The sequence below is a fragment of the Sporocytophaga myxococcoides genome, assembly GCF_000775915.1.
Taxonomy (GTDB): Bacteria; Bacteroidota; Bacteroidia; order Cytophagales; family Cytophagaceae; genus Sporocytophaga; species Sporocytophaga myxococcoides_A.
This window is the reverse complement of the sequence record NZ_BBLT01000003.1, coordinates 1-115,343: the sequence shown is the minus strand read 5'-3', so window position 1 is coordinate 115,343 and position 115,343 is coordinate 1. Positions and strand designations below refer to the sequence as shown.

Sequence of the window (115,343 nt, the reverse complement as noted above, 5' to 3'; positions counted from 1 at the left end):
GAATACCGTTTTCCAAACTGCTTTCACCCGGCGAGAACTTCATTACCTCATCATCAGATACACTGAAACCATCATAAGTGAGGCTCAGAGACAGGGACCCTTGAGAATCTACAACTGGCCCCCAATAAGTGTTTGTCTTTCCTGAAATTTTAACATTTTCAATATTAACAGAAACGCCTCCGGCGTAACCAGCATCACCGCTGGATTGTATGTTGGCATTACCTGGCCACTGATTCAGGGAGCTATAGAGCAAGTTTCCAGGCCCCGTTAGATTAAGTATAAAAGTTTCATTGTCCTGATCGTTGGAAGCAATAAATATCCGAGCTGTATTTACATCGCTTGATGATGGAAAATAAGATATTGAAAATACTGAAGAATCACCTGGTTTTACTATAGTTGCAGATGGCTCATCATTCAGAAAGAAATCAACCACCTTATTAAATCTCACCAAAGGTTCTCCTGTCAATTGAAGATCTGCATTTCCAGCATTTTTTATCACGAAACTCAGTGAAGGAGTTGTTTCTGCTGCAGGGGGGAAAGCTACAGTGCTGTTATGTGAATGCAAAACCGATCCTTGCCAGATTTCAATTTTCTGGGCATGGGAATTGCCGGAAAAGCAGAAAAACGAAGTGGCTAAAAATATTCCTGATGAAATTTTAGAGAATAATGAATTTATTGGGTAGTTATCGCGCATACCTGTATGATTTAACATTACAAGACCTGGTGTTCAATTGACTTTCAACGAAATTACGAAAATGCAGTGTCCTGAAGTGTATATGAAAATTTGTACTATTCTTACTTTTTACGAGACAAAACGAAGCATGGTTTTGATAAACAGGTCATAACCGCTTCCTTAACCTGCAGACCATTTAGATAATAAAATTCCTGCAAAACCAATTTTATAAAATGAAAATAAATTCCTTACCTGGTTCTAATTTAATCGATTTTTTAAAATAACCTTAACTATAGTTCCAAACTTTCTGGAACTATCAGCTATAATCTCACCCTGCAGTTTCTCTACAATAAGTTTGAGTATATACAAGCCAAGTCCTGTTCCTGAAGCGTCCGGATGAAATCTCTTAAAAGGTTTAAACAGATCATCACCGTAACTATCCAGATCCATACCGGAGCCATTATCACGTACTTCTATAACTATATTGTCCCCTTGTCTGTAAGTCCTGACGAAAATCTCCAGCTGACGATCTGGTTTTCTGAACTGAATAGCATTTGTAATCAGTTCATTTAGCACATAATATATTTTTTCCTGAACCGAGTATATTTCAGGCGCATCCTTAAAGTCTTCAGAAATCTTTACATCATAGTCCCTAATTTTGGGCTTCAGATGATTTATAACTTTTTCAAACTCCTCTCTGAAATACACCAGGTCTCTTGTCTGATAACTTTCCTGCTGAATATCTGCAATATTATTAAGATCATAAATAATATTATCCAAAGCAAGGACCGATTGCTCCAGCTTTTTAAGGTACTCCCGTATCTCCGTCTGATTTCTTGTAATTCTAATCAGGTTTAACAGACCTAGCACACTGGCAACAGGACCACGGATTTTATGTGAAAGCGTATAAGAGTATTCCAATAATTCCTGGTTGTATCTGAAAAGTTCTTCCGTAACCTTCGAAAGATCTTTATCTCTTTCACTCAGTAACTTTTCAAGAATATAATTTTTACTTTCCAAATCGACCTTCTGAGCCTGAACAATTTCGGTTTTCCCCCTTAATGAATGTACCAGAAGGTGATTCTTCCTTTCAAATGATTCAATGTTCTTTTTAAAAAAACCAAAGCTACCAATCAGAAAGGAATAAAATAGAAAATATACAACGTTGGCAAAATAATACTTGTCATCCTGAAAGCCCATCTGATAATAATCCACTCCAAATAGATAATGTATAGGATCAAATAAAATCAGAGTTAAAAAACCAAAGATCATACTGCTAATCAAGGCCACTCTTTCCTCTAACTGATAAATTGCAAGAGGTATAATACATAACAATAACAAAGCAGTTCGCGGAAGAAAAAAATAAGCATCGTGAATAGCGGTACCAGATTTTTTATCTGCTATAGTCATAACAAGCATTCCTGAACAGTTTGCTACTGTAAGCAAAAATTTTGAAGCCTTGATATATCCATATTTTGACAAGAAAAGAGTAAAAATATTTGACAGTACCATTGACATAAAAATTGTTACAACAAGTGCACTTGACCGGTAGATAAAAAAATCAAGCATTATAAATGTGCTCAAAAGGATAGCAACACACAAAGCAATACTATTGGCAATGATAATATTTCTATTTTCCCAGGTTTTGAAGCCCGGAGATGTTCCATAAATACTTAATCTTTTAAAAAATTTAAACATAGTTATTATCTCATTGCCTTTTATCCATAGAAATTTATATATAATTTATAATCATATCTTCGATCACTATGGCTTCAATAGTCACAGATTCAGTCCTCCCTCCTGAATAGTGGTTTTCATTATCACTGACAAACCAGCCAAGCATTACTAATAGAACCTATCAAACTGTTAAAAGAAGTAATAATGGAAGCATATGACTTCCATGATAAAAATCTTTAAGCCTGACAAAATCCTGCAAAGATTAATATGCGCAGATGAATTTGTTTTTTGTAATAAGCATAAATACTTTAAACACAAATGCGGCAATTGGTAGCAATTGCCGCATTTATCGAATTGTAAATTCAAAATTAAAAGTTTAGTTCAAAGAGCCTTTTTTTGTATAGATTTCTAAATATAGTTTCACGTACCTCCTGTCTGTCCTTTGGTATAGGAGCTAAGCCCTAACCCTTTCACAGCATATATCGGTACTCTTCCCCTAAGATCAGGTAATGCAAAAGCAGTTTTTCCATCTCCACGATACATTGTTCCCAAAATTGCAGCATTTGCGGTATACCAAGGATAAGAAACCTGTGAAAGCTTGATGAAGGGCTCCTTCAGTTATAATTAAATCATCTTTACCAATTGCAGGTAGAGCAATCTCGCCCGCTAAATAACCTCTTCTGTTAATAACATATGTAGAAACTGACTGGCCACAACAAATGTAAGATATCAATGAAAATGTTATAGCATATATAAATTCCATATTATAGACATCTTTTCTTAGTATATTTTAAACATTCAAATAATTGATAGAAAAGCCTTTAAGTATCAGGGTCAGGAAATCCAGCTAATGATTAAAAAGAATTAAGTGACTGACAATGATTCAAATATAAACCTTACAAGTTTAAAAAGCAAAACGATGGAATCAGGTGTAAATTCATAATCAATATATAACAGCTGATTAATGTTCAGGACCAACTTTAATGAATGAAATAAGCCAAAACTATCAGGTAATTTTACTCTAAAAATTGATACAATTTTGCATAAAAATCAACATTTGGTCTGAACATATTACCTAAATTGGCAGTAAATTAAATAAGCAGCAGCAAATGAAAAATTTCTTGGCAATATCCGGAAGCTTGAAATCAACCTCGACAAACACCTCTATACTAAGGTTTATGGCAAAGCTAGCAAGTCCATCAATTAAAATAGATTTGTTTTCAGCACTGGACGACCTACCTCATTTCAGTCCGGAAAGGGATTCGGGCAAAACACCAGAGGCTGTGGAGAAACTACGCAAGTTGATTAAAAATGCAAACGGGATAATATTCTGTACTCCTGAATATGCATTTAACCTTCCCGGAGTTCTTAAAAATGCATTGGACTGGTGTGTTTCTTCTGGTGAATTCAATGAAAAACCAGTACTGACTTTAAGCGCTTCACCTCTAAATACAGGAGGTGAAAAAGCTCTTGCATCCCTTCAAATGTCATTAACGGCCTTAGGAGTCAAACAGATTGGCTCATTTAGCATAGCTAATGTAAATTCAAAGCTTGACTCCAACAAAAAAATTATTGACAAAGAAACCATAACTATCCTTGAAAATTTATTGGTAAAATTGTCTGATTATATCGAAAATTATACTCCGGAATATTAAAATCATTTCAGGAAAACTTTGAAGGTTGTACCTTCATCAACTTTGCTTTCAAGCTCTATTTTTCCGCCAGCATTGGTAACAATTCTTTTAACGATGTATAATCCGACACCAGAACCTTCTTCATGGGCATGAAGGCGCTTAAACATAGAAAAAACCTTCTCTTTATTTGTGTCCGAAATTCCAAGCCCATTATCTTTTACTGTTAATACTGTCCAATCTTCTTCTTGCTCTGTTTTAACTTCTACGACAGGTTTTCTATCTGGATGTCTGTATTTTAAAGCATTGCTTATAAGATTATAAAAAATACTTCTCATACTTTTTCTTGAAAACTTTATTGAAGGGACAGAAAAATCAAGGTCAAAGGTTGCCTGAGTAGCATTCACAAGATCATAGATAGAAGTTACTACATCCTCAAAAATCCGTTCAAACACTACATATTCTTTATCTTCCTCTGCGCTCTTCTGGGCTCTTGTTATTTCAGTCAGGTCATGAATGGTCCTTTTAAATCTTAGAATAGATTTATCCATCATCTCAAAGAGCTGAACAATCTCCTCATCTTTGCAATGCTCCGGATCAAGCGTATCGTTGATTGTCAGCAACAAACCTTCTATATTCGATATAGGAGCTTTAAGATCGTGAGAAGCTGTATATATGAAATTATCCAGGTCAAGATTTATCTTTGATAATTCTTCATTTTTGATCCGGAGATTTTCTTCTATAAGCTTTCTTTCATTAATATCAGTGAATGTCCCAAACCATTTCTTAATCTCCCCATCACCTTTAAGTGGCAATGCCCTGGCTAAATGCCATTCAAAGTTACCATTGTGTTTTCTCAGTCTGCATTCTATTTCAAACATCTCTCCGGACTTCACACACTCATTAAGTTTAGATATAGACGGCCCCTTATCCTTATCATAAACAGCATTTATCCAGCTCCATTTTTGGTCTTTATCAAATTCTAAGCCTGTATAATTGTACCAGTTTTGATTATAATATTCTATACACCCATTGGCATCAGAGGCCCAGAATAATTGAGGTACCGTTTCAGCAAGAAAGCGGTATTGTTCTTCGCTCGCTTTCATCTCTCTCTCTGCAACTTTCGCTGCTGTAATATCAATCTGAGTGGACCAGGCTCTGACAAGTTTTCCTTTCGCAACAATTCCCAGCACATTGCTTGAATAATATTTTTTACTTTCATTCGGTCCACTTCCATATGTCAATAAGTTTTCCAGCTTATAACCGGAATCGACAAACCTTCTAAAGATCTTAACGATCTTCTCATCATTTGTATCAAACAGCTCTTTAATAGTACGGCCAGTAAGTTTTGAGGAAGATGCATAGCCATACATATGAGCCATTCTCTCATTGCATTCTGCAACATAGCCATAATCCAGAATTTTTTGCACCTGCTCTTCACTTGAGAGAGCAACATCTATATCATTAATAATGTGAAGTTCAAACCTCCATATACCTTCCTGACTTTGTGCAACAAATGCTCTGTACTTCTCTTCACTTTCTTCAAGCTCTGCTGTCCTTTCTTTAACTCTTTTCTCCAATTCAGTATTGATACTCCTGAGTTTACTCTGGGCCTTGTCAAGCTTATCATAAGCATTCGTCAGCTCGTCATTCTTTATCTTTAAGGTTTCCTCTGTTCGTTTGATTTCTGTAATATCCAAAATTGAGCCTACAACCCTGGCTCCTTGTCCACTCTCATCTTTATATATTTTGGCTCTGGATATCAGGTTTTGAGTTTTTTCTCCGACATTGATCCTGAAATCAACATCTATCATCTTATTATCAAGGACAGCCTCCTCTACAAGTTTAAACATCTTCCGAGCGTCATCTTCTGGTATCAAATCCTGAATTTCCTCCAACCTCACTGTTCCGTTATTTCCGTTTAATCCAAATATTTTAAAAAACTCCTGCGTTCCCTGAACAATATTTGTTTTCATATTCCAATCAAAGCTTCCGACATGGCCGATTTTTTGTGCCTCAACCAACTGTGCTTCACTATATTTTAGCGCTTCTTCTGCTTCAACCCTATCTGTAATATCTTGAGTAACCCCTAAAATCTGAAAGGGCATCCCTTTTTCATCCCTTGCAAAAATTGTATCCATACTGATGAACCAGCTCCATTTCCCTCTTGCGTCCTTCATTCTATAGACAAGTTTTCTTATCTCACCTTCTTTCGCATTCACAAAATCATTGAAATACCTGGTTATCTTCGGCAAATCATCAGGATGCAGAAAAGTGGTCAACACATTGGTGCCAAGGTCCTTCAACCCCTCCGGAGAATAGCCCAATACGTCACCCACTGTACGGTTTGCATAGACATTTTTTTGCTCCCTGATGTCATATATATAAAGAATGTTGGGAATAGTTTCAGCGACCTTTTGAATGAAATTAGCATTCTGCTTTAGAGTCTCTTCTGCGCTTTTAAGATCATTAATGTCTGAAGCAGTAAATAAAATTTGTGTAACCTCGCCATTCCCATTCCTTTTAAAAACAATAGACCTGGAATAATACCATCTCCAGTTTCCGGCCTTATCCTTTATCCTGAACTCCATTATACTTTCTTCATTCTCCTTAATAGATCTATAACTTTTACTCCTATTAATGACAGTTTTAAGATCATCAGGATGAATTATTTCCAACAAATGGTTATAACCATTTTTCTTTACATCAACTTCTTTTATGGCAAGGTTTTCAAAAATATTCTCATTATAATAAATAAGCTCATTATCTTCGACTCTGATAACAAGTATAATTATTGGGGCTAATTTGGCTATCTGTTCTAACAGCTCCTGACTTTGCCTTAATAGCCCCTCTGTCTCTCTGAGGTGAGTGATATCCTGTGTAATTCCTTTTAACAATTTTACTTTGCCATCCTTATCTTTTTCCGGCACAGCATAAGTTCTTACGATTCTATGTTGCCCATCAGGTCGTATGATCTCATATTCATGAGTATAAGAAGTCCCAAACTCCAGAGCATTATGAATGTTTTCTTGTATTCTCTCTGAAGCTTCTTTTGTCATTAGCGGAAAGATATCATCTAAGCCCATCGAAGATTTATAAGACAACCCGAACATTCTGAAAAGCTCATCAGACCAAGAGTAAACACCTGTAGAAAGATCAAACTCCCAATTACCAAGTTCGGCCATTCTTTGTGACTCTTCAAGCCGCTTTTCTTTAACCAGGAGTTTTTGCTCCGTTTCTTTTTGCGACTTGATAATTCTTTCGGATTCTTCTTTCTGAATATCAGTATATGCCTCAATCGCCCTTTTTTCATGTACCGTATAAAAGTCAACTATCTCATTAATAATTTTCAAGGCAAGATCAAGGTCATGAGTGTAATAAGGGAGAAATTTCAACAAGGCTTTTTTTCGTGCGCCATAATCAACAGCAATATCCATAGCAGTTACTTGTAATCTGGAAAGTTCCTGAAGCTGATCCGACTTCCAATCAGATATCCCTCTTTCTATGTCTTCGTTTCCTCTACCTTCCATCATATGCCTAAGGAATACTGTAAGACGCTTTTCTATAATCTTTAAAAATTCTTCATCCGTTAAATGGTTCAACCATTTCAGCAATGGCTGTTCCAACTCCCTCTTAATAACCAATTCCTGCTTGGCAAGGTCGGTGAGGTGGTTCTGAAATAAAAAATGAGCATAATCTTTAAGATAAAGAATTTCTACACCTGCCTTATTCATTAAATCAAAAACAATCTGTCCATTTGAAAAGATATATCGACTCAAAAACCGGGCAATTTTGATTATGTTTAAAATAGTTTATGACCTTGATTGAGTCATGACGAGCTTGAGCAAAAGGGTTTCCCGTATTCTTAAATGAAAAGAAAACTTTTATTCTCTCCTTAGAGGTTTGGTCTAATTTTGTCTTTTAAAAATTTTCTATGTACACAAATCATTCCTTCATAAAAATGAATAATTCTAAGGCTGACTGTTCTTCAGAGACTTACCAAACAATTGTTATCCAGCACCTTCATCTCCATGACAGAAAAACTTGTTAATAACTCTGGCTTTTTCAATGAAATCACTTTTCAATTTTTTAGTATCTTTAAAATCCTGAAATTTTAAACTAGCGAAATTGAAAGTCTGCATAGCCGAAAAACCAAGTGTTGCGAGAGAAATTGCCGAACTTCTGGGAGCCAAAAACAGAAAAGACGGTTATTTTGAAGGTAATGGTTATCAGGTAACCTGGACTATTGGCCATCTTTGTACACTGAAAGAACCGCAAGACTATGATGCTCAGTTAAAATGGTGGAACATTCAACACCTTCCTATTCTTCCTCCAAAGTTTGGCATTAAGGGTATTAACAACCCAGGAATGGAAAAACAACTTAAAACCATAACAAAACTGGTTAATGAAGCTACTGAAGTCATCAACTGTGGTGACGCTGGTCAGGAAGGGGAACTCATTCAGCGTTGGGTGCTTACAAAAGCTAACTGTACTAAACCTGTCAAGCGCCTCTGGATTTCCTCTCTGACTGAAGAGGCTATGAAAGAAGGTTTCAGGAATCTGAAAGACAGTAAAGAGTATGATCTGCTTTACGCGGCAGGGAGCTCAAGAGCTATTGGAGACTGGCTGCTCGGAATCAATGCTACGAGACTATATACTCTGAAATATGCTCAGGGCAAACAACTGCTCTCTATTGGACGGGTTCAAACTCCAACACTGGCTCTGATTGTTAACAGATATCTTGAAATAGAGAACTTTAAACCTCAGACTTATTGGGAGCTTAAAACTATATACCGGGATGTTGTCTTCTCGGCAAAAAATGGAAAGTTTAACGTAAAAGAGGATGCAGAGAAGATTCTTCAGAACATACAGAACGAGCTGTTTACAATTATTTCCTTTACCAAGAAAAAAGGTAAGGAAAGTGCTCCTAAGCTGTTTGACCTCACATCTTTGCAGGTTGAGTGTAATAAAAAATTCGGATATTCTGCTGATCTCACGCTTAATACGGTCCAGAGCCTTTATGAAAAAAAGCTGGTCACTTATCCAAGGGTGGATACCATGTATCTTCCAGATGATATTTATCCGAAAATAAAAGGAATACTTTCATCTATGACTGGTTATGCTGCGCTTACTCAGCCTTTGCTGGGGAGTGCTATCAAAAAGTCAAAGAACGTGTTCGATGACAAAAAAGTAACGGACCACCACGCAATTATTCCTACCAATATTAAAGCCGGAAACCTGGGTGGATATGAAGGCAATGTCTATGATCTTATAGCAAGACGTTTCATTGCTGCTTTTTATCCCGATTGTCAGGTTTCAAAAACAGAAGTTATCGGTAAAGTTAAAGATACCGAATTCAAAGCGACAGGTAAACAGATTCTGGAGGAAGGCTGGAGAGCAGTATACAAGGAAGAGAAAAAAGAAGAAGACGCAGAGCAGGATGACGACCAGATACTCCCTGAATTCAAAGAAGGAGAATCCGGCCCTCACAAACCAACACTCGCAGAGAAGCAGACAAAACCTCCAAAACATTATACGGAAGCAACATTGCTCAGAGCAATGGAAACAGCAGGTAAACAGGTAGCTGATGAAGAACTAAGAGAAGCAATGAAGGAAAATGGAATTGGAAGACCTTCGACACGAGCCAATATCATTGAAACTTTATTTAAGAGAAATTATATTAAGAAAGAAAAGAAAAATTTGATTCCCACCATCACGGGAATTCAGCTGATACAAACAATAGATTACGAATTACTGAAATCTGCCGAATTGACCGGCAAGTGGGAGAAGAAACTTCGTGATATAGAGAAAGGGTCCTTTGACGCCCGGGTCTTTCTCAATGAAATGAAACACATGGTAACTCAAATTGTTCACCATGTTAAAAACTCCAATGCGAAAAGAATTGCCATAGAAGTTACGCCTGCTGAGTCTGAACAAAAAAAGAAATCAGAAAATAAAGAGCAGAAAACCAAAAGTAAAAAAACTGAAACTGGTCAGGATACAGATATAAACCTTAGCTGCCCTAAATGTAAAAAGGGACTCATGATGAAAGGCAAAAAAGCATTTGGTTGTTCTGAATATAAAAATGGCTGCAGCTTTCTTGTGCCATTCGAGCTATTTGGCAAAACCCTTCCTGACAAACAACTTCAGTCACTTATTAAATCCGGTAAGACTGCCAACATTAAAGGCCTGAAAAAAGAAAGCGGAGAAGAAATTGAAGGAACTATTAAACTTGACGATCACTTCAATCCTGTTATTGAGGAAAAACAAGCAGAAACGCTTATTTGCCCTAAATGTAAAAAGGGTACTATCCTTGAAGGTAAGGCTGCATATGGTTGCGCCGAATGGAAGTCCGGATGTTATTTCCGAATACCCCTTTTATTTATGCAAAAGGAAATAAATAAAAATCACCTGAAGGCTTTGATTTCCAGTAAAGAAACTCCTGTCATTAAAGGTTTAACAGATGAATCAGGAGCAAAGACAAATGCAAAATTGAAACTTAATAGCACTTGGTCAATTGAAATATGCAAATCCTAAAGTGTAAAGATTTTTAAAAAAACTGACTATCCTGTTTTAAGCCAGCATACCGGCACCTAAATTTTTGTTTAAAATATACCTCAATTGCAGAAGGTATCAGATAATCAGTAATTTTTGCTTATAAACTTTTAACCATTTATATATGAAAAAAACAGTTATCAAATTTTTAATGCTTCTTGCAGCTATTCCGTCTTATGCTCAAATTGAAAACGGAGGTTTTGAATACTGGGAGACCAACTCAAATGGAAATGAAGAACCAACAGGGTGGACTTGTGACTTTTATCCCGGGGTTCTGGAAGACTTGCCGGCTCCTTTTGAAAAAGATCCTGATGCTTATACCGGTTCCTATGCTATCACTTTGAAAAATATTGTAGAAATTGAAGAAGACGGTAACAACAGTGAGATTATTGGAATCTATGGGTATCTCATGCTTGGAAAATTTAATTTTGAAACTGATAAGCTGGTTGGTCAGGCCATAAACGAAAGACCTATTGCCATTTCTGGATATTACAAATTTAATCAGGGCGCTCCTCTGGATTCTGACATTTATGATACAGCAAAAATTGATGTGGCTTTATCCAAATGGAATCCAGCTCATAATGTATCCGATTCACTAGTCACTGCTTCATTAAAGATATTCGAAACCAAAACCGAGTATACTAAATTCACATTAAATCTCAATTATGACGATGGTGCAATACCTGATACCCTTATTATTATGATTTCTACAGGCCCTGAAAGTCATAGTGGCTTCAATGGAACCACATTTACCATAGATGATCTTTCTTACACTACTGTAACTGGTTTAAGCCATCCGATTTCACGTTTGTATTCTGGCAAAACCTATCCCAACCCAGCAACTATTGAGGTTAACTTTAAAGATCTTCCCTCAGAGTCTCGTTTAATAGTAGTTAAAGATCTTTCCGGAAAAATGGTAAAGACACTAAGCTTAACATCAGATAATATCAATTTAGAAACCTCCGAGCTCAATTCAGGAATGTATTTATATACTGTTTTAGACAGTGAAGAGAATGTTCTATATACCGGCAAGCTTAATATCAAAAAATAAGCATACCATTTCTTCTATTCTCCGGTTTCCTGAAATCTTACAGACAAAGACAGCCGGAGAATTGAAAAAAAGTTAACGGTGAACAATCTAAAGGGATCCGGTCATAGATAAAAGCAAAACCTTGAATTTGTAGGAAATCCAGTTCTTTGTCAATTGAAATAAGCCTTTTATAAAGTCCTATATATAAATGAATTTGTAATTTATATATTACAGTCAAGCATATTGATTTTTAATGCAATGTCCTGAAACAAAGGGCGACTGTTTTTTAAAGACAGAGTCGTATCATGTATCCATGAATCTGATCAAGCCTTAAGAATTAATTATACAAAGGTTTTAGTTTCTTCAATTTTTAAACTGATTATATGAAAAAAATAGTTATTAAATTTTTACTGCTTTTCGCTGTTGTTCCTTCTTTTGCACAAATTGAAAACAGCGGATTTGAAAACTGGGAAATAAATTCTAACGGAGTTGAATTGCCTTCCGGGTGGTCCAGCGAATTCACTCCTGTTTCAACAAGTGATCTGCCTGTCAAAAAAGACCAGTCTTCATATTCTGGTTCATATGCCGTCACTTTAAAAAATATTCTGGAAGAAAGACAATCTGGAGGTGTCGTTACAACCTATGCAAATGTAGGAACTCTTTTCCTAGGTAGTTTTGACAGAAATGATTACAAACTGCCAGGTCAATCAATAAATGAGATACCTGCAGCTATTACTGGATATTATAAATTTTCACAAGGAGCTACTCAAGATTCTGATAATTATGATACTGCAACGGTTGAAGTTGTTTTAGCAAAATGGAACCCTTCCGCGGAAGTATTTGATATACTTGTTCGTCGCACATTAAAGATATACGAAACCAAAATAGAGTATACTAAATTTACTATCAACCTTGATTACGAAGGTAATATAATCCCAGACAAACTCTCCATTATCTTTTCAACAGCTCAAGCGGGCCAGATCTCTGATGGTACTTCATTAACTATTGATGATCTTTCTTATTCAACTGTCACAAGTGTAAGCACTCCTATATCCAGTTTATTTACTGGCAAGGCATATCCTAATCCTGCAACAGATGAGGTTAAGTTTATTGACCTGCCTGAAGAATCTTCTTCAATAATGGTAAAAGATATTTCGGGAAGAGTTGTGAAAAAACTTAGCTTAACATCTGATAATATTGACTTAGATACAACTGATCTTAATTCAGGAATGTATTTATATACTGTATTAGGAAGAGGGGAAAACGTTTTATATACAGGTAAATTTGCTATAAAAAAATAAATTCTTTAACTATTCTCCGGCTTTACTGACAAACTTTTTATTCAGGCAAGTCGGAGAATAGAAAGAAGTATTCATAAGAGCTTACGGTTCTTATAAATCATAAACAATTCCTCCTCTTACAACCGGCATTCTATTCGGTGCACTTTTATCCTGCAAAATATCGTAAAGAACAGATGCCTGAAATCTTGCTTTGTCACTTATTCTGTATTCATACCCTGCACCTACAGGAAGACCTGCAGTCCACACTCTATTGATGTTTTTGGAACCATCCGCATTGGTAGATGAAGTTTGAGTATTAAGTGTCTGAAATTCTCCATGCAGAAATGCATTCTCAAGAAAATAGAACTGACCGAATATTCTTCCACCTCCGGAAAGGATTGTTTGCGTTGAGCTCAAAGGCTTTTTATATGAAAAAATTGGTGAAAGGCCCAGGTTAAGTTTAAGATCTTCAATTTTATAGCCAATAATCGGTGCCACATCAAAATATACTCCATCATCATAACTCACACTCACGTTTCCTCCAGTATTGAGCTGAGCTGATGCATTCTTACTCATAAATATAAGAGCTGCCAAAACCGGCACAAAGTATAATCTTTTCAATTTCATCCAGGTGTTTTTATCAATTTTACAACTTTTGAATATTTTTTCCAAAAGTCTTATATAGTGCAGAGAACAATCGATTCTCCATAGTAAAACAAAAAGGGCCTTACGGCCCTTTAAACAATTTTTCTTTTACTTTCCCAGATCAACTCTTATAAGCACGTCCTGCTTTTTTTTCTTATAAACTTCAACAACAAAACTATTTTTATCTATTGGCAAAATCCTGCTTGTCTGAAATTGATAAACTGGCAATCCCAAAACATCTCTTGTGCTGGTTATTGATACCTTATCAACACTTCCGCTTTTGTCTGAGACCTTGTATGCTGTCAGGAAACCCTCTGCTCCATCACGATAAACTGCAGGAAATCTATCCGGTGTCAATTCCAGATTTCTTTCATTATCGAGGAACAGAAAATAATGCGAACCATCTGCAGCCATGTGTTTATATGACATACTTCCCCTTCCCGATGTACCTGTTTGTCTCTTAGGCAGTTTTTTCATCCATTCTAACTGACCGCTTTCATTTATTTTAGTTACAAGGAGATCGTTGTAATGATAGGTATAATAAGTACGACTGCTTCCATTGCTATTATAGTACGTATGAGCCTGAATATAATACTGTTCACCTACTAAAAGGACTCCTCCATTTTCATCAATAAACAGTTCTCTCAATTCAAGGTCTTCAAATTCAGCTTTATCTTTCTCTTCCTTTTTCTCATTCCGTCTCTGAGCCTTTTCGCTTATGTACATATTCAGTACTTCCAACGGAATCTCATAATTCCTTGAATCTACTAAATCGCCTTCTTTAGTAAGCTTAAAGCTAAAGATGCCATCAGCAGCATTCCGATAAGGCAAATTGCTATAAAATCCTGCACAGATCATATAAGAATCCGAAACTTCAAAGAGATAAACTTTATTGATAAATTTACTTCCAACAGTTACAGGAGTTATTACAATCTTATTATTCTTTCCGGACATCCTTAGCAGTTCAATATGATAGTTTGCTTGATTGTCATTTCTCTTCTTTTCATTAGTGGTTTCGTCATTATATACTGTTGTGAGTATATAGGCATTACCCTGGCTATCTACTGAATAGTCGAGATTATTCATTTTCTTCTCTGTATATGGCATGGTAACTTCTTCATCCCAAACCCTCTCTAAATTTTTGCCAAATACATGCATTCCTATTACATCGTAGCTTTTGCTGTCATTTTTGATCTGTGGTTTAAGGCGGTAATGAACAAGAAGTTTGTCATCGTTTTTTGAAAATTCTAAATCAAACTTATTTACCACACTGAAACTGTACCAGCCTCTTGAAATTAAATCACCTGAAACTTTTCCGTGAACCTGAACTAAAAGTTTCTCGTCAGGCTTCAGAGTACCCTTATCAAAATCTATTTCTCTGTAGAAAAGTTGTTCCATCTCTGCCTTTCTGTCCCATAAAGAATAAAAAATATAATATCTGTCACTAAACTCGACTATATGTTCGAGATTAAAGCCTTCCGGGAAATCTCTGTAAACGGATATCTTTTCAAAGGCTAATTTTTCAGAATTAAGCTTTTGAATAATAACTTCCCTCTTTCTAAGCTTAACAGTGAGTATTTCCGAACCTCTGTTAAAATAAAATTTGTTTTGAGCATCAATTACGCCATAAGGCTGACCTACGCTAATCTTAACCTGTGCTTGTGCTATAAAAGACAGAAAAAGAAAAAAAAGAATGAACCTGGATTTCATAGAGTGATAATCTATAATTATATGTTTATGGATGAATAGAACTTGCCGGATAAACGTATCTGGATTACAATTATATGCAAAGGTAAAGCAGAAAATTTAGCTTTATTTATTGATTTAAAAATATCCTTGAATAATGAATGGGATCAATTCTATATATCACTGGTCATCAAGACATTCAGATTACAGATAAAAATAATTCTCCTGCACACAATACTTTTAACTTCAGGTATTTCCCATTTCTTATCAATATTGGACATTAATATAAGTAAAATTAAGGACCGTTTCCTTTTCTTTTGCCGCTCCTCATGAAAAGGAAAGAAGTCAATTTTTGGTATCTGATCTACATTTTCAAACTCGTACCTTTAATATTTAACAAACTTTCTATAGAGATCTTTTTGAAAAAATAATCACACAACTATAACTGAGAAAGTAAAACCTGAAAAAATTCTAAAGCATCCATACCATATTTTTAACAATACTTTAATCTAAAGCGCATGCGGATACCATTGACTACTATATGAAGTGGATTGGGAAAATACAATCATTTCATTCAAATTTTTAGACAACAAAGAATTGCAGCATCCCTTTGAAACCAAGAGCTGGATTGCTGATTCATGGCATAACCAGACAACTAATTTTAAAGGGTACAGAAGATAGTAAACATTTTTGGGAAAAATATAGCCTTTTGCACCTGTTGTAAAGGGCTTTTTTCGTTATGACCTTCTCTTGCTTACCTTTGCCCTGACATAAATAGTATACCCCAAAAGCACATAAGTATATAATGCTAAGAAAACCATTATCTGGTAAAAATAACCAATCTCTGACAGAACGATATGGAGCTTTAAAAAATCTCCTTCCCTTTTTTAAGATCATTTGGAAGGCCAGCCCCATAATGTCTGTTTCAAATGGTATTCTCAGAATTATTAAAGGGATTATTCCTCTTTTGATGCTTTTAATAGCACGTAAAATAATTGATGAAATTGTCTTGATTTCAGGGCATCAGGCAGAGATTACTACCAGACTTTGGATTCTTGTTGGAAGTGAATTTGCTTTGGCAATCCTCTCCGATTTACTTTCAAGAGCCATAGCCCTCCTGGACAGCCTTCTTGGTGACTTGGTAGCCAACAGTACTTCATTGAAGCTAATGGACCATGCTGCTCAACTGGATATGAATCACTTTGAAGATTCTGAATTTTATGACAAGCTGGAACGTGCAAGAAGACAAACACTTGGCCGCACCGTACTGATGTCCCAAGTGCTAAGTCAGATGCAGGATGCTATATCCCTTGCTGGTCTTTCTGCTGGCCTGATCCTGTTTAATCCTTGGCTGATACTCTTATTGCTAATCGCAGTAATCCCTGCATTTCTTGGGGAGGCACATTTTAATGAAAAAACATATTCTTTGGTTCATGGACAAACACCCGAAAGGCGCGAACTGGATTATATCCGATATATAGGAGCAAGCGACGAAACTGCAAAAGAAGTTAAAATCTTTAATTTATCAGATTTTCTGAAATCACGATTTGCTGAACTTTCTTCTAAATTCTATAAGGCGAATAAAGCCTTGGCAACAAAAAGAGCATTGTGGGGAGGAGCATTGGCAGCAATAAGCAGCGCTGGCTATTATGGAGCTTATGTATTTATTATCATCAGAACAGTAAATGGCAGTCTGTCTCTTGGCGACCTTACTTTCCTGGCAGGTTCCTTTAATCAGTTAAGAACCTTGCTTCAGTCAATGCTTACAAGATTTTCAACCATTGCAGAAGGCTCCTTATACCTAAAAGATCTCTTTGATTTTTTTGAGTTAAAACCAGAAATCACAAGCCCTGCCAATCCAAGACCATTTCCAAATCCTATACAACAAGGTTTCCAATTCGATAATGTCGGCTTTAAATACAAACATGCAGAAAAGTGGGCAATCAGGAATCTAAATTTTTCATTAAATGCAGGTGAAAAATTAGCTCTGGTAGGTGAAAATGGAGCTGGCAAAACTACACTTGTAAAGCTCCTTTCACGATTATACGATCCTACTGAAGGGAGGATTCTTCTTGATGGTTTTGATATAAAAGAATATGATGTTTTGGAATTAAGATCAGGCATCGGAGTTATATTTCAGGATTTTGTAAGGTTCCAGATGACAGCAGGAAATAACATTGCTGTGGGAAGAATAGAACAAAAAGAAAACAACTACAGAATAGAACATGCTGCTTCTAAAAGTCTTGCCGATTCTGTTATTCTCAAACTACCTAAAGGGTATGAACAAATTATAGGCCGCCGTTTTGCAGAGGGCGTGGATCTTTCCGGAGGGGAATGGCAGAAAATTGCTCTTGGCAGGGCTTATATGAGAGACGCTCAGGTACTCATCCTTGATGAACCAACAGCAGCATTGGATGCAAGAGCAGAGCACGAAGTTTTTGTAAGATTTTCCGAACTGACCAAAGGTAAAACTGCTGTCCTTATAAGCCATCGGTTCTCTACTGTGCGGATGGCAGACAGAATACTGGTGATAGAAAACGGCCAGCTTCTGGAAATAGGCTCTCATGAAGAACTACTCAAAAAAGAAGGTCGGTATGCGGAGCTCTTTAATCTGCAAGCCCGGGGATATTTGTAATAAAGTTGAATGCTAAAAGCTTAAAGTTGAAAGTATTTGTCTTATATTTTCCAGTGTTTTGATCTTTTATCAAAGAGCACTTCTAAAGTTTCAACATGAACAGATAAAAATATGAAGATGGATTATTATGACTGCATTATAGTAGGAGGAAGCTACTCTGGTCTTTCTGCAGCTATGGCCTTAGGAAGATCTTTAAGAAATGTACTTATTATAGATGATGGCAAACCATGTAATGCGACAACACCACATTCTCATAACTTCATTACGCATGATGGTAAAAAACCTGCAGAAATCACAGCAATTGCTAAGCAGCAGGTTGAGCAATATAAAACCGTAAATTTTTATACAGGTTTTGCTCTAAAAGGCACTAAACTGGATGATGGATTTCAAATAGAAACAAAAGCAGGAGATATCTTTAAAAGTAAAAAAATGATTTTTGCCACAGGCATCAGAGATGTATTACCTGCAATAACCGGATTTTCTGCATGCTGGGGTATTTCTGTTATCCATTGTCCCTATTGCCATGGATATGAATTCCGGGAAAGTAAAACCGCTATTTTATCTAATGGAGATATGGCCTTTCATTTCTCTCAACTGATCTATAATCTCACAAAAGACCTGACTTTAATAACAAATGGAAAATCTGAACTAACAGCCGAGCAAACAGAAAAACTTCAGAAAAATAACATATCAGTTATTGAAAAAGAACTAGCTGAAGTTAAGCATAAAGAGGGATATCTTGAAGAAGTAATCTTTACTGATGGATCCACTATTCCTCTGAAAGCATTGTATGTCCGGCTTCCCTTTGAGCAACATTCTGACATACCTGCTTTGCTCGGGTGTGAAATTACAGACCAGGGATTTATTAAGGTTGATGCTATGCAAAAAACCACAGTCCCAGGAGTATTTGTGTGTGGGGACAACAGTAGTTTTATGCGTTCCGTCGCCAATGCAGTGTCTTCCGGTAACATGGCTGGAGCTGCTGCAAATAGGGAACTTTGTGAAGCAGAATTTTGAAGGGGAAAGCTGAAGAGTGAAGCAACAGTTCAAGCAACAGCAAGACAGAGCTAGTGTATATTGTTGCTGTTGATCAAATTCATTGCTATAAAAAAAAAGGCCCTCCTGGAGGGCCTTTTTATAAACACTAAGTGTATTACGAAAATATAAGGTGCAAGATGAATTTTAAGGATTAAAAGACAAGAAAGTCTGCACATTCCGCTTTTAACTCTTCTTTTGTTTTCGGCATTTCCCCTGTGATTCCTGTCGCGAGTTTTCTTACCAATACTCCTACAATTGCTTTTCTGAAACCTAGTTTTTCCGCAATCTCAATACATGCAGAAATTTCATTTTCATTATCAGCTCCTTCTACTATTGCCATTTCAACCAAATCATAAACTCTGTCAAATCTTTCAGAATCCGTTTTGGGAACTTTGAATTTGATCGGCTTATCTGATTTAATTATTGTTTTTAATTTATCATTACTTAATCCATTTCTCTTTCCGATCTCGAAAATCAATCTCTTCTCTGTCATCGAAAAATTACCGTCTGATTTAGCAATTGCCACAAGGTTGTTTATGTGACTTTTAACTCCCTTAGTCTTTTTGCTTTCAAAAATATCCAATGTGAGTTCCATATTTTTTACAATTTTTATCTAAGACAAAGGTAATAGCTTGTTAATGAAAAATGCAATATTTACTTTCAAAAAATAAGATAAAATCCAGAAAAATGGTCAATATTCTTTCAAATTTAACACTTATGTCGGATAAAGTACAATTTTAGGTGTTTAACCAATAATTAGAAAAATACAAATTTAAAAAGGCAATTTGAAAATTAAACAAATATTAAAAACTATTACTGAATAAATACAATTGTCTTTTCAATGTGCATTAATTGTGCATAGCAACTCCACCTTTTAGCTTTAATAATGATTCAATAGAATAGATATGCACCTATTTGTAATTTTCAGCACTAACTGTTTTTATGATTATTATAGAACCCTGTTTCTGGAAACCAGCTTTGGATATTAGCTACCACTTCTCTAACAAAAGTATGATTCAATACTGATTGAATTGAATACTATGGAGCTCAATCATAAAAAGGCCTGTCCTAAATTAAAGACCGGCCAATTTGCCAAACTAATAAAACAAAAATTTATGTTATTGGCTCTCTTTTGAATGTAGCTTAATCCCTGCCCAGTAAGAAATAGCAGTAATGACCAAAGCTATAAGTGGCATTACAAAAGGTGTTTGAGTAGCCAGATGCACCCAGACAGCTCCAATAAGCACAAAGCTGGTACCGGCATAGGCCCAATCTTTTGCGCGATTCCATACAGGCACTATAAATGCAATAGCAGCTAGCAACTTTGCCGTTCCCAGCATCATAATAAAAGACACAGGGAAGCCGAGCTTTTTGAAGTTTTCCACAAGCTCTGGATTTTTGGTTAAATACAAAAAGCTGCTGAATGCAAACATTAATGCCAATAACACAGAGGTTACCCAATAAATAATCTTCTCTTTTTTCATTGTAGCTATTTTTTGATGATTGAACTCAAAATTAGCTCAGAATGCTATACATTCGTAATCAGTTACCAATTGTATACCGGTTACAAAAAGTATATCGAATGGAAATAACGCATACAAAAGAATCTTGCGCAGCTAGCAGAAGGGCAATTCAGGATACCCTTGAGGTGATCAATGGCAAATGGAAACTGTTGATTTTAGTGACTTTACTAGAAAAGCCTTTACGGTTTAAAGAATTAGTCAGGGAAATTGGCGTGACACCAAGAATGCTTTCAAAGGAGCTTCAGGACATGGAAATGAATAAGCTTATAAGCAGGACCGTTTATCAAACCAAGCCCATCGCTGTTGAATATGCTATTACTGAGCATGGAAAAACCTTAAACAGGGTTTTGGAAGAAATAAAGAACTGGGGAATGTCTCACAGGAATAAGATAATGAGAGAGGAATAGGCAATTAGGAAAAGCTACACACTTATTCGAATAAACTGGTCCTTCTCAAACTGCTATTCTTTTAACCCATTTGTGTTAAAATTTTCTCTTGCTCAATAATTATTCGCACAAATTACCTCTCCTTTATCCAAACCTCACGCTCTTCAAAGGCATTATCTTTAATTAATCTTTGAAGCTCTTTTCTGGTTGGCTTTAATTGATACGATATAATTTCACCACTATCATTTTTTAAGGTAACTTTTTCCTGAACCGGCAGCAACTTAAATAAACTGTCCTGAGGCATAATCATGCTAACAGACAATCTATCCTTCTCCAGATCAAGTCTTTGAACTTTCCAGTTATTCTCTCCATATTTATAATTCAAAAAATAGGAGCCTTTTAAAGACCGGCATAGCTGGCTATCAGAAATTTTAAAAACTGTATCTATTGCCTGATATTGAGTATAAATAGAATCACCCGAAATTTTTAAAACTTTCAGCTTTTCTTTTTCATAATACACTTTCAGCTCTACGTCATTATTTTTATTTCCTGTAAAGTTGCTGTCTACATCATATCTTAAAAAAAGAATATTATGAGTTAATCTTTTTACAATTTTGTCCTCATAAATTAACAATTGCGCTCCATCTGCACCATTATAAGTGCCTCTGTATTTTTTATTAAATCCGCTTTCATTCTTGCTTTCCCCTGGCTGAGGTTCTATAAAATCAACAGATAAAGATTTTTCATCACATCCCATTACAACAGCTGCAAACAGGAATAAAAATAGTTTTTTCATTTTCTAAAGAATAAAAGTTCTGGCTAATAACGATTAGTCAATAATTATTTATTTCAAACTATTAACTATTTATTTTTCACCGGGACCGCATCATAGCAGGTATTTCCTGCCACCTTCTTAATGTTTACATCCACAGGATCATACGTTTTTACCTTCACTAAATTAACATCAATAGAAGAAGATGCAGATTTAATATTCACATCAATTGTGCCATCTGCATTGGTTTTGATTAAACGGTAGTTCGGATCATAGCCTACATGAGCAGAATTTTCTGCATGAGCATTTGGGATAATATCTACATGCTTTATGACAATGATTACAAGGCAAACAGCAATAATTGTTAAAATGGCTTTTGTATAAAGGTCGGTTTTCATAGGATATTTAGTTTAAAAATCTATTCAAGAAATATGACAAATAAAGCTGACAATTCTAAAAAGCGCAGGTGCCTCTATAAATTCTTAGTTTAATTCCACCTATAAATCTTCCTGCCTAACCAATAAAAGACAATTCCCTCAACCAACAATATCAATGATGGCAATAAAACATCCATTATTCCTGCTCCTTCTACAAAAATGCTCCTGAATGCGTCTGCTAACATGGTTAACGGTAAAATCTTTATAACCGGGATCAGCCATTCGGGAAAGTTATGGTAGCTGAAAAATATTCCTGATAAGATCATCATCGGTAAGGTCACGGCATTGATGATTCCATTTGCAACTTCAGTATTGGCTGTTTTGCTTGAAACCAGAATAGCTAATCCGGAGAAGGCGATAACACCACAAAAGAAAACTATTGCCAGCGCCAATAAGCTTCCACTGATCTGAACTTTAAAGAATATCCATGCGAACAGAAACAGAAAAACAGCTTCTGCAATGGTGATAAAAATTCTGGCGCTGAACTGTGCCAGAAAGAAATAAGATTTCTTCATTGGTGTCGCAATCATTCTTCTTAATAGCTTCTTAATTCTATAATTGATGAGGGTCCAGCTAATGCCCCAGATACACGAATTAAGAATGCCAAGTGCAATAAGGCCTGGTATCAGGAAATCGATGTAACGTGTTCCAAGAGAAGTAAGCGGCTGAACAACTATTTTCTTAGTCACTTTGTTGTCCCGACGAAATTCCCTTTCTAAAACCAGATAAGTGTTTTGAGCTTCAGTGTTTGAAGGATCAAGAAAAAATGTTATTCTGTCTGAAGAAGGCAGAAAATACAATTGAATTTCTCCTCTTTTAATACCAAGCTCCGCCTGGCTTTTAGTTCCATAAATAAATGTAAAACGGGAAGGCATGCCTATATCTGCACCAAGCTCCTTTTCAAAAGAGGCACTATCCGCGCTTCCCAGAATCATTACCGTTCTCTTGATTTCTTTGTTACTGAATGCAATACCCAAAACAGCCGCCATAATTATAGGAAAACCAATAGCCCAGAAAAGGATGGCTGGCTCTCTGTAAAAAGAGCGGAATTGTAAAAAAACAAGCTGAACAAATGAATTATTCATTAAGTGCCTTTCCGGTTAATGATATAAAGAGATCTTCCAAAGTTACCTTTCTGCTTTCTAGTTCAAGCAACTTCAGATTTTCCTTAGCTATCAGAGCAAGAAAATGTGGCAAGGTAATGGTAATGTCACTCACAACAAGCTTGCCTTTCGTGCCTCTTTTTTCCCAGAAAACTTTTTTGACTGAGGGTAACAATTTCAGGCTTTCCCCAAATGGTTTGTTAACCAGAAACTGTATGACTTCCCCTTCTCCATAGCTTTTAATCAGTTGTGGCAATGTTCCTTCAGCCAGAAAACTTCCCTTATTCATGATAATGATTCTGTCACAAAGATATTGAGCCTCTTCCATATAATGAGTAGTGAGAATCATTGCTGTTCCTGACGTCCGTTTCAGCTTTTCCAGCAAATTCCAGATCTCCCTTCTGGCATTAGGATCTAGTCCTGTAGTAGGTTCGTCCAATAGAAGTACTTTTGGATTGTTCAATAACGCAACTCCCAGAGCAAGCTTCTGTCTTTGTCCTCCTGAAAGATGATTTACATATGTTTTTCTCTTTGCTTCTAAACCAACAATTTCAAGGATTTCTTGAGCACGGGATTTTGGAAGTCCATAAAAGCTTGAAAAAAGATTTAATGTTTCTTCAACAGAATTCCGGTCAACAAAATGTGTTTCCTGTAAAGATATGCCCATAATTCTGTGAAGTTCCTCTTCATTGCCATTCCAGGATTTCCCCTGAATAAGAATTTCTCCTTTATCCTGCTTTTGGATCCCTTCGATCATTTCTATGAGGGTTGTTTTCCCTGCTCCATTCGGACCAAGCAAAGCGAGATATTCTCCGGCATTGACCTTAAAGGAAACATCATTAACGGCGACCAGACTTTTAAAAGTCTTTTTCACCTTTTCAACCTCAATTAATATTTCTTTATCCAATAGAAAAACTTAGTAGATTTAATGCCAGCCTCCTAATATAAGGCCCATAAGAGTGAAACCAGCCAAGTGATACCCAATATCAATGAAAAATAACTGTCTTGGCTTTCCTTCATAAAGGTAGGTGGTACTCATGGCCGTGCCCACCAAACCGGCTCCCGTTATGAGGCCAAGAAAAACTCCTTTTCCCGGAGTGTTAGTTGCGCTAAGCTCAACTATATAGTCCAGAAAAATTGCAGCAAATAATAATAATACAAATGTTCCTGCTGTCATACGCGTATATTTTTTCTCACTTTCTTTGGGAATCCGGACATTCCTGAACCAGGCAGCTTCAAAAAGCCCCGGAGAATACCAGACTGCACCAAGGATAAAATACATCGCGGCGGCTGTGATAATCGCCCAATAATTCATCTGAGAAAAAGCTGTTTCCATTTTATCTGCTTTAGCAATCTTCGCAAGTAATTACCAATTCGGCAATTGAAGACTGCATTAAGGCATTTCGGTTAAAAGATTTTCCGAAAATTCTTTTCAGATCTTTTTCCTCTGGCCTAGCTGCCACACCTTCCCTTGCAAAATAGATTAACTTATTTTCCGGCAAAATGATTAGAGAATCTGAAATCTCGGAAAAAGACTGTCCCACATGGTATCCACTTTTGGATTTGATATCCGGGCTATTAGTTTTTATATGATTAATGACTCCAACACTCCCGGATGTTTCAGCAATGATCCAATGTTTGTCAGTAAGTGAGATTTTAAGAGCAGGTGATTGATCCCAAAGCAAATAGTTTTCTGCCAGAGTATACATTGCCTGAACGCTATCCAGCTTTTGCCCCAGAATTATCTTGCCGATACCTGCACTGGTAATCATTGAATCAGAAAGCGGAAGATCCGGAGTGCCTGAAGGTTTTCTCCAGGGAGTTTTAACAACAACAGAATCTCCGGCAGGTTTTTCCAGTTTTGCATCCTTGACAGAATTCTGGCAGGAGAATGTAATTACAGAAATCAGAGCGCATACAACAACGCTTTTGTTCATATTCAAGATTTTAAAATTAAAGAATTTGATATTTCCCGATTTAAAAATAATGAAGCCAAAAGGATATTTAAGTATTATTCTGAATAAAATATGAATTGCAGATTTCCTGGACACAATCTCTTTCTTAACTCCATAATTGATCTTTTTTACCATAAATAATTCTTCAAAAAGTCTGTTTAATGAAAAAAACTGCGAATAATTGAACCTGATAAAATCCATCTCATGAGATAAGTTCATATTAATTTTTTTACCCGAACGATAAAGAACAAAGACCTATCGGTGCGGTTCCTAAACGAGTCAAAGCTCAATATTTCTTCCATTCCCCACGCCCGGGTTAATCGAATAAATCAAATATGGGAAATAATATCTGTAACCTTCTTCATTAAAACCAGGTACACTTCAAGGTTTTTAAATAATGTATAAAATGAAAAAATTCGATTTCCTTACAGTAGTTTTTGCAACACTTTTGATCATTAGTTCTGCCTGCAGCAAAAAGGAGGTTCCGGGTCCCGCCGGCCAAGATGCTTTAAGAAAAGAGGGTAGTGTCTCTGGCAAAATTTATAAACTTAACTCAGCCGGAACAGCAGATACGCTTCTGGGAACTTTTGCCTATGAATATTTTGAATCCCAGGAAGATGCATCTTATGCTCTGAATTCTGAAGGTAAAGGAATAAGCCTCGTAAGACGTAGTGCAAAAGAATCACGCGATTACTTTGAGCTCTTCTCAAACTATATTACCACGCTTGAAGAGAAACCTGAAGAAACGAGTCTTACTATTAACTTTTCTTACAACAAAGCACTGGGCAATGGAAAATATCTGAAATTCATGACTTATGATAACAGATACTATAGAACGGATATATATTTTGGAAGCTCTAATTCTACCCTTTCTATAACTAATTACTCATTTAATAAATCCACTGGTAGATTGAAGTTTGATTATGAAATGAATATAGCTTCTTATGAAAACTCTACTTATAGCCCTGCCAAAGTTATCGGCTCTGTGAATGTTACATTGTTGGAAGAAGAGTATGCCGATAATGGTCCCTACATGATTGATTAAACGATTTGTATTATATTTTATAAAAAAGAAGGCCATTCGCCTTCTTTTTTTGTTTAAACAAAGCAAAAGTCAACTTCATAAGCACTCCTTTTTGATATTATCATTTAATAACCCATCTTTAATACTCACATATTCAAATACATCATTCTGATGAACCAATTAAACGACAAAGAAAGAGAACTGATAAAACTTACCAATCATTTCAGGAAAAAAGCTGAACTTATGATTGAAGAAGGCACTCTGTCTGATGAGTTTAAAAGTGTAGTAGAGGCATGCGAGCGCTTGTCAGGTATAATATATGAACATGCGGAGACCAGAAAAAGTATTCTTAATAAAAGAGAGATTCTGAAAAACATTGTTAAAGACAATGCATCTTGCCCGCATTGCTCAAGCAATGAACATCTCAAATACATGGCTTTGGATGTGAATGAAAAGGGATGGAAATTCAATAAATACAAATGTAGAAGATGCAACATATCCTTTGTCTGGAACCGTCCCAATAACCCATGGGATATGCTCGCTTTCATAGATCATCTTAAAGCGGATTTCATGCTTAAAATAATGAATAATGAAGTAGAAGAAGATGAAAAAATGCATTCTCTGGAAATGATCAAACAACTGGACGAAAGTCTATATACCTTAAAGCCAGTCATTGAACAATCAGATCTTGAGGCAATGGAAATGGACCGCAAGGATCAGCAGGTTTCTACCATGATTGCGGAATTTACCAAATATCTTCAGATACAAAAGATTTTAATCTCCTAATCATTGGTTAAAATTCCCTGATGCTTCCGGTTGATAAATTATTTCTTCAATAAAAATTTTTGTAGCTCCGCCAGGAACTATCCAGTCAACCTCGTCGCCAGCTCTATAACCAAGTAAGGCAGTGGCAACGGGCGAAAAGATAGATATTTTATTTTCCTTGAGATTTGCTTCGTCCGGATATACTATTTTAAACTGAAGTACTTTTCCTGAATTGCGGAACAAAATTCTGACTATAGAATTCATAGTAACCACATCAATTGGCACCTTTTCCGGATCTACAATCTGAGCTGCATTTAACTCTCCATTAAGCTTTTCAAGCTCCTTAGGACTTATTGCCCTGGATTGCTTTAAATCGATAATGCTCTTTTTAATACGTGCATAATCAAGTCTGTTCATGACCAAATTTCCCATAATCCTTGATTTATTGGTTTCAAGATTTTACTTCCCTTATAATTTATACAAAAGTCAATGGATTGTAGTTCTCTTTATGGCAGCTATCATTTAAAACGAAGGCATCAATAATAAATCTGCCAATCGAAGACTGAGACCTAAAACCTAAAAAAAATCGAAGAACTTAAAAAATTATAGAAAAAAAGGAATGATATTATGAATAATAAAAGGTGTTGGCTTATTCGGAGAATTTTCTCAGATATCTTTTATATGATCAAGTATTAACCAACGATATGCCATTCTTTATATCGAAACTATAATATTAATACTAGGTAAAAAAGCTGCCAATCAAAAACTTCTGACTGGCAACTTTAATTAAACTTCTGCACCAATTATCTTATCTCAAAACACTGAACTTCCTAACTTCTTTAAAACTGTTTGTTTTAATGACAAACATGTAAAATCCACTCGGTATATTTGAGATATTCAGCTCAATCGGATAATCTGTGTCGTTTACAATAAACTCCTCACTGAGCAATTGTGCTCCATTCATATCGAGTATCTCCAGCTGGACATCTCCAGCCTCTGAACCTGGAGCCCAAATATTTAATTTGTAATCAGCCGGATTAGGATATACTACAATATTTCTTGCATTCAAAGGCAAATCAAAAGAAGCGATTTTGCTATCTGTGTCGGCTGGAGTCAATCTGGCAGAAGGTATAATTTGTTTGGCCTGGCTTGGGCTGGACCAAGAAAGCGATATTACTGCACTACCTACATTCTCAAAGTACTCCAGCACAATATCGTACTTCTGACCTGAAACAAGATTGATGACTCCACTATTTTCAGTGGGCGGATGATCTGTAAAATTATTAATTACCTGAACACCATTCACCTTTAATCTCACTCCATCATTGGAGGTAGTATAAAACCTGTATTGCTCAGTGTAAACCGGCTCCACTTGGCCAGTCCATCTTATTGAAAATTTATCCGCACCTATATTAGGAGCAGGGTTGTTTGTTCCAAAATCAAAATTGACTACAGAGTCTACTCTTGTATATCCTACCTGATTAAAATTAACATCTTTAAAATAGGTACCTAACAAACCATGTTGAACTGGGGGGGCCTGAGGTGTGCCAAAAGGAGAGAGACGACTTCCCGGAATCGGCCGCTCCAGAGTACCATCAGGTAATTGCCAACCTACAGCAAGGTTATCTGCATTAGCTCCCTGTTTATGCAATGCTTCTATATAATACGTTTTTCCTCCTACAAGTGGGATGGATACGGAGCGTTGAGAAGGATACTTAGTCCATTCTCTCACAGCTGTATATCCTGTAACACTTGCGATTTTTACTTTATTGGCAGGTGTATTATCCGTGCTTAGCCAAAGCTCACTGTTATCGTTGCTTGAAATCCAGAAGATATAATTTCCCGATAAAGGTGCGCAGATAGAACCACGAATTCTTTGTCCGTAGTTGACACCAAAATTTGTCGGTGCCTCGAAAGTCGTTAAGGAGCTTGTCTGGTTAGGGGAAGTATTTAAGGGAATATTTGAAACAAGAGTTCCCCCGACTGAAGTCCAGACCTCGCGTGTGATTGTACCTGATGCATTACACAAGCCCTGTACTTCAATCGCTGATTTGTTTATTGCATAAGCTCTTTCACTAATGATTCCTGAAGCCGTTCTGGCCCTTACACTCATCCAAACCTCATTATCAACGCCTAGTGGTCTGTTCTGAAAAACATAAGATGTAGTGGTTGATGTACCTTCAAACTCAATAACCTTGTCCTGTGGTTCCAACAAATAAACATCATAAGAACTTGCTCCCGGCACAGGATTCCATTCTAACTTAATTGCACCGGTAGATGGATTAGAAGCCCTGAGATTTGAAGGAACACCCAGAACAGAAATGTTTCTTAAACTCTGGCTGGAATATGAGCTGCTTCTCACCCGAACCAGCAATGCAGCAGGACCAGAAGGTACAAACCAATCCTGGTAATGTTGCTGAGCCGGAACATTTGATGCTATGTTTATCCAGGCCCCCCCGTTATTTGTTGAGTACTCAACAGTGTAATTTCCCGTACCAAAAGCATCCCAGCGAATCTGAGTATACTCATTTGGTATAAGCGACTCGTTTCCATAAGGGAAAGTCAGCGCAACAAATGGTTTTAAGAACTCATAGGCAACAACATATCTCTGCGGCCCAAAAGGAATAGCCGTTCCTTTAATGTTAACAGTATAATTTCCAGCATCAGGCTTATCGATAGTTATCTGCTCAATGTTGTTAAGATTATCAACCCCGCGTACTGCTGGGTTTCCCGGATTAGACGGAGATAAAACCCATGGCAGATAGGTGTTAGGAGACTTTGTAATCTGAAAGTCAAGGTTATTAACTAGATTTACGGAGCTAAACTCTGCACCTTCTTTATCTTTCCAGTACAATAAGACGCGAAGCTGACCCGTACCACTCGGAACATTAATGGTATGTGTCCTATTTTGCCCCTGACTTATAGTATTTTCAAAATATAAATTAGCTTCCAACGCTTCAACTGCTCTCTTTGAGTTTATTCTTCCAAAGCCATAAGAAAAATCAGGCCCGGTATTTCCAAGATCATCTGCAGTATTACAAACCAATGCTTTTATAATATCTGCATTGGGTATGCTGCCTTTCAGTTGACGATATCTTTCGTATAAGAGCGTAACACTTCCAGTGACACCCGGACAAGCCATACTTGTACCCGACATATAAACGTAGCCATTTCCTGGCACTGTTGAATATACAGATTCACCAAGCCCGACTATTTCTGGCTTAAGTCTACCATCATTAACCGGTCCTTTACCGGAAAATCCGGAAACTACATCATGCTCATTTACAGACCCCACTGATAAAACATTTTTTGCAGTAGCCCATCCTGAGCTTACTGTATAAAACCCTGCAGAACCACCATTGTGCGTAGCAACCACATGTAGCAGACCAGGACTTAATAAATTGTCCTGAGTTTTATCTGTATAATTACTTGAGTTATCGTAAACACCCCAATAGGACAGGTAACCATAAGAGTTGTTTGTAATGGTCATTCCATATGTCTTGTAGTAGGAAGGACCATTATTGATCAGCTCCGGAAAACTTTGTGCAACAAGATTTGCATTAAACGCAGTTCCTTTTGCCCTCGGATCAATATTACCTGAGCCTCCGGTGGTACCCGCTACATGTGTTGCGTGATTATTAACAGCTGGTGGAGAAAGGTTGGTAATTCTCAAAGGTTTAAGATCCTGATGAATTCCAATCGATCCTTCGTCATCGATACCAACTGTAAGTCCTTTTCCTGATAAGTCTCTTTGAGCAGCAAAATCAGATTGAAGCACATTACTTCTATGCTGATTTACAGATATAAAATTGCTATGCTCAGGCTTGGGAGGGGCAGGCATGATATAAGAAATCTGAGGAATAGATGCCAATGCCTGAATCCTTCCTCCAGAAATTCTAACTATAAGGCTATTTTGCAATGGAGATGCTTTTACAATTTCGGCTCCAAGATTAGCTAAGGATTGCTTAAGACGTATAGTATCGGCATTCTGAAAATATGTTACTTCTACTTCAGTAAATGTCCGCTTTTCCTTATTCGCTTGATCATTGAGCTTATTGTCTATTTTATGTTCTGGTAAAATTTTTTCAATACTTCTAATTTTAAACTTTTTTATCTCTTCGTCTGTAAGGGCCCTTTTAAATGAAGCCCAATAGGCAAAATTCGGAACATACTTCAGTAGGGTAGTGCCTGCATTTTTTAATTGAGTCTGTACTGATTCATCTGGAAGTTCAAAGAACTGTATAAGTATATATTCCTGGTGATTGCTTCTTAGGGTTTTTATTTTTTCAGAAAGATTATCGCCCTCTTCAGGACAATATTGACCGGACTTATAAACTATACAATATTTATTCTCAGTCTGGGAAAACGCATCAACAAAAACGAATTGAATAAATATCATGACCAATGTCATGACCGATAACCGATAAGAAATTATCATAGCTAGTGCTGTTGGATAAAAAATTAACAGTCAAGCTCAAATGATTGTTTTTAGAAATAAGAGGATAGTTCTTCTATGAAAAAAAATACTATCGCCTCTCCCTTAACTATGTAGTTGTGAGAAGGATGATAATATAAAAAGTTTGAATAGACCTAGCTATTTTAATAGGTCCAAGTGTTTGATTACACTTCTCTATAAATCCTCCACTCCTGAATGATATAGCTCTCAATCTTATTATTTAAACAATTTGATTCTTAAAGTAGAGGAATATTTTCAAAAGCAAAGTAAAATTCCGAATCCTGGTTAAGGTACACTATAGACTCATTCTTTTTTTAATAATTCAACCAATAAAACAACGAACGAAATTGAACCTATGAAAGTCTTATCCTAAAGAGACTGTGGTGTCCTTGAAAAAGAAAACATGCGTATTGTCTGTTATTTTTTAAAATCAAATAATTTTAAACTCAGTTTTCTACTATAAGCTTTAATACCTTTTGTTCAAAGAAATTATTTACCTTAACAAAATAGATTCCTGACTGCCATGCTTGAGTTTCCATTATAACACCTTCGGAAAGTTGTTTAAGTTGAGGTGTGACAGCTTCTCCTAAGGAATTAAAGACTTCCAGCTGAACTACTTTCAAATCAACGCCTTGGATCAGCACGTTTCCAGAGGTAGGATTGGGACTGATCATTAAGTTATTAAATAAGATATTTCCTGAATACAATATTTTACTGAAAGAAACATCGCCATTAAAATCCACTTGTTTAATTCTGAAATATCCAGATGAGCCGCTGGTCTCTAAATATTCATAATGCAAAACCCCTTGGCTATTGCCGGCTCCCTTGATTAACCCTAAAGCTTTCCAGTCTATACCGTTAATGCTTTTCTGAACTTCAAAGAAACTATTATTTTTTTCGCTGGCAGTAGACCAATTAAGGAGCACAGACTCTTTGTCAGGATAATAAAGTTTAAAATCCAAAAACTGAACGGGAAGTATCGTATCACAGGCTTTCAGTGAAAGCACTCCATCATTCAAGTTTCCTCCCCCAGAAAATGCTTTGGAAGCACAACCTGTTTGATTACATCCACCAAGGCCCGCCTTGGTTACTACAGTTCCTGAAGTGAGAGCTTTATCATTAAATATTATAGCACCCTGACCACCACCTCCTCCTCCTGCATGTGTTAAATGAAAATTTACATTCCCTCCGTTTCCACCGTTAGCCACAACATTTAAACATGCAGAATTAAATATCCATTCTTTTGTATTAATAATTATGGTTCCTCCAGCTCCGCCTCCACCTGCCCCGTCATTCAATACATTAAGAGCATTTTCACCGTTAGCTGTAATTGATGCACAACCATTAACTTTTATTGAATTTGAATTGATAATGATTATACCGCCTCCATTACCTCCACGAGACGAATAGCCATTATTTTGTTGTCCACCACCGCCGCCGCCGCCCATAAATACTCTGCAGTGATTATCAATATATAATGCAAGGTCCAGACCGCCGAGACCACCAACTTCCGGATCACACCCTTCTGGTGTGGATATATATCCCGGTCCTGCAGCTCCGCCATTTGTATAATTTCCACCACCAGCACCACCACCATTAATATCTCTCCCACCACCACCACCGCCATTAATTATCTTGCCTCTCCCATAATTATAGTCCTGATTAATACTCTTATATACACCTTCTCCTTTACCCCCAAACCTATCATCTGACGTTGCATAAACAGTGCCGTTACAGCCTATAGCTGCAAAGAAGTCTTTAGACACTACCCCTCCCCTAAATCCCATGCCATTAGCATTTAGGTTTCCCATCATTATTAAGTCTCTATTCACACCAAAGGCCAGCACACCTCCGGTGTTACCATCCCATGCCTTGGGAGAAAGTGTTCCAGTTAAAGTATAGTCAGGATTGCCAAGCATTGGAAACGTTATAATCTGGACAGAACTATTTGGCCCTGTAGTATATATATTCTTCAGTGGTTTTGTAAAAACGATTGATGCTGGAACTGAAGATGTCTCAGTATGGGAAGCTATAACAGCAAATTCATATTGACCAGCAGCTTTAATGTTCGAAAAATCTCCAAAAGAACTACTGTTTTGCACTGAAGAAATTATATCATCCTGCATCTGCATAATTACGACCAGACTCCCATCCTCAAATGAAGAACCAGTCTCTGATACATTTGATAATAAAACTGTTGTATTATCAATATTTATAGAACTTACCTTGCCATATCCATTAATTATTTGGGCTTGTCCAAACCGTATTATTGACAACAAGATTAGCAGAATACCAAATTTGTAGTGTTTCATAAAAAATAAAAAAATTAATAAATCAGCAAGTAGTTTTAAAAAGAATACAAAATTAGCATTAATCAGCAAGTACTTAAAGGAAAATTTGATTTTTATTGATTTTAGACCAAAACTTCCAATAGCTATTAAACAGAGCTTTGTTTCGGCTTATTAAAAAATATCTTAAACTCCGTACCTTTGTCAACAGCACTTTCAACTGTTATGTAGCCGTTATATCTCTCGACTGCTTTTTTTACTATGAATAATCCTATGCCACTACCCTCTACATGGCTATATACTCTTTTAAAAATTGAAAACAGCTTTTGTTGCTGATCTTCCGGTATTCCCAGACCATTGTCTGAAACTTTTATCACAAAGTGTTCATCCGTTTCATACATCTTCACCAACACTTCAGGAATTCTATTGGGTGAGCGATATTTTATAGCATTTGACATAAGGTTATAGATAATACTTCTAAAGTCAGACTTAGTGAGTTTTAGCTCATCACACCTTTGAATATCAGTAATAACTTTTGCTCCAGACTCTTCTATAAGTTCTTTAATGCTGAATTTAATTTCTTCAATAATCTCTTTACAGTCGAAATTATCAGGCTCTTCCATCCTTTCCTTTTGAACCTGAATTACTTTTAAAAGATCCTGAACAGTCTCTTTTAACTGCGTTACAGAATGAGCAAGCATGTTCAATACAGGCTCCACTTGATCAGAACCTTCTGTTATTTCTTCCTTTAGCGTCTTTAACAACCCCTCCAGATTTGCGATTGGCAGCTTAAGATCATGTGAAGCAGTGTATACAAAGTTGTCAAGCTCTTTATTCTTTTCTACCAGCATATCGTTATAAATCCTCAGGTGTTCTTCAGCATAAGCCCTTCGATCAACCTCATACTTAAGCTCTTTATTGGTTTTTGAAATTTCTGCAGTTCTGTCCTGTACTTTCTTTTCCAGTTCTGCATTGGCTAAGGCAAGTTTATCTTCAGACTCCTTTCTAGCTGTTATATTTCTACCCACTGCATACCACTTGCCTTTGTTGAGAATGAAGGACCAGCTTATCCAGCAATTTTCATTGGTTTTGTCAATATGCTGTTGTTCATAATTCTGAATAATCTGATTTGGTCCGGAGGGATTTTTAAATATGTTCAGCAACTCCGGGTCAATAATTGTACTATTATATTTACCAGAATTTAAGTCTTCAAGACTTCTTCCTGTGAAATTCTGAACAGCGGGATTAATATGGATAAAAGTTTCTTTATGAGGTTCATAGATATACATTAGGTCAGTTGTTAAATTAACCAGCAAGCCCAGGTGTTCCAGTTCATCATTTTTATACTCAAGCTCTTTTTGCTGGCTGTAAAGCTGAAGGAATGAAACAACTTTAGCTCTTGTAATCAGAGGATCCAGCGGTTTGAAGAGATAATCTACTGCCCCAAACTCATAGCCTTTCACCACATATGAAGTTTCGTAGTTAATAGCAGTGACAAAAATGACCGGTATATTTCTGGTTTTACTGCTTTCTTTAAGAATTTTAGCAACCTCATAGCCATCCATACCAGGCATCTGCACATCAAGCATAATGAGAGCGAGCTCCTCCTTAAGAGCAATTTTCAGCGCTTCGGTTCCTGAATCAGCTTTAAAAAATTTAAGATTAAGACGTTCGTCTTCCAGCACCTTTTCAAGGCTGAAAAGATTTTCTGGTCTGTCATCTACTAAAAGAATATTCAGTTCTTGAGTTGAATTTATTGCCATATAAATTCTTTCCCTGACGAAATTAATTCTATGATTGAATGAATATTACCAAGGAAATCAGGTTTTATCAATCTAAGCGCGGCCGAAGGCATAATTCCTGAGGCGGCGGTAGAAGGGTCCTGAACAATAGTAAAACCTCCATTTTCTGCAATAGTTTTCATTCCATCACCTCCGTCTTTATTCGCACCTGTTAGAAGTATTCCGGTCAGTAATTTCCCGTAAACCTCGGCAGCACTTTCAAACAACACATCAATTGATGGCCTGAAATAGTTAACAGGGGGAGAAACGTCCAAGGAGAAGATCCTCTCTTTTTCGATGAACAGGTGATAGTTTGAAGGTGCCAGATAAACATGGTTGAACCTGATTTCCTCCTTGTCTTGTGGCTCTGAAAAAGGTATTTTAGAATATCGCTTTAATATCCCTTCAAGTGAATTAACAACATTCTTCGGCCTGTGGAGAGCTATAATCATAGTAGGTTTATAATCAGAAGGAAGTGCAGATAGTATTTTTATCACTGCATCTATTCCTCCCCATGAACCTCCTACCACTATTGCTTCCATCTTTCCAAGCATATCAGTCAATTTATCCTCCTGTATATTTTCTGTAACCTGTCAATTTCTTCAAAATGATTTTTAAAGCTGGAAAAGGAAAGTGTTTCTTTATTCCCCAGTGCAAGAAATCCAAAAACCGGCAGACTTTTAAGAAACAATTCAATCACTCTTTCCTGAAGCTGTCGCTTAAAATATATCAGTACATTACGGCAAACAATCAGATTAAATTCATTGAAAGACTCATCAACAGCCAGATTATGTGCAGAAAACATTACATTTTTCTTCAGGCTGCTGTGAAAAATTGCATTACCATACATCGCAGTATAGTATTCAGAAAAGGATCTCTTTCCTCCTGCATGTATATAATTCCCTGTATATTCTTTCATCAGGTCAATAGGGTAAATACCGTCCATTGCCTTATCCAATACCCGCTGACTTATATCTGTTGCATAAATCCTTGATTTTCCATAAAGTCCATCTTCATCAAGAAAAATAGCTAGAGAATATAATTCCTCTCCCGAAGCACAGCCTGCATCCCAAATCTTTATAAAAGGATATGTATTTAACAGGGGAAAAACGTTTTTTTTAAGACTTGCAAAAAACAAAGGGTCACGGAACATCTCTGTTACATTGACGGTGATCTCATCAAGAAAAAATCTGAAAAAAGTTTCGTCTTGCAATAAATGATTTCTAAGAGCACCTGCTGATTGTATTTCAGATGTTTCTATAAACTTTTGAAGCCGGCGTTTTATTGAAGCTTCAGAATACCCTGTAAAATCATATCCATATCTCCGTTTGACCGAAACAAACAGATCTTCTATTTGATCATCCTCCAATACCATTTTACCGTTTCCTGCCTTCATACAACCACACACGCATAAGGGATAATAATCTTTCAACATCCATTGGTTTGCTCACATAGTCCGAAGCACCGGCATTTATGCATTTCTCTTTATCTCCCTTCATAGCTTTAGCGGTTAGCGCTATAATAGGAATGTCCTTATAATCGTTCATTTCCCTTATTCGACGCATTGCTTCATATCCATCCATTTCGGGCATCATTATATCCATAAGAACCAAATCAATGTCTTTATGTTCAGCCAATTGCTGAAGCGCTTCTTTACCATCACCGGCAGAAATAACTTTAACGCCCTCAGACTCAAGAACATTATACAGAGCATAAACATTTCGAATATCATCATCTGCAATCAAAACTTTCTTGTTCTTCAATGCATCGTCTGAATTAATAAACTTTCCCCTAACTGAATATTCCTTTGATCTGATTCCTTTTATATGATATAAAAACAAATTTACTTCATCAGCAAGCCTGTCTCCTGACTGAGGTGCTTTGATAATTATTGACTCCGTAAACTTTTTTATCTTCCTTTCATCTTCTTCTGAAAGGTCTTTATCCGTATAAATAATTACTGGAGTGTTATAATTTTTTTCATCCCTTCTTACCATTTGCAATATCTTGAAATCATTGTCTGAAAGATGGAAGTGCATAATTATACAATCAAACTTTTTTGACAACAATAATTTCTCAGACTCTTCAGGTTCTGCTTTGCTTACTATCTTTACAGAATCCAGCTTAATAAAATTCCTGATTTTTTCTTCCGGATCACTCCCGTTATCTATAATAAGAATATGCTTAAGAGCTTTGCTGTTGTATCTTTCTATTTCAAAAAAAGTCCTTTCAAGAACATCTTTACCAACAGGCTTTTGTTTAAACCACACATTGGGAAAGTTTTTAACAAGACCTGCATCTTTTTCTCCTGAGAGAATATGAACAGGTACATCTTTTAGAATATCATGACTTCGGATCTTTTCAAGTACTTCCCATCCACTTATATCAGGCAAGCCTATGTCTAGTATTATTGCACCGGGAATCTCCTCAAAAGCTTTTTCGATAGCTTCATAGCCTGTATGCGCAACAAAGGTTTTGTATCCCTTGGTTTGGGCAATATTTGATATGACATTTGAAAAACTGACATCATCTTCAATAATCAGTAAAACCGATTCATTGCGTTGTTTGTCATTATTTTCCTGATCTTCCTTTATCGGATTTTCATTCTGAAATATTTCAGAACCATCGCTTTTAGAAAGTCCCTGTTCTTCTGACGTCTCTGGAAGATACAGGGTAAAAATACTTCCCTTACCTTTTTCACTTTCAAGATGAATTTCCCCGCCTAACAAATTTGCCAGCTCTTTACTGATGGAGAGCCCAAGCCCTGTACCTCCGAATTTTCTTGTGGTTGAAGAGTCTTCCTGCTGGAAAGCATCAAATATAAGTTTTTGCTTTTTTTCAGAAATGCCAATGCCGCTATCTGCTACTGAAAATGCTATTACCTTATTTGATGATTTTAAACTATCGCTCTGAAATATTACCTGATCATCAGCATAGTAAATGTTTATAGAAACTTTACCTCCGGATGGTGTGAATTTAAAAGCATTGGAAAGAAGGTTTTTTAGAATTTGCTGAACTCTGAATTTATCAGTATAAATTTTATCTGGCAATTCAGGTTTTACAAATGTTGTAAATTCAATATTTCTTTCTTTTGCAACATGCCTGAATTGCTCTTTCATCAACAAATCATCCAAAGAGGTAAAATCCAATTCTGTGTTAATCTTTCCAGATTCAATTTTTGAAAGATCAAGTACATCATTTATAAGTCTTAAAAGATCTGCTCCAGACTGATTTATTATTTTAACATACTCTTTATGGTTATCCGGAATACCATCCTTGCTATCTAATAACAACTTGGAAAGAATCAAAATACTGTTTAGAGGGGTTCTTAATTCATGAGACATATTAGCCAGAAACTCTGATTTGTATCGGGAAGTAACCTCTAGTTGAAGCAGATTATTTTCAATAGATTTTCTGGCCTCTTCCAGCTGAATGTTTTTTATTCTTAACTCCTCATACTGTTCTTCTAATTGACTTGCCTTTTCTTCGAGCTCCAAATTTTTTTCCTGAAGCTCCTCCTGACTGGATTTTAGTTCTTCTTCAGATGCCTGCAGCTTATTTTTCTGCAAAAGTAACTCCTCATAAACCTCCTTTAGTGTTTCTTGCTGAACAGATAATATTTCTGCCTGGCTCTGTGATTCTGAAAGTAACTGGTTTGTTCGCTCTACTGCTCTAAGGCTCAGAAGAACCATTGAAATCTTTCCGCATTCTGCCATAAAAAATTCTATGTCCTCCTTTGGTATTTCTTTATTGGAGGCAAGTTCAAAAACTCCGATTTTAAACTCTTCAAACACCAATGGCACCCACATAATGTTGGATGGTATCCCATTTATTACCCCTGAATAGATCTTAAAATAAGATTCCGGAACATCTCTCAACTTTATCACCCTTTCATACTTCAGTGCAAGACCGGGTCTGGACTCCTCTAAAGTGAATTCTTTATCTCTGATTTTTTCAATATCGACCCCCCAGGTAGCCTTTACGTTCAGTATCCCTGTATCAGACAATAAATATATGAGACCTATTTGCAGGTTTAATTTTTCAGAGATAAAACCGATTATTTTTTTGAGTAATAAATCAATGCTTCTCTGACCGCGCATAAAGTCATTAAGCTCCCTGTCAAAGTCTAGTTCCCAAGTCCTCCTTTTTTCTCTTTTGGAGAAATTCCGGAGGTTGTTGTTCATTTTTTTTAAGGAGTTGCCGAGAAGATCATGTTCACTCTTTACCTCGATATTAACATCGTAATTTCCCTTGCCGATTTCCGAAGCGATATTGGCCTGACGCTTCATAGTCTCACTCATTAATGTAAAAGATTTGGCAAGCGCTCCGATCTCATCATTGGATTTTATCTTAAGCACAACATTGGTATCACCATTAGAGATCTGTTCAGAAGCATCTTTTAACTTTATAACCGACATTGAAATATTTCTGATAAAATATATTGCAAGGAATACAGATATCAAAACCAACAGTGAGACAGAACCAGTAAAGACAAGCATTTTCCTGCGCCCTGTAAGAAGAAGGTCTTCCATCTCCTTTTTGAGAAGGTTAATGTCATACATGGCAACATTATTCAACTTGTCCATGCAAATTGTTGTTTTCTCAAACCATGTTTCGGGAGAATCTATGGCATCTTCAATTGAGGCTCTATCATATATCAGCGCCATTGTACTCCATACCTCTTTAAAAGCCTTGTCTTTGACAACCTTAGAATAATAATTATATACATTTGTGGAAGATTCAGTCAGGAAATTCTGAATATCTCTTTCATATGAAGCCTTGCGTATACAGAAAGTTCCATAGTCTTTAACAGAAAAAATTCCAGTCGTGACTCCTCTCATCACGATTGTCCTTAATTGACCTAAAGATTCTTTTGCATTGAGAAGGTAAAGAAATGCATAGGCTTCGTTTTGGAGTTCAGGTTCTTTGATTGTAAAAGCTGTATGTTCAATGTCATCAAGCAAATGGTAAATGATATCACTATACAGGATTTTGCTGGATAAAGAATCTACTTTGAGATGATCAATTTCACTCCTGTATTCATCAAGCCTCTCCGTAAGGTAAAAGCCATGAGAAATCTCTTCATCTGATTCATTTAAAAACCTTTTAAAAATTATTATTTCCTTATCCGTTCCCTTTCTGGCCATTATAAGCTCCCTTTCAAATTGCTTTCCCTGGCTACTCAGGTATGCCTGGCTAAGTATTCTTTCACTCTGAATAGTATTTATAAGACTAGATGTAAGCTCTGTCTTTTTGATTTTATCAAAAACTGATGTTAACCTTTTATGATCACTTAACTGGTTGATGAGGTTGATTGCACTAAAGTATAGCAGAGGAATGAGTAGTACTCCAATGAGCAAAAGGAGTTTATTTCTTATACTCAAGCTGTTTAGTATTTTCATAAAAAATTCCCTGATTATTGCTAACCCGGGAATTTCATTCTTGTTTGATAATAAAAACAGCTCAGTTGTTTCATTGAATCTTAAAAAGACCCTTTCCTAAATCCTTCATCTAAAGACATCAGGAGCGTGGAAATGTCATATAATTCATTTCTAGAATTCCAGTCATACGACATGCCTGGTTTCTCTAAATATTACAATTGTGCTATCACAGCTTTCAATAATTGATATTTGCTTCCTGTTTCAACTTCTCAGCAGCTTTTGATTTTGCTAATTCTACAGGCTTTACTCCAACTCCCTCACGATAGACAAGTTTACTACCAAGTACGCCTTGATAAATAACTGAAACACCTCCGATAGTGAGAAAGACAACCCATGATGCATATTCAACGGTTTTCATTGCCCTCTTTCTTAATACCAGCCAAGAAGTAAGAATAAGAAATAAGACAGTAATAATATAAGAATTTTTCTTATGAACAGCCATCAGCTCATCTACCGGCAATGACCTTATGATTCTTTCTTCATCACTATAACCACTTATAATAGCAAGAAAAAGAAAGAACAAAGAAACAACACATTGCCATAAAACTATCTCTTTAAATAAACCTCTTCTGTAAAATATACCAACCAAACCCATAAAGCTTGCTGTAATGAGCAATGCCAAGGGAAAATGAACTACAAATGGATGAACATGTTCCATACTTTATAAAAATCACTTTATATAATCTCGTCGGGCATTAATTGCTTGTAATATTGAAACTTGCTTATAATATTGCTCACATAGTGAAATGTTTCTGAGCCCCTGCAGTATCCAAATTTTACAACCGGATCTGAGTAGTACTCTACCTGAGCTTTTTGAAGCAGGAAATACGCTACGTTATCATCCCACACCAAAGGGTTCTTTTCATATTTTATTGCCAGTCTCTGCGCATCTGCCACATGTTCCTGACCTGCATTATATGAAGCCAGCACAAACTTAAGCCGTTCATCCTGGTTGGGCACTTTTTCCTTCCAGTACTTTTCCAGCCATTTAAGATATTTTATACCAGCTTTCATATTTTCATATGGATCTTCCGGATTTTCCAGACCGAAGAGGGCGGCTGTAGACGGCATCAGTTGCATTAAGCCACATGCTCCTGCCCAGGACTTTGCCAGAGGATTAAAATTTGACTCATGATATACCAGCGCTGCTAAAAGTCGCCAATCCCAGCCTATTTCCTTTGCTGATTTTTTTATAAGACAATCATATTGCGACAAACTTCTACCTTTGCTCCTGCCGCATTTCACATGGCTATATTGTCCCGGACAAAAATATCTGTTGTATGTCTTCGAAAAATTTTTTCCTTCCACATACTTATTCATCCATGCATTAATTTCAGTTAACAATTCGGGAGCATACTCTCCTACCGCCCAGGAAATTTTCTGAGGATAACTTATTGCCAATTGAATATCAAGATTAGGATAGTAAGCCCTGGTAAGGCGAGCAATATTTTCCTCTGCAACCGTATAATCAATTTTTCCTCTGGCTACTTGCAATATCAGATCTTCCTCTTCAAAGAGCTTAGTTCTTTCCTGAATATAAATGTCTTCTCCTATCTCTTCTTCAAGATGTTCTAATCTCGTTTTAAATGAAGATCCTTTGGGGATATGAACGGTTTTACCAGCCAGATCTGAGGGGGTCTTTAGAAGAGAAGATGATTTTCTCTGCACAATCACCTGCCTCATGTGATTATAAGGAATGGTATAATTTACGTCGTTCTCCCTCTCTCTACTAGGGACCAAATGATATGCAATAAGGTCAGCTTCTCCTCTTTTAAGCATATCATACATAGACTCTACACTTTCAGCAACTATAATTTCAAGTTTAATGTTAAGATGTTTTGTCAATGCTTGTAACATCTCATATTCAAATCCACCTGGGGCACCATTGCTATTTACATGATAACTTGTTCTTCCCAGCCCTGTAATGGCTTTAAGAACGCCCCTCTGACGAATTTTGTGAAGGTCATTAGATGAATTGGAAGTATTGTTGTTGACAAACTTTATAAGGTGTTGAAATTGTTTATCCGAGTGATCTTCTTTTGCTACTCTTATGTTTCCCTTACACCTTTCTTCTGACTCCCGCTCTGCCAAACTGCAGGAAAGACACATAACCGAAATAATAAAATATAAAAAGACAAAGTCTTTTTGTTGTTGTAGGATTCTTCTCATAAGTAAAGGCTTTTAGATTCAAACTCTGAGAGAAGCTGTATTTGAAGAACTATAAAGAATTAAAAATTGTTAAGCATCTCAATTGCTTACACTGATATACAGTAAGTTATATGTGCTATTCTAGCAAAAAAAAATCTTGTGTAAACTTTTAAAGAAAAATTATAATTAATCCACTGACCTTAATACTTTCTTTTAGTTAAGTAATCTTCTCACTTAGCCATGAGTAGCATTTTCAATGAAGATTCATTCAGCAGGGAATGTAGCATGAGGCCCCATTTACTTTGGATGAGCAAGGAACTTATAATCTAATCCTTCTTCTTTTTAAATGGCCAAAATCTTTTAAAAAATGGTTCTTTGTCTTCTTCCCTGGTATTTGGAGGCTCGCCAAGGATAAACCCATAAGGCTTAAGCGGATCAATGGCATCAAAAATAACCTTAAGAATAGCAGTAAAAGGTACAAAGAGAATCATTCCTAAGGGGCCCCAAATGGCACCACCTATTAATAATGCAAGTATAGAAGCAAACGGGTTCAGGCTTACTTTACCTCCTACGATATTTGGTGTAATAAAATTTGATTCAAGTAATTGAACAACCCATAAGGCAGCTCCTGCACCTATGCACTGGATCAATGAGCCACCTTTAAGTGCGGTATATACAATAGGAAGAGTTGACCCAAGAAATACTCCGATATATGGAATTATATTCAGCATACCGGCAAATAGTCCGAAAAATATTGCATATTCTACACCGACTATATAGAGTCCTATAATATTGAGAATTGATATTATCGAAATGACAATAAGTAATCCGGAAAGATATGATTGAGCTACCCTTTCCACTTTTTCGATTGTCTTAATTACATCTGCATGACTTTCTACGTCAAATAACAGGAGCAGGAATTGCTTGAAAAAAGATCTGTAGTACAGCATGAAAAATATAAAAACAGGAACAAGGCCCACTGCGGTAAATATGCCTGTGGTAACAGAAAGGGTTGTTGAAAATATAGCTGTACTTTGATGAAGTAAATTAATCAGCTCTTCTTTTAAATAAGTTATGGTTTGTCCCCTTTTTACTCCAAGGTATTTTTCAAAGAATGGATTCCATTGCTCTAAAATTTTGGTTAGCCTCTGAGTAATATCTGGAAGAGATTCCATCAAATCAACCAACTGGGAATAAACAAAGATCCCAACGAGGCCAAGGACTAAAATTATCAAAATGAGACTTATTAGTATTGCTGGGGTAGGAGACATTATCCGTTCAAGCTTTCGAACCAAAGGAAGCAATAAAAGAGAAATGAGTCCTGCCAATGCCATCAAAACTAAAATATTTTGTGACTCTATAAGGACATATACCAAAAGTATAAGCCCCAGAAGAATTGTCGTAAACTTGAAGTATACAGGAAAACGAACTTCCATCGGATATTGAAAAGTTATAGTAAAACACCATAAAGCAATCTGGCATAGAAAAGATTAGTTGTAATCTCGCAGGCAGAATACACCAATAGCTTTTCCTGTTTAAAAAGCTTTATTACATTTGCACAAAATTTCTGTAGTTTTAACAGAATTTTTATTGATCTGCAAATTAACATCTTATTGTCTAAAAAATCATCATGAAAACCACGCTTTTAAAAAGATTCGCTGCTCTGATCGTACTTACCATACTTGTAACGGCATGTGCTAAAGAAAAAAAGGAAATGATTGCCAAAGACTGGAAGGCAACAGAACTGGTACTTGGCGGAACAACAGTTTCTCCCGATGCGATCGGTGGTGTCTACTATTCATTTACCAATGACGGCAAATTTGAATATACAGAAGCTGGACAAACTCAGGATGGTACCTGGGAAATTAATGACAATACCATTACTCTTCATTATAACGAAGGAGGAAAAACTGTTGAAAAACAAATCAAAGATATCAGTGAAGAGAAACTTACATTCGAAGGTGAAGAGCATGGTATGCTTAGAGCAGTGACACTTGTACCTAAGAAGTGATAAGTATTAAGTTGTAAGTTATAAATATTATAAGCTGAAAGCACAAAGCTTAAAGTTAAAAGTTAAAAGAGGCTGACCAAAATAAATCTGGTTAGCCTTTTTTATTGGTATGATTATATAATTTAAGACTTCAGCTTTTTCTGCATTTAATTAAATAGAAAGGGTAATTCTCATTAATTTCTGAGATTTCAAACAGGCCGGCTTTGCTAAATTCTGTGGTAATGGATTCTCTATCATAAAAATACATTTTAACTCCACCAAACATTTCATACCTATCCTTGCCGATCAATTTGCCGGTACCGTAAGTTGATGCTTCTTTTGAAATGGCTGTAAAAACCATGTAGCCATTATCAGCCAGTTGATTATAGCAGTCAGAAATTAATTTCTCTCTTTCATCGCAATTCAGGAGATGTATTAAAGCGTAGCAAAAGATTCCATCATATTGTTTATTATCAAAAGGCATATCTGCCACAGAGCCATGAAAGATTTTCATATCTTTTCCGTAATGCTTTTCTGCCATCGCTATCGCTGTTTCTGATATTTCAATCCCTGTTACAGTTATTCCGTTTTCCCTGAATATCTTTGCATTTCTTCCATATCCAATACCTGGAATGAGGATGTTCTTTATAGATTTTTTAACAAAAAAATCTATAGTTAATATAGCAGCATTTGAAGGTTCAAAACCCCACATTTCCTTCTTTTCAATAAAGTTGGCTTCCCAGAATTCTGGTTCTTCATTTTCCATATCCTCAATAAAAAATTTTCGACCTGTTAAACAAATTTCTAAAAAGCCTATCAATGTCCTCTGGTTACTAATATAGTCCTACTCGACGTTTCAAAGGATCTTATTTTTGAACTAATGCCAATGACCAAGGCACAACCATTTGAATCCATTACAACTGAATCTTAAAATTATTGTCCAGAGCTAGCATGACAACTGTAAGTATACAAACTATCAATGAATTATAATAGTGCTGATATTCCTGATGTGCCATATGTGCGGTAAATGCTCCTACAGAAAATGGAATCAATAATAGAATTCCCATATTTCTGAACTGTGGTTTAATTAGTCCAGCAACAATTAAAATGACTCCTGTTAACTCCCCGAGTCCAATGAGAATCGTCCAGGTTTTATTAAAACCAAGTGACATCATACTGTCCATCATTGATTTTTTTTGAAATACCTTGAAAAGGGATGCATACCCAAACACATAGAGATAATAAGCATAACTTAACCAATAAAATGCAGTCTTGAATGTTTCCATTTTTATTATTTTTAAATCTTTCTTTGCAAATATTTTGATTTCTTTACAGTGAAGAAAGTACTTACCGAATTGTATGGTACTAACAAAAAAGTATGTATGAAATCTAGAAAAGAGCATTCTACCAATAGCATCAATGAGAAATACTGGAAAGAGCATTGTGGCATTTCTCAAATCTTGTCTTTAATCGGAGGACGATGGAAAATCAACATTCTTGTTTATCTCCTTAATGAAAAAAAACTCCGCTACAATGAATTGAAAAAGAGACTTGTTGGCATTTCTGAAAGAATGCTTATTGCAAAATTAAAAGAACTGGAAAGCGACGGACTGATCAATCGAATTGTTTACAAGGAAGTACCCCCAAAAGTGGAGTATGAGTTAACTGACCGGGGAAGGTCTCTTGAAGATATACTAAACAGAATGGAAAAATGGGGAGAGTCCAATCTTCCGTTAAAGTGACTGTCATCATTATTCATTCACAAATTCTTTATAGGTGTTTTTTCAATTTTAGTAAGAAAATTTTTATAGTTCTATTTGAATTGATTATAAATATCAATTTGCTCCTGTTTTAATTGATGGCCTTTGCACATAAAATAAATGTCGCAAAACTCACCTTGACCTTCAAAAATATCAGTACCAAGATAACCTCCTACAAATGAAAATTCTGATTTTATTTTTTCAATTGTCAACATTCTCAATTTATTAGTGCCTATCATTAAAGAATATATTCCTCAAATACAAATAAGCTTTTGTTTGTATCATCAAAATGATCTTTATTGCTCTATAAGATCTTTAAGGCGCTCTACTTTATCATGCTTTGAAAGAGAAAGACGGGCAATTGAATTCTCTTTTGCAGTTAAATCATGAGGTACATCTCCTTCCAATGTTATGATATCGCCACTTTTCATTACATGATTTATACCTTTAACACCTAACATAATTTCCCCTTCCAAAATGTGGATAATAATGGGAAACGGTGTTTTGTGCTCTTTCATAATCTGCCCTTTGCTCAAAAGGATCCGTATCTCTTTTGAAAAAGAAGTTTCCAAAATGACTTTTGTCCTGACTCGACTTTCATCAAATTCCAGATCTTTCTTAAATGATTCTAAAGTCATAAGTTTGTTTATTTGCCGATCTTCTTCCGGGTTTAAGACTTAATAAAGCTTTAATATAAACGATTGCCCGAAATAAAAAAACCCGCTTAGCCTGTTCCGAAGAATTCAAATGAATAGAGCCAAAGTACAACAGAGAAAACCGGTACTTTTATAAAACTGTTAAGCGAATTGTTATAGGTTTTTGAAAGAGAGTTTATCTAAAAAAACAACAGGAGGCCCGGTTCACACCAAAGCCTCCTGGTTTTATAGAAACCTGAGAGATCTTAATCGGTAATTATTCTTTCACTAGTTTCACCACTTTGGTTTCATTCTCAAAGTTGATTTTTACGATATAAAACCCTGGTTTTAGTTCATTACCGAATTCAAAAGCACCTGTTGCCTGTGCTTCTTCAACAATATGTCCGCTTGCATTCATTACCTCAATGTTTGCAACCTGGTTTGCACTAGGAAATGTAATCATTGTTGAATTGGTAAACGGATTCTGATAGCTGATCGTTGAAACGCTTTCAGTGAACTCTGCACTTTCTTCTCTGGAGCCTGAACAAACACTAAGATTGATGCAATAGCCTTGATAGTATGGAGCTCCCTCATAATTGATTCCTACGCAAAGCTGGCCTGGCTGAAAATTATTTCCAGTAGCAATATTTACCTGATAAGGTGTTCCTGAAACCGTAACAGATTGAGCTGATCCAGTGTACCACCAGTTATAGGTTTTAGCATTTGTTCTTCTTGCTGCTGCTACCTCGTATGACAAAGTGGAATAGTTGGTTCCACATGCAGGACCATTAATATCTGTTGATGAAACTGTAACTGAAATATTAACAGAAGCCGAAGTGCTGGCGCCATTGTTGTCAGTTGCTTTGGCAATAATGGTATAAGAGCCAGTTGTAGAGGTATTCCAGGTATAAGAATATGGAGCAGTGTAATCAGTGCTGATAAGCGTGCTACCTACAAAAAACTCTACTTTAGAGATGGACCCATCTGAATCAGAAGCATTTGCTGTAATATTGATGGAAGCAGGTGTAGTAAATGAACCACTTGCTGAAGGGCTAGTAATACTTAAAGTTGGAGCTACATTGGTTACTACAGCTGTACCATAAAACTCAATTTCTGCAACATTACCCCATCCTTGTGCAGGGCTGATATATCTTACATATTTAAATGTAGCAGTGCTTGTAACATTTACACAATTCCAGTCAAGAATAGGTTCTGCACTAAGCGTTGCAAGATCTACAACACCTGTGCTGAAGTCCGCAACATTACTTCCCTGGAACTTACCTCCTACCATACGGTCAGTAGCATAAGCTCTTGGATAGTATTTAATTCCATTGATTTGGTAATCACCTCCTAAAGATAAACCTGTCCATGCAATATCGTCTGCTGCATCTGAATCAAAAAATGAGTTTATGTCATTATCAAATGCTTTATCGCGAGTATCTCCCCAGTTATTGTATGAGCCAGGAGTACCAATGCTTGTACCGGTAAGTTTATTTCCGCCATTTGGACATGAAGTAAATCCTGTAATCTGAACATTATCAAAAATTGCTCTCGCTGGAATTCCTGAAACTTCTCCTGTAGCATATAGCCCTAAGTAAATTTCATTTGAAAGAGAAATAGTTTGTTCTCCCTTTTTTACCCATGTGATACCATCTTTCGATACATGGCTGGTGATGACATTTCCAGTTCTTGTAATTTTAAACCATGTATATAGTTCGTATAAGTGATTACTACCAAATGCATTATCAGACGTTAGATATAGTCCCATTCCTGTACGTTGTTCTACACTCACACCTTTATAAGGTTTTTTAGAAATCATAGATTGTATCGCATTGTCGGTCAAAGCAGAACGAAGCATTATCCCAAACCTACTTTCTTCTCTAGAAGGATTTTTGTATTCTTTTATACGTGCTACAAAAGACCCGTTACCATAAAGAGTTTGATATACAAAAGTAAGGTTGTCAGAGTTTCCATTTATTGAACTTCCAAAGGACTCAATATAAAACTCCCCTGAATCATGAGCTGCAAAGCCCGTTGCTGATCCGGTACCGATATTTGCTTTATACCATGGAGAAGGTAAAGCTGCTTCAGGTGATTTTCTTTTATAAGTAACTTCAATGGTCTTATTTCCTGAACCTGAAAGCGTGTACTGATTGCCTACAGGTGTTACATTACTTCCGTTCACCTTAACCGTATTTACCTCATATCCTGGATTTGGGCTGAATGTAAAAGTTTGGCTAAGGCTGTTAATAATACCTTTGGGAGATATCGTACCATTGTTGTCTGACTTTGCAATGTATGTATTGTGTCTTGCATAAACAGTAAAGGTCATCGTTGCCCCAGGAGCTGAAATGTCACCTAATAAAAGGCCAAACTCGCCTCCGTCTTTCCATCTGAAAGGGGTACCAGCAGGGAAGCTGTTTTTTACATTGTCATATAGGTCGTTATAGTCACCACGAACAGGCGAGTAATATAAGCCGCCACCAAGAGGTAATGCATTTGCGACACTCTCATCGTGCAAGTCATTTTTGTTATCTGCCTGAATAAGTTTTACCTGCCATGCAGATTCTTGTCCCGGAATTTCCATGCCACCCACTTCATCCACATAATAAATTGCCAAACCTTGATCTGCAATGTTAGTGCTTCCAAGTCTTTCCTGGAAGTAAGTTCCATATACCACTGGGTATACCAAAAGATACTCCTTTGAATTGGCAGGATTTGTATATTTAAAAACTTTACTATAACTGTTTGATGCTGTAGTTATCGTAGTATCAGACGCTTTGTTACCGATTTCTATTACATTGTCAAACCAGCCTTTTTGAAGTCTTAATGCAGGATTAATCATCTGAGGTGCTACATTATTACCTGCAGATGCCATAAGACAGTAGTTTCCAAGGTTAGACCAAGCTGTTTGGTAATGGTCAGGCCAATCAAATACATTATGTCCCATTTCATGGCAAATTGTATTATAGGATGGTTTTTCCCATGAATCCAAATTCGTAATATTTCCTCTGTAGACGTATGCATTTACTCCATTGTTTTTAATGGTATTGCTTCCGGGTTGAGGATAGAAAGCCCATGCACCTCCACCTACTTTGGTTAATATTGTAAAACTGTATACAGAGTTGTCTGGTCTTAAGGTAAGGTTTGTAAATCCAGCAGGATATGCTGCGTTGATCGCATCAACGATGTCTGAGAGATCTCTGCCTCCCCCTGTTCTGTAGTGAGAGATGGGGTTTGATAAGGACACTTTAATGACCTCATGTGTAAATTCCATTTTCCCATTTGTCTGTGTGTAAAAGTAATCTTTTACAGAACCTTGATTTCCCCATGCTGAAAATCCGGTTTGGTTCATCATCATAGCCACCGAGTCTGCAGATTCCGGAAACGGATCTCCGAGAAAGCTTACCAGAACAACGAGTCCTTTAATTTGCTGTGTTTGTGCAAAACTATTGCTAACCAGCAATAGCATAGCCAGGCACAGTAACCTGAAATTGTTTTTAAACTTCATTTATTTGATTGTACTAGTGAAAGGCTAAAAGTATCCGTTGTTGCTTAAATAAAAGAATTGAACTTAATCAGGAGCGCCTTAAGATACATGAACGTGTGCTTTGGTCTAACCAATGCAAAGTTATTACCGGCGTATTTATTGTACTTAATAGATAAAAGGGCAAAAAGTATAGATGTATAAAAATTAATAAAAGTCAATCATTTAAGCAATTTAAAGGGAAAATTACCGGCAAATAGGCGAAAATGGGTGCGGTTGCCTTTGATCTAAATTGCACTTTATCAAGTTTTTACGTGCTTATTGAAATCTGGAAGGTGAATGGTGTTTTTTTAATCCTTAAGGATTAAATGTTTATAGTAAATACTCAGGGGTGTATTGTGCGACCCCTTCGGGGTCGAAGGTTTTCTATTACTTTATTCTCTATAAACATATGACCTCTTCGAGGTCACTTTTCCTATAATTTTCAACTAATCCAAAACATTCAACCATAATAAATAATACCTTCCTATCCTTTGACTACTAAGACGAGCTGAATTTAATTCTGAAAATCATTCTGCAGAGTCAAGTTTTAATCCTGAAGGGATTACATGTTTATAGTAAAGTATCAAGGTTTAAGAACGACCCTGAAGGGGTCGAATATATTTGCTCGACGTCTCTATAAACATATGAGCTCTTCAAGGTAACCTTAGGACTTTCAGCTAATCCAAAACATTTAAAATTCCTTCAAAAGAAATTTTTGATTTTATTATTACTAATACCTTCTCTGCCCTTTAGCTACACAGCAACCTGATTGTAATTAGGAGAAAATGTTTCTTCAGAATTTGTTTTTAAATACTGAAGGGATTGAATAATCAAGGTTTTTGTGCGACCCCTTCAGGGTCGAATAACACCTTTTACATTTTCTTCTATAAACATTTGACCTCTTCGAGGTCAATTCCACTACAATTTAACTAATTCAAAACATTTAATCTTTAATAATAATGCCTAGCCCTTAGGCTACTTAGATGAGATGACTTTAATTCCGAAAAAAAGCTTCTGCCAAGTTTAATCCAGAAGGGATTATATGTTTATAGAAAGTATCAAGGTTGGTACGGCCCTGAAGGGGTCGAATAATACCTATTACAATTTTTCATAAACATATGACCTCTTTGTGATCACTTCCTCTACAATTTAACTAATTCAAAAGATTTAATTTTTCACAATAATGCCTTAACCCTCTTTGGCTACTTAGATGAAATGACTTTAATTCCGAAAAAAGCTTTTGCCGAATTTAATCCTGAAGGGATTAATGTTTATAGTAAAGTATCAGTGCTTTTTTGATGCGACCCTGAAGGGGTCAAATATACATGCTCAGTGCTCTACCCTATATATGACCTGGTTTTAAGGCTGTTAAAACACCAAAGATTTTTATGAAAACTATTCTATCCATTCAAACAAATACTCGTCTTTATGCTCAATTTGAAATTTGTTCAATAAAGCTTTGTATTCCTCTCTGAATGTTTGCTTTTTATGATGTTCCTTCTGATTGGCAATGTATCCAATTACATTATCCAATGCAGAATGGCTATATGAAAATGCTCCATAACCATCCTGCCACTGGAACTTAAACTTTGAAAATTTTTTATCCTTAATGTATATGCTGGATGACTTTTTAATTTCTCTAATCAAATCAGATAAACAACAGCTTGGCTTCATTCCTATTAATATATGAATATGGTCTGGCATCCCATTTATAGCCAGTAATTTTTGATCTTTATTTCTAACTATGCCTGTGATATATTTAAATAATTCCTTTTCCCAGTAAGACTCTATTAAACTTTCTCTACCTTTCACTGCACAGACAACTTGTATGTAAATCTGAGAAAATGTTCCTGCCATATCTGGTTTTTTTTATTCTAGTATGTTTGAATATTTATAATAAGCTGCAGGTTCTTTTGTGCGACCCTTTCAGGTCGGATATATCTATTATCCTTTTCTCTATATTCATATGACCTCTTCAATGTCACCTTTCCTTACAATTTGGCTAATATACAAGTATTTGAGATCTATGAAACTAACAATTTTTGGTCTTCAATACTGGCTGTTCCTGAAATAGATTTATAGCTTCTTTTCCAAAAAGAACTTTTGGCTAGTACGACAGAGACAACTTAAATGTATATCTGAAGAATGCGCTTGGGCTTTTTAATTCTGAAAAAATTGAATGTTTATTGTAAAAACGCCAAGGTTTTGTGCGACCCCTTCAGGGTCGAAATGTTATCTATAACGTTTTTTTCTATAAACATATGACCTCTTCGAGGTCACTCCTCCTGCAACTTTGAATTAATCAAAAACATTAAAGATCAATTCACAATTTATTTGATCCTTATTAATAATAACTTATCTCCCCTTTCACTACCTAGACAACCTGAATCCATTCCGAAAAAAATGTTTCTGCTGAGTTTGATTTAATCCTGAAGGGATTACATGTTTATAGTAAAGTATCTCGGTATAGGCACGACCCTGAAGGGGTCGAATATATACGCGCCTCTCTTCAAGGTCTAACTGGCTTCCTTATTCTTTATTCAATTTGTCTCTCACCTCCATCAGCGCAAATCCTAACAAATTCAAGCCATTCCACTCTTCCGGATTCTCTATCCGCGCGTTATCCTTTGCTAATCCAACACCCCAAATGTTGTCGACCGGACTTGCTTCAACCAAAATTCTATCTTGCGTCTTCAGCAAAAAGTCTTTCAATTCCAGATGTTGGGAAAACTTATGATAATTCCCTTCCACTACAATTTCAAAGCGGGATGCTTCCCAGTTTTCCTGATTAAACTCTGATATCCTGCGACCCAGATCTTTTGCTTCTCCTTGAGATTTGGCATGTATGATCTTCTCATGCAGTTCCTTGTCACCAAATAATTCAGCCTTCTTAGCCATCATCCAGTGTTCGGCAGTCTTATAGATAATGCCATCAACTCTAAAATCCGCAATCCACCATTGACTGAAACATGAGTTGGTTATAGCTCCGTCCTTAGCAGGCTGATGCCCCCAGAAATAAATATACTTCAGCCTTTCGCCATTGTTGATTCTATCTATTAGGTGTTGTATTGAGTAGGTCATTTTCATTCTTACTAATACCTTTAACTAGTTTACTGCACTGTATAAAAAAATGCTAATTACTTTTATTGGTTATATCTCTCCTAAGCCCCCAAGTTCTGACACAGAAAAAAACCGTTCTATTAGTTTTTATGTCATAAATAGACTCCCCTTCACATACATTCGGATGTATTTTAAAATGTCTTTTTGCAATACCTTTCTTAGTAAAATATTTTACTATTTCTTTTCCCCTTGCCAGCGACAGTTCTTTGGAATTATTTTCACTAACATCGGCTTTGCATATGATATCATATTTAACTCTTTTAAAAATTTCACGATTAATATTAATGCCCTCTAAAACATCTAGTAAAACTGTCGTGTCTAAGTCATTAATATTACAGGAATTAAACTCAAAACATAGTTTAAATGACCCTTCATCCAATTCTATTGGAATGTTTATTCTATAATAAGAATTAGTAGAATCAATAAAAACAAAATAGTAATTATAATAAGGAGCAGAAAAAAGAATTCTGTAATTGTTTTTCGGAAGCTCTATACGATAGTATCCTAATGAATCGGTCTCAGATTTATCATATCTAATAAATCTTTCTGGACCTGAGGCGGCATCTATTAAAATTGATGAAGGAACGAGTTTTTCAGTTTTAGTATCTTTCACCACTCCTTCAATAATAATATCCTGAGGTAAGACGTAAAATCCATGAAAGAAGAAAATGGTAAGAATTAGTAAAGTTTTCATTTTCCCAAAATGTGAGTTGATTTATATTATAGCCCTCAGATATCCAACAGGAGTAAACTGACGCGTCAATCAATCCCCAATTGTATAATACAATTCCGAGTTGGAATCCTCAATTATAAACCCCATCCGCATTTAATAAATAATCAATTGAAAATTTTGTTGAATTCATTATCTGATTTGATTCATCCTGTGATAAATGTATTGGTTCAAAGTATAATGAATCTTGCGCATCCGAATATAACTTTTTTAAAACTGAACGATCCGCATTATAAGTACATCCTAAGAAAAATAAGGGTAATGCATTAACAAAAAGTAGCCTCTTCATAAACTGGTTTATATTAAAATTATAGGACTAGTCAATAACTCTTGTTATAGATGTTTCCAGCTAATTCCGGTCAATGGTGTCTCAAGTTTTTCATTGAAATCTTTAGAATTCTCATTTTTCTCATACCTATTGTTAAACCTTTAATTTGAAACACTTATACTTTCAATATAAGCTTCCACTTCATTTGTTAAAATACCCTTATGAGGTTCAAAAAAAATATTCAATCCATAGAAAAATGACTTTGGTGACTCAAATATCCCTTTATAAAGCTTTTTTCCCTCAAATTCTTTAGGATATAAAACTTTATTTACTCCATTGATATGTTCTTTATAAGTAAAAGTGCCCCATAGAGTCGTTAGGCTTATATTAAATTTTTCTTCAAGAAATTTTGCAGTCAGTGTATTAAACTCCAATGATGAAAATTTATATTCTTTCTTATTGCTATCAATTAAGGAAACTATAAAATCTTCATCATCTAATAATACAATAGCTCTTACTCCTATAATCTTAATTCCTTCCAAAGGAATTCTAAACCCGTTTGTCCTCCTAACTGAACCCGTATCCTTTAAAGGCCTCTCAATATATTCAACTATATTATTATTATTAATTAGACCTTTCATTTCAGGTGGTTATGTCTTAAAAGACCGTTTACGTTAATATAAGCAACTTCAAAAATTCACCTCCCCATTTCCCTCTTCACCATCTCCTCTATCTTCTCCCACACTTCTTTGTCCTCCGACAATGCTTCTATATTTTCAATCTTCATAATCTCCTCCATCAACCTTTCTTGCTTCTGCCCTTTCTCCAGAGCTTCATGATACGGAAGATCGCTGAAAGTGACCATGCTGTAAAGAGGAAGATAACCCGGTATCTTGTGGTGAATTATTGCTTCGATCTTTTTCCTCAGAAGAAACTTCTTATCATTCACCAGGTCCCGCATCTCAATGAAATTCTGAAGTGCCAGTTGTCCTACTGCGTCACCTGCTGGTTTTCTCAATTTCTGATATTCCTGAAGACTTGAGTTTAAGCTCCAGTTTTTAGTAACAAGATCATACAACACTCTACAGTCTTCAAAGCCTGCATTCATACCTTGTCCATAAAACGGAACAATCGCGTGTGCCGCATCTCCGATTAGTGCGATGCGGTTTTCATATACCCATGGATAACATTTCACGGTGACTAATGCAGAAGTCGGATGCTCGGCAAATTGCTTTTTTAACTCTGGTATAAGGTCTGCGGCATCTGCAAAATTACTTTTAAAAAAAGTCTCTACCTGTGCATCAGTCTTTAAGGATTCGAATGAATTTTCGCCTTCGAATGGAAGAAACAGCGTTGCGGTGAATGTCCCGTCCAAATTCGGCAACGCTATCAGCATGAACTTCTCTCTTGGCCAGATGTGCAGCGCATTCTTTTCCATTCTGTGTGCACCTGCATCGGAGGGAATAGTCAATTCTTTATATCCATACTCCAGATATTCCTGAGAATAATTGAATCTGCAGGTTGGCAACAAAGAACTCCTGACCTGAGAAAACGCACCGTCTGCTCCGAACAGCACTGAAAACTCTCTAGCCTTAACCGTTCCATCCAGTTTGTTTTCAAACTCAATACTGAACTCTTCAATGTTTACCTTAACACATCTTTCATTAAAAAAGAGTTTTACATTATGCGCTTCTCTTGCTTTATTCAGCAAAGTTTTGTTCAGATCGGCTCTGGAGACGGCATAAATAACCTGCCCTTCTTCTCCATACGGCTGAAAAGAATTGGTGCCATCTTCATGGTGTATGAATCTGCCTTTCATAGGAATGGCAATATTCATCGTTTCCTGTTCCACCCCTGCTGCCTGCAATGCTTTGATTCCGCGGTGGCTAAGCGCAAGATTTATGGATCTGCCAGTTTCAGGAGCAGTCATTAACGGGTCCGGCCGCTTTTCATAGACATCCACTTCATAACCTGCCTTTCCTAACAACAATGCGAGTAAACTTCCTACCAATCCTCCTCCGGATATAACTATTTTTTTTTCCTCCATCATTTTTAATTTATATACTCGCAGAATTCGGCAAACTTCTCAACAAAGGTATAGACCTCTGTAAATGAATTGTATAGCGGAGCTGGTGAAACCCTGAGCACATTGGGGGATCTCCAGTCAAGTATGATTCCTTCTTTGGCAAACTGCTGAACCAGCCTTTTACCATCTCCTTTTTCAAAATAGATGGAAAGCTGAGCTCCTCTTCTAGATGGCTCTGTCGGTGTTATAATTCTGATTTTGTAAGGCTTTTCCTTCTGAGCCGGAGTACATTTTATTTTTATCAGATACTCCAGATAGGCAGTCAGCTGTTCGCTTTTTTTAAAAATTTTCTTCAATCCAGCTTTTTGAAAAATATCCAATGAGGCTTTCAAAACCGCCATCGGCAAAACTGGAGCATTACTCAACTGCCAGCCTTCCGCGCCTATAGAGGGTTCATACTCCGGTTTCATTAGAAACCTTTCCTTTTCATCATTTCCCCACCATCCGGCAAATCTCGGCAAGTGAAAATTCTCACTGTGCACAAACAATCCGGCTGTAGCCCCCGGACCAGCATTCAGATATTTATAAGAACACCAGGTAGCAAAATCCACCTGCCACTCATGAAGGTTTAAAGGAATATTGCCAATGGCATGTGCAAGATCAAAACCAACATAGGCTCCTGCATTATGAGCTGCTTCAGCAATTGCTTCCATATCAAATGCCTGACCTGTGTAGTAATTAACACCGCTCATCATTACCAATGCAAGCTCATCTCCCAATTCCTCAATTTTGCTAATAATATCTTCGTCACGAATAGCAAATTCGCCTTCTCGTGGACCAACTTCTACCAGACACTCTGCCGGATCAAAACCTCTGATCTCAATCTGTGAAGTTAGCGCATAGATGTCAGAAGAAAAGCTTCCTGCTTCTGTAAGAATTTTAACCCTCCTCTCACGTGGCCAATAAAAACTTACAAGCAGCAGGTGCAGATTCGCTGTTAGACTGTTCATTGCAACTACCTCTTCCGGTAAGGCTCCACAAAGCGCAGCCAGCGGCTTTCTGAAAAGCTTGTGATAATCCGCCCATGGATTAGTCCCTTTGAAATGCCCCTCAACCGCCAGTTCTGCCCAGTCTTTAAGTTCTGTTTCAATATATTTCTTTGCCGTCACAGGCTGTAGTCCAAGAGAGTTACCACAAAAGTAAATCTGGCTGTTTTTACCTTTTCCAGGAATTAAAAACTGCTTTTTAAAATCTTTCAGAGGATCTTTTAAATCCAGACTTTTTGCAAATTTTTTATCCGTGGAAAATTTCAAATTTCTCATTGCCATTAAGCAGAAGGTGAAAATTTTATATACTCTTTAATTTTATCCAAAAAAACCTCACCTAAATCTCTCTCCTCAAAAGACACAGCTATTCAACTTGACGCTGTCTCCATAACACTTCATTATGCTAGTTTTTCATCCTGAGCCCCGCGAAGGATCTGATAGTCACAAAATAATTTTCTATTACAAATGACTTGCTGACAGATATCCAAATTCTCATTCTTTTTGAAAACTCAAATGTTTCGCAAGCTCAACATGACCAGTGTCCGTTTCAGGAGAAGGGTTAGGGATGAGGTCCATTTATTTTGATACACAAGCTAAGCCTTAGGCTTAACCGGAGGCTCCATTACCGTCCCACAAACTTTGCAGGTTCTAAGCTCCTCTGAAGAGTAAAACCTTTCCATAATAACAGGAAGTTGTTTTACGATATCTGATATATATTCGTACTCTTCATAAAGCTTGTTTCCGCATTTTTCACAAACCCAGATAAAGCCGTCTTTTTCCCCTGGTTTTCTGTAGCGTTCCATCACAAGTCCCACTGTATTGGCTGGTCTTTGCGGGCAATGAGGCACCTTTCCCGGTAAAAGAAAAATTTCTCCTTCTCTGATTGGAATATCTACCGGCTTCCCATCTTCAAGAATCTTAAGATTAATATCGCCTTCCAGCTGATAGAAAAACTCCTCTCCTTCATTAAAATGATAATCCTTTCTTGAATTAGGTCCACCGACAACCATAACTATAAAATCATCATTGCCTTTATATACTTGTTGGTTTCCTACCGGTGGCTTCAGCAAATGCCTGTTTTCTTCAATCCACTTTTTAAAACTGAATGGTCTTTGAACTGCCATAATTTTTTCTCCTTTAAATATTGAACAAGTTCCTTTTATTTAAGTGCACAATTTAGCAATCAATATGGTATTTTTTAATGATCAAAAACTATTTGCGGTGAGATCCTTGTCAATCATGCTTTTTTGATAGCTGTTCTGAATTTCAGTGATCAATCCCTATAATATTTATCATTAAAAAGCTAACCCTTTTACACCTTATATAACAATTTATTAACCAGTTCTTTAAACACTATTTAAGGTTCAGGGTTAATATAGCCGGGAAATTAAATAATTTTTTTATGGCTAAATATTTCGTGTCTGTTGTTGTTCCGCTTTTCAACGAAGAAGAAAATGTGTTCGAGCTTGTACATGAAATTGTATCGGTGATGAACGCTACTAATTACAGTTATCAGATATTACTGGTAAATGACGGAAGCAGAGACTATACATGGACTAAAATACAGGCTCTTGCAAAAGAGTTTAAACAGATAGAAGCAATAAACCTTGCAGGAAACTATGGTCAGACAATGGCTCTGAGAGCAGGATTTGAACAGGCATCGGGAGAAATCATTGTCGCCATGGATGGGGACTTACAGCATGATCCTCAGTACATTCCTGTATTTATTGAGGAAATGCAAAAAGGAAACTACGATATGGTTGGTGGTGCAAAAATCAGAAGACCTGAGTCTGCTATCAAAAACTTCCTGGCTGAGACAGGACATAAAATGATAAAAAGCATTTCCGGTGTAAATCTCAGATATTTCGGCGCCACCTTTAAGGCCTATAGAAGTTATTTGTTGCAAGGCAGTAATATGCTGGGGGATAGTCATAGATTTCTCGGCGCAATTGTCGCCCGTAAAGGAACGCGTTACACTGAGCTGCCAATAGAGATAAGGGAAAGAAAAAGAGGAAAGAGCAATTATAAAATCAGCAAGGTCTTTTTGGTAATCCTTGACCTCTTGTTTTTAAAATTCTTTATCTCCTACATTAACAAACCTTTCAGAATATTCGGCCTCATTGGGCTGATCAATTTTCTGATCGGAATTACGCTTACAACTGGGTTTACAGTTGGCTCATTGTTTTTCCAACTGAATATAAAAGAGCATTACCTGGCAGAATTTCTGTTCAGTGTTTTTCTCATGCTTATAGGAACCATGTTCCTGTCAATAGGAATAATTGCTGAAATCGGAGTTTACAATTATTTCCAGAAATCATTTTCTCCTCCTTATAAAGTAAGAGAAGTAATTACGGACGAGAAAATCATTATCCCATTAAAACTAGAAAATCAAAGCTCTGGCCAATTGATGAATGGATAAACGGCTGATCATAAACGCGGACGACTTTGGGTGGGATGCTTTCGCAACAGATGGGATTCTGGAACTGGCAAAGAAACGAGCAATTTCCAGTACTACAGTTCTTGCTACTCATGTTTCTTCCGGAGATGTGAGGGAACTTATTGCAATAAGAAATGTCTCAATCGGTTTTCACCTAAACCTCATTGATGGCAATCCGGTATCCAGGCATTCTCTTGTAAAAACACTTACAGATGAAAACGGACAGTTTCTTTCCGCTCAGATCATTTATAAAAAATTCCTGCTGAACACATTGAGCAAAGCAGAAATTAAAACCGAAGTATTAAATCAGATAGATCGTTTGGCAAAAATGGGCGTTGAAATCTCTCATGCCGATAGCCATCAACACATACATCAGTACCCAGTATTAGGAGATTTTATTCTTAAAATCCTAAATGAAGCCGGGATAAAAAAAATTAGAAAACTCAATACAAATAGGTTCTCTGACAAAAGGAGAATAATCCTTAAAGTTATGAGTCTCTATCCTCACAGAGAAATCAAAAATTTTATCAGCCCACAGATTCTTCTTTCCGATTTCTCTGCTGATAAAAAAGCTGATATGGAAGTATTCTCAAAATCTTTAGCTAATGCCTTTGATAAGTACCAGACAGCAGAAATGATGACGCATCCTGGAACTACAGACAAGCCCGGTTCTTATCTGAAAAGAAAAGAAGAATATGAATTTTTAAAATCCTGTGAATGGAAATCTTTTCTCGAAAAAAATTCAGTCAAACTAATATCTTTTAAAGAGTTAAAATAAATTCTGATGTTGGAAAAAACGGAAAGCAACAAACTACTTGTCGCTCTCATTTGCATTCTGGCAGTTCCTGCTCTGCTGATCAATCTGGATATCATGCCTACCCTTGGAGACGAAGCAACAAGGGCGCTGGTAGCTCTTGAATTTATACTCCGTAAAAACTATATATTTTCTACAATTAATGGTGAGCCTTATTATAATAAACCTCCTCTGTACAATTGGTTGTTGGTTTTACTTTTTAACACCTCTGGTCGTGCTGATGAATGGATACTTAGGTTACCTGCAGTAATCTCACTCCTGGCATTTTGCCTTGCAATTTATTTTACAATGAAAAAGCATGTCACTACTAAAATTGCCATACTAACTGCATTTGCCTTTTTAACATTCGGCAGGATGCTTTTTTATGATTCAATGCTTGGACATATAGATATTCTGTTTTCATTGATCCTATATCTTGCCATTTATTCCATATTCTATTTCATAGTTAAAGAACGATACTTCCTTTTATTTCCAACGGCTTACTTTCTTACCTCTCTCGCATTTCTGATGAAGGGACTTCCAGCCATAGTCTTTCTCGGGTTGTCATTATGTGTTACTTTTTTTTCTTTTAGAAAACTGAAAGGATTGTTTCATCCTGCACACTTTGTTGGCATATTCCTATTTCTGTTGATCATTGGAGGTTATTTTCTGATTTATAATACATACAATTCTTCTGATGATTTCCTTAAAACATTATGGAGTGAATCAAGCAAAAGAACAGCTTTTGAGAATAACTGGAAATCTTCCCTTTCCTTTTTGTTCATCTTCCCTTTCGAATACCTCTTTCATCTGATGCCCTGGTCATTACTTATTGTGACTTGTTTCAGAAAGGATTTCTTTAACATTGCCAAAAACAACTCATTCATCATTTTCTGTCTGATTATTCTTGCCATAAATATTCCTGTCTACTGGATTTCTCCGGAGACAAGGCCAAGGTATTTGTTCCTGCTTTTCCCATTCATCTTTGTGATACTAATTTACTTTTATTTTAAAGAAGGTGCGGAAAGACAAAAACTTATAACATCCATTTTGCTGTCGGTAGCTTTTATCGTGTTTGTCTTAATGGCATGCTTCCCATTTTTAGTGGAAATCCATGCTCAGATTTCTTATAAATACTTAAAGGCTTCAGTACTGCTTATTTTGCTGGCAAGTACAGCGTTTCTCTTTTTCAAAAGCGGTCGGAAAAATCTCTTCTACCTTCCTCTTGCTCTCCTTATTGCAAGAATAGGATTTGACCTTTTTGTATTACCGGAAAGGGCAACTGTTTCTCCAGAAGTAAAATGGAAGAAAGACGCTATTGCTTCAGCAAAGATTTCCAATGATCTTCCGTTGTATATTTACAAATACAGTTTTATGAAACACAATCTGTCTTATTACTATACCATTCAAAAAAACAAAATGCTGGTAAGAGACTTTGTGGGCAAAAAAAAGAATGTGTATTATATTATGGAAACTTTCTATTTTCATGAACAGCCATTTAAAAAACTGTTTGAATTTCAATATGATGGCAGACAATATTTTATAGTAAAAAGTGAGTAAAGAAAACACTATTAAATTATTAAAGCTCCTCTTAAAGATTTCGGTTTCTTCGGTTGCCTTATACTTTGTATTCAGATCCGTAAATATCAGGGATATTTTTAAGATTATTAAAAATTCTGATTACTGGATTCTTTTTCCCACCGTTCTCTTATACTTAATATCTAAGTACATTACAGCTATAAGGTTCCAGCTATTTCTGAAAGTCATAGATATCAATATTCCCGATTCATTAAATTTCAGGCTTTACCTGTTGGGCATGTATTACAATCTGCTACTTCCTGGTGGAGTGGGCGGTGATGGTTATAAAGTTTATTATTTACATAAGCTGTTTAAAAGTCCGTTAAAAAATCTGCTCTCCCTAAGTATTATTGACCGGGTAAGTGGAATGGTTGCTATTTTATTACTTGGAGAAATCTGTGCGGTTTTCCTGTTTTATAAACATTCTGTACTTTTTTATCTCTCTCTCATTTCTTTACCAATAACATTGGCAGGATATTGGGGAGGGCTTTACCTTTTCTACAAAAACTATCTGTCCGTATTTAATAAAACTAACATACAAAGTTTGAGCGGACAATTACTTCAGGTAGTATGTATAATACTCCTTCTTCTGTTGGTTAATGTAAAACAAGACTACCTTCCTTATGTGTTTGTCTTTCTGGTTTCCTCAATAGTGGCAGCATTTCCTTTTACCATTGGTGGAATAGGTGCAAGAGAGCTTACCTTTCTATATGGAGCAGAATATTTAAATCTGGACATGAACGCTTCTGTGACAGTTAGTATGCTCTTTTATCTGATCACCGCTTTCTCGTCTCTATGTGGTATTTACTTTGGAATTTTTCCTGAGAAGGTTAATGTGGAGGGAAGGCCAAACTAATAAAGGTTATACTTTTAGTATTTCCTCATTGAATCCTCAGAACATACATTTAATATTAGAGAAAGAAATCGATTGCCATTTTACAATCCTGAAGGGATTCAATATTTATAAAGGTCCCCGAATAGCATTGATGCGACCCCGTCAGGGTCGTATAACATATAAATCCTAGTATCTATAAACATATGACCTCTTCGAGGTCAAACTTCTCGCAAAAAGGGTTATAAATTCCATAACATTCTTAAGCAAAAGAAATCAAATGCTATTTTTTCAATCCTGAAGGGATTGAATGTTTATAGAATTACGCAAATAGTGGGATACGACCCCGAGAGGGTCGAATAATAATTTTCAAGCAATTTACTCCTTACTTATTTCCGCCTTCAATGACCTCGGACTTTTACCTGTCTTTTTCTTCATTGCCCTGCTGAAACTCTGGGCGCTTTCAAAACCAAGTATAAATGCTACTTCCTGAATCTGCACTCCAGGTTTTGACAATAAGGTTGTGGCGCTTTCCACAAAATGTTCGTCTAAAATACTCTGGTAGGTATGGCCTTCTTCCTTAAGATTTCTTTGCAAGGTCCGTGTGCTTGTATTGAGCATTGCCGCCACCTCCTCAATTTTCAGATTGTAATAACTTTCCTTATTAAAAAGGATTCGTTTCACTTTGAAATAATATCCGGAAGTACGTTGAATACTGCCAAGCTTTTCCGAACAAAGCTTCAGCAAAAACTCATACGTAAGCTGATTCCCTGAAACCGTTTTTAATTCCGATGTCCCTTTTGAAAAATGGAGGCTGTTTTCTTTTTCCCCAAAAGAAACGTTTTCAAAAATATCCAGATAACGACCCCTCTCCGAAGGTTTTACATCATATGCAAAGCTGGCTTTAATAGGCGTAATTTTCTGACCAACTAAAAACCCGGAAATTGCTAACGTAAGACTCATTGCATGCTCTGTTGCCATCGCCGAAGTAACAGGACTTTTCTCCACCCATGCTGCTGCAGGAATATAAATTACTTTTACAGAATCATCTGGTAGGATGAGCATTTTGTACTCAAACATTTCTCCCATAAGAGGAAAAAAATTTACAATACTTTTCCATGACGTAAGCAAATCTGAACTGCTTGATACCAGTGGAGAAATCCAACCAAGAACTGAAAATGTAATTCGCTTCCCAAAGTTGAGACTTATGTATCTGTAATTAGATCTTTTCAATATTGATTCCCATACCTTTATACCAACAATCCAGTCCTGCATGCCATCAGCTTCTCTCAAAATACCTGCATTAAGACCGGTATCTTTATAAATCTCTGCCTCATCAACTCCAAAATGTGATGCATTGATGATTAGAATTTTTAAAATTTCATTATGTACACGCATGGCGCATTTGTGCTAATAAATTGGCGTAAAGAGCAACAAGCTTTCTTTGAAGATACGCTTATTTTGTCATCAGGACAACAAACTTCATATATGATCAGATTTATAAATTTTTGCGGAATATTCATCATTTGCCTGACAGCTTTAGGAATTCTGATGGTAAGTGTGATGGCATTTTCTAATCCTCAGGCAGTAATGGACTTAGTTCAGGTCAAGCTTTCTAATAATGATGCATATAGCTCTATCCGGGGAGTTTATGGTGGTGCAGGACTCACCATTTCGATTACGTTAGTTTACCTTCTTTTTAAAAACAGACTTCAGGGTCTGGCATTTGTTGCAATTCTTTGTGGTTTTTATTCTCTTTCAAGAATTATTACTGTGTTTTCTGAAGGTGCTCTTGGAAGTTTTGGAACAAACTGGATGGTAATAGAGGGGGTATTGTGTATTACAGCCTTAGCTCTGTTAGTTGCAAACAGAAGGCTTTCCAGGGTTTAATTTCAATTTTTTAAGATTCATTATTTTTACAAGAACCCCTGAGTGTATCAGACCCGAAAGGATTTTTAGTCTAAGAACTTAGGGGTTTTTGAGTTAATAGCTTTAAAACTGAAGCACTAAATCCGACCTATATGAAAATCCTCGATATTTTAATTCTGACCTTGCAATCTAGGAGATATCTGAGCTCAAAGTCCTCCTTTTAACTCAGAGTTTTGAGTCCACCTTTAAAACATTTAGATAAAAGTAAATTAGTAAAATTACAGTTTTGTCGAAGAAAAACCTTCCTACTCCTTAATCCTATAAATCCCAGTAAAAAATTCTGTATCTTAGTTATTCGAAAAAAAATCATGAGTTTTTTTAGCCGCAAAAACCCTGTATTTGTATTTCTTACAACTGTGATTGTGTTATACATTTTATGGGAAACTTTTTATGTTTCTTATTTAATAACGTCACCCTTTTCTTACAAAATTTCATCATTTCTCGGAAGGTCCAGCAGCTATTTCTTTTCCTTAACAGGTTTGAAGCTAAACTGGGTTGAAGCTACATACTGCATATCTATTGATGGCCAACCTGCATTATATATTGGAACGCCATGCAATGGTCTGGCTTTTTTTGGTTTGTTCACCTGTTTTGTCATAGCTTTTCCAGCCTCCTGGAAATCTAAGTTATGGTTTCTTCCCATGGGAATATTAGCCATTCATGTCTTGAATATGGTTAGAGTAATTCTTCTTATTCTCAATTTTTACTTCTTCAATTCTAGTTTTGACTTTAACCATAAATACACTTTTAACTTTGTTGTCTATGGTTTTATGCTTTTAGTGTGGCTTTATTGGGCAAAAAAACAACTACCAAATGCAGGGCAAACTGCTTAGAAAAAGTATATTAATCTGCATTGGGCTTTATTTGTACCAAAGCTCATTAGACTTTAACAGAACTGATATCCTGGAAATGTATAAAACCTATTTACCAATAATAGGTCCACAGGTAGCTAAATTTCCTCTTTTTTTTCTTCTGGCTTTCATTACACACAGAGCATTTATTCATGGTTTAATTGTAAAATTTTTTACCGGAGAGAAAAAAATTCTGTTCTATTATATGGTAACAGATTTCATCATATTTGGGGGAGCTGCTCTTGTACTATTCATCAGAAAGTTATTTCCTCAGTTTAATGACATTACAGAGCCAGTAACATTTGCCTTTATGAATTTGCTGGATACCCCAATTTTACTCCTTTTCTTTCTTCCTTCATTTTATTTGTATAAAAAAATGGATTTGTCGACATCCGACAATACCTCAAATTAAGAGATTGGTTGTTTCTTTTTATCCATCTGTCGAATGATACCTAAAAATACTTACTGGTGGGTATTGTGCTAAATGCGCTAAACCCAGAGTATTGTAATGGGACTAATTTTCTCAAATCACACATAAACGATGCAATTTTTAAAATTACGAAAACCATTGACGGCCTTGCTGCTGTCAATTGCAATTGGCAATGCCTCTGCTCAAAATCCAGGATTCGATCCTCCTGAAGGATTTAAAAACGATGTTCCTGAAAAAGAAACGAAGACTGGACATCTGTTATATTTAAAAACCTATTATGCCGGTTGTGTCACAAAAGACATTGAAAACAAGGATGTCATAAACCCAGATTGTGCAAAATTTAAGGATGTAAAGTCATTAACAATTGACTATAAAAATCCAATGAATGATTTAAGCTGGGTAAAATATTTCACAAAGCTGGAGAAGCTTTCAGTCAGATGGAACTATGTTAAAACCCTTCCGGATTCATTTCCTGCAACTTTAAAAACTATAGACTTATACAGCAACTCCATTTCTTTAGATGAGGCAAGTGCACTAAAACATTTACCAGCAGGTTTAGAATCTCTGTCTCTTGGAAATCAATCAGTAATACAAGCAGTAACAGTTATTCCTCCTTTACCATCTAATCTGAAATACCTGGAGTTGACGGCCAGCAATATCGCGGCTCTTCCTGATAGCCTGCCTTCCGGTCTTACAACTTTATGGTTAGGATCAAACAAAATTCAGTCTGCAAATGCTGCACTGGCTAACAGTAATGTTAAGATTCTGAATTTAAGTTACAATAAACTGACAACAATAACTTTACCATCGAGAGTTACGAATTTGTATCTTAATAATAATGCTCTTGAAAACATTCAGGTAAATACTACAATTGATAGTCTTAAAGAGATAAATGTTTCAAACAATAAGCTGACTAACTTACCGACACTTCCCTCCGCTCTTACTTCTTTAAATGCAGAGAATAATTTAATTTCTAATCTGGGGGTTCTGCCATCAAATCTGGTAAACTTGGCTGTATCAAAAAACCAACTGACTGGTTTACCAACTTTACCTGCTGGTCTTAAAAACTTATCAGTATCCAACAATTTACTTACAGTTGTTCCATCCATACCTTTGAATCTGGAATATCTGTATTTGGATTCCAATAAAATAACAGCGCTGCCAGCACTTCCTGCAAATCTGTTGTATCTTGATATAAGTTATAATAATATCAATGGTGTACTTACTTCGCTTCCTTCAAGTCTTTATTACCTTAACATATCAAATACAAACATCACCTCTTTTACAGCGCCTGCAGCACTAAATACTTTAAACTTCTCGAAAACCAAAGTTACTTCGTTTTCAGGTGCACTACCTTCCGGTTTAGCGGAACTTTACTGTGAAAACAACAGTCTGTCAAGCATTCCGACTTTGCCTGAGTCCTTATATAGAATTAAAGCTAAAGGAAATCTCTTTGCATGTTTGCCAAACTTTCCTGAGAACTTAGCTGATAGTGACATTCAGTTAGTTTGCAACAAGAACTGTTGGAGAGTATTATATGGTGACTGGAATAGCAGCTCAAGCTGGTCTCAAGGAACAGTTCCCACGCAAAACGATGATGTTTTAATTATAAATGGTTCTCCTAATATCAATGCTTCGAACCTTGCTGTAAAAAATCTGGATATTAGAAACTCAGTAGTTTCAGGTCCATATTCACTATCGGTAAAAGGAGATATAACAAACAGCGGATCCTTTTTTAACTATCCTGTTATAATGGATGGAAGTACTGCAAGTCAGACTATAAAAGGAAAATCGACAAGTGTTTATTACCCTTCATTAAATACATATCAAACCAATCCTGACATTTTCAAACATTTAATCATAAAAAACCCTCAAGGCATAGTTTACAAAGGTTCAGATTATAGCCTTGACACTTTATCGGTTCTAAATGGTTTTATAGATGCTAATTATGATACATTATGGATAAATGCATTGGATGAATGCATAACACCCGTAGCCAATTTTGTAAGAAACGGATTAATTGGCAAGGCACAGAGTGTAACAAGTGGCTGGTCATTTGTTGGAAACCCAATGATCAATCAGACACTTGCAACTCTTAACGCATCAATTCCTCTGGGTTTTGGTGGAAAAAATCAAAGTATTTATTCCTATGATGGCAAAAATACAAGTTTAAATCACTGGGTGGCACCAACTGGCTTATCTAGTGCATATACGCCAGGTACCGGGTTCAGAGTTTACAGTTTCCAATCAGACAGAATTATTTTTGCAGGAACTCCTTTCCGTGGCACAAAAGATCTGAATGTTACTTTCGATGCTGCCGGATATGACAATGGAGGCTGGAACCTTGTTGCCAACCCCTATCTTTCCCCAATTGATTGGACAAATGCTGATGGCTGGACAAAAACCAATATCACAAGTGGAATATATATCTGGAATCCTGCAAAATCTGGTTACGCATCTTATGTGAACGGAGCTTCGACAAACGATGGAGGTCCTACTATTGCAACAGGACAGGCTTTCTTTATCAAGGCAAATGGTGCAAACCCAAAACTGATTGTTAATGAAAATGCAAAGTCAAAACAGTCAAACAGTTTTTTAAGATCAGGATTTGTTCAACCTTCTTTAAAAGTTTTATTAAATGATAAAACTGAAGAGTTGTCCGATGAATTGCTATTCCGCGCAGCTGATGGTTCCACTGGAAACTTTGATGATGATTTTGATGCCTATAAATTACCTGGAAGTGTTGTCAACATTTCTACCAAATCTTCAGACGGAAAAGACCTTTCAATCAACTCTCTTCCTGATCTTTCAGGCACTTTTCCATTGAACATTACCACCGCAAGAACTGGGAAATTCTCTTTATCCTTCAAAAATATAGAAACTCTTGAAGGCACAAATGCTTATCTGTTAGATAAATTACTTGGTACGGAAGTAGAAATTTCTAATGAGACTGATTATGAATTTACAACCAATACTACTGAAACACCTGACCGATTCAGAGTTTCTTTCACTTCTGTGGTAACCGGTAGTCATAAGTCCATTATAGAATCTGCTCCGCTTGTATACCCTAACCCTGCAAAAGATCAGGTAACCCTTACCCTTGGCAGAGCCAAAAATGCTGATGTTGTGCTTATAAACCCAATGGGTCTAGAAATAGCACAATGGTCTGATGTTCAGGAAGGATCTCTTCAAATGCCACTGTTAGCAGAAAGCGGTATATATATTCTAAAAGTGAAGAGCAACGAAGAAATATTTGTGTACAAAATTGTAAAGTTATAACCGACATGAAAATATATTATACAGTCATATTCACCGTATTGCTTAGCTTAAGTGCATTAGCTCAACCACCTTCTTTTGACACTGGCTCTCCTGAGCCTTTACCTGCAGGTGATGCTTCTGCTATTCCTTTGGAAAGTGGTTCTTATATTTTCTTCACAGGAGGGTTAATTGCCGGAGGGCTTCTGCTTCTTCAATTAAGGAAGAAAAGAAAGACGATTTAAAATATTTTTTATTTTTTTACCTGTGGACAAGAGAGGCTGCTTTATCAAAGGGCAGCCTCTTATTTTTAAAAATGTAAAAGAATATTCTATTATTTTTACATTTTGATATTCAATTCACTAAGCCGTTATGAAAAAAATCTTTGCTCTTTTTCTATTAGCCCTTTCCTTTACGGTTTTTTCTGCTGATTCACTTGCTCAATACTCAGGAGATGAAGTAATCGGAATATGGGAAACACCAGGAGATGACAATGGCAGGATTGAAATATTCAAATCGGCCAATAAATATTATGGTAAAATAATATGGCTGAAAAGAAAAGGTGAGAATGGAGAAGTTCTAACCGACAAAAATAATCCCAATAAGGCATTACAAAATCGACCTATCATTGGCGCTGAAATTCTGAAAGGATTTGTATTTAACAAAGACGAAGATAGGTGGGAAGATGGTGAAATATATGATCCTAAAAGTGGTAATACTTATAGTTGCCAAATTTCCCTTCAGGACAAAAATACTATGAAAGTCAGAGGATATATAGGATTTTCATTGATTGGGAGAACGGAATATTGGAAGCGGGTGAAGTAAAATAGAACATTCAAAATATTTATACTCTCCGGAATATTATTTTTACGTACTTTATCTATCTATTTCTAAATATTCTATGAAGCTTGAAAAGCTTACAATTATTATCCCCACTTATAATGAAGGAAAAACATTATATCAAATTTTGGATAAAATACGCCTGGTGCAGCTTCATTATAATACTAGGAAAGAAGTAATTGTAATAGATGATGCTTCTATAGATGATACTTCAGAAGTTATATTTTTATTTAAAAGCAAATACCCTGATTTTCCAATTATTCATCATAAACACGATATAAACAAAGGTAAAGGAGCCGCTCTTCACACAGGAATAAAAATGGCAACCGGAGATTTTCTTTTAATACAGGATGCTGACCTGGAATATGATCCTGAAGATTATAATGATCTTCTAAAGCCCGTCTATTCAGGTGTTGCGGATGTTGTTTATGGTTCAAGGTTTATGGGAAGCAAACCACATAGGGTCCTTTTTTTCTGGCATTATCTTGGAAATAAGTTTGTGACTTTTTTATCAAACCTCTTCACCAACCTAAACCTTACTGATATGGAAACATGCTATAAAGTCTTTGATACGAAACTTATTCAGGATCTTGATCTGAAGGAAAAAAGATTTGGTTTTGAACCGGAAATTACCGCTAAAATTGCAAAAGTTCCGGGTATCAGAATTTATGAAGTAGGCATTTCTTATTATGGTCGAACATATGCAGAAGGGAAAAAAATAAGCTGGAAAGATGGCTTTTGGGCTGTACTGTGTATAATCCGCTACAATCTTTTTAAATAGAAATAACTTTAATCTGATTCTTAAGATGAAGTTTTATTTCTTCTTTTGAATTCTATCTACCACTTTTTTACTTTTTAATTCTACCAAAGCATTGTTAGCAATCCATTTTGAGGATTTACTATCCTGACTTATAATTCTTTCGGCTAATATAATCGCTTCCTGATGCAGTTTTTCGTTTCTTTTGCCAATCTGTCTCAAAGCCCAGTTTACAGCTTTCTTCACAAAGTTTCTTTCATCATTTGAATGCTTTTCTATTAAAGAAAATAATGCTGAAAACCTTTCATCCTTACCTTTTTTATCATGAACCGCCAGGGTAGCTATCAATACAAACCCTGCCCTTCTTACAAATTCATCCTCTTCTTCTGTCCAAGCTTTAGCCTTTTCAAAAGCAAACGGTGTTTTCCTAAAAAGATTTAAACACACCTGATCACACAAATCCCAGGAATTAAAATCGTTTACCCACCAATCCATTTGTTTTTCCTGAACCTTTGCTGGGTCATCAATCATTGAGGCCAGTATTCTTGCTTCATGTATATCAGTTTTCCAGAGTTCAATCGCAAGCAAGTGGTCCTTCCTATGGACTTTTGCCATGTTTCTCAATACAGGTATAGAGATACCAAATGCTTTTTCTGTATTGACTCCAAATTTTGAAAGTGAGGGAAGTATTTCAGGTCGTGCCTGGGACTTCAGCTGAGAGACTATCTTTTCCAATTCTGATTCAGCCTTTTCCATAAAATCTGCAAAAAAAAAGGGAAGATTTAAAGTTTGTTAACATCTTCCCTTTTCTAATTTATTTTTTAACGATTGACCTCACGATCTTAACCAGCTGGGCATTCCCTTCCTCTTTTGTTACATTGCTTGGCAATGATCTCAAATACCACTTTACCTGCCAGGTTAACTTTGCTCCCGGAGCAAGAGTTTTGTATGCTCCTTGTTGTTCCATTTCAATAAATGGATTCTGTGTATCTGCAAAAATCTCTATCTCTCCCTCACCTGGTGCACGTTCACTTGCTTTTGTATCTTGGAATTTTTTCACCAGTAAAAGGCCTTCATCTGTATTTGCTATCCAACCTTCACTTCCATCTGCATACAGTTTTGCCATATTGCCATCTGTCACTCTATCAGGTGAGTAAGCAAACCATCTTATCCCATCAATATCATTCATCTTTAAAACACTCATCACAGGACTGCTTTGCTCAAATTCTTTTTCTCCTCTTGGATAAAAAGTTATAGATGATTTTTTTGTCCTGGTATTCTCCCATGGAGCAACCTTCAGCTCTTTTCCGCTTTCGTTAGTTATGGTATAAGACACAACGAAACTTGAATCGGATGGATTTGCGGTAATATTCTTCTTTATTACCACTCCTAATTTTGCGTCTTTTTCGCTTGTAAATTCAACAGAATTCTTTGTAGCTGTGACTTTGTATGGCTTATCATGGTGCTCCGGAATGGGAGGCCAGCCCCATGGGTCCTGAGGACTAGTCCAGAATGTAGAACCTCCCGGACCAATAATTTCTTTTCCACCAAGAGTAAAAGATGTTATTCTTGCACCCTGCCCCGCATCAATTGCCATGACTGTACTGCCCAACGATACTTTGTAAGTCTGTTCACCTGCGGCAGGACTTTCAATTTTTACTGTTTGCGTTGCTTTTTTCTTTTGTGCAAAAGTGGTGGCAGCAGCCATGAATGCTGCACTGAAAAAAATGGCTTTAATAAAATCTCTTCTCATGAAATATATTTTAGTCTTGTTAAGGTTCTGAATACATCCTTTCAATCACCTCTTTAAAATTTTCAAGAATTACCTTTCTTTTTAGCTTCAAAGTAGGTGTCAGTTCTCCTGACTCGATTGTCCAGGGTGCTTTTATAAGTTGAAATTTTTTTATTTTTTCAAACTGTGCAAAACTTTCATTATACAATTCGACTTCTTTTTCAAACTTTTCGATTACGGCCGGTTCATTTAAAATAGTAGATTCATCTGAAAATGGAATTCCTTTTATGGAACACCAGGATTTAAGACCTATAATAGACGGCACTATCAATGCAGAAGCGAATTTTCTTCCGTCACCTACCACCATTATCTGCTCAATAATCCTGGATTCTTTGAATTTATTCTCAATGACCTGAGGTGCAATGTATTTTCCTCCAGAAGTTTTGAACATTTCTTTCTTGCGATCTGTGATCTTAAGAAATCTTCCTTCAATAAATTCACCAATATCTCCGGTATGGAACCAGCCTTCGCTGTCTATTACGTCAGCTGTAAGATCAGGCTTATTGTAATAGCCTTTCATTACATGTGGACCTTTTGTTAAAATTTCTCCATCCGGAGCAATTTTTACTTCTACATTAGGCAAAACCAAACCTACTGTCCCCACCATACTGTCCCCTTCCACCGGCCGATTGACTGCAATAACAGGCGAGGTTTCTGTGAGACCGTAACCTTCCATCACCTTTACCTGAGCTGCCCAGAATACTTTTGCCAGTCTGGGCTGCAAAGCAGCTCCACCTGAAATGATCACAATTATATTTCCACCGAGCGCTTCTCTCCATTTGTTAAATATAATTTTGTTGGCCAACCAAAGTTGAAAGTTATAAAAAATCCCTTGATTTACATTATTTTCAAACTGGTGTCCCAAATTGAGTGCCCAATAAAATAATTTCTTTTTTACCCCCGTTAAAGAGGCTCCTTTTTCTACTATTTTATCATAAACTTTCTCCAGAAGCCTTGGAACAGTAACAAAAATGTGCGGCTGCACTTCTTTCAGATTTTCCGCAACTGTGTTAATATTTTCTGCATAATAAATTGAAATTCCACAACGTGTGTACAGATAGTTGAGCATTCTTTCATAAACATGGCTGAGTGGCAGGAAGCTTAAGGCTCTGTGCTGATAGTTTACAGGCAACAAAGGAGCACATTCCGTAACGTTGCTCAGAATATTGGCATGGGTTAGCATTACTCCTTTTGGGTTTCCTGTAGTGCCGGAAGTATAAATCAAAGTTACAAGGTCTTCAGATTTAATCGAGGCCTTTATATTTTGAAGTTCAATTGCATTAATTTCTTCTCCAAGAGTTTTGATCTCACTCCAGTTTTTTACACCATCAATGCTATCAAAACAGTAAATATCTCTGACAGAAGTTATTCCTACAGCAGCTTCCTTTGACTTCTCATGTAGCTCCTGGTCAGCAACAAAAATCAGTTTTACATCTGCATCTCTGAAAATAAAATTGTAGTTTTCTACAGTATTTGTAGGATAAACAGGTACACCCACTGCCCCTATTTGCTGGAGAGCTATGTCAACAAAATTCCATTCCGGTCTGTTTGGCGAAACTATAGCAACTTTATCATCCTTTTTTATCCCGAGTTTGAGAAGGCCAGTGCTTAGTTTATCTGCTATGGTTGCATAGTCAAGCGAACTGAATTTTTTCCAGGTGCCGTTTATTTTGCAGGCGAGAGCATCATCTTTGGGGAAGTTTTTTACCTGATACTCAAGCAAATCGAATAGTCTTTTAAATTCCATAGCTTTAAAGAATTTTGTGGATATAATTATTGAAAAAGAAAAAGAAACGATGTCAAAATCCGCGTAGCGGGAAAATTTTTTTAAACCAATACAGTTTAAATTTTATCGCCCCTTAGCTTTCTAAATCGTTTTCTAGCCTCTACATTAAAGATACTTCCTGGATATTTAATCATAAAATCCTGATAAATCTGCATCGCCTTCTGGTTATCTTTTTTATTTTCCTCATAAATGACTCCAGTCAGAAAGAGCGCATCATCACCAAGAATATCAGTAGAAAAAGAAGTATTAATTTTCTCGAGTGCAAGAAGGCTTTTATCAAAATCACCTAATTTTCTGTAGATCTTTGCTTGCAGTAAAAGCACTTCATCAGCCAGGGAATGTTTCGGATATTTTCTTAAAATCTCCTCTGCCATTTCAATAGCTTCAAGATTTTTATTTCTGAAAAGAAGAAAATCTATTTTGGCATATTGCTTCATCGCTTCATTTGTCGTATCTGTATCCAAAATAGTGTTATCCTGAATTAGAAGACTTAGATTCATTGCATCATTTGAAATCTCTCTCGAAGTAGCCATCTTAAGGATATCAAGATGTTCCTGCGCCAGCTCGAATTCTCCTTTATAATAATTTAATTTTGCATTTTTTAGCTTTGCCTCATGGCCAATCGGATCCTCCTTCATTGCTTTTTCCGCTTGGGAATACAATAATGTAGCTTCCCAAGGTTCTTCTTTTAACAGGTAAATGTCACCTAGATCAATCTTGATTTTTGCTGTTAAACGACTATCATTTCTGGAATAATTTAAAGCATCATTTAATATTATAATGGCTGTATCTTTTTTATCCAGGTAAAATGCTTCCAGCAGAGCCATGTTTTTCATTGCCTCTGTAGTGTACGGGGATTTTCCCAGCTCTTTAATAAGATTTATGTAATCAGCAATTAACAATCTGATCTGACTTTCATTGACAGGAAATGTATTTTTAACCAGTTCTTCCCTGGAATTAATCAACATTCTTTTTGCCTGACCATAGTGTACCCCATTTTTGTATTCATCTACAACATATTGGAAAAATTTTGAGGCTGCTTCATAGTCTTTATTTTCCATTGCAATTCTACCCACCTCTATCAATTTCATACCCTGCATTTTGTATCTTTTATCCAAGGCCTTTGATTGCATAAAGGCTTTTGTAAAATTCTTCTGCTGAATATTCATCCAGAGTAGCATTTCGTTAAAAGCAGCATCATTCGGGTCTTTTTGGATTTTATCATACAATGTGGTTTCCAATAAATCAAAATCTTCTTTTTCGGTCAGAATATTCTGAAACTGGTTTTTCACATTTTCTAATTCATTGGGATCATTCTTCAGGTAATTCAGCATTTCTTCAATCATTAATGCATTATTATTCTGAATTTTATAAAGCTCAGCAAGTTTAAAACTGTATAAATTTCTGTTATTTAGTGCTTTTCTTGAGTTTATATACAATTCCGCAGCTTTATCCACATTTCCGGATTTTACAAGATAATCCGCAATTTTTTCTGTTAAAGATTGATTATCCCGAACAGCTTCTGAAAGGTTTGAAAATTCCTTCTGAGCTTTGTCCTGTGAAGAGAACTTTTGCAAATGAAGATAGAGGTCAGCTTTATAAAAAGATTCGTTAGGACTGCTCTTAATCATCTTTTTGATGAGCTTCTCACCCTCAGTGATATTTTTTTCCTGGATCAATGAATTATAGTAATTAGAATAAATTAGCGGAAGGTTCTCAACCCTTTTGCCAATTTTTTCGTATTCAGAAAGAGCTTTACTGTATTCCTGATTGTTGTAGTATTCATTGGCAATTTTTATTTCAGGAGAAACTTGAGCATATAAAAAGTTAGAAGTCGCAAAAAACAAAAATGCAACAAGTGTGGTTAAGGAAATATAAAGCTTCTTCACATTCATATTTTTCAAACTGACTTATTAATCCCTTATTTTATTAATTAAATATTTAAATAATTATTATTTATAATATATCCCTGTGAATAAGTTGAAAACTTTAATTATTCACCTCTTGATTTTTTGTGAAGTTTATAATTCTTGATTTATATATTTTTTATCCACAGGTTATATAACGTTTTATTGATTGATTATTAGTTATTTTTGCTTTTTATTAACGATAGAAAACTTTTTAATGTGTATTTATCCTTAAACATTGTGGATTGAGGATTGTTATAAATAATCCACCATTTTTGACCATGTTATTTTGGATGAATTTCGATAAGTTGATAAAAGGTTCATCTCACATTGTTTTTTGATTTTGGAAATTTATTTTTTAATGATTTAATAACATTGAATGTTGAAAATCTTCAATCATTAATTATTTAAAATCAATACTTTATCTTTTTATTAATAATTCTTAAAATTCAATGTTGATATCTCTGACTTCCCAATTGGCTCTCAAACCTATTTTCTCTTTATAAAAGATAACTGGCTCTGCTTGGGTCATCTTACTTAGATCTGCGTTATCCCATTTGCCATTGTTATTAACATCTACGAGAATTCTTATATAATATGTTCCTGGATTGAGGAAATTCAATTCGTATTTCTTTGGGTTTTTAAGGGTAAGAATAGGAATATACTTTTCATTTAGTAATTCAAAAAAGTAGTTTTTAGCCTCTGTGGATATCGTTCCTGATAGTATCGCATAGTCTTCTTCCTTTTTGACAGAAAACCGCTGCTTTAAGCCGTTATTGTAGTTATTTAAAAAATCTTTTATAGTACTGTCAGGAATAATGAGAAATAAGGAGTCTATTTTATCCGGATAGTAGATATCCACCACTGCCTGTAGTTTTTGTTTATTAAGATTGAAGTTTTTCTTTTCAAAGGGTTTTACGATCGAATCCTCTTTTATCTGAAATTGACTGAATTCTATATTTTTAACCGGACTGGAAAAATTTAATTTGATCTTGTTTGCTTTGGGGTTAAGTTTTCCATCTTCAGGATTAACGGATATTAATAATGGAGTCTTTGTTTCAGTTTTCTTTTTGGTTTTGGATTCATAGATAATTTTGATATTTCCTCTGCCAATATTTCCGGAAGAATCTTCTAATATGAGTCTAAGTGGAATACTATCTTCCATTATATTCCACGTATTGAATATTTTTATTGTATTTGCTTGATTTTCAATTAAAAAGCTTACATTAAAAGATGTATCTCTTTGATAATCAATGTGTTGTAACTTTAAACCCTCTTTTAATTTGATAATAAATTCATTTTCGTTTATGATTGAGGTAGATATTATTTCTGGAGCTGTGGTATCTATTTTGGTTAAGAAGATATTTTCATTTGTAATATTGCTATCTATGAGAATTTTCGTCTTGAATCCTATTTTCTCTTTGGAGTCATATTTCAAATTATTACTAAGATCTTCTAAGGCATAAAGATCATAAGTTCCTTTTTTTATATTGGTAATTTTGTATTGATCGGTTTCTGATTTAGTAAAGTATAGCGGTTTTGAATTGGTAATATTTAAAGTATCATCACTTTTGTACAAAGCAACAGATATATTCGTTAATGGTTTATTAGTAAGTAAATCTGTAAGTTTTCCAGAGATGGTTAGAGTATCTAGTTTAGCCCCTGTGCTGAATGCAATAGAAAGATTTTTTGGAGGATTGCTTTCTGTTATATCCTGAATTGCATTTCTGAAGTTTATTGTATAAGTAGTATTCTCTTCAAATGGTTTATTGAAGGTTATTGTTAGTTTTTTTCCTCTTATTTTATAGGTATATTCTGAATTGATGGTTGGAGAAATTATTAATTGCTCCATAAAGTTGTTTTCTTTTATATTTTCATCAAATTCAAAGATCATTGTTTTTGATTTGAATCCTAATGAATTTGGTTTGGGATGTGATTTGACAACTTTAGGAGGTTTTATATCTTTGGCACCTCCCTGTGGAGCCTGAATATTTGCGCAGGCTTTCAAAAATATGATTAGAAAAATTGCTGTTATTCCTGTAAAGATATTCTTTATCATTTTTTTATTCTTGCGATATATATAATACTAGAGTAGTTTCCTGATTCTTTTTTTGCTCTTAAATTTGATTTAAATCCAGTGATGAAAGCGTTTAGAGGATTATTTGTTCCTTTATATTTTTCGCTTAACATGCTTACATAATAACTATCGAATTTCATTGGTTTGGTTTCTATCAATTGAAATCCTGTTTGTATTAGTAAATTGTTCAGAGCTGTCTTCGAGAAATGGTATAGATGTCTGGGAACATCATATGCAGCCCATGTTTCCTGATAGTGTTTAGCATCATTAGACTCTAAATTTGGAACTGCAATAATAACTGTTCCTTCATCTTTTAATAATTCCTTTATTTTTACCAATGCTTTTACTGGATCATGTATATGTTCAAGTACATGCCAAAGAGTTATTACATTGAATTCTTTTATGGCTGTAATTTCATCTATACTTCCATAAATTTCTTTTCCTGTTAAATCTTTAGCTTTTTGCCTTGCACCATTGTCAGGTTCGGTACCTGTTATTCTCCATCCGTTTTCCTGACATTTCTTTAAAAAGTATCCTGTACCACATCCTATATCTAATAAGTTTCCTGGTTTTGAATACTTGTTTATTAAGTCGAGTTTAGCTGTAAGAGTTATTTTTCTTATTCTATGGTAAATTGCGTTGATGAATCCTTTCTTTGAATCTGTATGAGATACATATTTTTCGGATTGGTAGTATCTTCCGATATCTTCCTCAGTTGGCTGTGGGGAGGTAATGTGCAATTTGCATTTAGGGCATTCTAAAAGATTAAAATTCTCTTGGGTTATAGAGTAATCTTTTATATTCAATTTTAGTCCTAATCCTGTAGAATGACAAACAGGGCATGAGGTTATATTTTTCATTTTATTTTCCTAGATAGATCATTAGAACGGAAATGTCTGATGGTGTAATTCCACTTATTCTTGATGCTTGTCCTAGTGTTTTTGGTTTAATTCTTTTTAACTTTTCTCTTGCTTCAGCTGATAGTGCAACTAAACTATCATAGTTCATGGATTCATTTATTTGAAAATTTTCCATGTTTGTCATTTTTTTTGCCAGTGCTTCTTCTTTCTGTATATAGCTTTCATATTTTACTTCAATGGAAGTTTGTTCTACAATATCATCACTATAATTGGCAAGTAGTTTCTGTGTTTCTGCATTGATGTTTGCCAGATCTTTTATATCCAAATCTGGTCTTTTTATGAGATTAAGATAGGTTGCTTTCTCTCTTATCTGTGCACTTCCAAGTTCTTCTAATCTTGAATTGATTTGTTCTGGTTGGAATTTGAAAGACTTTAGTTGCTCTGTCAGATTTAATACCCCTTTTTTCTTTTCCTCCATTTTCTCAAATCTTTCCCTGCTGGCGAGCCCTAATTCATACCCTTTTCCTGTTAATCTTAAATCTGCATTGTCTTGACGAAGTAAAATTCTATATTCTGCTCTTGAGGTAAACATTCTGTATGGTTCTTCTGTACCTTTATTTACCAGGTCGTCAATCAGGACTCCAATATATGCTTCTGATCTACTCAGAATAAATTCTTTCTTTTCGTGGACTTTATTGTGTGCATTTATTCCAGCAATTAATCCCTGACAAGCTGCTTCTTCGTAACCTGTTGTTCCATTAATCTGTCCTGCGAAATATAAGTTATCCAGAATTTTTGTTTCAAGGGTTAGTTTTAATTGTGTTGGGGGGAAATAGTCGTATTCAATAGCATATCCTGGTCTGAACATTTTCACATTCTCAAATCCTGGTATTAGTTTAAGAGCATTGTATTGTACATCTTCAGGTAATGATGTTGAGAAACCATTTACATAGATTTCAACTGTGTTCCATCCTTCAGGTTCTACAAATATCTGGTGTCTTTCTTTGTCTGCGAATCTGTTTATTTTGTCTTCTACAGATGGACAATATCTGGGTCCTAATCCTTTTATTCTCCCAGTATACATAGGAGATTTGTCAAAACCTGTTTTTAGTACTTCATGAACATCTTTGTTAGTATAGGTTATGTAACAGCTTCTCTGTTCTTTGGGCGCTGATGTTTTTTCAGAATAAGAGAATTTTCCAGGATTTTCATCTCCTTTTTGTTCCTCCATTCTTTCATAGTTTAAAGATCTTCCATCTATTCTGGGTGGAGTTCCTGTTTTCATCCTTCCAGCTTCGAAGCCTAGTTCAACAAGCTGTTCTGTTATTCCTGTTGCTGCCTTTTCTGCTGTTCTTCCGCCGCCAAATCTCTTTTCTCCAATATGTATTATCCCATTCAAGAATGTGCCATTTGTAAGAACTACTGATTTTGCTTTTATTTCTATACCCATTCCTGTTCTCACACCAACTACTTTTCCGTCTTTTACAAGAAGTCCACTGATCATTTCTTGCCAGAAATCTACATTTGGTGTTCTTTCAAGTGTTAGTCTCCATTCTTCCGCAAATTTCATTCTATCGTTTTGGCTTCTTGGACTCCACATTGCTGGACCTTTGGATCTATTTAACATCCTGAATTGAATCATAGATTTGTCAGATATAATACCTGACATTCCACCTAGCGCATCTATCTCTCTTACAATTTGACCTTTTGCTACTCCCCCCATTGCCGGATTACATGACATTTGAGCTATAGTTTGCATATTCATTGTTGCAAGTAGTACTGTTGAACCCATTTTAGCAGCAGCAGCAGCAGCTTCACATCCGGCATGACCTGCACCTACAACAATTACATCGTATTCTTTGAACATTGTATGTAAATTATTTTTATGTTCCACGTGGAACAATATTTTGTTGTTTTATAATCTCTATTAGGCGAGACTGAATTATGTAGAGTTATTATTTTATTATAGTTTTATGTTTCACGTGGAACATTTTGTGGTATATTTTTATTAGTTTATTCCTTTGTAATGTTTCACGTGGAACATAAAGTTGATTGTTGTTATTTTGTTCCACGTGGAATATTGTACTTTGAGTTTAGGAGTTTGATGTATTTGTTTTCTTTCTCTCTCATAAGGTTTTTTTCTTCGTCATTTTTGTCTTTGTATCCACAGAGGTGTAGTACTCCATGGATTAAAACCCTATAAAGCTCTTGGTGGAAAGTTGTATCGAATTTGATTGCATTTTCTTTTACTCGCTCGATGCTTATGAAAATATCAGATTCTATTAAAGTTCCATCAGAATTATCAAATGTGATAATGTCTGTTAAAGTTTTATGGTTAAGGTAATCCTTATTGAGCTCTAAAAGATAATTATCAGAACAGAAAATATAGTTGATGTATCCAATGGACCTCTTTTCCTTTTTTGCCACCTCGTTTATCCACTGGATAATTTTTTCTTTGTGTAAAAAGCGAAAGGAAATATCTTCTTTATGAAAAAAAATTTCAGATGTATTTGACATTAATTAAAGTAAAATGAAAGTTCTACAGTTCTTCCTTCATTTTTGAATTCGACCAGGTCGGATAAATGCTTCATCAGAAATATTCCTCTTCCCCCTATTTTGTCCAGGTTTTCTGGTGCAGTTGGATCTGGTAATGAGTCATAGTTAAAGCCTGGGCCTTCATCTTCAATAATAAATTTTAAGTGATTATCCTGGCATTCTGCAGCTAGGACAACATTTTTCGTTCTGTCTCCTTTGTTTCCGTGAACAATAGCATTGTTTACTGACTCTGTAACAGCAACCATGATGTTTCCATAGATGTCATCATCAATCTGAAACTTGTCTTTTACATTGTCGATAAAGCTCTCAACAATTCTAATGTTTTCCGGTAAGGAAGGGATCTGTATCCTAAGCGAATTCATCATTCTTTAACTTTATAATACGGTTTTATCTTAATTGTCTATTTTCTGAAAATATTCATTTACTTCCTGCTTATAGTATGGTGTTAAAGCAGGTGAAATGGATTTTAATAGGTCTATTTGCCTTTCTTTTGCTTTGAGATATTTCTCAAACGAAGGAGGAATATCCTGTTTTGGTTCTTTGGCAGATTCCGCTTCTCTTTTCTCATCTAGATCTCTTTCCCTTACTGCCTTTTCTGCTTCTAATAATCTTGTTAGTATTTCCTGCTGTCTCAAGATCATTTCCTGAGTCAGTTTTTTATTTACAAGATCATTTTCTGTTTCTTCCATTTTTTGAGAAAGCTGATTTAGATTGTTTCCTGGTGCCTGACCACCATTTTTATTCATCATTTTCTCAAGTTCTTTCATCGCTTTTCTGATGGTTTCTTGTTCCGCAGCTAGTTTTGCGAGTTCTTCAGAAAGCTCTTTCCCTGTTTTTCCTCCCTGCTTTAGTTGCTGTATTTTCTGATTGAGTTGTTTTTGAAGCTCTCCCACACCTGGCTTAGGATTTTTTCCAGGTTTCTTGCACATCGAAGACCCGCTTTTCATTGACTGAGCCATTTGTTCCTGCATCTGCTTCAATACATCGTTAAGCATCAATGCAAGATTATTTATAGATGTCATTGCAAACTGTTGCTTGCCTGCAGCTATATCTGGCCTCCTGTCTTTAATTGCTTTTGCACTTTCATCCATAAAATCTTTCATTTGCCCAACTTCGCGGGTAACAAAAGATTCAATTTGGTAGACTCTTTTTGCTAATGCCAAAAGGCTGTCTTCAATAATTTTACTATCATCCTTAAGTTTTAGCTGTTTTTGTGATAATGCAATGAATCTTGGGTCTGTTTGATTAACTTTTTTGAATTCCTTCATGACATCCTCCTGGTCAAAGGAGAGCCTTACGAGGTTTTCTAATATCATTCTCAGGTCTTCCATGTTCTCTTCGGCTTGTTGTTGTTCATTGGATTTCTGCATCGAAGATAGTTTATCAGCCATTTCTTTCATTTTGTCGGCTGCATTTTTCTGGGAATTACCTGCTTTTTTGTTTTGATTGTTCTTCAGTTGTTCGGAACTGTTTTGTTGTTCATTGGATATTTCATTTTCTTTTGAATCTGTATTTTCAAGATCATTTTTGTTTTGCAATGACTCATTAATCTTTTCAAGATCATTTAATTTCTCCTGGATATTTTTAAAGTCTTCATTCAGCTTCTCTTGTTGTTCTTGAAGAGATTTTTGATCTTCCTGCTTTTGCGTTGTTTTTTCAGCAAGTTTTTCCTGCTCTTTTGCAGTTTCTTTTAGGTCATTAATGATTTCTTCTGACTTCTGATCAAATTTAAGTTGCTTAAACATTTCAAGAGCTCTGTCTAGCTCTTTATCCAAATTGCTCTCTTTCTTCTGTATGGCATCCAACACTTTTTGAAGATCCTGTTTTGGAGCATTTTTTTCCATGAGTTTTTGAAGCTCATCATACAGTTTTTTTGTCTCTTCGTCCAGTAATTCATTCATGAGCTTTTGCAACTGCTCCATTTTTTTTGCCATTTCTTCACTGGATGGACTAAACTTATCCTGTTGTTGATTCAGTTTCTCATTTGCTTTTTTTAACTCTTCAATTTCTTTTCGAAGTTCTTCATGCTTGTTAAGAAGTTCTTCTATACTCTTTTTGTCTTGCCAGTTTAGATTATTCTTCCCTTTTAGTTTTTCTTCTATTTTATTCAGGTCTTTCTGGATCTGCTGAGATTTGCTCAAAGCTTTTTCCATTTTGTTTTCTGTCTGACTTGAATTTTTAGATATAGCTTTTGATACCTCTTCTTTTGATGGAAGTTTTAATCCATAAGTCTTGGATTTAGAACTTTTTCTTCCATTTACACCATCATTATCCCATACTTGAAGATAGTATTCAAGACTTTCTCCTGGTTTTAAATTTAAGGAATCGATGTTCCAATTAAAGATAAAATTCTGAGACAAAAATTTTGGATCAATTGGAACATTGATGGATTTGAACTGAGATTCTTTCTCTTTGCTGTCGGCTAAAGTTTTTTTATAAAAAAGTCTTAAGCTTGTCAATCCGTAGTCGTCGTTTAGGCTTCCCCCAAGACTAATAAAGTTATATAGGATTGAATCGTGGTATTCCTCACTTGAAATTTGAGGAAACTGGTCCGGAATTACATTAATAGTGTAACTAATCTTCTCTTTACTTTTGACCTGTTTGTTCTGTAGCTCAAGATCATAGCTTTCTGTCTTATTAAAGGTTTTAGACAGCTTATAAGAATCGTCTTTTATGTTTTCTGTAATTTGTTTTCCGGAAGAAAACAAAATCTTAATTACATTGGCTGATTTAGTACTGAACTCCCAGGTAACTGAAGTTCCTTCAGGAATGCTTAAATTTCCAATGTTTTTTACCTTTTCAGACTGCTTTTTTAGATAGGATGGGTAATTTAAATATACATCAAATGAAGCAAGCTCTGGTCTATTAATTAAATCAATAGAGTATCCGTCGGAAATAAAACCTGCAGCTTCAAAATTGAAGTCTTCTTTTCTCTGAATATTCTTAAAAAGATAAGAGAATTTTCCTTTTCCAAGGTTTTTTAATTTAGACCTTTTATTTGCGGATATGAGGTAAACAGATTCAGGGACAGAATTACCTTTTATGGATAAGTTGATCTCAAAATCCTCGTTTTTAAATGCTTTTAATGATTTATTTTCAAGTACAAAGGTGAACGGTGCCTTCTCTTTGTAGTCAGTATTATAATTTATAATGCGGGCAGTACTTTCTACAAAAATGTGTGGGAGAAAGAATACTATCAAAACTATGATGACAATTGGTCCAACAAGATATCGTAAATATCTTTTATTTTCCCTTATGCTAATAGCGTTGGAAAAAGGGACTATTGACAATGAATTAGTCTTTTGTTCTATACTTGCCCTTATAAGCTCACTATCCTTCTCACTCATTTTCTTGAGTTGAAGTGTATTTAATAGTTTGTCCTTGATTTCAGGAAAGTATAGTCCTATTTGTCGAGATGCTTCTTCGTCAGACAGCTGTTTGTTGATCGCAAAATATTTTAATAACGGATCCACGATCCAGGTAAAAAATGCTAGGGAACCGGAAATAAGATATGTAAAGAAAAATATTACTCTTACTGTTTGGCTGAATTTCCCATAGTATTCAAGTATTGAAAAAAATAAGTAAGTGGAAGATAGAAGTGTTAAAAATAGAATTCCACCCTTAAGCATTTGGTTAAGGTAATACTTTCTTTTGTAGGCCTTGAGGTTTACTAAGAGTTTATCGAAGTTTTCTGCTGGTTTCATCACTTCTTAACGAGGTCGTCCAGTTGATTATTTTTGTAGGCCTTTTAAATTAAGATGAGCAGGACCGAACTTCGATCCTGCTCAAAATGGTTATTAATAAGTTTTTATTCAACCAATTACATGTCCGCTTTCTTCGGATACTCAAAGTAGACGTTTGTGAAGTCCCTGTATTGCATTGCATTATTCGGGAAGTTCTTAACAAAAGCCTGCATCAGTCTATATCCTTCATCGTACCATAATACCATGATTGGAGCATCCTGCATTACTATGTTTTCGGCCTCAAGGAAGTGTTTGAAAGCTTCTTCCTGAGTTGTAGCTTTTAAGCCGGCTTCATAAAGTTTGTCAAACTTTTCACTCTTGTATCTCATCATATTTGGATATGATGGCTTTTCAAGACTGGCAGGAACGGTTTTTCCATAGAAGAACCACAGGAAGTTTTCAGGGTTTGGATAATCTGCAATCCAACCACCTCTGAAAAAGTCGCTTTTTCCATTAATCATGTTTTCAACTAACTGAGCGAATGGAACAATGTTCAGTTCTATTGAGATGTTTAAGTGCTCTTTAAGTTGTTTCTGAATTTCTTCTGCTACTGCAGCATTTCTTTCTCCGTCTGAGTTAAGTTCTAGAGTTATTTTAGGGAATCCTTTTCCATCAGGATAACCAGCTTTTTTCAGATAATATTTTGCAGAATCCAGATTAAGGTCATACCCATTAATTTTGCTGACATCATAAAGAGGATTTTTAAAGATATCTATTGGAGTTATACCATGTGTAGCAGGGGCATAACCTTCTCCGTTTAGCACGAATTCAAGGATTTTCTTTCTGTCAATTGCAAATGAGAATGCTTTTCTTAAATCTTTATTGTTAAAGATTTTACCTTGATTCAGGAAGGAAAGGAAGTGAGTAGCCATTTCTGGTGTTCTCTGCAGGTCATATTGTCCGTATTGACCTTTGTTTCCTTTTACCTCTTCAAGAATTTCTATGATATGGTCAGTTGGAAGTCTGTACATCATATCAAGATTCCCTTTCTTGAATTCTAAAAGCTCAGTTTTCTTATCCTTAATAAACTTGATTTTTATAGCATCCAGGAATGGTAATTTGTTTCCGTGTTCATCTGAACCCCAATAGTTATCATTTTTCTTAAGAATAATGGAAATGTCATCTTCTATGCTGAAAATTTTGAAAGGTCCGGTTCCAACGGCTTTCGTTCTCATCTCAAGACCATATTTCTCTAAAGCTTCTTTAGGGAATATATAGGTAAATGGTCTTGCAAGATTATAAAGGAAAATTGAGTTTGGAGCAGTTAGAGTTAATTGAATAGTATTAGGATCAATTACTTTGATGCCTTCCACTTCAAATGAAGGTTTTTTTCCTCCTTCTGAAGCTTTGTAGTATTCATCAGCGCCTTTCAAAATACCTTGAAATACGCTAAAGCCTTGATTATTAATATTTTGGGTACATAGTTGAGTAAAACAGAATTTAACATCTTCTGCAGTTAACTCTCTACCTTTCCCTCCTGGAAAACATTCATTATCATGAAACAAAACACCTTTTCTGATTTTGAATGTGTAAACAGTTTGGCTGGGATCTACTGAATAATCTTCAGCTATCCCTTTTATGAGACTTAAATCGGCCTGATTAAATTTCATCAATCCTTCATAGACCTGATTTGCAACGCGGTAGGATATCGCATCAGTAATATTATGAGGGAATAAATTTTTAATGTAGTCGGACTCATTAACTTTAAACACTCCGCCATAATATCTTCCTCCCTTCGCTGCAGTTAGGCTGGAAGATTCACCGCTGCCAGTTTCTTTTGTTGTATCGCATGATGACAACATCACCCCGGCGCACGCTAAGGTTAATAACAATTTCTTCATTTATTTTTTAAAAAATTGGTTGAACATTCAGTACCCAATTAGATTTTTAAAGAGGCCAATTTAATAACAAAATGTATTAAACGAAAATATTGATCTAAACAATTTCAATAAGGACCGGGCAATGGTCTGAATGTTTAGCTTCGTTTAAAATAATTGCTCTTTTCAGGCGATCTTTTAAATTTTCTGTTACGGCATGGTAATCTATGCGCCAGCCAAGATTTTTACTTCTTGCGTTCATTCTGTATGTCCACCATGTATAATGATGAGGTTCAGAATTAAAATGCCGGAATGCATCCACAAAACCGCTTTCAAAAAACTTTGACATCCAGGCCCTTTCTTCAGGTAGAAAACCTGAAGAATTAGCATTGGACTTTGGGTTATGTATATCTATTGCTTGATGACAAATATTATAGTCGCCACAAACAATTAAACGGGGAAAATCTATCCTAAGTGTGGAAACATAATTATAAAAATCATCTAACCAGCACATTTTAAAGGCTTGTCTCTCTTCTCCGCTAGATCCTGAAGGCATATATACGTTGAGAATTGAAAAAGTTTCAAAATCTATTCTTAAAACTCTGCCTTCATAATCGTATTTTTCCATACCACAACCTCCACAGACATTTACAGGCTTAATTTTGGAAAAAATCGCAACTCCACTATATCCTTTTTTCACTGCAGGATGCCAATGTAGATAGTTAAATCCTATTGCTTCAAATTCTGTTATATCTACCTGTTCTGGTGTTGATTTAATCTCCTGCAGGCAAATAACATCAGCTCCTGTAGCTTCAAGCCATTTTACGAAGCCTTTACTAATAGCTGATCGTAAGCCATTTACGTTGTAAGTTACTATTTTCAAGCAGAAAGAGAATTAAAGTGTTTTGAAATATTCCTTTATATGCATTTTGAGCAGTTTTTCTTGTTCTCTTAAATCAAATTGGGGCAAAGTTTTAACGAGTTTCCAGTGGGGCCATCCATCCTGATCTTGTCCTTCGAGCTCATAATATCCTGATAAACTTAATAATTTACATATACCAATGTGCATCAGATCCTGCTTTTCTTCTTTGGAATAATTTCTTTTTCCTTTTCCAAGTTCTTGTACTCCAATCAGAAACAGAATAGCATCCAGGTTTGGCCTTTTTCCAATTACTGCTTTTAAACTGTCAAGCAGTGCAATCCATTCGGGGTCAAAATCTTTATCGGCTGACATTTATATTTATTATAATAATGGTTCAAGTTATGAAATGATAATTAGTTTTACTTTATTTTGATTCAATTTTAACCAGCTATGAAGAACTTATTTTATTCATTTTTTGAATTGGTGTACCCTGAGCTATGTGCTGGGTGCAATATTGGTTTATTGGTCAACGAAAAGTTTCTTTGCACTTCTTGTCTGGTAAACTTGCCCAAAGCGGATATAGGACTTTTGACAAACAGTGATTTGGAGAAGCGATTTTATGGCAAAGTGATGATTGACCATGCTTTTGTTTACCTTAGATTTCAGAAAAAAAGCATTGTTCAGAATATTTTATTTGATATAAAATATGGGGGAAATAAAGCAGCAGGAAGGTATTTGGGAGAAATGTTTGGTATGGAAATTCTTAAAAGATTTCCCTCTTTTAAACCTGACCTGATTGTGCCGGTTCCTTTACATTTGAAAAGATTAAAATTCAGGGGCTATAATCAGAGCTTTGTAATTGGCGAAGGACTGGGGAAAACTCTCAGTGTTGATTGTAAAGAAGTTGTCGCAAGGGTTGTTTCAAATTCTACCCAAACAAAAATCAACAGGATTTTGCGATGGAAAAACGTTGATGGAATATTTCAAGTTAAGGATGATTCTGAAATTTCAGGTAAACATATTTTGCTTATTGACGATGTTATAACGACCGGATCAACTATGGAAGCTTGTCTTGTTGCTTTACTAAATGCCGGGGCCAGAAAGGTCAGCATTGCATCTTTGGCCATCGCTACATAAAAAAAGCCTTTGGGTATTACCCAAAGGCTTTTTTTATGATCTAACTAATTTTCTATTAATAGTTTGTTCCAGCTTGGATCATTGCACAACGGAATCCAATAGTTGCTGTACAAGAATCTTCAGCAAGATATCTTCTTGTTCCAGGAGACATCCAATAAGCAACATCTTTCCAGCTTCCGCCTTTGTAAACTCTTACATGGTCATCTATTAGAGACTGGAATCCTGCTTTATCATATCCTTTTTCTTCATCAAGGAAGCCATTTCTTCTTAGTGGATTTAGATCGTCGAAATCCTGGAAAGTAAGAGGACGATAAACGTCATAAACCCATTCGTTTACGTTACCTGCCATGTTGTAAAGACCAAAGTCATTCGGAGGATATTCATAAATGTAAGTGGTGATCATTGCACCATCATTTAATTTACCAGCAATACCGGCATAGTCACCTCTTCCTCTTTTAAAGTTGGCAAGGAACATACCCATTTGTTTTCCATAAGGATTTCTAAGTGCATGTCCATCCCAAGGATAAAGTCTCTTATGTGTTTGGTTTTCATCCAGCCACTGATTTCCGATAAGAGCTTGAGCTGCGTATTCCCACTCTGCTTCAGAAGGAAGTCTATAGTTTGGTAACACTACTCCAGACTCAAGAGGAATTCTTCCTCCGCCTTCGGGTACTTCAACTCCTGCATCTTTCGCAAGCTCATTGTTTACAACTCTTGTTCTCCAAGAACAGTAATCAACTGCCTGAATCCAGTTAACTCCTACTAATGGGAAATAACGGAAACCTGGGTATCTTAAATAATGCTCTACATATGGGTCATTATAGGCAAGCTCACTTGCCCAAACGTTTGTATCAGGAAGAGCTGATTCATAGAACTCCTGAGAAGAGTCTCTCTGGATATAAAATAAATACTCTAACCAGTGAATGTTTGCAATTTCAGTTTCATCCATGTAGAAAGATGCTACTGTAACTGTTCTTTCTACGTTGTCTCCCGATTTAAGAATATCTTCTTCGAAAGAACCTAAAACAGTTCTACCGCCTTCGATATACACAAGGTTTGGCCCCTCTGGCTGACCTTGGAAATCTTTAACCTCAAAACCGTTTTCTTCATTGTAGGCCAGACCGGTAACCGTGCTTTCTTTGCCCGGATTGGTGCTGGTAGGATTTCCCTTTGAACAGGCAGCAATGATCACTGCTCCTGCCGCTATAAGAGAAAGCCCCTTTAAAGTGGTGAAAATTTTATTCATAACCTGTTTCTTAAATTGTATACACTTCCAAATAATTCGCTAATTTATGTACTTCCAATATAAAATACAATTAATTAGTTGAATTATATAATAATTTTTTTGTTAAGGGAAATTTCTCCTCAAACGAACTTTTTTCAAACTATATTACTAAATTATAATTTTATAGACAAATAATTAAATTTTTTGGAAATTTTGTTCAAGGCTATGTATATACTTGTCAGGTATACACAAGGTTTAGAGTTTTAAAAAATTTTCTTAAAAGTTGATTTCATTAAAAGGCAAGTATAATACCTCCATTTATGCCAATTGAATAGAGTCTTTCTTTTTCAGGAGTATTTTTCCGCAAAGGTGTAAAAAAGTAAGTGAACTGTGGCATAAGCATAAAACCAATTTTATCAGAAATAAATGCCTGCACCCCTGTGCCTATATTTCCTCCCATAATAAAATTATTCAGATTTGAATCATCTCGGGTAAATTCCGTTGTTTTCGTCAAAACTCCTGATGAATAATATTCAGTTTTTTCCTTAGCCTCTATCAAGTAATTAAAAGATGGGCCAACTCTGAGAAATAGAGCAAATTTCTCTTTTTTAATGTAACTATAATCTACAAATACGGGAAATTCCAATAATTCTGCCTTAAAGGATCCTTTGGTCTGATCATTTCCATTTAAAGCAGCATTTAATGGTTTTTTATAACCTTTTCTACTGTACCTTCCTCCAAGACCAAAGGCAAATCTATCATTGAGGTGTTTTTCAAAATTTAGTCCCACCGAATAACCGTAAGTACCAGTTTCTTTTTTCCTCATTTCTTTAGTGTTTGACTGGTCACTTGTAACACTTAAAAATCTTGAAGTATATTCAGGGGAGTAGTATATAGTTATTTTCCATGGATCATGTATTTTTTGGGCTGTCGCAACATTATCCGTGATTGTAAAAAAGCAAATGGCAACAACGACTAATAGACCAGTATATCTGTTTTTAAGAGGTGCTTTCATTGGGCTTTGGTTATAAAGAATGTAACTATGCAGGGGTCTTTTTGTTTTTTTGACAACTGATGTCCTGTCTACTGCTGAAAGCGCTTTTATGAGGAATTAAATATTTCCTTCCTGGTATTCGTTCTTTCATAAAATAATCTTTTATGAAAGGCATAGTTTTAATTTTGTTATTTCTTGAAATATCACATTTGGCATTTGGACAAAACCTGAATGTCAGAGAACAGGATGTTCTTTTCAGAAAGCATCTGGTGAGATCACTTTCTTTAAAAGACCCTAGAAATATTGACTTATTTGGGGAAAATGCGGTTTTGTCGGAAATTTTGCTAGAAGCTGTTGAAAAGGGTAATCTTTTAGCATATAAGGACAGGTCTTGCAAGGAAGAGGTATCTAGAGATGAAATATTAACTAAAGTCATTATGTCGAATGAAGATACTGTCGGTTTTATTTTTACTTGTTCTTTAAAGGAAATAGAATTGGGGGAAGATATTATCTTTGATAAGCACAGATCGGAATTTTCTTTTGAGCAAAAATATATTGGTTTGATAATTCCTCAATCAGAAAATTACAGAGGTATAACTGAGCCACTTGCCTATTTCAAATACACTGATTGTATTAAGGTCTTTAATCAGGATGAAAGAGCATATAGCTTGAATTTTTCAGGTGTTAAGGTTCCTTTTCATGATTTGTTTCTGACCCATTCCTATAAATCTTACATTGTAAAAATCGGGAATGGCAATTATTTTGATCAGCTCTATCCGAGCGCTTCAAAAGCGTTCATTGCTGCAAGACACCAGGAAAACCTACTTAATGATTACCTATATAAATTTTTCAATCCATGATTAGAATGTGGGATAAATAGTAATATCAGGATAAATTGGTACAAGAATAATTATGTGGTCACAAATATTTTTCGTGAAAAAGCCATCGAACGAAGAAAAGGTTTCGTAATTTTAAACCATGGCAAATACTGCTAAAGAAAAAATTCAGCAAGATCACATCCCTGAGGAAACGCTTGTTGGTCTGTTAAAAAGCAAAGACCAGAAAGCATTGGAATACCTTTATGATCATTATTCTCCTGCTGTATTTGGAATCGTTTTACGGATAGCGAATTCTGAAAAAACAGCTGAAAGGGTATTTAAAGAAGTATTTTCTGAAATTTTAAAAAGAATATCAGAATTCAATCATAAAACAGAAAAGTTTTTTGACTGGCTTTTGAGAATTGCCAGAAGTACTGCTTTAGATTTGGTTAGCAAAAGGGGATTTAAGCAGGATAATTTATCAGATTTAGTGCAGTTAAAGTCACAAGAGGGAATTCTTGGTAATACAGAACCTGCAGTTTCAAGAGATTTTCTTAACAACCTTAATCCTGAACAAAAGCATTATCTGGACCTGATTTATTTCCAGGGTCTGACTATTGAACAAATTGCTGATAAGTTTAATCAACCGGCAAATGCAGTAAGAAATAAGGCTAAGGCAGCTTTGCACATGTTAAAAGCTTTACACTCCTGAAAATGACTTCACAAGAATTAATTAATTCCGGTAAACTGGAGCTTTATGTTCTGGGAGAGCTATCAGAAGCAGAGGCTCGTGAAATTGAAATAGCAAGTGCAGGAAATCCGGATGTTAATGAGGAAATAAGAATACTTCAAAATGCATTGAGAAAATATGTAATGTGTTTTGAGAAAACACCTCCATTGGGTTACAAGAGACAAGTGCTTGAGGATTTGGCAAGGCAGAATGAAGAACGTCAAGCAGAAGAAAGCTCCAGAAAAGCAGTTAATGAGAAAGTAGAGAAGTTTGAAATATTAGAGGAAAAAAGGAAAACCTCAAAAATTTTACTTCCAATATTTATTGTTACTTCTGTCATGTCATTAATTGCTGCGGTTTTTTTTGCCTACAGAATGCAAAATGCAAATAATGACCTGGTAAATCTGAATTCGGATAATTCCCTGGTTAAAGAGTCTTCATTAAAAGAAAAAGAAACCCTTTTGCAGGAGATAGTTAGTGTTAAAAGCGAATTGGAATCTGCGCTTTTAAGTGTTGAAGTGCTAAAGGATTCTAATTTTACAAAAGTTGAAATGATTAGCCCTGATGGTACTTTGAGAGTTCCACTTTATTGGAATAAATCAAATGGGGAAGTTTTTGTGGACGGCGCAAATATCAATGCATTGGGAGAGGATAAGACCTATCAGCTTTGGTCAATAAATGAAGGAATTCCTGAAAACTCTGGTACTGTTACTCCAAATATAAAATATTTGCAAAAAATGAAAGGGACTTCAACTGCTGAGGCCTTTTCGCTAACGATTGAATCTAAAGGAGAAATTACAGATCCTTCATTTGAAAATATTTATGCTACTATTACTTTAGAATAGAAAGTATAAAATTCATTTAAAAAGGCCGGACAATGAATTAAATCACTGTCCGGCTTTTGTTTTTTAGACTGTTTATTTTTTAATAAGGATAGTAAATCAAGCTTCTGTATTCCGGATGTTCTACAAGATAATCCTGAACACAAGTACATGATGCCTTGATCCGTGCATTTTTAGTTTTGACAAAATTGAGTGCATATTCAACAATGGTTGAACGAAGCTCATTGGCCTGTTTTAAGGTCTGAGGAATAAAAGAACTTATAAAATCCCAGACAAGGTCATTCCATTTAATGTATTTCAAATTACATTCAACCCCTTCTACTGTGGTGAAGAATTTTCTTTCTTCTTCATTATGTCTGATCATTACTTTTGTCATTCTCTCCATTGCTTTTACTCTCCTCTATATCAACATGGAAAGTTAAAGGATTGTTAAGGATGAAATTTCAAATGGATTCAAATTTAAAAGTTTTGTCCTTAATGTATTTGGTAATGAGTGTATAAGGTCAGAGTTTAGATTGAACCATGCAGTCATTTTGTCAAGCAAAGGGCCATCAGTAGTCACAATAATTCCTTTTGAGATAAGTAGTTGTTTGTCTGCATCAGGAACAAGTTCTGCATTTGATTTTGGGGAAATTTCTTTGAGAAGTGTCTTAATCCTGCCACTATTGGAAACAGGTGCGTCAAAATACCAGGTTACAGACTTTGGTTTGAAATTCCATAGGAAAGAGCTTATCTGGGACAAAGCTTCGGGTGTTTCCATTACTTTTTTATAACTACCATGTATGGAAGCAAGGTCCCTTATACATCCATCCATCCCAATAAAAAGACATGCTCCAGAATAAAAGGACTCAATGGTTATTAACGTGTTAAATCCGTCAATAAATAAGTCAGCATTTTTAAGAGATGCTGCACTTTTTTGCATTGACAACCGATGTTTCAGAGAATCAAGGGAGCAACAACTCCGACGCACTGCCATTTGTTGACGGAAATTAAGACGGTACCTGTCTCCTACCAGTTTAAGAGAAGAAGCTTCATTATATTTTTTTGAAAGCAACCATGAAAGATCTTCCACTGCATTCCTTAAATCTGGCAATTTTGTTTCATTAAAATTGCTCTCATCATTTGGATGGGCTCCTCTATGCTTTCTTTTATCCGGCATTTAGAGCTTATCTTTAAGAAATGAAGCTGTGTAATTATTTTTCAGCTTAACCAGATCTTCGGGTACTCCTTCGAAGGTAACATTTCCTCCTCCGTCTCCTCCTTCTGGTCCCATATCAATGATCCAGTCTGCGCATTTAATCATATCCATATTATGCTCTATGACGATAACTGAATTTCCTTGTTCAACTAGGGCATTAAGTGCGGTCAATAGTTTTTTGATATCATGAAAATGAAGTCCTGTTGTAGGTTCGTCAAAAATAAAGAGTATATGTTCTTTTGCTTCTGAAGACCCTTTTCCTAAAAAGCTAGCCAGTTTAACCCTTTGTGCTTCTCCTCCGCTTAAAGAGTTGGATGACTGACCAAGTTTAATGTATCCAAGTCCCACATCAGCGAGAGGTTTAAGTTTTTCAAGAATTTTAGGCTTGTCTCCAAAGAATTTAAGACTTTCATCTATGGTCATATCAAGCACATCTGTGATGTTTTTATCTTTATAAATAACCTCCAGAATTTCCTGTTTGAATCTTTTGCCGTTACAGCCTTCACATTTAAGATGAATGTCGGCCATAAACTGCATCTCAACGGTTACAACTCCCTCTCCCTGACAGATCTCGCATCTTCCCCCTTCAATGTTAAATGAGAAATTCCCTGGTTTATAGGCTCGGGCTTTTGCCAAAGGTTGTTCGCTATAAAGATTTCTTATGGCATCGTAGGCTTTTACATAAGTCACGGGATTTGAGCGAGAGCTTTTGCCAATAGGGTTTTGATCAACAAACTCCACTTGTGAAACCTTTCCTAATATTCCTCCAATCCCATCGTAACGGCCAGTAAATTCACCCATGTTTCCATGAAGCTTCTTAAGAGCGGGATAAAGTATTTTTTTAACAAGTGTGGATTTTCCAGAACCACTCACTCCTGTAATCATACAAAGTGTATTCAGTGGAAATTTAACTGTAAGATTATTCAGGTTATTTTCTCTTGCTCCTTTTACTTCTACAAAATCATGCCAGGCACGTCTTCTCTTTGGAACGGAAATGCCTTCAGTTCCATGCAAATACCTTGATGTATGAGAGACATTTTCATCCTTCATTTCTTCTATGCTACCTTGAAAGATTAATTGTCCTCCGTGAGCCCCCGCATCCGGACCTATATCAATAATCTGATCTGCAGCCCTCATAACCTCCTCTTCATGCTCTACAACTATGACTGTATTTCCTATATTTCTTAAATCTTCAAGTACAGAAACGAGTTTTCTTGTATCTCTCGGATGCAAACCGATACTTGGTTCATCCAATATATACATAGACCCAACAAGCGCACTGCCAAGAGATGTAGCGAGCCTTATTCTTTGATACTCCCCTCCTGACAGTGTAGAAGAGACTCGATTTAAAGTAAGATAGCCAAGTCCAACTCTGTCCAGGTAATTTAACCTGCTGGAGATTTCTTTTAAAATTCTACCTCCAACCTGCTTTTCGTGAGAGTTTAGTTTTATCTGATTAAAGAACTCAATACACTTGCTTATTGGCATGAGTACCTGGTCCACGATTGATTTTCCATCTATTTTTACATAGGATGCATCTTTTCTTAATCGTGTTCCTCTGCAATCCGGACATGTAGTTCTTCCCCTGTACCTGGACAACATTACTCTATATTGAATTTTGTGAGTTTTGCTTTCGAGGTAATTGAAAAAGTCATTTAGCCCATTAAAATATTTATTGCCTTCCCATAGTAAGGATTTTTCTTTTTCGTCCAGATCCGAATAGGATCTGTGAATGGGGAAGTCGAATTTTATGCCATTTTTTAAAAGTGGTTCAGCCCATTTTTGCATCTTTTCGCTTCTCCAAGGGGCTATTACTCCCTCATAAACAGATAAAGATTTATCAGGAAATACGAGATCCTCATCAATGCCAAGAACATGGCCGAAGCCCTCACATCTTTTACAGGCACCAAATGGATTGTTAAAGCTGAAAAGGTTGACAGACGGTTCTTCAAAAGAAATTCCGTCGAGTTCAAATTTATCGGAAAACGTTTCTCTTTTTTTTCCTGGCACCTCTACAATACAATATCCTTCCCCTTCAATGAATCCGGTTTGTATGGAATCGGCAAGTCTGAAGTTTAAGTCTTCATCATTTTTATTTACCATTGCCCGATCTATTAACAGATGAAAATCTTTCACCTTTTTAATGGAGGTGGCATCTTCCATTAACTCTTCAATTGCAAGTACCGTTTCATCTATCAGAATTCTGGAGAATCCCTTTTGTAAAAGCAGATTGAGAACGTCTTCTTTTTTCTTTTTATCAGGGAATTTTTGCGGGGCGAGAATTTGTATTTTTTCTCTTTCTGGTAAGCTGTTGATATAATTTAAAACATCTTCTACAGAGTGTTTTTTAACTTCATTTCCTGACACGGGAGAAAAAGTCTTTCCTATCCTGGCAAAAAGAAGTTTTAAATAATCATAAATTTCGGTTGTTGTTCCAACAGTAGAACGGGGATTTTTACTGTTGATTTTCTGCTCAATTGCAATAGCAGGAGAAATTCCCTTTATATAATCTACTTCAGGTTTTTCCATTCTTACCAGAAATTGTCTGGCATATGCATTTAAGCTTTCCACATACATTCTCTGTCCCTCGGCAAATAGTGTGTCAAATGCTAAAGAAGATTTCCCGGATCCTGATAAACCTGTTATAACCACCAGTTTATTTCTGGGAATTGCTACAGAAAGATTTTTCAGATTATTTACTCGGGCATTTTTAATAATGATGTATTTTTTGGGATCAAGCTGATCTAAAACATCTGTTTTTTCCGCCGTAACTACTTTTCCCATAAATTAAATAGACAATTGTTTGTTTCGTAACAATTTTTCTCAAAATAAGTATATATATCCATTGTGCTTTTGGAATATCCAAAAATAATAATTAACTTTAAAATACATTAGTTCAATTATTTTATTCAATTGAACAATTGTTTCACCCTAAACCCCTACAATATCGAGATAGACTACTACGTTAACTAAACGTGGAATTGAAAATGAAAAACGCTGCTATTATTAGTGATGCTAAATTGGTATCGCTTTACATCAGTGGTGACGAGAATTCTTTTGCTCAACTGCTTAAAAGGCATAAAGCAAAGGTGTACACTACCATCTATCTCATTGTTAAAGATCAATACATAGCCGAAGACCTACTGCAGGAGACTTTTATCAAGGCTATTAAAAAACTTAAATCCGGAGATTATAACGAAGAAGGAAAGTTTTTACCATGGATTGTGAGAATTGCTCATAACCTTGCAATAGACTATTTCCGTAGAGAAAAACGTTATCCTACTATAATAATGGAGGATGGGTCGAATATTTTCAATTCACTCGATTTTTCAGAGGACTCAACGGAATCGTTGCAGATAAAAGACGAAACCCACGCTATTCTGAGGAAATTGATTCAAACCCTCCCGGAACCTCAAAGAGAGGTCCTGCTAATGAGACATTATGGCGAAATGAGTTTCCAGGAAATTGCTGATGCGACAGGAGTTAGCATCAACACGGCTTTGGGAAGAATGCGCTATGCTCTCATTAACCTGAGGAAAAAGCTCGAAAAACAAAATGTAGCCTATGATAAAAATTTTTACCCAGAATGATGTAATCCGTTTAGTTTACAATGAAGTAAATGATGAAGAAAGGGACGAAATTTTGCATGCCCTCATTAAGGATAACGACCTGGCACTCTTTTATGCTGAGTTGCTTGAACTGGAAAGTTCAATGCTTAGCCTTAAAGTAGAGCCATCTCAAAAATCTATCGATGACATCATCAACTTTTCTAAAACTTACGTTCATCGCTAAAAAACTAAAAAGGGTCTTGATTCAAGGCCCTTTTTTCTTTTAAAAAGTTTTTTCATATACTGAAAATCCTCTATTTTTCTAAAATTGAACATTCCAGATGCTCTGATGCTGAAGAAAGAACGCTTTGAAAAATTCCTGGATCATTTTAGTAAAAATTTTCCTGAACCTGAAACAGAATTAAATTATAACAATCCCTATGAATTGCTTGTTGCCGTTATTCTGAGTGCTCAGTGTACTGATAAAAGGGTAAATATGGTAACTCCAAAATTATTTGAGAGATATCCTTCTCCTGAAATTATGGCAAATGCCTCTGCTGAGGAGATATTTGAGTTAATCAGAAGCATTTCGTATCCCAACAATAAATCCAAGCATCTGGCCGGAATGGCAAGAATGCTTATCAGTGATTTCAATGGAGAGGTGCCGGAGAAAGTGGAAGACCTTCAGAAATTGCCAGGAGTTGGAAGGAAAACCGCAAATGTCATAGCCTCCGTAATTTATAATCAGCCCACAATGGCTGTGGACACGCATGTTTTCAGAGTATCCAAACGTATAGGGTTAGTTTCAGAAAAAGCAAAAACTCCTCTTGAAGTAGAAAAGGAATTGGTTAAACATATTCCGAAAGAACTTATTCATAAAAGTCATCACTGGCTGATCTTGCACGGCAGATATATATGTCTGGCAAGAAATCCGCAATGCAATCTTTGCCCGCTTACTGCTATCTGTAAGTATTACCAAAAGTTGCCTTCAGCCAAACAAGAAGAAATGAAGTTTTAATCTATGTGTGGAATTAATGTTATCGTAGATAAGACACGTCTTCTTGATGAAAGCTGCATCAAAAATATGAATGCAGCTACACTTCATCGAGGACCTGATCATTCAGGCATTTGCATTTTTAAAAATTCTTCATGTAACATTTTTCTAGGTAATAACAGATTAAAGATCACAGATCCTCACAGTCGGTCTGACCAGCCAATGGTTAGCGTAGATCAGAATTATGGAATCTCTTACAACGGTGAGGTTTATAATTACAAGTCTTTGAAAAGTACTCTGCTTTCTGATTTTGACTTCAAAACAGATGGAGATACAGAAACAGTTTTTTATAAAATAATTAAAAGCGGCCTTCTGAGTGCAGGTGAATTTAATGGCATGTTTGCATTCGCTTTTTATGATCATGCTAAACAAACAATAAGTATCTGCAGAGACGAAAGAGGAATTAAGCCGATTTATTATTTTGAAGATGAAAACTACTTTATTGCATCATCGGAAATAAAGGGAATTCTGGCAACAGGTCTTGTTAGAAAAGAACTGAATGACAAAGAAATATATAACTATCTCCATTTTAAATATGCCCGACGACCTAATACCTTTTACAAGAATATTTTTGAGCTGGAGCCTGGGACATATCTTCAGTTGAATAATCATTTCCAGAGAGAAACCAGATCCTTTAAGTCGAACACTTCTATTGGTTATCCCTTTAAGAAGCAGCATTATAATAAGGAAGAAATTTTAGAAAAGTCTGAAGAAATCATTCAACAGGCAATAAGGGAACAGACATATTCAGCGGGGAGATCAGGAATTTTTCTCAGCGGCGGTGTAGATTCTACGTTGCTTTTGGCTGTTTCAAAGGAGTTGTTTGGAAGCGGGGTAAAAACGTATAGCATTGTAAATAGCAAGGAGGAAGCGTGGGCGGGTACAGAGGACTTCTCATACTCGAGGCTTGCTGCAAAAAAATATAAGTCGTCGCATACAGAGCTCCAGATTTCTTCTGTTGATCTTGAACGTCTTGATGAAATAATTCAAAAGCTAGATCAGCCCATTGCAGATAGTGCAATATTACTTACTTATCTTTTGTCTGAAAGAGCTTTTGAAGATGTAAAAGTTATTTTATCGGGGGCTGGCGCAGATGAAATTTTTGCCGGATATAACAGGCATAAGGCTTTCAACATTTATCTGAAATATTTCAGGAACTCCTTGGCCATTCATACAGGTCATGTTTTAGGTGAAATTCAATCCTATAGATCAAAATTCCTTCGTCTTATATCAAGGTTTTTAAGTGACATAGACCAGGATCCTCAAACTACTTTTTATAATTTTTCCAATTTAAAGTTCCGGGATTTTCTTCGTTTGCAAGAGTTTGGAGAGCTCTGGAATAAAGACCAATTGCTTGATTCTGCCCTTAACTTTGATAAAAACTACTATCTGGTAAATGACATTTTATGTCTTACAGATCAGATGACCATGACACACTGCCTTGAAGCCCGGGTTCCTTATCTGGATAAAAATACCGTTGTATGGTCTGAATCATTGGGAGCTAGCACGTTGCTTAAAAATGGTCCCAAATGGATTTTGAAAGAATTGCTACAAAGAAAAGGCGGTGTGGACTTTGTGAGAAGGAAAAAAGAAGGTTTTGGTTTGCCTCTTAAGAGTTGGTTTGAAAAAGATGAAGGAAAAAACATACTTAATCAGCTAAAAGAAAAAAATCAAATTTTGTATCGGTATTTCCCATATTACAAAGTAGATCAAATGATCGAACATCAGGAACGGAGATCTGCAGATTATACTGCTGAGTTATGGGCCCTCATTATTCTGAGCCGCTGGCTTAAATTCAATTTTGAATGAGAATATTATACATTCATCAATATTTTAAGACTCCACAGGAAGGCGGAGCTATACGCTCCTGGCATCTGGCAAATGCTCTGGCTGATGATGCTCATGAAGTTTTGGTCATTAGTTCTCACAATAAAAAATCTGGACTTCGGCATTTTGGAAATGTGAAGGTCCATTATGTAAAGGTAGCTTATGATAACTCTTTTAGTTATGGTAAAAGAATAAGAGCTTTCGTGTCTTTTTCTTACAAGGCATTAAGAATTATCATGTCTGAAAAAAGACCAGACCTTTTATTTGCTACTTCTACCCCGCTTACGGTTGGAATTCTTGCATTAGTGATAAAGAAGCTCAAAGGTATTCCGTATATTTTTGAAGTGAGAGACCTTTGGCCCTTGGTGCCAGAGGAAATGGGCATTTTCAAGAATAAATCTATTATTAAAACGGCGTATTTTTTTGAGAAAAAGATCTATAAAAACGCGGATAGAATAATTGCTCTTTCCCCGCCTATCGAAACGTATATCTCTACGAGGATTAATGATAAGAAAAAAGTAGTTTGTATTCCTAATTTTTCAGATTGTGAATATTTTGTACCCCACAAAAATACTTATTCCGATAAGTATCCATTAGTGAATGGGAAGTTTGTTATTGGGTATTTTGGGGCTGCGGGAAAGGCTAATGATCTTTTACGACTGGCAGAGGCTGCAGCTTATTTTAAAAATGCAGGAATAAGGAAGGTAGTTTTTCTGGTAATATCTTCAGGTGCGGAGCTTTTTGAAATCCAGCGATATGCATTTGGGCACGATCTTGATAATATCATTTTTTCAGATTTTCAGGATAAAGAAAAAATCAGAGAAGCACTGAGTTTATGCGATGCTTCTTATGTTTCCTATGCAGATTTTCCTTCCCTTTGGACAGGAAGCCCTAATAAATTTTTTGATGGTATTGCATCAGGAAAGCTTATCATTCTGAATTTTGAAGGTTGGATAAAAGCTATTGTTGAAGAATATGATTGCGGCATTTATTATGACCGGAATAAGCCAGAACAGTTATGGGAAAAACTTGAGCCCTTCCTTAATAATTCAGGTCTATTAGAAAAGGCACAAGTAAACTCCCGCAGACTTGCTCTTGAAAAGTTTTCAAAGAAAGACCTGGTTGCGAAATTCCTGACTCTCTTCAAATAGAAAGCAGAGCTTCTGTCAGTTATTTTGTAGGCTTCTTTGGTTTGTATTTAGATTCTTCAAAAATCTTCCTCGCATTTTTATCTGCCATAAGATCTTGAAGTGTAACATCCGGGTGATCTTTCATATACTTTCTTACGATCTGCCATCCTAGCCAGCGGCCAATGCGTCCAGGGCACTTTTCTCCTATTTCACTGATCTTTGGAGATTCACCAATATATTTTTCGATTATCCTTGGCTTGGTTTCGTAAAACAGTTTCTTATCAATGAAATGCCCCCAGATCACATCCAGATTTTTCTCAATATCCTCAACTGTCTTTCCTGGATACATGATCAGAAGACTGTCTGGAGTCTCTGGCAATACCCTTTCCATGAAATAAAGCGTTTTCCCGTGATAGATCATATGTGCAAGCATGGTCTCATCTTTCGGATCGACGTCATTAAATTTATTTGAAAGTGCCATTGCGATCATAGGTGCAATGAAAGGCTTGTCATATCGGCTTAGAAAATATTCATAAGTTACAGGCCGAAATTGAGCTTTAGGTCCGAGAAAATAATCTGTACTTATTACCACCAGGCTATCTGATACAGAAATATCTTTGTTGAATTTGAAGCCGGTTACTATAGTATTGACTTCCGGAGCATTGTAAGTAGGGTAATAAAATTTTATATTTTCAAAAAGGTCGGTAAGTTGATCTTTCAGATATGGTGGCTGATTGATATATTTTTCAGACTCTTCATAAAATGATTTGAGCTGAGGATTGCTGTACAGATTAAACATGAAGTCGACCATTTTAGGATCGGCAGCAGCATTTGGTACTTCGAGGTATTCAGCAGAAAACCGAGGGTGCTTTTCTAAAAAAATCTTAACATCTTTAGGGGTCTTCACGTTAAACAGACCTTGTGAAAGATTTTCGTAGTGAATATTGAGTTTTGGCTTTTCGTCTTTAGGAATGGTAATCCTTTTCTTTTCCTGATTGTCCTCTTTGCAGGAGAAAAGAGCAAATACTAAAAAGGTAAAAATGAAAAACCTGGGTAACATGTTATTAGAAATTAAGTATATATTTACACTGAACAAAATTACTTTTATCAAATCGTAAAACTATGAAAAAAGCATTTTTATTATGTTGTATTCTGTTTTTAAGTATTACATCATATTCGCAAGTGAAGTTGGGTCTTAAGTTTGCTCCGGGCTTCAGTTTTAACAGGGTGTCAGCAGATGATAAGGCTGCTGTTGATTTCAAAGGAAATGGCCTTGGAATAAGATTTATCGCTGGTCCTGAAGTTTATTTTTTGATAGGGGACAATGCGGCTTTTGTAACAGGAGTTTGGTTTTCTTCAAGAAGGGTGGGAATTAAATACGTAGGAGCAGGGACCTCGGCAAAAGAGACTTATAACCTTCAATATATATCACTTCCTGCATATTTGAAATTGTATACCAATGAGATTGCAACTGACATGAAAGTTTATTTTAATGTAGGGGGTTCTTTTGATGTCAAAATAAAAGATAACGTAATAAAAACGGATCTTACTGATTCATATATCAGAAAGTGGAGACCAATTGATGCAACCATTCTTTTAGGTACTGGTATCCAACTGCAAATGGGAGAAAGTACTTTTCTTCTTGCAGGTGTAAGTTATAACAGAGGGCTTATCAATGCAGCTTCAAAGAGAAGATTTGACGTGCCTGACAAAAGTGGAAATACAATAGATCCTAAATTGAAAATTAATACTGACTTAATTTCACTTGATCTAGGGTTGAGATTCTAAGAAAAGGTAGAATTAAAAAAATCCTGAATGAACAGGGGGAAGAAATCAGACGATCTCGATTTCTTCTCCCTGTTCGTTTTTAAACTTAAATTCAGTAATTCCCAGAGAAGTATCTTTTTCCATTCTTATCCATCTCTGATATTTGAAGAACCATTTTACCCGGCGAGACATTAATCCTTGGGTGAAATATGCATGCAGATAAGGGTGCAGAGCAATACGAATATGTTTTTCGTTTTGCTTATTAATGATGTATTCGAGATTGTTTTCCAGTTGATCGGAAACAAGAATGCTGGCTGTAATTTTTCCTGTGCCATTACAGGTTGGACAGGTTTCCAGGGTACTGATGTTCATTTCCGGTCTTACCCTCTGACGGGTAATCTGCATAAGACCGAATTTAGATAAAGGAAGAATGACAAATTTGGCCCTGTCGTCCTTCATCTCTTCCCTCATTTTTTCATAGACAATTCTCCTGTTGTCAGCCTTCTTCATGTCTATGAAGTCCACTACAATGATACCGCCCATATCCCGCAGCCTGAGCTGACGTCCGATTTCTTTGGCGGCTTCAAGGTTTACGGCAAGGGCAGTATTTTCCTGATCACTTTCCGCATTGGATTTATTCCCGCTGTTGACATCAATTACATGAAGCGCTTCAGTATGTTCTATGATCAGGTATCCGCCACCCGGCAGACTAACTGATTTTCCGAAAAGGGTCTTCAGCTGTTTTTCAATTCCGGCAGCCTCAAACAGTTTAACTTTTCCCTGATGCAGTTTTACTATTTTTTCTTTATCCGGAGCGATTGTCTTGATAAAATTTCTGATTTCATCGTAACTTTCTTTGCTGTCGATAGAAATAGTATCAAAGCTTTCATTTAGCATGTCCCTCAGTATAGAGGAAGCTCTGCTCAATTCTCCGATAACCAGATCTCTGGGTTTGGCGGTTTTAAGAGCTTTAAATCCGTCTTCCCATTTTTTTACAAGCGTTCTGAGATCTCTGTCAAGTTCGGCGACATCTTTTCCTTCTGCAACAGTTCTTATAATAACGCCGAAGTTTTCGGGTTTGATAGAAGTTACAAGTCTGGTAAGGCGGAGTCTTTCGTCTTTTTCGGTGATTTTTTTAGAGACGCTGATTACATCAGAGAAGGGGACAAGCACAATGTATCTTCCAGCAAGAGAAATTTCACAAGATAATCTTGGCCCTTTGCTGGATATCGGCTCTTTGACGACCTGCACGAGTATCTGCTGATTTTTGGTCAGCACCTGGCTGATTTTCCCATCTTTGGGAATATCTTTCTCCAAGTTAAATTTATTGAGCTTGGAAGTCGCTTTAGAGTTAGTCTGAACAAATTTTGAATATTTGGTCAGGGATTTAAATTGGGGGCCTAGATCAAGGTAATGAAGAAAGGCGTCTTTCTCATATCCCAGATCGATAAAGGCAGCATTTAAACCAGGTACAAGTTTTTTAACAGTTCCCAGATAAATATCTCCCACGTTAAATTGATGACCACTTGTTTCAAAGTGACATTCAATTAAACGTTTGTCTTTCAGAAGGGCAATACGATTCCCTTTCTGAGTAACATTAATTAGGAGTTCGTTACTCAAACCAGTTATTTTGTTTTAAAAAATAAACAAATAGAAATTACCAGTCCAAAAGAAACTATTGAACTGGCGGAAAAGTGGAAAACTGGAAACTGAAAAGGATTATTTTTTCTTGTGTCTGTTTTTTCTTAGACGTTTTTTCCTTTTGTGAGTAGCAATTTTATGTCTCTTTCTTTTTTTTCCGCAAGGCATAATCTGTAAATTTTATTTTGTAAACTTTATTTTAATTCCTTTAAATAACTGTCTATGGTTGAAGCGAATACAGGATCTGTATTAAGCATCTTTGCTTTTACAAAGTATTGTTTTGCTTCAGATCTTTTTCCCATTTCATATTGTGCTATCCCCATATATATAAGGCCAGCAGTATGGTTTGGATTAATTTTCAAAAGATCATTAAACCTAGAAATTGCTTTTTCATGCTGCCCGGATTGAAGAGAAAGAATTCCAAGATCAAAGATTGCAACCTGATTATCAGGCGAATCTTTTAGAATTTCTCTCAGCATCGTGATACCTTTCATTGGTTCAGGGCCTCCGACATATGTCATTGCCATTTTGGCTTTAACATCATAAGATTTCGGATTGTTCTCCAGAATTTTTTCATAGAAAGATCTGGACTTGGCACTGAAATCAGCTTTTTCAGCATCTCCGGCAACAATTGCAGCCTGATTGTAGGCGTCTCCTGCTTTTTCCCATGTTTCCGGCTTTGGATCCAAAGCGGCAACTTCTGCTGAGAATTTGGCTGCACTGTCAAAAACCATAGCTTTTAAATACAGCCTGGAAATTGAGTCGGCAAATTTAAGCTTTTTTTCTTTATTAGAAAAGGAATAATAATTCTTTCTAAGAACCTCTATTTTTTCAAGGTCCTCCTTATTAACAGATTTGGTATGCTCATCCGGAGCAACAGGTGCAGATTCAGAGCTGTTTTGGGCTGTTTGTGTCGATGATTTTAATTGCTTGTCATTTTTGATAATGACCTTCGGCAATTGGAAAATCAAAACCACAAATATGACCGAGGTTATAATCAGAGCTATTTGTGGTTTTGTCATTAGTTTGTTTTTGTTCAAAATTACTAATTTCTTTCTTCTTTAACAGGACCTTCTTTAACAGAAGTTTTAATTTTTTCTACAAAAGTTTTAGAAGGCTTAAAACTTGGAATATAATGCTCATCAATTATGATAGCTGTATTTTTTGAAATGTTCCTTGCAACTTTCTTTGCTCTTTTCTTATTTACGAAGCTTCCAAAACCTCTTACATAAATATTCTCGCCTTCAGACATTGTTGATTTGATAACATTGAAGAAAGCCTCTACCGTTGCAGAAACATCTGTTTTATCTACGCCGGTTTTTTCAGCAATTTCTGCGATTACTTCTGCTTTTGTCATAATTATAAATTATATTTAATTAATAGGGAATTTTTTAATTGTGAATACTGAGCTGATTTACTTCGTAAGCAAATTTGGGAAATAAAAATTAGCACCGTGTTCCTAATTCTCTCTAAATCTTACTTTTGTAATATAATAACGTGGAAAACAAAGAATTCGTTTGTCAATTAATTACCTGGTACTCAAAAAACAAGCGTGATTTGCCTTGGAGAGAAACCCAAAATCCTTATATAATATGGCTTTCAGAGATACTTCTTCAACAAACCAGGGTAGATCAGGGTATGCCCTATTTTTACAAGTTCATAGATAATTATCCTGATGTGAGCAAGTTGGCAAAAGCAGAAGAAAGGGAGGTTTTGAGATTGTGGGAGGGCCTGGGATATTATTCAAGGGCCAGAAACTTACATGCAACGGCAAAACTGATTGTGGAAAAATATAGTGGAATTTTTCCTCAATCTTATAATGAGCTATTAAAACTTAAAGGTGTTGGTCCATATACAGCTGCAGCAATTGCCTCCTTTTCCTATAACGAACCTGTCGCTGTTGTTGATGGAAACGTCTATAGGGTTCTTTCCCGATTTTTTGGAATAAAAGATGATATTGCCTCTCCTTCAGGAGTTAAGAAGTTTCGTGAGCTGGCAAATGCTCTGATTCCGATAAAAGATCCCTCCACTTACAATCAGGCAATTATGGAGTTTGGAGCTTTGCATTGCGTACCTGTGAAACCAAAATGTGAAAATTGCCCGGTTTCGGCTCAATGCTATGCTTTCGGGGCAAATGAACAATCTTCCCTTCCGGTGAAAAATAAAAAAATAATAAAGAAGAACAGGCACTTTAATTATTTGGCTTTTGTATGGAAAGATAAGATTTTAATGAAAGAAAGAAAAGGTAAGGACATCTGGCAGGGATTATATGAATTTTATAATAATGAATCTTCTGAAATACTGGATCCTGGAAATTTATTAGAAAAACTTCCTTCTAGTGAGTTAACTATAGTGAAGTCATCGGAGGTGATGAAACATATTTTGACTCATCAAATACTTTTTTGTAAGGGACATATAATAAATGTGAATTCGAAGTCAGCATTTAACGCTATAAAAGGTGCTTTGGACCTGAACGAATTCTCTATTAATCAGATAAATGACCTTCCGAAACCGGTTTTGATCCAAAGATTTTTGAAGCAATGTGAATTTTAATTATCTTTAGCTCTATTATATTATTAATTAATAAACCTTTAAAAAAACAATCAGCTATGAGCGGTGTAAACAAAGTAATTCTGGTGGGACGCCTTGGGAAAGATCCTGAAATCAGAGTAATGGAATCCGGAAGAAAGGTGGCAAGCTTCACCTTAGCCACTTCAGAGGTCTACAAAGACAAAAACGGAGAAAGAGTAGAACAAACCGAATGGCATAATGTGTCTTTCTGGGGGCCTATTGCAGATGTAATTGAAAAATATCTGAAAAAAGGCAATCAGCTTTATGTCGAAGGTAAGCTGAGAACACGTTCTTATGAAGATAAGGAGGGTGTGAAAAAATACACCACGGAAATCATCGGACAAAATATGTCCATGCTTGGCGGTGGTGGAGCAAGACAGGCAGATGGAGGTGAGGCGAGAACTTCATACACTTCTGAGCCAGTAGCACAATCCGCTTCTGTGGACGATGATATGGACGATTTGCCTTTTTAATTAATATTTAAGTTTTATTTAACCAAATTAGAATATGGATTCGGATGAACCTGGCCCCGCCAATTTAAATAAGTTACCAGATTTTGTGTGTCTTGACTTTTTCATCGAATCATTAATTTCAAAAAGATTTCATTATTGTAAGTTCCTGGTTATTTTTATCCAGACAGGTTTTTCTGTTTTGGATAAAAATAATTTCAGGAACTTATTCTTTTGCCAATACGGTTCACAATTAATGACAACTAATTATGGCTTATAATCCGTTTTCTTGGGTAATAAAGTCAATGTCGTTGCTTGAAAAGAGATTGGTAAAAACCTACCAATCACCCTTAGATAAGATTAACGAAGAATTTGAAGCGGCAACCGGGGAAGAGACTACCGTTGAAGAAAAGGAAATGATCAAAGGCTTGGTCAAATTCGGAAAAACTTCGGTAAAGCAAATCATGAAGAGCCGCATTGATATTACCGCATTTAGTTCTGAGCAGACATTCGGAGAGGTATTAGAAAAAATCAGCAAACATGGTTTCTCAAGAATACCGGTATACAAGGATGGCATTGACAATGTTGAAGGTATCCTTAACATAAAGGATTTGTTCCCTTATATTAAAGAGCAGGAGAATCCTGATTTTGACTGGCTTAAACTTCTGCGTCCCGCTTATTTTATACCCGAAACAAAAAAAATTGAAGAACTTCTTAAGGAATTCCAACAGATGCGTCAACATATGGCTATTGTTGTGAATGAATATGGAGGTGTTGCAGGTCTTGTTACCCTGGAAGATATTATTGAAGAAATTGTAGGAGAAATTGCAGATGAGTTTGATGAAGAAGATCAGACTTATATTAAGATCAATGATAACTCCTGGCTTTTCGAAGGAAAAATATCTCTTAATGATTTCTGTAAAGTATTTGACCTGGACCCTTCTGTTTTCGAAGAGGTGAAGGGAGAGGCAGAATCTCTTGGTGGTTTGCTGCTTCAGCTGAACTCTGACCTTCCTGAGCTGGGAGATAAAATTATGTTTGAGCGATTCCTATTTATAGTGGAATCTGTGAATAACAAAACTGTAAAGAAAGTAAAAGTATCAATTGTTGAGGCAAATGAGGTTAATGAAACAGGCAGCTAAATTTTTATCAGTTATTGTATCCGTAGCTGCATTATATTCCTGCACAGATCAAGAAGAATATACGCCAAAGCCAAAGGGCTATAACCGTATCGATCTTCCGAATCCGGAATATGTAAAGTTAACAGAAGACCATCCTTATACTTTCGAAATTTCGAAATTTGCAGAGGTGTTGAAAGACACTTCTCCTATTGCTGAGCCTCATTGGATAGACGTTTATTATCCTGAATATAAATGTAATGTACAGATTACTTATAAGCCACTACACAATAATAAACAAACTTTGAACGAGCTTTTTTCGGATTCGCACAGGTTAAAAGGGGGTCACCAGAAAAAAGCTACTTCTATAGATGAGCTGGTTACCAAAACCGATAAGGGAAAATATGTGACCTACTTTGAACTGGAAGGTGAAGTGCCGAGTCAATTTCAGTTTTATGTTACGGACTCCACCAAACATTTCCTGAGAGGGGCATTGTATTTTCGGACAGCAACTAAAAATGATTCCCTTTCTCCCGTCATTGAATATATGAAAAACGACATAGTTCATATGATGAACACCTTGGAGTGGAAAAACTAAAAAATTTAGTTTTCTTTTTATACCTTTATTCCTTTAAAAAATCCTGAAGGAATAATGGCTGGATTTTTCGAAACCAGAATCGAATTTTTAAAAGGAATTGGTCCGCAGAAGGCAGCTTCTCTGAATAAGGAGTTGTCTATATTTACCTATGCGGATCTGATACAGCATTATCCTTTCCGATATGAAGACCGTTCAAAAATCTATAAAATTTCCGAAGTACATGAAGAGCTTCCCTATATTCAGATAAAGGGAAGAATTACGGGCATGTCCTCCGCTGGCACTTTGGCCAAGAAGAGGATCATGGCTGAGTTTTCTGATGGTACCGGTATCATTGAGCTTGTATGGTTTCAGGGAGCAAAATGGGTTGTGAGTTCCTTAAAGACAGGCGTTGACTATCTTGTCTATGGGAAACCCAACATTTTTAATGGAAAGATCAACATAGCGCATCCTGAAATGGAGCTTTTTATGGAGAAATCTCTCGATAAAGGACTTCATCCTGTATATAGCACAACAGAAAATCTCAAGCGCAAACATCTCGACAGCAGGGCAATTGCCGCACTTCAGGAAAAGCTTCTTGAGATCGCAATGCCTTCCATTCAGGAGACACTGCCCACTGAATTGATCACGCGCTATAAGCTTCTTTCAAAAAAAGAAGCGATGAAAAATATCCATTTTCCCGGTTCTCCAAGACTGCTTGATGAAGCTAAGCGAAGGCTCAAGTTTGAAGAACTGTTTTTCATACAGCTCCGGCTCTTCATGCAGAAACAGATGCGTAAGGAAAATTTCAAGGGGCAAATTTTCAGGAATATTCCTTTGCTGAATGAGTTCTACAAAAACCACCTGCCTTTTGACCTTACTGATGCACAGAAAAGAGTTGTAAGAGAAATATATAAAGACCTTTGTTCAGGTAAACAGATGAACAGGCTTCTTCAGGGAGATGTGGGAAGTGGAAAAACTATTGTGGCATTTGTGTGTATGCTTATGGCTATCGATAATGGAGCTCAGGCAGCATTAATGGCACCTACTGAGATTCTGGCAGATCAGCATTTCAAAGGGTTAAAAGAATTTGCAGACAAACTTGGGCTTACAATGGCATTGCTTACGGGCTCTACAAAACAGAAGGACAGAAAGGTTATTTTTAAAGACCTTGAAGAGGGGAAGTTAAATTTTATAGTAGGCACACATGCATTAATTGAAGACAATGTAAAGTTTAAAAATCTGGGTATTGTCATCATCGATGAGCAACATCGTTTTGGTGTAGCACAACGGGCAAAGCTTTGGAAGAAAAATGTAATCCCTCCTCATATACTTGTGATGACAGCAACTCCGATCCCTCGGACCCTGGCCATGACGCTTTATGGAGATCTTGATATATCTGTGATCGATGAATTACCGAAAGGGAGAAAGCCGATTAAAACAATGCATCAGTTCGATAAAGATCGAATAAAGCTTTTCGGCTTCATGAGAAAACAGATTGAAGAAGGGCGCCAGGTATATGTGGTTTATCCATTGATAGAAGAAAGCGAAACTCTTGATCTCAAAGATCTTATGGATGGATATGAAAGCATCAGCAGAGCCTTTCCGGATTATGCGCTTGGGATTCTCCACGGCCGCATGACTCCTGATGCAAAGGACTATGAGATGAAACGGTTTGTAAAGGGAGAAACAAAAATACTTGTCTCTACTACTGTTATAGAGGTTGGGGTGAATGTTCCCAATGCAAGTGTAATGGTTATTGAAAATGCAGAACGATTTGGTCTTTCGCAATTGCATCAGTTGAGGGGACGCGTAGGTAGGGGGTCTGACCAATCGTATTGTATACTAATGTCCAATTATAAACTCAGCCGTGATAGCAAGGTACGTTTAGAGACAATGGTTAAAACCAACAACGGATTTGAGATTGCAGATGTAGATTTAAAGCTAAGGGGCCCGGGGGATCTTGCGGGGACACAACAAAGCGGAGTGCCTAATCTTATCATTGCGGACTTATCACAGGATGCTGTGATCGTAAAGGAAGCCCGGAAAGCTGCTGAAGAGATTATTGATAAAGATCCTAATTTGGATAGTGATGAAAACAGGAATATTAAACGGCAGATTAATTCTTTCTCCAAGAATGATTTAAACTGGAGCAGAATAAGTTGAGTTGTAAACATAAAGCTGAAAGCGTAAAGCGAAATGGCAATAGCTGTAGAGACGCCATGCTGGCGTCTCATTGGCGATATGGGACTAGTGAGACATTTGAGTATAAGTGATAAAAAAAGGTAATCCCGCTCATTCTTAAATAAAACCTCATGAAAATTAGCGCAGGTCTTTTAATGTATGTTTTTCAACCAGAATTACGGTTGTTGCTTGCGCATCCGGGTGGTCCTTTTTTTAAAAATAAAGATGAAGGTAGCTGGACTATTCCTAAGGGAGAGGTGGGGACAGAGGAGGAAATTATGTCTGCAGCTAAAAGGGAATTTATTGAAGAAACAGGAATTCTGGTAAAGGATCCATTGATTGATCTTTCATTTGTTCGGCAGAAATCAGGAAAAAAAGTATATTGCTGGGCTTTTGAAGGAGAAGAAAAATCCATTGAAAATTTTACTTCAAACTCTTTCGAAATGGAATGGCCTCGCAGATCAGGAAAAAAAGCTGTTTTTGTGGAGATTGACAGAATTGAATTATTCACCCCGGCAGAGGCAAGAAAGAAAATTTTGGTAGCTCAGATCTCTTTTATAGATCGTCTGAAAGACTACCTCAATAAGGAGTTATAAAAATATTAAACATACATTAAGAATCGGAAGTTATTTTTTTATCCAATGTATATCATGAAAAGAATAATCAATCTTTATCCGCTATTATTTGTTCTTCTGTTCGTTTGCTGCAAACCTTTTCAGGAAGTAAAAGTAACCCAGATTGAATCAGTTGCATTGGCAGAAAGAACGAATACAATGGTAAAGGTTGATGTGGGAATGAAAATCAATAATCCGAATAACTTTCGAATTAAAATCAAGAAAAGCGATCTTGAGGGTTTTCTTAACGGTAAATCTGTCGGCAAAGTAAATATAACGAATAGAATCGTATTAGCCGCTAAATCGGAAAAGAGCTATACGATGTCATTTACTGCTGATGTTACTCAACTCATGATGTCATTGCCTGTATTGATGATTACAAAAACAGCGGTACTTAATGTAAAAGGATATATCACCGCTAAGGTTTTCATTTTCCGTAAGAGAGTACCGGTGGATATGAAGGAACGTTTTTCTCCGGATGATATTCAGTTTTAAAAAAGAAAATTAAATCAGAGTCTAAGTTTTTCTTATTTCCCTCGTAAATTGATACATTAGAGATCAGTTATTTATATTTTCATATTCACACAGAGCGTTGGTTTTTTGAAACATAGACCATATTTGGTACAATCATCGGTTTCTTGATTGCACTCGCTTTTGTCTAAATTTTTAAGAGAAAAATTACTCAGTTATGGGAGAATTTTTTCATAGGAGTCGACAGAACTCCGCCAGAAATCCAAATCTTTATCAGACCAATCAGACTCAGAACCAAGGGCCTGAGCAAAAACCT

Annotated in this window: 99 protein-coding genes (1 of these 99 running past the window's edge); 39 read left to right on the top strand and 60 right to left on the bottom strand. The window is 36.0% G+C overall.

Annotated features, from left to right (window positions below):
* The 3 genes from MYP_RS08350 to MYP_RS25670 all read right to left on the bottom strand — a co-directional run.
* Nucleotides 1-694, bottom strand: partial view of an Ig-like domain-containing protein gene (locus MYP_RS08350; protein WP_197060042.1) — the beginning only. Its footprint begins 3,068 nt before the window's first position; the window shows 694 of its 3,762 coding nt (coding positions 1-694); the start codon lies at nucleotides 692-694; the stop codon falls past the left edge of the window.
* A 237-nt stretch (nucleotides 695-931) separates the two neighbouring features.
* Nucleotides 932-2,371, bottom strand: a complete 1,440-nt coding sequence (locus tag MYP_RS08345; protein WP_045461525.1) for a sensor histidine kinase — start codon at nucleotides 2,369-2,371, stop codon at nucleotides 932-934.
* 399 nt (nucleotides 2,372-2,770) lie between these two features.
* Nucleotides 2,771-2,953 carry a tail fiber protein gene (locus MYP_RS25670; RefSeq protein ID WP_262506749.1) on the bottom strand — a complete coding sequence of 61 codons (183 nt, stop codon included), beginning with the start codon at nucleotides 2,951-2,953 and terminating at the stop codon, nucleotides 2,771-2,773.
* A gap of 506 nt (nucleotides 2,954-3,459) precedes the next feature.
* Between MYP_RS25670 and MYP_RS08340 the strand changes: the two genes are divergently transcribed.
* Nucleotides 3,460-4,005 (top strand): NADPH-dependent FMN reductase, encoded by a 546-nt coding sequence (locus MYP_RS08340; RefSeq protein WP_045461523.1) that lies wholly within the window; start codon nucleotides 3,460-3,462, stop codon nucleotides 4,003-4,005.
* A 2-nt stretch (nucleotides 4,006-4,007) separates the two neighbouring features.
* On the opposite strand, the gene MYP_RS24865 is transcribed toward MYP_RS08340, so the two are convergent.
* A complete protein-coding gene (locus MYP_RS24865) occupies nucleotides 4,008-7,715 on the bottom strand; it encodes a PAS domain-containing sensor histidine kinase (protein WP_052430035.1) in 3,708 nt (1,235 codons plus the stop codon).
* A 394-nt stretch (nucleotides 7,716-8,109) separates the two neighbouring features.
* Between MYP_RS24865 and MYP_RS08330 the strand changes: the two genes are divergently transcribed.
* The 3 genes from MYP_RS08330 to MYP_RS08320 all read left to right on the top strand — a co-directional run bounded on the left by MYP_RS08330 (nucleotide 8,110) and on the right by MYP_RS08320 (nucleotide 12,867).
* Complete coding sequence (locus MYP_RS08330) at nucleotides 8,110-10,518, top strand: type IA DNA topoisomerase (protein WP_045461521.1); 2,409 nt, start codon at nucleotides 8,110-8,112, stop codon at nucleotides 10,516-10,518.
* 142 nt (nucleotides 10,519-10,660) lie between these two features.
* The gene (locus MYP_RS08325) at nucleotides 10,661-11,587 is read left to right on the top strand and encodes a T9SS type A sorting domain-containing protein (RefSeq protein ID WP_045461519.1); all 927 of its coding nucleotides are present in this window, start codon (nucleotides 10,661-10,663) and stop codon (nucleotides 11,585-11,587) included.
* A 362-nt stretch (nucleotides 11,588-11,949) separates the two neighbouring features.
* Nucleotides 11,950-12,867: a T9SS type A sorting domain-containing protein gene (locus MYP_RS08320; protein WP_045461518.1), complete on the top strand. Its 918-nt coding sequence runs from the start codon at nucleotides 11,950-11,952 to the stop codon at nucleotides 12,865-12,867.
* Nucleotides 12,868-12,957: 90 nt separating this feature from the next.
* Here MYP_RS08320 and MYP_RS08315 read toward each other — a convergent pair whose 3' ends face one another.
* Together MYP_RS08315 and MYP_RS08310 are read right to left on the bottom strand one after the other, a co-directional pair.
* Nucleotides 12,958-13,473: a hypothetical protein gene (locus MYP_RS08315; protein ID WP_197060041.1), complete on the bottom strand. Its 516-nt coding sequence runs from the start codon at nucleotides 13,471-13,473 to the stop codon at nucleotides 12,958-12,960.
* Between the two features lie 126 nt (nucleotides 13,474-13,599).
* Nucleotides 13,600-15,201 carry a hypothetical protein gene (locus tag MYP_RS08310; protein WP_045461516.1) on the bottom strand — a complete coding sequence of 534 codons (1,602 nt, stop codon included), beginning with the start codon at nucleotides 15,199-15,201 and terminating at the stop codon, nucleotides 13,600-13,602.
* 781 nt (nucleotides 15,202-15,982) lie between these two features.
* Here MYP_RS08310 and MYP_RS08305 point away from each other — a divergent pair.
* Both MYP_RS08305 and MYP_RS08300 read left to right on the top strand, forming a co-directional pair.
* Nucleotides 15,983-17,812 carry an ABC transporter ATP-binding protein gene (locus MYP_RS08305; RefSeq protein WP_045461515.1) on the top strand — a complete coding sequence of 610 codons (1,830 nt, stop codon included), beginning with the start codon at nucleotides 15,983-15,985 and terminating at the stop codon, nucleotides 17,810-17,812.
* A gap of 111 nt (nucleotides 17,813-17,923) precedes the next feature.
* Entirely contained in the window at nucleotides 17,924-18,829 is a 906-nt protein-coding gene (locus tag MYP_RS08300) for an NAD(P)/FAD-dependent oxidoreductase (protein ID WP_045461514.1), read from the top strand.
* Between the two features lie 172 nt (nucleotides 18,830-19,001).
* Here MYP_RS08300 and MYP_RS08295 read toward each other — a convergent pair whose 3' ends face one another.
* Together MYP_RS08295 and MYP_RS08290 are read right to left on the bottom strand one after the other, a co-directional pair.
* Entirely contained in the window at nucleotides 19,002-19,445 is a 444-nt protein-coding gene (locus MYP_RS08295) for a TerB family tellurite resistance protein (protein WP_197060040.1), read from the bottom strand.
* A 523-nt stretch (nucleotides 19,446-19,968) separates the two neighbouring features.
* Nucleotides 19,969-20,334: a DoxX family protein gene (locus tag MYP_RS08290; protein ID WP_045461512.1), complete on the bottom strand. Its 366-nt coding sequence runs from the start codon at nucleotides 20,332-20,334 to the stop codon at nucleotides 19,969-19,971.
* A 98-nt stretch (nucleotides 20,335-20,432) separates the two neighbouring features.
* Here MYP_RS08290 and MYP_RS08285 point away from each other — a divergent pair, with 98 nt between their 5' ends.
* Nucleotides 20,433-20,780 (top strand): winged helix-turn-helix transcriptional regulator, encoded by a 348-nt coding sequence (locus MYP_RS08285; protein WP_045461509.1) that lies wholly within the window; start codon nucleotides 20,433-20,435, stop codon nucleotides 20,778-20,780.
* 112 nt (nucleotides 20,781-20,892) lie between these two features.
* On the opposite strand, the gene MYP_RS08280 is transcribed toward MYP_RS08285, so the two are convergent.
* The 6 genes from MYP_RS08280 to MYP_RS08255 form a co-directional block, all read right to left on the bottom strand.
* A complete protein-coding gene (locus tag MYP_RS08280; protein WP_045461506.1) occupies nucleotides 20,893-21,555 on the bottom strand; it encodes a hypothetical protein in 663 nt (220 codons plus the stop codon).
* A 65-nt stretch (nucleotides 21,556-21,620) separates the two neighbouring features.
* Entirely contained in the window at nucleotides 21,621-21,929 is a 309-nt protein-coding gene (locus MYP_RS08275; protein WP_045461503.1) for a hypothetical protein, read from the bottom strand.
* A gap of 89 nt (nucleotides 21,930-22,018) precedes the next feature.
* Entirely contained in the window at nucleotides 22,019-23,053 is a 1,035-nt protein-coding gene (locus MYP_RS08270; protein WP_045461500.1) for an ABC transporter permease, read from the bottom strand.
* A complete protein-coding gene (locus MYP_RS08265) occupies nucleotides 23,046-23,945 on the bottom strand; it encodes an ABC transporter ATP-binding protein (RefSeq protein WP_197060039.1) in 900 nt (299 codons plus the stop codon). The genes MYP_RS08270 and MYP_RS08265 overlap by 8 nt, the downstream gene beginning before the upstream one ends.
* Nucleotides 23,946-23,996: 51 nt before the next feature.
* Nucleotides 23,997-24,407, bottom strand: coding sequence for a DUF1761 domain-containing protein (locus tag MYP_RS08260; protein WP_045461494.1), 411 nt, complete (start codon nucleotides 24,405-24,407; stop codon nucleotides 23,997-23,999).
* 10 nt (nucleotides 24,408-24,417) lie between these two features.
* A complete protein-coding gene (locus tag MYP_RS08255) occupies nucleotides 24,418-25,245 on the bottom strand; it encodes a hypothetical protein (RefSeq protein ID WP_045461492.1) in 828 nt (275 codons plus the stop codon).
* Between the two features lie 187 nt (nucleotides 25,246-25,432).
* Between MYP_RS08255 and MYP_RS08250 the strand changes: the two genes are divergently transcribed.
* Nucleotides 25,433-26,071 (top strand): hypothetical protein, encoded by a 639-nt coding sequence (locus MYP_RS08250; protein WP_156140423.1) that lies wholly within the window; start codon nucleotides 25,433-25,435, stop codon nucleotides 26,069-26,071.
* A gap of 150 nt (nucleotides 26,072-26,221) precedes the next feature.
* On the top strand, nucleotides 26,222-26,836 hold the full coding sequence (locus MYP_RS08245; RefSeq protein WP_045461485.1) for a hypothetical protein: 615 nt from the start codon (nucleotides 26,222-26,224) through the stop codon (nucleotides 26,834-26,836).
* Here MYP_RS08245 and rnk read toward each other — a convergent pair whose 3' ends face one another.
* The 10 genes from rnk to MYP_RS08190 form a co-directional block, all read right to left on the bottom strand.
* The gene (gene rnk, locus MYP_RS08240) at nucleotides 26,837-27,247 is read right to left on the bottom strand and encodes a nucleoside diphosphate kinase regulator (protein WP_045461482.1); all 411 of its coding nucleotides are present in this window, start codon (nucleotides 27,245-27,247) and stop codon (nucleotides 26,837-26,839) included.
* A gap of 376 nt (nucleotides 27,248-27,623) precedes the next feature.
* Nucleotides 27,624-31,253, bottom strand: a complete 3,630-nt coding sequence (locus MYP_RS08235; RefSeq protein ID WP_081990445.1) for a PA14 domain-containing protein — start codon at nucleotides 31,251-31,253, stop codon at nucleotides 27,624-27,626.
* Between the two features lie 464 nt (nucleotides 31,254-31,717).
* Nucleotides 31,718-33,583, bottom strand: a complete 1,866-nt coding sequence (locus MYP_RS08230) for a T9SS type A sorting domain-containing protein (RefSeq protein ID WP_156140421.1) — start codon at nucleotides 33,581-33,583, stop codon at nucleotides 31,718-31,720.
* Nucleotides 33,584-33,708: 125 nt separating this feature from the next.
* Nucleotides 33,709-35,322, bottom strand: a complete 1,614-nt coding sequence (locus tag MYP_RS24860; protein ID WP_052430034.1) for a hybrid sensor histidine kinase/response regulator — start codon at nucleotides 35,320-35,322, stop codon at nucleotides 33,709-33,711.
* A complete protein-coding gene (locus MYP_RS08215) occupies nucleotides 35,313-35,894 on the bottom strand; it encodes a chemotaxis protein CheB (protein WP_156140419.1) in 582 nt (193 codons plus the stop codon). Before MYP_RS08215 ends, MYP_RS24860 begins: the two co-directional genes overlap by 10 nt.
* Nucleotides 35,895-35,899: 5 nt before the next feature.
* On the bottom strand, nucleotides 35,900-36,736 hold the full coding sequence (locus tag MYP_RS08210) for a CheR family methyltransferase (RefSeq protein WP_231570023.1): 837 nt from the start codon (nucleotides 36,734-36,736) through the stop codon (nucleotides 35,900-35,902).
* A complete protein-coding gene (locus MYP_RS08205) occupies nucleotides 36,717-40,742 on the bottom strand; it encodes a response regulator (protein WP_052430032.1) in 4,026 nt (1,341 codons plus the stop codon). The genes MYP_RS08210 and MYP_RS08205 overlap by 20 nt, the downstream gene beginning before the upstream one ends.
* Nucleotides 40,743-40,956: 214 nt before the next feature.
* Nucleotides 40,957-41,439 carry a DUF2231 domain-containing protein gene (locus tag MYP_RS08200; protein WP_045461473.1) on the bottom strand — a complete coding sequence of 161 codons (483 nt, stop codon included), beginning with the start codon at nucleotides 41,437-41,439 and terminating at the stop codon, nucleotides 40,957-40,959.
* Between the two features lie 17 nt (nucleotides 41,440-41,456).
* Complete coding sequence (locus MYP_RS08195) at nucleotides 41,457-42,950, bottom strand: transglycosylase SLT domain-containing protein (protein ID WP_081990444.1); 1,494 nt, start codon at nucleotides 42,948-42,950, stop codon at nucleotides 41,457-41,459.
* 305 nt (nucleotides 42,951-43,255) lie between these two features.
* Nucleotides 43,256-44,365 carry an AI-2E family transporter gene (locus MYP_RS08190; protein ID WP_045461470.1) on the bottom strand — a complete coding sequence of 370 codons (1,110 nt, stop codon included), beginning with the start codon at nucleotides 44,363-44,365 and terminating at the stop codon, nucleotides 43,256-43,258.
* Between the two features lie 194 nt (nucleotides 44,366-44,559).
* On the opposite strand from MYP_RS08190, the gene MYP_RS08185 reads away from it, so the two are divergent.
* Nucleotides 44,560-44,940 carry a lipocalin family protein gene (locus MYP_RS08185; protein ID WP_045461468.1) on the top strand — a complete coding sequence of 127 codons (381 nt, stop codon included), beginning with the start codon at nucleotides 44,560-44,562 and terminating at the stop codon, nucleotides 44,938-44,940.
* Between the two features lie 130 nt (nucleotides 44,941-45,070).
* Here MYP_RS08185 and MYP_RS08180 read toward each other — a convergent pair whose 3' ends face one another.
* Nucleotides 45,071-45,685, bottom strand: a complete 615-nt coding sequence (locus MYP_RS08180; RefSeq protein ID WP_045461465.1) for a class I SAM-dependent methyltransferase — start codon at nucleotides 45,683-45,685, stop codon at nucleotides 45,071-45,073.
* Between the two features lie 148 nt (nucleotides 45,686-45,833).
* Nucleotides 45,834-46,205: a DoxX family protein gene (locus tag MYP_RS08175; protein WP_045461462.1), complete on the bottom strand. Its 372-nt coding sequence runs from the start codon at nucleotides 46,203-46,205 to the stop codon at nucleotides 45,834-45,836.
* A 96-nt stretch (nucleotides 46,206-46,301) separates the two neighbouring features.
* Here MYP_RS08175 and MYP_RS08170 point away from each other — a divergent pair, with 96 nt between their 5' ends.
* Nucleotides 46,302-46,661 (top strand): winged helix-turn-helix transcriptional regulator, encoded by a 360-nt coding sequence (locus tag MYP_RS08170; protein WP_045462451.1) that lies wholly within the window; start codon nucleotides 46,302-46,304, stop codon nucleotides 46,659-46,661.
* 71 nt (nucleotides 46,662-46,732) lie between these two features.
* On the opposite strand, the gene MYP_RS26050 is transcribed toward MYP_RS08170, so the two are convergent.
* The 10 genes from MYP_RS26050 to MYP_RS08120 form a co-directional block, all read right to left on the bottom strand.
* On the bottom strand, nucleotides 46,733-46,894 hold the full coding sequence (locus tag MYP_RS26050) for a hypothetical protein (protein ID WP_156140417.1): 162 nt from the start codon (nucleotides 46,892-46,894) through the stop codon (nucleotides 46,733-46,735).
* 81 nt (nucleotides 46,895-46,975) lie between these two features.
* Complete coding sequence (locus MYP_RS08165; protein WP_045461459.1) at nucleotides 46,976-47,317, bottom strand: cupin domain-containing protein; 342 nt, start codon at nucleotides 47,315-47,317, stop codon at nucleotides 46,976-46,978.
* Between the two features lie 274 nt (nucleotides 47,318-47,591).
* Entirely contained in the window at nucleotides 47,592-50,825 is a 3,234-nt protein-coding gene (locus tag MYP_RS24855; protein WP_052430030.1) for an Ig-like domain-containing protein, read from the bottom strand.
* A gap of 1,413 nt (nucleotides 50,826-52,238) precedes the next feature.
* Nucleotides 52,239-52,700 (bottom strand): IS200/IS605 family transposase, encoded by a 462-nt coding sequence (gene tnpA, locus MYP_RS08155; RefSeq protein WP_045461456.1) that lies wholly within the window; start codon nucleotides 52,698-52,700, stop codon nucleotides 52,239-52,241.
* A 672-nt stretch (nucleotides 52,701-53,372) separates the two neighbouring features.
* On the bottom strand, nucleotides 53,373-53,924 hold the full coding sequence (locus MYP_RS08150; protein WP_156140415.1) for an NADAR family protein: 552 nt from the start codon (nucleotides 53,922-53,924) through the stop codon (nucleotides 53,373-53,375).
* Nucleotides 53,925-53,976: 52 nt separating this feature from the next.
* The gene (locus MYP_RS08145; protein WP_045461453.1) at nucleotides 53,977-54,657 is read right to left on the bottom strand and encodes a hypothetical protein; all 681 of its coding nucleotides are present in this window, start codon (nucleotides 54,655-54,657) and stop codon (nucleotides 53,977-53,979) included.
* A 465-nt stretch (nucleotides 54,658-55,122) separates the two neighbouring features.
* Complete coding sequence (locus MYP_RS08135; RefSeq protein ID WP_045461446.1) at nucleotides 55,123-55,602, bottom strand: hypothetical protein; 480 nt, start codon at nucleotides 55,600-55,602, stop codon at nucleotides 55,123-55,125.
* A gap of 56 nt (nucleotides 55,603-55,658) precedes the next feature.
* Nucleotides 55,659-57,011 carry an FAD-dependent oxidoreductase gene (locus tag MYP_RS08130; RefSeq protein ID WP_045461443.1) on the bottom strand — a complete coding sequence of 451 codons (1,353 nt, stop codon included), beginning with the start codon at nucleotides 57,009-57,011 and terminating at the stop codon, nucleotides 55,659-55,661.
* A gap of 2 nt (nucleotides 57,012-57,013) precedes the next feature.
* Nucleotides 57,014-58,309, bottom strand: a complete 1,296-nt coding sequence (gene kynU, locus MYP_RS08125; protein ID WP_045462442.1) for a kynureninase — start codon at nucleotides 58,307-58,309, stop codon at nucleotides 57,014-57,016.
* 317 nt (nucleotides 58,310-58,626) lie between these two features.
* Nucleotides 58,627-59,157: a 3-hydroxyanthranilate 3,4-dioxygenase gene (locus MYP_RS08120; RefSeq protein ID WP_045461440.1), complete on the bottom strand. Its 531-nt coding sequence runs from the start codon at nucleotides 59,155-59,157 to the stop codon at nucleotides 58,627-58,629.
* 278 nt (nucleotides 59,158-59,435) lie between these two features.
* Here MYP_RS08120 and MYP_RS08115 point away from each other — a divergent pair, with 278 nt between their 5' ends.
* From MYP_RS08115 to MYP_RS08100, 4 genes are read left to right on the top strand one after another with little or no spacing between them, the layout of a single operon-like run.
* On the top strand, nucleotides 59,436-60,452 hold the full coding sequence (locus MYP_RS08115; RefSeq protein ID WP_045461437.1) for a glycosyltransferase family 2 protein: 1,017 nt from the start codon (nucleotides 59,436-59,438) through the stop codon (nucleotides 60,450-60,452).
* Nucleotides 60,445-61,248, top strand: a complete 804-nt coding sequence (locus tag MYP_RS08110) for a carbohydrate deacetylase (RefSeq protein ID WP_045461434.1) — start codon at nucleotides 60,445-60,447, stop codon at nucleotides 61,246-61,248. The genes MYP_RS08115 and MYP_RS08110 overlap by 8 nt, the downstream gene beginning before the upstream one ends.
* Before the next feature lie 6 nt (nucleotides 61,249-61,254).
* Nucleotides 61,255-62,823, top strand: a complete 1,569-nt coding sequence (locus tag MYP_RS08105) for an ArnT family glycosyltransferase (protein ID WP_045461431.1) — start codon at nucleotides 61,255-61,257, stop codon at nucleotides 62,821-62,823.
* Nucleotides 62,816-63,697 carry a lysylphosphatidylglycerol synthase transmembrane domain-containing protein gene (locus tag MYP_RS08100; protein WP_052430029.1) on the top strand — a complete coding sequence of 294 codons (882 nt, stop codon included), beginning with the start codon at nucleotides 62,816-62,818 and terminating at the stop codon, nucleotides 63,695-63,697. Before MYP_RS08105 ends, MYP_RS08100 begins: the two co-directional genes overlap by 8 nt.
* 354 nt (nucleotides 63,698-64,051) lie before the next feature.
* On the opposite strand, the gene MYP_RS24850 is transcribed toward MYP_RS08100, so the two are convergent.
* Entirely contained in the window at nucleotides 64,052-65,071 is a 1,020-nt protein-coding gene (locus tag MYP_RS24850; RefSeq protein WP_052430028.1) for an AraC family transcriptional regulator, read from the bottom strand.
* Between MYP_RS24850 and MYP_RS08090 the strand changes: the two genes are divergently transcribed.
* A complete protein-coding gene (locus MYP_RS08090; protein WP_231570022.1) occupies nucleotides 65,060-65,563 on the top strand; it encodes a DUF4345 domain-containing protein in 504 nt (167 codons plus the stop codon). The genes MYP_RS24850 and MYP_RS08090 overlap by 12 nt on opposite strands.
* A 496-nt stretch (nucleotides 65,564-66,059) precedes the next feature.
* On the opposite strand, the gene MYP_RS26995 is transcribed toward MYP_RS08090, so the two are convergent.
* Nucleotides 66,060-66,260, bottom strand: a complete 201-nt coding sequence (locus MYP_RS26995; protein ID WP_231570021.1) for a hypothetical protein — start codon at nucleotides 66,258-66,260, stop codon at nucleotides 66,060-66,062.
* Between MYP_RS26995 and MYP_RS26990 the strand changes: the two genes are divergently transcribed.
* The 6 genes from MYP_RS26990 to MYP_RS08055 all read left to right on the top strand — a co-directional run bounded on the left by MYP_RS26990 (nucleotide 66,181) and on the right by MYP_RS08055 (nucleotide 71,759).
* Nucleotides 66,181-66,435 carry a hypothetical protein gene (locus tag MYP_RS26990; protein ID WP_442196393.1) on the top strand — a complete coding sequence of 85 codons (255 nt, stop codon included), beginning with the start codon at nucleotides 66,181-66,183 and terminating at the stop codon, nucleotides 66,433-66,435. The genes MYP_RS26995 and MYP_RS26990 overlap by 80 nt on opposite strands.
* A complete protein-coding gene (locus MYP_RS08075) occupies nucleotides 66,416-66,865 on the top strand; it encodes a hypothetical protein (protein WP_045461422.1) in 450 nt (149 codons plus the stop codon). Before MYP_RS26990 ends, MYP_RS08075 begins: the two co-directional genes overlap by 20 nt.
* A 129-nt stretch (nucleotides 66,866-66,994) precedes the next feature.
* Nucleotides 66,995-70,162, top strand: coding sequence for a T9SS type A sorting domain-containing protein (locus MYP_RS08070; RefSeq protein ID WP_045461415.1), 3,168 nt, complete (start codon nucleotides 66,995-66,997; stop codon nucleotides 70,160-70,162).
* Between the two features lie 5 nt (nucleotides 70,163-70,167).
* Nucleotides 70,168-70,383, top strand: coding sequence for a hypothetical protein (locus tag MYP_RS08065; RefSeq protein ID WP_045461412.1), 216 nt, complete (start codon nucleotides 70,168-70,170; stop codon nucleotides 70,381-70,383).
* Nucleotides 70,384-70,510: 127 nt separating this feature from the next.
* Nucleotides 70,511-70,963 (top strand): DUF2147 domain-containing protein, encoded by a 453-nt coding sequence (locus tag MYP_RS08060; RefSeq protein WP_045461409.1) that lies wholly within the window; start codon nucleotides 70,511-70,513, stop codon nucleotides 70,961-70,963.
* Between the two features lie 76 nt (nucleotides 70,964-71,039).
* Complete coding sequence (locus tag MYP_RS08055) at nucleotides 71,040-71,759, top strand: glycosyltransferase family 2 protein (protein WP_045461406.1); 720 nt, start codon at nucleotides 71,040-71,042, stop codon at nucleotides 71,757-71,759.
* Nucleotides 71,760-71,792: 33 nt separating this feature from the next.
* On the opposite strand, the gene MYP_RS08050 is transcribed toward MYP_RS08055, so the two are convergent.
* From MYP_RS08050 to MYP_RS07990, 13 genes are all read right to left on the bottom strand, one after another.
* The gene (locus MYP_RS08050) at nucleotides 71,793-72,491 is read right to left on the bottom strand and encodes a DNA alkylation repair protein (protein ID WP_045461404.1); all 699 of its coding nucleotides are present in this window, start codon (nucleotides 72,489-72,491) and stop codon (nucleotides 71,793-71,795) included.
* A 58-nt stretch (nucleotides 72,492-72,549) separates the two neighbouring features.
* Nucleotides 72,550-73,488, bottom strand: a complete 939-nt coding sequence (locus MYP_RS08045; protein WP_156140413.1) for a DUF4380 domain-containing protein — start codon at nucleotides 73,486-73,488, stop codon at nucleotides 72,550-72,552.
* 19 nt (nucleotides 73,489-73,507) lie between these two features.
* Nucleotides 73,508-75,274 (bottom strand): AMP-dependent synthetase/ligase, encoded by a 1,767-nt coding sequence (locus MYP_RS08040; protein WP_045461398.1) that lies wholly within the window; start codon nucleotides 75,272-75,274, stop codon nucleotides 73,508-73,510.
* A gap of 95 nt (nucleotides 75,275-75,369) precedes the next feature.
* Nucleotides 75,370-77,208: a tetratricopeptide repeat protein gene (locus tag MYP_RS08035; protein ID WP_052430027.1), complete on the bottom strand. Its 1,839-nt coding sequence runs from the start codon at nucleotides 77,206-77,208 to the stop codon at nucleotides 75,370-75,372.
* 454 nt (nucleotides 77,209-77,662) lie between these two features.
* On the bottom strand, nucleotides 77,663-79,279 hold the full coding sequence (locus tag MYP_RS08030) for an Ig-like domain-containing domain (protein ID WP_045461395.1): 1,617 nt from the start codon (nucleotides 79,277-79,279) through the stop codon (nucleotides 77,663-77,665).
* Nucleotides 79,276-80,157 (bottom strand): class I SAM-dependent methyltransferase, encoded by an 882-nt coding sequence (locus tag MYP_RS08025; RefSeq protein WP_045461393.1) that lies wholly within the window; start codon nucleotides 80,155-80,157, stop codon nucleotides 79,276-79,278. The genes MYP_RS08030 and MYP_RS08025 overlap by 4 nt, the downstream gene beginning before the upstream one ends.
* Before the next feature lies 1 nt (nucleotide 80,158).
* Entirely contained in the window at nucleotides 80,159-82,024 is a 1,866-nt protein-coding gene (mnmG, locus tag MYP_RS08020; RefSeq protein WP_045461389.1) for a tRNA uridine-5-carboxymethylaminomethyl(34) synthesis enzyme MnmG, read from the bottom strand.
* A 191-nt stretch (nucleotides 82,025-82,215) separates the two neighbouring features.
* Nucleotides 82,216-82,674 carry an rRNA maturation RNase YbeY gene (ybeY, locus tag MYP_RS08015; protein WP_045461385.1) on the bottom strand — a complete coding sequence of 153 codons (459 nt, stop codon included), beginning with the start codon at nucleotides 82,672-82,674 and terminating at the stop codon, nucleotides 82,216-82,218.
* Nucleotides 82,674-83,075: an ATP-binding protein gene (locus tag MYP_RS08010; protein ID WP_045461384.1), complete on the bottom strand. Its 402-nt coding sequence runs from the start codon at nucleotides 83,073-83,075 to the stop codon at nucleotides 82,674-82,676. The genes ybeY and MYP_RS08010 overlap by 1 nt, the downstream gene beginning before the upstream one ends.
* Nucleotides 83,076-83,105: 30 nt before the next feature.
* The gene (locus MYP_RS08005; RefSeq protein ID WP_045461383.1) at nucleotides 83,106-86,417 is read right to left on the bottom strand and encodes a DUF4175 family protein; all 3,312 of its coding nucleotides are present in this window, start codon (nucleotides 86,415-86,417) and stop codon (nucleotides 83,106-83,108) included.
* 116 nt (nucleotides 86,418-86,533) lie between these two features.
* A complete protein-coding gene (locus MYP_RS08000; RefSeq protein ID WP_045461380.1) occupies nucleotides 86,534-88,297 on the bottom strand; it encodes an ABC transporter substrate-binding protein in 1,764 nt (587 codons plus the stop codon).
* Nucleotides 88,298-88,391: 94 nt separating this feature from the next.
* Nucleotides 88,392-89,156 carry an exodeoxyribonuclease III gene (locus MYP_RS07995; protein WP_045461377.1) on the bottom strand — a complete coding sequence of 255 codons (765 nt, stop codon included), beginning with the start codon at nucleotides 89,154-89,156 and terminating at the stop codon, nucleotides 88,392-88,394.
* Between the two features lie 12 nt (nucleotides 89,157-89,168).
* On the bottom strand, nucleotides 89,169-89,507 hold the full coding sequence (locus MYP_RS07990) for a hypothetical protein (protein WP_045461374.1): 339 nt from the start codon (nucleotides 89,505-89,507) through the stop codon (nucleotides 89,169-89,171).
* A 78-nt stretch (nucleotides 89,508-89,585) separates the two neighbouring features.
* Here MYP_RS07990 and MYP_RS07985 point away from each other — a divergent pair, with 78 nt between their 5' ends.
* On the top strand, nucleotides 89,586-90,272 hold the full coding sequence (locus MYP_RS07985) for a ComF family protein (protein WP_045461371.1): 687 nt from the start codon (nucleotides 89,586-89,588) through the stop codon (nucleotides 90,270-90,272).
* A gap of 55 nt (nucleotides 90,273-90,327) precedes the next feature.
* Here MYP_RS07985 and gldJ read toward each other — a convergent pair whose 3' ends face one another.
* Nucleotides 90,328-91,518 (bottom strand): gliding motility lipoprotein GldJ, encoded by a 1,191-nt coding sequence (gldJ, locus tag MYP_RS07980; RefSeq protein WP_045461368.1) that lies wholly within the window; start codon nucleotides 91,516-91,518, stop codon nucleotides 90,328-90,330.
* Between the two features lie 271 nt (nucleotides 91,519-91,789).
* Nucleotides 91,790-92,512, bottom strand: a complete 723-nt coding sequence (locus tag MYP_RS07975; RefSeq protein WP_045461366.1) for a porin family protein — start codon at nucleotides 92,510-92,512, stop codon at nucleotides 91,790-91,792.
* A 143-nt stretch (nucleotides 92,513-92,655) separates the two neighbouring features.
* Here MYP_RS07975 and MYP_RS07970 point away from each other — a divergent pair, with 143 nt between their 5' ends.
* The 3 genes from MYP_RS07970 (at nucleotide 92,656) to MYP_RS07960 (ending at nucleotide 94,884) form a co-directional block, all read left to right on the top strand.
* Nucleotides 92,656-93,351: a hypothetical protein gene (locus tag MYP_RS07970; protein ID WP_045461362.1), complete on the top strand. Its 696-nt coding sequence runs from the start codon at nucleotides 92,656-92,658 to the stop codon at nucleotides 93,349-93,351.
* A 118-nt stretch (nucleotides 93,352-93,469) separates the two neighbouring features.
* On the top strand, nucleotides 93,470-94,021 hold the full coding sequence (locus MYP_RS07965) for an RNA polymerase sigma factor (protein WP_045461358.1): 552 nt from the start codon (nucleotides 93,470-93,472) through the stop codon (nucleotides 94,019-94,021).
* Between the two features lie 2 nt (nucleotides 94,022-94,023).
* Nucleotides 94,024-94,884, top strand: coding sequence for an anti-sigma factor (locus MYP_RS07960; protein WP_045461355.1), 861 nt, complete (start codon nucleotides 94,024-94,026; stop codon nucleotides 94,882-94,884).
* 79 nt (nucleotides 94,885-94,963) lie between these two features.
* On the opposite strand, the gene MYP_RS07955 is transcribed toward MYP_RS07960, so the two are convergent.
* From MYP_RS07955 to uvrA, 3 genes are read right to left on the bottom strand one after another with little or no spacing between them, the layout of a single operon-like run.
* Nucleotides 94,964-95,266, bottom strand: coding sequence for a GNAT family N-acetyltransferase (locus MYP_RS07955; RefSeq protein ID WP_045461353.1), 303 nt, complete (start codon nucleotides 95,264-95,266; stop codon nucleotides 94,964-94,966).
* 33 nt (nucleotides 95,267-95,299) lie between these two features.
* Complete coding sequence (locus MYP_RS07950) at nucleotides 95,300-96,040, bottom strand: DUF434 domain-containing protein (protein ID WP_045461350.1); 741 nt, start codon at nucleotides 96,038-96,040, stop codon at nucleotides 95,300-95,302.
* Entirely contained in the window at nucleotides 96,041-98,863 is a 2,823-nt protein-coding gene (uvrA, locus tag MYP_RS07945) for an excinuclease ABC subunit UvrA (RefSeq protein WP_045461348.1), read from the bottom strand. It lies immediately after the preceding gene.
* A 203-nt stretch (nucleotides 98,864-99,066) separates the two neighbouring features.
* On the opposite strand from uvrA, the gene MYP_RS07940 reads away from it, so the two are divergent.
* From MYP_RS07940 to MYP_RS07920, 5 genes are all read left to right on the top strand, one after another.
* On the top strand, nucleotides 99,067-99,669 hold the full coding sequence (locus MYP_RS07940) for an RNA polymerase sigma factor (protein ID WP_045461346.1): 603 nt from the start codon (nucleotides 99,067-99,069) through the stop codon (nucleotides 99,667-99,669).
* Entirely contained in the window at nucleotides 99,644-99,871 is a 228-nt protein-coding gene (locus MYP_RS07935; protein WP_045461342.1) for a hypothetical protein, read from the top strand. Before MYP_RS07940 ends, MYP_RS07935 begins: the two co-directional genes overlap by 26 nt.
* 105 nt (nucleotides 99,872-99,976) lie before the next feature.
* Nucleotides 99,977-100,645 (top strand): endonuclease III, encoded by a 669-nt coding sequence (nth, locus tag MYP_RS07930; protein WP_045462432.1) that lies wholly within the window; start codon nucleotides 99,977-99,979, stop codon nucleotides 100,643-100,645.
* 3 nt (nucleotides 100,646-100,648) lie between these two features.
* Nucleotides 100,649-102,490, top strand: a complete 1,842-nt coding sequence (gene asnB / locus MYP_RS07925) for an asparagine synthase (glutamine-hydrolyzing) (protein ID WP_045461339.1) — start codon at nucleotides 100,649-100,651, stop codon at nucleotides 102,488-102,490.
* Nucleotides 102,487-103,659: a glycosyltransferase family 4 protein gene (locus MYP_RS07920; RefSeq protein WP_045461337.1), complete on the top strand. Its 1,173-nt coding sequence runs from the start codon at nucleotides 102,487-102,489 to the stop codon at nucleotides 103,657-103,659. The genes asnB and MYP_RS07920 overlap by 4 nt, the downstream gene beginning before the upstream one ends.
* Before the next feature lie 19 nt (nucleotides 103,660-103,678).
* On the opposite strand, the gene gldB is transcribed toward MYP_RS07920, so the two are convergent.
* Nucleotides 103,679-104,698, bottom strand: a complete 1,020-nt coding sequence (gldB, locus tag MYP_RS07915) for a gliding motility lipoprotein GldB (RefSeq protein ID WP_052430026.1) — start codon at nucleotides 104,696-104,698, stop codon at nucleotides 103,679-103,681.
* Between the two features lie 62 nt (nucleotides 104,699-104,760).
* Here gldB and MYP_RS07910 point away from each other — a divergent pair, with 62 nt between their 5' ends.
* Nucleotides 104,761-105,426 carry a porin family protein gene (locus MYP_RS07910; RefSeq protein ID WP_045461334.1) on the top strand — a complete coding sequence of 222 codons (666 nt, stop codon included), beginning with the start codon at nucleotides 104,761-104,763 and terminating at the stop codon, nucleotides 105,424-105,426.
* A gap of 45 nt (nucleotides 105,427-105,471) precedes the next feature.
* Here the strand turns inward: MYP_RS07910 and MYP_RS07905 are convergent, their stop codons facing one another.
* The 3 genes from MYP_RS07905 to MYP_RS07895 all read right to left on the bottom strand — a co-directional run bounded on the left by MYP_RS07905 (nucleotide 105,472) and on the right by MYP_RS07895 (nucleotide 108,403).
* Complete coding sequence (locus tag MYP_RS07905) at nucleotides 105,472-107,025, bottom strand: Rne/Rng family ribonuclease (RefSeq protein WP_045461332.1); 1,554 nt, start codon at nucleotides 107,023-107,025, stop codon at nucleotides 105,472-105,474.
* Between the two features lie 215 nt (nucleotides 107,026-107,240).
* A complete protein-coding gene (locus MYP_RS07900) occupies nucleotides 107,241-108,068 on the bottom strand; it encodes a tetratricopeptide repeat protein (protein ID WP_045461329.1) in 828 nt (275 codons plus the stop codon).
* A 23-nt stretch (nucleotides 108,069-108,091) separates the two neighbouring features.
* Nucleotides 108,092-108,403, bottom strand: coding sequence for an HU family DNA-binding protein (locus MYP_RS07895; RefSeq protein WP_045461323.1), 312 nt, complete (start codon nucleotides 108,401-108,403; stop codon nucleotides 108,092-108,094).
* A 140-nt stretch (nucleotides 108,404-108,543) separates the two neighbouring features.
* Here MYP_RS07895 and mutY point away from each other — a divergent pair, with 140 nt between their 5' ends.
* From mutY to MYP_RS07855, 7 genes are all read left to right on the top strand, one after another.
* Nucleotides 108,544-109,599, top strand: a complete 1,056-nt coding sequence (gene mutY, locus MYP_RS07890) for an A/G-specific adenine glycosylase (protein ID WP_045461322.1) — start codon at nucleotides 108,544-108,546, stop codon at nucleotides 109,597-109,599.
* A 56-nt stretch (nucleotides 109,600-109,655) separates the two neighbouring features.
* Entirely contained in the window at nucleotides 109,656-110,090 is a 435-nt protein-coding gene (locus MYP_RS07885) for a single-stranded DNA-binding protein (RefSeq protein ID WP_045461321.1), read from the top strand.
* Nucleotides 110,091-110,335: 245 nt separating this feature from the next.
* Nucleotides 110,336-111,208, top strand: a complete 873-nt coding sequence (locus MYP_RS07875; RefSeq protein WP_045461315.1) for a CBS domain-containing protein — start codon at nucleotides 110,336-110,338, stop codon at nucleotides 111,206-111,208.
* Entirely contained in the window at nucleotides 111,192-111,782 is a 591-nt protein-coding gene (gene gldD / locus MYP_RS07870) for a gliding motility lipoprotein GldD (protein ID WP_045461312.1), read from the top strand. Before MYP_RS07875 ends, gldD begins: the two co-directional genes overlap by 17 nt.
* A gap of 54 nt (nucleotides 111,783-111,836) precedes the next feature.
* Complete coding sequence (gene recG, locus MYP_RS07865; RefSeq protein ID WP_045461309.1) at nucleotides 111,837-113,924, top strand: ATP-dependent DNA helicase RecG; 2,088 nt, start codon at nucleotides 111,837-111,839, stop codon at nucleotides 113,922-113,924.
* A gap of 149 nt (nucleotides 113,925-114,073) precedes the next feature.
* Nucleotides 114,074-114,538 (top strand): NUDIX domain-containing protein, encoded by a 465-nt coding sequence (locus MYP_RS07860; protein ID WP_045461306.1) that lies wholly within the window; start codon nucleotides 114,074-114,076, stop codon nucleotides 114,536-114,538.
* A 54-nt stretch (nucleotides 114,539-114,592) separates the two neighbouring features.
* A complete protein-coding gene (locus tag MYP_RS07855; RefSeq protein WP_045461303.1) occupies nucleotides 114,593-115,051 on the top strand; it encodes an LEA type 2 family protein in 459 nt (152 codons plus the stop codon).
* The last annotated feature ends 292 nt before the right edge of the window (nucleotides 115,052-115,343 follow it).

What these genes read in the sequence shown, in the direction of transcription:
- MYP_RS08345 (WP_045461525.1), bottom strand. Translation starts at nt 2,371, where the DNA reads ATGTTTAAATTTTTTAAAAGATTAAGTATTTATGGAACATCTCCGGGC.
- MYP_RS08340 (WP_045461523.1), top strand. Translation starts at nt 3,460, where the DNA reads ATGAAAAATTTCTTGGCAATATCCGGAAGCTTGAAATCAACCTCGACA.
- MYP_RS24865 (WP_052430035.1), bottom strand. Translation starts at nt 7,715, where the DNA reads ATGAATAAGGCAGGTGTAGAAATTCTTTATCTTAAAGATTATGCTCAT.
- MYP_RS08325 (WP_045461519.1), top strand. Translation starts at nt 10,661, where the DNA reads ATGAAAAAAACAGTTATCAAATTTTTAATGCTTCTTGCAGCTATTCCG.
- MYP_RS08320 (WP_045461518.1), top strand. Translation starts at nt 11,950, where the DNA reads ATGAAAAAAATAGTTATTAAATTTTTACTGCTTTTCGCTGTTGTTCCT.
- MYP_RS08315 (WP_197060041.1), bottom strand. Translation starts at nt 13,473, where the DNA reads ATGAAATTGAAAAGATTATACTTTGTGCCGGTTTTGGCAGCTCTTATA.
- MYP_RS08310 (WP_045461516.1), bottom strand. Translation starts at nt 15,201, where the DNA reads ATGAAATCCAGGTTCATTCTTTTTTTTCTTTTTCTGTCTTTTATAGCA.
- MYP_RS08305 (WP_045461515.1), top strand. Translation starts at nt 15,983, where the DNA reads ATGCTAAGAAAACCATTATCTGGTAAAAATAACCAATCTCTGACAGAA.
- MYP_RS08300 (WP_045461514.1), top strand. Translation starts at nt 17,924, where the DNA reads ATGAAGATGGATTATTATGACTGCATTATAGTAGGAGGAAGCTACTCT.
- MYP_RS08295 (WP_197060040.1), bottom strand. Translation starts at nt 19,445, where the DNA reads ATGGAACTCACATTGGATATTTTTGAAAGCAAAAAGACTAAGGGAGTT.
- MYP_RS08290 (WP_045461512.1), bottom strand. Translation starts at nt 20,334, where the DNA reads ATGAAAAAAGAGAAGATTATTTATTGGGTAACCTCTGTGTTATTGGCA.
- MYP_RS08285 (WP_045461509.1), top strand. Translation starts at nt 20,433, where the DNA reads ATGGAAATAACGCATACAAAAGAATCTTGCGCAGCTAGCAGAAGGGCA.
- MYP_RS08280 (WP_045461506.1), bottom strand. Translation starts at nt 21,555, where the DNA reads ATGAAAAAACTATTTTTATTCCTGTTTGCAGCTGTTGTAATGGGATGT.
- MYP_RS08275 (WP_045461503.1), bottom strand. Translation starts at nt 21,929, where the DNA reads ATGAAAACCGACCTTTATACAAAAGCCATTTTAACAATTATTGCTGTT.
- MYP_RS08270 (WP_045461500.1), bottom strand. Translation starts at nt 23,053, where the DNA reads ATGAATAATTCATTTGTTCAGCTTGTTTTTTTACAATTCCGCTCTTTT.
- MYP_RS08260 (WP_045461494.1), bottom strand. Translation starts at nt 24,407, where the DNA reads ATGGAAACAGCTTTTTCTCAGATGAATTATTGGGCGATTATCACAGCC.
- MYP_RS08255 (WP_045461492.1), bottom strand. Translation starts at nt 25,245, where the DNA reads ATGAACTTATCTCATGAGATGGATTTTATCAGGTTCAATTATTCGCAG.
- MYP_RS08250 (WP_156140423.1), top strand. Translation starts at nt 25,433, where the DNA reads ATGAAAAAATTCGATTTCCTTACAGTAGTTTTTGCAACACTTTTGATC.
- MYP_RS08245 (WP_045461485.1), top strand. Translation starts at nt 26,222, where the DNA reads ATGAACCAATTAAACGACAAAGAAAGAGAACTGATAAAACTTACCAAT.
- rnk (WP_045461482.1), bottom strand. Translation starts at nt 27,247, where the DNA reads ATGGGAAATTTGGTCATGAACAGACTTGATTATGCACGTATTAAAAAG.
- MYP_RS08235 (WP_081990445.1), bottom strand. Translation starts at nt 31,253, where the DNA reads ATGATAATTTCTTATCGGTTATCGGTCATGACATTGGTCATGATATTT.
- MYP_RS08230 (WP_156140421.1), bottom strand. Translation starts at nt 33,583, where the DNA reads ATGAAACACTACAAATTTGGTATTCTGCTAATCTTGTTGTCAATAATA.
- MYP_RS24860 (WP_052430034.1), bottom strand. Translation starts at nt 35,322, where the DNA reads ATGGCAATAAATTCAACTCAAGAACTGAATATTCTTTTAGTAGATGAC.
- MYP_RS08215 (WP_156140419.1), bottom strand. Translation starts at nt 35,894, where the DNA reads ATGCTTGGAAAGATGGAAGCAATAGTGGTAGGAGGTTCATGGGGAGGA.
- MYP_RS08210 (WP_231570023.1), bottom strand. Translation starts at nt 36,736, where the DNA reads ATGAAGGCAGGAAACGGTAAAATGGTATTGGAGGATGATCAAATAGAA.
- MYP_RS08205 (WP_052430032.1), bottom strand. Translation starts at nt 40,742, where the DNA reads ATGAAAATACTAAACAGCTTGAGTATAAGAAATAAACTCCTTTTGCTC.
- MYP_RS08200 (WP_045461473.1), bottom strand. Translation starts at nt 41,439, where the DNA reads ATGGAACATGTTCATCCATTTGTAGTTCATTTTCCCTTGGCATTGCTC.
- MYP_RS08195 (WP_081990444.1), bottom strand. Translation starts at nt 42,950, where the DNA reads ATGAGAAGAATCCTACAACAACAAAAAGACTTTGTCTTTTTATATTTT.
- MYP_RS08190 (WP_045461470.1), bottom strand. Translation starts at nt 44,365, where the DNA reads ATGGAAGTTCGTTTTCCTGTATACTTCAAGTTTACGACAATTCTTCTG.
- MYP_RS08185 (WP_045461468.1), top strand. Translation starts at nt 44,560, where the DNA reads ATGAAAACCACGCTTTTAAAAAGATTCGCTGCTCTGATCGTACTTACC.
- MYP_RS08180 (WP_045461465.1), bottom strand. Translation starts at nt 45,685, where the DNA reads ATGGAAAATGAAGAACCAGAATTCTGGGAAGCCAACTTTATTGAAAAG.
- MYP_RS08175 (WP_045461462.1), bottom strand. Translation starts at nt 46,205, where the DNA reads ATGGAAACATTCAAGACTGCATTTTATTGGTTAAGTTATGCTTATTAT.
- MYP_RS08170 (WP_045462451.1), top strand. Translation starts at nt 46,302, where the DNA reads ATGAAATCTAGAAAAGAGCATTCTACCAATAGCATCAATGAGAAATAC.
- MYP_RS26050 (WP_156140417.1), bottom strand. Translation starts at nt 46,894, where the DNA reads ATGTTGACAATTGAAAAAATAAAATCAGAATTTTCATTTGTAGGAGGT.
- MYP_RS08165 (WP_045461459.1), bottom strand. Translation starts at nt 47,317, where the DNA reads ATGACTTTAGAATCATTTAAGAAAGATCTGGAATTTGATGAAAGTCGA.
- MYP_RS24855 (WP_052430030.1), bottom strand. Translation starts at nt 50,825, where the DNA reads ATGAAGTTTAAAAACAATTTCAGGTTACTGTGCCTGGCTATGCTATTG.
- tnpA (WP_045461456.1), bottom strand. Translation starts at nt 52,700, where the DNA reads ATGGCAGGAACATTTTCTCAGATTTACATACAAGTTGTCTGTGCAGTG.
- MYP_RS08150 (WP_156140415.1), bottom strand. Translation starts at nt 53,924, where the DNA reads ATGACCTACTCAATACAACACCTAATAGATAGAATCAACAATGGCGAA.
- MYP_RS08145 (WP_045461453.1), bottom strand. Translation starts at nt 54,657, where the DNA reads ATGAAAACTTTACTAATTCTTACCATTTTCTTCTTTCATGGATTTTAC.
- MYP_RS08135 (WP_045461446.1), bottom strand. Translation starts at nt 55,602, where the DNA reads ATGAAAGGTCTAATTAATAATAATAATATAGTTGAATATATTGAGAGG.
- MYP_RS08130 (WP_045461443.1), bottom strand. Translation starts at nt 57,011, where the DNA reads ATGATGGAGGAAAAAAAAATAGTTATATCCGGAGGAGGATTGGTAGGA.
- kynU (WP_045462442.1), bottom strand. Translation starts at nt 58,309, where the DNA reads ATGAGAAATTTGAAATTTTCCACGGATAAAAAATTTGCAAAAAGTCTG.
- MYP_RS08120 (WP_045461440.1), bottom strand. Translation starts at nt 59,157, where the DNA reads ATGGCAGTTCAAAGACCATTCAGTTTTAAAAAGTGGATTGAAGAAAAC.
- MYP_RS08115 (WP_045461437.1), top strand. Translation starts at nt 59,436, where the DNA reads ATGGCTAAATATTTCGTGTCTGTTGTTGTTCCGCTTTTCAACGAAGAA.
- MYP_RS08110 (WP_045461434.1), top strand. Translation starts at nt 60,445, where the DNA reads ATGGATAAACGGCTGATCATAAACGCGGACGACTTTGGGTGGGATGCT.
- MYP_RS08105 (WP_045461431.1), top strand. Translation starts at nt 61,255, where the DNA reads ATGTTGGAAAAAACGGAAAGCAACAAACTACTTGTCGCTCTCATTTGC.
- MYP_RS08090 (WP_231570022.1), top strand. Translation starts at nt 65,060, where the DNA reads ATGTACACGCATGGCGCATTTGTGCTAATAAATTGGCGTAAAGAGCAA.
- MYP_RS24850 (WP_052430028.1), bottom strand. Translation starts at nt 65,071, where the DNA reads ATGCGTGTACATAATGAAATTTTAAAAATTCTAATCATCAATGCATCA.
- MYP_RS26995 (WP_231570021.1), bottom strand. Translation starts at nt 66,260, where the DNA reads ATGGCTAATATTCCCATGGGAAGAAACCATAACTTAGATTTCCAGGAG.
- MYP_RS08075 (WP_045461422.1), top strand. Translation starts at nt 66,416, where the DNA reads ATGCAGGGCAAACTGCTTAGAAAAAGTATATTAATCTGCATTGGGCTT.
- MYP_RS08070 (WP_045461415.1), top strand. Translation starts at nt 66,995, where the DNA reads ATGCAATTTTTAAAATTACGAAAACCATTGACGGCCTTGCTGCTGTCA.
- MYP_RS08065 (WP_045461412.1), top strand. Translation starts at nt 70,168, where the DNA reads ATGAAAATATATTATACAGTCATATTCACCGTATTGCTTAGCTTAAGT.
- MYP_RS08060 (WP_045461409.1), top strand. Translation starts at nt 70,511, where the DNA reads ATGAAAAAAATCTTTGCTCTTTTTCTATTAGCCCTTTCCTTTACGGTT.
- MYP_RS08055 (WP_045461406.1), top strand. Translation starts at nt 71,040, where the DNA reads ATGAAGCTTGAAAAGCTTACAATTATTATCCCCACTTATAATGAAGGA.
- MYP_RS08050 (WP_045461404.1), bottom strand. Translation starts at nt 72,491, where the DNA reads ATGGAAAAGGCTGAATCAGAATTGGAAAAGATAGTCTCTCAGCTGAAG.
- MYP_RS08045 (WP_156140413.1), bottom strand. Translation starts at nt 73,488, where the DNA reads ATGAGAAGAGATTTTATTAAAGCCATTTTTTTCAGTGCAGCATTCATG.
- MYP_RS08040 (WP_045461398.1), bottom strand. Translation starts at nt 75,274, where the DNA reads ATGGAATTTAAAAGACTATTCGATTTGCTTGAGTATCAGGTAAAAAAC.
- MYP_RS08035 (WP_052430027.1), bottom strand. Translation starts at nt 77,208, where the DNA reads ATGAATGTGAAGAAGCTTTATATTTCCTTAACCACACTTGTTGCATTT.
- MYP_RS08030 (WP_045461395.1), bottom strand. Translation starts at nt 79,279, where the DNA reads ATGATAAAGAATATCTTTACAGGAATAACAGCAATTTTTCTAATCATA.
- MYP_RS08025 (WP_045461393.1), bottom strand. Translation starts at nt 80,157, where the DNA reads ATGAAAAATATAACCTCATGCCCTGTTTGTCATTCTACAGGATTAGGA.
- mnmG (WP_045461389.1), bottom strand. Translation starts at nt 82,024, where the DNA reads ATGTTCAAAGAATACGATGTAATTGTTGTAGGTGCAGGTCATGCCGGA.
- ybeY (WP_045461385.1), bottom strand. Translation starts at nt 82,674, where the DNA reads ATGTCAAATACATCTGAAATTTTTTTTCATAAAGAAGATATTTCCTTT.
- MYP_RS08010 (WP_045461384.1), bottom strand. Translation starts at nt 83,075, where the DNA reads ATGAATTCGCTTAGGATACAGATCCCTTCCTTACCGGAAAACATTAGA.
- MYP_RS08005 (WP_045461383.1), bottom strand. Translation starts at nt 86,417, where the DNA reads ATGAAACCAGCAGAAAACTTCGATAAACTCTTAGTAAACCTCAAGGCC.
- MYP_RS08000 (WP_045461380.1), bottom strand. Translation starts at nt 88,297, where the DNA reads ATGAAGAAATTGTTATTAACCTTAGCGTGCGCCGGGGTGATGTTGTCA.
- MYP_RS07990 (WP_045461374.1), bottom strand. Translation starts at nt 89,507, where the DNA reads ATGTCAGCCGATAAAGATTTTGACCCCGAATGGATTGCACTGCTTGAC.
- MYP_RS07985 (WP_045461371.1), top strand. Translation starts at nt 89,586, where the DNA reads ATGAAGAACTTATTTTATTCATTTTTTGAATTGGTGTACCCTGAGCTA.
- gldJ (WP_045461368.1), bottom strand. Translation starts at nt 91,518, where the DNA reads ATGAATAAAATTTTCACCACTTTAAAGGGGCTTTCTCTTATAGCGGCA.
- MYP_RS07975 (WP_045461366.1), bottom strand. Translation starts at nt 92,512, where the DNA reads ATGAAAGCACCTCTTAAAAACAGATATACTGGTCTATTAGTCGTTGTT.
- MYP_RS07970 (WP_045461362.1), top strand. Translation starts at nt 92,656, where the DNA reads ATGAAAGGCATAGTTTTAATTTTGTTATTTCTTGAAATATCACATTTG.
- MYP_RS07965 (WP_045461358.1), top strand. Translation starts at nt 93,470, where the DNA reads ATGGCAAATACTGCTAAAGAAAAAATTCAGCAAGATCACATCCCTGAG.
- MYP_RS07960 (WP_045461355.1), top strand. Translation starts at nt 94,024, where the DNA reads ATGACTTCACAAGAATTAATTAATTCCGGTAAACTGGAGCTTTATGTT.
- MYP_RS07955 (WP_045461353.1), bottom strand. Translation starts at nt 95,266, where the DNA reads ATGGAGAGAATGACAAAAGTAATGATCAGACATAATGAAGAAGAAAGA.
- MYP_RS07950 (WP_045461350.1), bottom strand. Translation starts at nt 96,040, where the DNA reads ATGCCGGATAAAAGAAAGCATAGAGGAGCCCATCCAAATGATGAGAGC.
- uvrA (WP_045461348.1), bottom strand. Translation starts at nt 98,863, where the DNA reads ATGGGAAAAGTAGTTACGGCGGAAAAAACAGATGTTTTAGATCAGCTT.
- MYP_RS07940 (WP_045461346.1), top strand. Translation starts at nt 99,067, where the DNA reads ATGAAAAACGCTGCTATTATTAGTGATGCTAAATTGGTATCGCTTTAC.
- MYP_RS07935 (WP_045461342.1), top strand. Translation starts at nt 99,644, where the DNA reads ATGATAAAAATTTTTACCCAGAATGATGTAATCCGTTTAGTTTACAAT.
- nth (WP_045462432.1), top strand. Translation starts at nt 99,977, where the DNA reads ATGCTGAAGAAAGAACGCTTTGAAAAATTCCTGGATCATTTTAGTAAA.
- asnB (WP_045461339.1), top strand. Translation starts at nt 100,649, where the DNA reads ATGTGTGGAATTAATGTTATCGTAGATAAGACACGTCTTCTTGATGAA.
- MYP_RS07920 (WP_045461337.1), top strand. Translation starts at nt 102,487, where the DNA reads ATGAGAATATTATACATTCATCAATATTTTAAGACTCCACAGGAAGGC.
- gldB (WP_052430026.1), bottom strand. Translation starts at nt 104,698, where the DNA reads ATGTTACCCAGGTTTTTCATTTTTACCTTTTTAGTATTTGCTCTTTTC.
- MYP_RS07910 (WP_045461334.1), top strand. Translation starts at nt 104,761, where the DNA reads ATGAAAAAAGCATTTTTATTATGTTGTATTCTGTTTTTAAGTATTACA.
- MYP_RS07900 (WP_045461329.1), bottom strand. Translation starts at nt 108,068, where the DNA reads ATGACAAAACCACAAATAGCTCTGATTATAACCTCGGTCATATTTGTG.
- MYP_RS07895 (WP_045461323.1), bottom strand. Translation starts at nt 108,403, where the DNA reads ATGACAAAAGCAGAAGTAATCGCAGAAATTGCTGAAAAAACCGGCGTA.
- MYP_RS07885 (WP_045461321.1), top strand. Translation starts at nt 109,656, where the DNA reads ATGAGCGGTGTAAACAAAGTAATTCTGGTGGGACGCCTTGGGAAAGAT.
- MYP_RS07875 (WP_045461315.1), top strand. Translation starts at nt 110,336, where the DNA reads ATGGCTTATAATCCGTTTTCTTGGGTAATAAAGTCAATGTCGTTGCTT.
- gldD (WP_045461312.1), top strand. Translation starts at nt 111,192, where the DNA reads ATGAAACAGGCAGCTAAATTTTTATCAGTTATTGTATCCGTAGCTGCA.
- recG (WP_045461309.1), top strand. Translation starts at nt 111,837, where the DNA reads ATGGCTGGATTTTTCGAAACCAGAATCGAATTTTTAAAAGGAATTGGT.
- MYP_RS07860 (WP_045461306.1), top strand. Translation starts at nt 114,074, where the DNA reads ATGAAAATTAGCGCAGGTCTTTTAATGTATGTTTTTCAACCAGAATTA.
- MYP_RS07855 (WP_045461303.1), top strand. Translation starts at nt 114,593, where the DNA reads ATGAAAAGAATAATCAATCTTTATCCGCTATTATTTGTTCTTCTGTTC.